This is a genomic window from Acinetobacter sp. 742879, assembly GCF_000588535.1.
Classification (GTDB): domain Bacteria; phylum Pseudomonadota; class Gammaproteobacteria; order Pseudomonadales; family Moraxellaceae; genus Acinetobacter; species Acinetobacter pittii.
This window is the reverse complement of record NZ_JFYC01000003.1, coordinates 230,686-325,729: the sequence shown is the minus strand read 5'-3', so window position 1 is coordinate 325,729 and position 95,044 is coordinate 230,686. Positions and strand designations below refer to the sequence as shown.

78 protein-coding genes, 4 tRNA genes and 1 pseudogene (1 of these 83 cut by a window edge) are annotated in these 95,044 nt (G+C 39.0%); 38 read left to right on the top strand and 45 right to left on the bottom strand.

The genetic code is table 11. The annotated features are described in order from the left end of the window. Window positions 1–404 (top strand): annotated as a pseudogene (gene bauB, locus J690_RS10855) (siderophore-binding periplasmic lipoprotein BauB); the annotation flags it as partial. A gap of 85 nt (window positions 405–489) precedes the next feature. Next, complete coding sequence (locus tag J690_RS10850; RefSeq protein WP_032035753.1) at window positions 490–2,814, top strand: TonB-dependent receptor; 2,325 nt, start codon at window positions 490–492, stop codon at window positions 2,812–2,814. Window positions 2,815–2,880: 66 nt separating this feature from the next. Here the strand turns inward: J690_RS10850 and basC are convergent, their stop codons facing one another. Continuing rightward, window positions 2,881–4,191, bottom strand: coding sequence for a putative histamine N-monooxygenase (basC, locus tag J690_RS10845; RefSeq protein ID WP_032035750.1), 1,311 nt, complete (start codon window positions 4,189–4,191; stop codon window positions 2,881–2,883). Window positions 4,192–4,238: 47 nt separating this feature from the next. Next, entirely contained in the window at window positions 4,239–7,181 is a 2,943-nt protein-coding gene (basD, locus tag J690_RS10840; RefSeq protein ID WP_032035749.1) for an acinetobactin non-ribosomal peptide synthetase subunit BasD, read from the bottom strand. 160 nt (window positions 7,182–7,341) lie between these two features. Here basD and basE point away from each other — a divergent pair, with 160 nt between their 5' ends. The 9 genes from basE to basJ all read left to right on the top strand — a co-directional run bounded on the left by basE (window position 7,342) and on the right by basJ (window position 17,437). Then, window positions 7,342–8,970 carry a (2,3-dihydroxybenzoyl)adenylate synthase BasE gene (gene basE, locus J690_RS10835; protein ID WP_032035748.1) on the top strand — a complete coding sequence of 543 codons (1,629 nt, stop codon included), beginning with the start codon at window positions 7,342–7,344 and terminating at the stop codon, window positions 8,968–8,970. 17 nt (window positions 8,971–8,987) lie between these two features. Further along, complete coding sequence (gene basF / locus J690_RS10830) at window positions 8,988–9,857, top strand: acinetobactin biosynthesis bifunctional isochorismatase/aryl carrier protein BasF (protein WP_005073360.1); 870 nt, start codon at window positions 8,988–8,990, stop codon at window positions 9,855–9,857. A gap of 115 nt (window positions 9,858–9,972) precedes the next feature. Beyond that, on the top strand, window positions 9,973–11,124 hold the full coding sequence (basG, locus tag J690_RS10825; protein ID WP_032035746.1) for an acinetobactin biosynthesis histidine decarboxylase BasG: 1,152 nt from the start codon (window positions 9,973–9,975) through the stop codon (window positions 11,122–11,124). Window positions 11,125–11,221: 97 nt separating this feature from the next. Then, window positions 11,222–11,377, top strand: a complete 156-nt coding sequence (locus J690_RS23800; RefSeq protein WP_032035743.1) for a hypothetical protein — start codon at window positions 11,222–11,224, stop codon at window positions 11,375–11,377. Next, window positions 11,370–12,980 carry an acinetobactin export ABC transporter permease/ATP-binding subunit BarA gene (barA, locus tag J690_RS10815; RefSeq protein WP_032035742.1) on the top strand — a complete coding sequence of 537 codons (1,611 nt, stop codon included), beginning with the start codon at window positions 11,370–11,372 and terminating at the stop codon, window positions 12,978–12,980. The genes J690_RS23800 and barA overlap by 8 nt, the downstream gene beginning before the upstream one ends. Further along, a complete protein-coding gene (gene barB, locus J690_RS10810) occupies window positions 12,977–14,572 on the top strand; it encodes an acinetobactin export ABC transporter permease/ATP-binding subunit BarB (RefSeq protein WP_032035740.1) in 1,596 nt (531 codons plus the stop codon). The genes barA and barB overlap by 4 nt, the downstream gene beginning before the upstream one ends. Before the next feature lie 70 nt (window positions 14,573–14,642). Continuing rightward, on the top strand, window positions 14,643–15,377 hold the full coding sequence (gene basH, locus J690_RS10805) for an acinetobactin biosynthesis thioesterase BasH (RefSeq protein ID WP_032035738.1): 735 nt from the start codon (window positions 14,643–14,645) through the stop codon (window positions 15,375–15,377). Between the two features lie 10 nt (window positions 15,378–15,387). Then, entirely contained in the window at window positions 15,388–16,143 is a 756-nt protein-coding gene (locus J690_RS10800) for a 4'-phosphopantetheinyl transferase family protein (RefSeq protein ID WP_032035736.1), read from the top strand. 124 nt (window positions 16,144–16,267) lie between these two features. Further along, entirely contained in the window at window positions 16,268–17,437 is a 1,170-nt protein-coding gene (gene basJ / locus J690_RS10795; protein WP_032035735.1) for an acinetobactin biosynthesis isochorismate synthase BasJ, read from the top strand. Between the two features lie 120 nt (window positions 17,438–17,557). Here basJ and J690_RS10790 read toward each other — a convergent pair whose 3' ends face one another. Next, window positions 17,558–18,796 (bottom strand): L,D-transpeptidase family protein, encoded by a 1,239-nt coding sequence (locus J690_RS10790; RefSeq protein WP_032035733.1) that lies wholly within the window; start codon window positions 18,794–18,796, stop codon window positions 17,558–17,560. 301 nt (window positions 18,797–19,097) lie between these two features. Here J690_RS10790 and hemE point away from each other — a divergent pair, with 301 nt between their 5' ends. From hemE to J690_RS10770, 4 genes are all read left to right on the top strand, one after another. Continuing rightward, entirely contained in the window at window positions 19,098–20,171 is a 1,074-nt protein-coding gene (gene hemE / locus J690_RS10785) for a uroporphyrinogen decarboxylase (protein WP_014207275.1), read from the top strand. Window positions 20,172–20,176: 5 nt separating this feature from the next. Then, window positions 20,177–20,971, top strand: a complete 795-nt coding sequence (locus J690_RS10780) for a DUF817 domain-containing protein (RefSeq protein ID WP_032035730.1) — start codon at window positions 20,177–20,179, stop codon at window positions 20,969–20,971. Between the two features lie 149 nt (window positions 20,972–21,120). Beyond that, window positions 21,121–21,591, top strand: a complete 471-nt coding sequence (locus tag J690_RS10775) for a DUF3015 family protein (protein WP_003650547.1) — start codon at window positions 21,121–21,123, stop codon at window positions 21,589–21,591. Between the two features lie 70 nt (window positions 21,592–21,661). Then, complete coding sequence (locus J690_RS10770) at window positions 21,662–23,545, top strand: Lnb N-terminal periplasmic domain-containing protein (RefSeq protein WP_032035729.1); 1,884 nt, start codon at window positions 21,662–21,664, stop codon at window positions 23,543–23,545. A gap of 68 nt (window positions 23,546–23,613) precedes the next feature. On the opposite strand, the gene J690_RS10765 is transcribed toward J690_RS10770, so the two are convergent. Together J690_RS10765 and folE are read right to left on the bottom strand one after the other, a co-directional pair. Next, a complete protein-coding gene (locus J690_RS10765) occupies window positions 23,614–24,765 on the bottom strand; it encodes an extended-spectrum class C beta-lactamase ADC-343 (RefSeq protein ID WP_032035727.1) in 1,152 nt (383 codons plus the stop codon). A 153-nt stretch (window positions 24,766–24,918) separates the two neighbouring features. Next, window positions 24,919–25,467 (bottom strand): GTP cyclohydrolase I FolE, encoded by a 549-nt coding sequence (folE, locus tag J690_RS10760; protein WP_002118643.1) that lies wholly within the window; start codon window positions 25,465–25,467, stop codon window positions 24,919–24,921. 261 nt (window positions 25,468–25,728) lie between these two features. Here folE and xdhA point away from each other — a divergent pair, with 261 nt between their 5' ends. Genes xdhA through xdhC form a run of 3 tightly spaced genes read left to right on the top strand, consistent with a single transcriptional unit; the run spans window position 25,729 to window position 30,595 of the window. Next, on the top strand, window positions 25,729–27,228 hold the full coding sequence (xdhA, locus tag J690_RS10755; protein WP_032035726.1) for a xanthine dehydrogenase small subunit: 1,500 nt from the start codon (window positions 25,729–25,731) through the stop codon (window positions 27,226–27,228). 1 nt (window position 27,229) lies between these two features. Continuing rightward, window positions 27,230–29,605: a xanthine dehydrogenase molybdopterin binding subunit gene (gene xdhB / locus J690_RS10750; RefSeq protein WP_032035724.1), complete on the top strand. Its 2,376-nt coding sequence runs from the start codon at window positions 27,230–27,232 to the stop codon at window positions 29,603–29,605. 6 nt (window positions 29,606–29,611) lie between these two features. Continuing rightward, a complete protein-coding gene (gene xdhC / locus J690_RS10745; RefSeq protein WP_005068082.1) occupies window positions 29,612–30,595 on the top strand; it encodes a xanthine dehydrogenase accessory protein XdhC in 984 nt (327 codons plus the stop codon). Between the two features lie 10 nt (window positions 30,596–30,605). Here xdhC and J690_RS10740 read toward each other — a convergent pair whose 3' ends face one another. The 6 genes from J690_RS10740 to J690_RS10715 all read right to left on the bottom strand — a co-directional run bounded on the left by J690_RS10740 (window position 30,606) and on the right by J690_RS10715 (window position 37,425). Then, window positions 30,606–31,301, bottom strand: coding sequence for a Smr/MutS family protein (locus J690_RS10740; RefSeq protein ID WP_032035721.1), 696 nt, complete (start codon window positions 31,299–31,301; stop codon window positions 30,606–30,608). 9 nt (window positions 31,302–31,310) lie between these two features. Continuing rightward, on the bottom strand, window positions 31,311–32,117 hold the full coding sequence (trpC, locus tag J690_RS10735; RefSeq protein ID WP_032035720.1) for an indole-3-glycerol phosphate synthase TrpC: 807 nt from the start codon (window positions 32,115–32,117) through the stop codon (window positions 31,311–31,313). A 9-nt stretch (window positions 32,118–32,126) separates the two neighbouring features. Further along, a complete protein-coding gene (gene trpD / locus J690_RS10730; RefSeq protein ID WP_032035718.1) occupies window positions 32,127–33,176 on the bottom strand; it encodes an anthranilate phosphoribosyltransferase in 1,050 nt (349 codons plus the stop codon). Window positions 33,177–33,185: 9 nt separating this feature from the next. Further along, the gene (locus J690_RS10725) at window positions 33,186–33,770 is read right to left on the bottom strand and encodes an anthranilate synthase component II (RefSeq protein ID WP_000925676.1); all 585 of its coding nucleotides are present in this window, start codon (window positions 33,768–33,770) and stop codon (window positions 33,186–33,188) included. Window positions 33,771–34,066: 296 nt separating this feature from the next. After that, on the bottom strand, window positions 34,067–35,869 hold the full coding sequence (locus J690_RS10720; RefSeq protein ID WP_032035716.1) for an aminopeptidase P family protein: 1,803 nt from the start codon (window positions 35,867–35,869) through the stop codon (window positions 34,067–34,069). Continuing rightward, complete coding sequence (locus J690_RS10715) at window positions 35,866–37,425, bottom strand: peptide MFS transporter (RefSeq protein ID WP_081325768.1); 1,560 nt, start codon at window positions 37,423–37,425, stop codon at window positions 35,866–35,868. The genes J690_RS10720 and J690_RS10715 overlap by 4 nt, the downstream gene beginning before the upstream one ends. Window positions 37,426–38,187: 762 nt before the next feature. Between J690_RS10715 and glnA the strand changes: the two genes are divergently transcribed. The 5 genes from glnA (at window position 38,188) to J690_RS10690 (ending at window position 42,837) form a co-directional block, all read left to right on the top strand. After that, on the top strand, window positions 38,188–39,603 hold the full coding sequence (gene glnA / locus J690_RS10710) for a type I glutamate--ammonia ligase (protein ID WP_002052696.1): 1,416 nt from the start codon (window positions 38,188–38,190) through the stop codon (window positions 39,601–39,603). Between the two features lie 125 nt (window positions 39,604–39,728). Beyond that, a complete protein-coding gene (locus J690_RS10705; protein ID WP_032035713.1) occupies window positions 39,729–40,238 on the top strand; it encodes a chorismate--pyruvate lyase family protein in 510 nt (169 codons plus the stop codon). Continuing rightward, window positions 40,235–41,113, top strand: coding sequence for a 4-hydroxybenzoate octaprenyltransferase (gene ubiA / locus J690_RS10700; protein WP_032035711.1), 879 nt, complete (start codon window positions 40,235–40,237; stop codon window positions 41,111–41,113). Before J690_RS10705 ends, ubiA begins: the two co-directional genes overlap by 4 nt. 109 nt (window positions 41,114–41,222) lie before the next feature. After that, complete coding sequence (locus J690_RS10695) at window positions 41,223–42,530, top strand: alpha/beta hydrolase family protein (RefSeq protein WP_032035710.1); 1,308 nt, start codon at window positions 41,223–41,225, stop codon at window positions 42,528–42,530. A 106-nt stretch (window positions 42,531–42,636) separates the two neighbouring features. Beyond that, window positions 42,637–42,837: a hypothetical protein gene (locus tag J690_RS10690; RefSeq protein WP_032035709.1), complete on the top strand. Its 201-nt coding sequence runs from the start codon at window positions 42,637–42,639 to the stop codon at window positions 42,835–42,837. Window positions 42,838–42,841: 4 nt separating this feature from the next. Here J690_RS10690 and J690_RS10685 read toward each other — a convergent pair whose 3' ends face one another. The 6 genes from J690_RS10685 to J690_RS10660 form a co-directional block, all read right to left on the bottom strand. Then, complete coding sequence (locus J690_RS10685; protein ID WP_032035708.1) at window positions 42,842–43,285, bottom strand: DUF2726 domain-containing protein; 444 nt, start codon at window positions 43,283–43,285, stop codon at window positions 42,842–42,844. Between the two features lie 56 nt (window positions 43,286–43,341). Then, window positions 43,342–43,417, bottom strand: a tRNA-Asn gene (locus tag J690_RS10680). Window positions 43,418–43,598: 181 nt separating this feature from the next. Beyond that, window positions 43,599–43,674, bottom strand: a tRNA-Asn gene (locus J690_RS10675). An 8-nt stretch (window positions 43,675–43,682) separates the two neighbouring features. Further along, window positions 43,683–43,758: transfer RNA gene (locus J690_RS10670), tRNA-Asn, on the bottom strand. 146 nt (window positions 43,759–43,904) lie between these two features. Beyond that, the gene (locus tag J690_RS10665) at window positions 43,905–44,531 is read right to left on the bottom strand and encodes a superoxide dismutase (RefSeq protein WP_000208083.1); all 627 of its coding nucleotides are present in this window, start codon (window positions 44,529–44,531) and stop codon (window positions 43,905–43,907) included. 145 nt (window positions 44,532–44,676) lie between these two features. Beyond that, the gene (locus tag J690_RS10660) at window positions 44,677–45,435 is read right to left on the bottom strand and encodes a Nif3-like dinuclear metal center hexameric protein (RefSeq protein WP_032035707.1); all 759 of its coding nucleotides are present in this window, start codon (window positions 45,433–45,435) and stop codon (window positions 44,677–44,679) included. A 194-nt stretch (window positions 45,436–45,629) separates the two neighbouring features. Here J690_RS10660 and J690_RS10655 point away from each other — a divergent pair, with 194 nt between their 5' ends. Then, window positions 45,630–46,805 carry a trypsin-like peptidase domain-containing protein gene (locus tag J690_RS10655; protein ID WP_032035706.1) on the top strand — a complete coding sequence of 392 codons (1,176 nt, stop codon included), beginning with the start codon at window positions 45,630–45,632 and terminating at the stop codon, window positions 46,803–46,805. Between the two features lie 42 nt (window positions 46,806–46,847). Here J690_RS10655 and J690_RS10650 read toward each other — a convergent pair whose 3' ends face one another. The 6 genes from J690_RS10650 to ahcY all read right to left on the bottom strand — a co-directional run bounded on the left by J690_RS10650 (window position 46,848) and on the right by ahcY (window position 56,702). Beyond that, entirely contained in the window at window positions 46,848–48,086 is a 1,239-nt protein-coding gene (locus J690_RS10650; RefSeq protein ID WP_017398614.1) for a multifunctional CCA addition/repair protein, read from the bottom strand. 91 nt (window positions 48,087–48,177) lie between these two features. After that, complete coding sequence (locus tag J690_RS10645) at window positions 48,178–50,448, bottom strand: NADP-dependent malic enzyme (RefSeq protein ID WP_002118176.1); 2,271 nt, start codon at window positions 50,446–50,448, stop codon at window positions 48,178–48,180. A gap of 236 nt (window positions 50,449–50,684) precedes the next feature. Next, window positions 50,685–53,537 (bottom strand): putative bifunctional diguanylate cyclase/phosphodiesterase, encoded by a 2,853-nt coding sequence (locus J690_RS10640; RefSeq protein ID WP_032035705.1) that lies wholly within the window; start codon window positions 53,535–53,537, stop codon window positions 50,685–50,687. 134 nt (window positions 53,538–53,671) lie between these two features. Further along, on the bottom strand, window positions 53,672–54,394 hold the full coding sequence (locus J690_RS10635) for a 16S rRNA (uracil(1498)-N(3))-methyltransferase (protein ID WP_032035704.1): 723 nt from the start codon (window positions 54,392–54,394) through the stop codon (window positions 53,672–53,674). 18 nt (window positions 54,395–54,412) lie between these two features. Further along, entirely contained in the window at window positions 54,413–55,249 is an 837-nt protein-coding gene (gene metF, locus J690_RS10630; protein ID WP_032004580.1) for a methylenetetrahydrofolate reductase [NAD(P)H], read from the bottom strand. Window positions 55,250–55,319: 70 nt separating this feature from the next. Continuing rightward, window positions 55,320–56,702, bottom strand: coding sequence for an adenosylhomocysteinase (ahcY, locus tag J690_RS10625; protein ID WP_032035703.1), 1,383 nt, complete (start codon window positions 56,700–56,702; stop codon window positions 55,320–55,322). 221 nt (window positions 56,703–56,923) lie between these two features. Here ahcY and J690_RS10620 point away from each other — a divergent pair, with 221 nt between their 5' ends. After that, entirely contained in the window at window positions 56,924–57,460 is a 537-nt protein-coding gene (locus J690_RS10620) for a cysteine peptidase family C39 domain-containing protein (RefSeq protein ID WP_032035702.1), read from the top strand. Window positions 57,461–57,497: 37 nt separating this feature from the next. On the opposite strand, the gene J690_RS10615 is transcribed toward J690_RS10620, so the two are convergent. From J690_RS10615 to lipA, 3 genes are all read right to left on the bottom strand, one after another. Continuing rightward, a complete protein-coding gene (locus J690_RS10615; RefSeq protein WP_032035699.1) occupies window positions 57,498–57,881 on the bottom strand; it encodes a carboxymuconolactone decarboxylase family protein in 384 nt (127 codons plus the stop codon). A gap of 106 nt (window positions 57,882–57,987) precedes the next feature. After that, a complete protein-coding gene (locus J690_RS10610) occupies window positions 57,988–60,450 on the bottom strand; it encodes an acyl-CoA dehydrogenase (RefSeq protein WP_032035698.1) in 2,463 nt (820 codons plus the stop codon). A gap of 279 nt (window positions 60,451–60,729) precedes the next feature. Then, window positions 60,730–61,743 (bottom strand): lipoyl synthase, encoded by a 1,014-nt coding sequence (gene lipA, locus J690_RS10605; RefSeq protein ID WP_002118167.1) that lies wholly within the window; start codon window positions 61,741–61,743, stop codon window positions 60,730–60,732. A 196-nt stretch (window positions 61,744–61,939) separates the two neighbouring features. On the opposite strand from lipA, the gene sthA reads away from it, so the two are divergent. Beyond that, window positions 61,940–63,352: a Si-specific NAD(P)(+) transhydrogenase gene (sthA, locus tag J690_RS10600; protein WP_002118117.1), complete on the top strand. Its 1,413-nt coding sequence runs from the start codon at window positions 61,940–61,942 to the stop codon at window positions 63,350–63,352. A gap of 243 nt (window positions 63,353–63,595) precedes the next feature. Here the strand turns inward: sthA and J690_RS10590 are convergent, their stop codons facing one another. The 4 genes from J690_RS10590 to map form a co-directional block, all read right to left on the bottom strand. Continuing rightward, window positions 63,596–64,810, bottom strand: coding sequence for an MFS transporter (locus tag J690_RS10590; protein ID WP_017480731.1), 1,215 nt, complete (start codon window positions 64,808–64,810; stop codon window positions 63,596–63,598). Window positions 64,811–64,980: 170 nt separating this feature from the next. Further along, window positions 64,981–66,327, bottom strand: coding sequence for an MFS transporter (locus J690_RS10585; protein ID WP_017480732.1), 1,347 nt, complete (start codon window positions 66,325–66,327; stop codon window positions 64,981–64,983). Between the two features lie 404 nt (window positions 66,328–66,731). Beyond that, entirely contained in the window at window positions 66,732–67,850 is a 1,119-nt protein-coding gene (locus J690_RS10580) for an OmpW/AlkL family protein (RefSeq protein ID WP_032035696.1), read from the bottom strand. 204 nt (window positions 67,851–68,054) lie between these two features. Next, on the bottom strand, window positions 68,055–68,882 hold the full coding sequence (map, locus tag J690_RS10575; protein WP_002118165.1) for a type I methionyl aminopeptidase: 828 nt from the start codon (window positions 68,880–68,882) through the stop codon (window positions 68,055–68,057). Window positions 68,883–69,092: 210 nt separating this feature from the next. Between map and rpsB the strand changes: the two genes are divergently transcribed. The 6 genes from rpsB (at window position 69,093) to J690_RS10545 (ending at window position 73,463) form a co-directional block, all read left to right on the top strand. Further along, window positions 69,093–69,845, top strand: a complete 753-nt coding sequence (rpsB, locus tag J690_RS10570; RefSeq protein WP_002118204.1) for a 30S ribosomal protein S2 — start codon at window positions 69,093–69,095, stop codon at window positions 69,843–69,845. A gap of 137 nt (window positions 69,846–69,982) precedes the next feature. Continuing rightward, complete coding sequence (tsf, locus tag J690_RS10565; RefSeq protein ID WP_002118238.1) at window positions 69,983–70,858, top strand: translation elongation factor Ts; 876 nt, start codon at window positions 69,983–69,985, stop codon at window positions 70,856–70,858. Window positions 70,859–70,923: 65 nt separating this feature from the next. Beyond that, on the top strand, window positions 70,924–71,409 hold the full coding sequence (locus J690_RS10560) for a DUF3465 domain-containing protein (RefSeq protein WP_032005281.1): 486 nt from the start codon (window positions 70,924–70,926) through the stop codon (window positions 71,407–71,409). A gap of 105 nt (window positions 71,410–71,514) precedes the next feature. Beyond that, window positions 71,515–72,339 carry a helix-turn-helix transcriptional regulator gene (locus tag J690_RS10555; protein WP_005068210.1) on the top strand — a complete coding sequence of 275 codons (825 nt, stop codon included), beginning with the start codon at window positions 71,515–71,517 and terminating at the stop codon, window positions 72,337–72,339. A gap of 88 nt (window positions 72,340–72,427) precedes the next feature. Beyond that, a complete protein-coding gene (locus tag J690_RS10550) occupies window positions 72,428–73,144 on the top strand; it encodes an AzlC family ABC transporter permease (RefSeq protein ID WP_032005283.1) in 717 nt (238 codons plus the stop codon). A 1-nt stretch (window position 73,145) separates the two neighbouring features. Beyond that, window positions 73,146–73,463: an AzlD domain-containing protein gene (locus J690_RS10545; RefSeq protein WP_016145923.1), complete on the top strand. Its 318-nt coding sequence runs from the start codon at window positions 73,146–73,148 to the stop codon at window positions 73,461–73,463. Between the two features lie 43 nt (window positions 73,464–73,506). On the opposite strand, the gene J690_RS10540 is transcribed toward J690_RS10545, so the two are convergent. From J690_RS10540 to J690_RS10490, 11 genes are all read right to left on the bottom strand, one after another. After that, complete coding sequence (locus J690_RS10540; RefSeq protein WP_032004595.1) at window positions 73,507–73,956, bottom strand: Mpo1 family 2-hydroxy fatty acid dioxygenase; 450 nt, start codon at window positions 73,954–73,956, stop codon at window positions 73,507–73,509. A gap of 573 nt (window positions 73,957–74,529) precedes the next feature. After that, window positions 74,530–75,141 (bottom strand): septal ring lytic transglycosylase RlpA family protein, encoded by a 612-nt coding sequence (locus J690_RS10535; RefSeq protein ID WP_002118141.1) that lies wholly within the window; start codon window positions 75,139–75,141, stop codon window positions 74,530–74,532. Between the two features lie 289 nt (window positions 75,142–75,430). Then, window positions 75,431–76,432, bottom strand: a complete 1,002-nt coding sequence (gene mltB, locus J690_RS10530; RefSeq protein WP_032004596.1) for a lytic murein transglycosylase B — start codon at window positions 76,430–76,432, stop codon at window positions 75,431–75,433. 19 nt (window positions 76,433–76,451) lie between these two features. Next, window positions 76,452–77,594 carry a rod shape-determining protein RodA gene (rodA, locus tag J690_RS10525; RefSeq protein ID WP_005068220.1) on the bottom strand — a complete coding sequence of 381 codons (1,143 nt, stop codon included), beginning with the start codon at window positions 77,592–77,594 and terminating at the stop codon, window positions 76,452–76,454. Between the two features lie 126 nt (window positions 77,595–77,720). Next, on the bottom strand, window positions 77,721–78,371 hold the full coding sequence (locus tag J690_RS10520; protein ID WP_002118229.1) for a hypothetical protein: 651 nt from the start codon (window positions 78,369–78,371) through the stop codon (window positions 77,721–77,723). A 23-nt stretch (window positions 78,372–78,394) separates the two neighbouring features. After that, window positions 78,395–79,207, bottom strand: a complete 813-nt coding sequence (gene queF, locus J690_RS10515) for an NADPH-dependent 7-cyano-7-deazaguanine reductase QueF (RefSeq protein ID WP_017386539.1) — start codon at window positions 79,205–79,207, stop codon at window positions 78,395–78,397. Next, window positions 79,204–79,977, bottom strand: a complete 774-nt coding sequence (locus J690_RS10510; protein WP_002118099.1) for an ABC transporter permease — start codon at window positions 79,975–79,977, stop codon at window positions 79,204–79,206. Before J690_RS10510 ends, queF begins: the two co-directional genes overlap by 4 nt. Next, window positions 79,974–80,909 carry an ABC transporter ATP-binding protein gene (locus J690_RS10505; RefSeq protein ID WP_002118101.1) on the bottom strand — a complete coding sequence of 312 codons (936 nt, stop codon included), beginning with the start codon at window positions 80,907–80,909 and terminating at the stop codon, window positions 79,974–79,976. Before J690_RS10505 ends, J690_RS10510 begins: the two co-directional genes overlap by 4 nt. 117 nt (window positions 80,910–81,026) lie before the next feature. Next, window positions 81,027–81,103, bottom strand: a tRNA-Arg gene (locus tag J690_RS10500). 102 nt (window positions 81,104–81,205) lie between these two features. Next, a complete protein-coding gene (locus J690_RS10495) occupies window positions 81,206–81,835 on the bottom strand; it encodes a hypothetical protein (protein WP_081313442.1) in 630 nt (209 codons plus the stop codon). A gap of 144 nt (window positions 81,836–81,979) precedes the next feature. Continuing rightward, window positions 81,980–82,666: a putative quorum-sensing-regulated virulence factor gene (locus tag J690_RS10490; protein ID WP_032035691.1), complete on the bottom strand. Its 687-nt coding sequence runs from the start codon at window positions 82,664–82,666 to the stop codon at window positions 81,980–81,982. A gap of 247 nt (window positions 82,667–82,913) precedes the next feature. Here J690_RS10490 and J690_RS10485 point away from each other — a divergent pair, with 247 nt between their 5' ends. Beyond that, window positions 82,914–84,143: an alpha/beta hydrolase gene (locus J690_RS10485; protein ID WP_032035689.1), complete on the top strand. Its 1,230-nt coding sequence runs from the start codon at window positions 82,914–82,916 to the stop codon at window positions 84,141–84,143. 23 nt (window positions 84,144–84,166) lie between these two features. Here the strand turns inward: J690_RS10485 and J690_RS23790 are convergent, their stop codons facing one another. Then, window positions 84,167–84,328, bottom strand: a complete 162-nt coding sequence (locus J690_RS23790; protein WP_002118133.1) for a hypothetical protein — start codon at window positions 84,326–84,328, stop codon at window positions 84,167–84,169. Window positions 84,329–84,388: 60 nt separating this feature from the next. Between J690_RS23790 and glyA the strand changes: the two genes are divergently transcribed. Then, window positions 84,389–85,642, top strand: a complete 1,254-nt coding sequence (gene glyA, locus J690_RS10480; protein WP_031968618.1) for a serine hydroxymethyltransferase — start codon at window positions 84,389–84,391, stop codon at window positions 85,640–85,642. A 60-nt stretch (window positions 85,643–85,702) separates the two neighbouring features. On the opposite strand, the gene J690_RS10475 is transcribed toward glyA, so the two are convergent. From J690_RS10475 to adeF, 3 genes are read right to left on the bottom strand one after another with little or no spacing between them, the layout of a single operon-like run. Next, window positions 85,703–87,178 carry an efflux transporter outer membrane subunit gene (locus J690_RS10475; protein ID WP_032035687.1) on the bottom strand — a complete coding sequence of 492 codons (1,476 nt, stop codon included), beginning with the start codon at window positions 87,176–87,178 and terminating at the stop codon, window positions 85,703–85,705. 12 nt (window positions 87,179–87,190) lie between these two features. Then, entirely contained in the window at window positions 87,191–90,370 is a 3,180-nt protein-coding gene (gene adeG / locus J690_RS10470; protein ID WP_032035685.1) for a multidrug efflux RND transporter permease subunit AdeG, read from the bottom strand. Between the two features lie 6 nt (window positions 90,371–90,376). After that, entirely contained in the window at window positions 90,377–91,597 is a 1,221-nt protein-coding gene (gene adeF / locus J690_RS10465; RefSeq protein ID WP_032035683.1) for a multidrug efflux RND transporter periplasmic adaptor subunit AdeF, read from the bottom strand. A gap of 200 nt (window positions 91,598–91,797) precedes the next feature. Here adeF and J690_RS10460 point away from each other — a divergent pair, with 200 nt between their 5' ends. The 4 genes from J690_RS10460 to J690_RS10445 all read left to right on the top strand — a co-directional run. Then, on the top strand, window positions 91,798–92,826 hold the full coding sequence (locus tag J690_RS10460; protein WP_032035680.1) for a LysR family transcriptional regulator: 1,029 nt from the start codon (window positions 91,798–91,800) through the stop codon (window positions 92,824–92,826). Window positions 92,827–93,001: 175 nt separating this feature from the next. After that, window positions 93,002–93,787 carry an ABC transporter substrate-binding protein gene (locus J690_RS10455; RefSeq protein ID WP_032035677.1) on the top strand — a complete coding sequence of 262 codons (786 nt, stop codon included), beginning with the start codon at window positions 93,002–93,004 and terminating at the stop codon, window positions 93,785–93,787. A gap of 91 nt (window positions 93,788–93,878) precedes the next feature. After that, window positions 93,879–94,568 (top strand): ABC transporter permease, encoded by a 690-nt coding sequence (locus J690_RS10450; RefSeq protein ID WP_005073444.1) that lies wholly within the window; start codon window positions 93,879–93,881, stop codon window positions 94,566–94,568. Beyond that, window positions 94,565–95,044, top strand: the 5' portion of a protein-coding gene (locus J690_RS10445; RefSeq protein ID WP_032035675.1) for an ABC transporter permease. The gene runs 234 nt beyond the window's last position; the window shows 480 of its 714 coding nt (coding positions 1–480); the start codon lies at window positions 94,565–94,567; its stop codon lies beyond the right edge, outside the window. The genes J690_RS10450 and J690_RS10445 overlap by 4 nt, the downstream gene beginning before the upstream one ends.

Below are 95,044 nucleotides of genomic sequence, written 5' to 3'. Positions count from 1 at the left end.
AAGCCGTAACGGCCAATCGCCCAGAAAGAGCGTTAGTCGTTCTTCATAACAATGGGGCATTTAGTAATTTTGGTATTCAGTCACGCTATGGCTTTATTTTTAATGCTTTTGGAGTAAAGCCTGCAAGTGGTGTGATGGATACAAGTCTACATGGACAACCAATTTCGAGTGAATTCATCAAAAAAGCGGACCCAGATATTCTCTATATCGTGGACCGAACTGCTGTGATGGAACATCGCTCAAAAATTAATGCCGCCAGTGTTGAAAATCCATTATTACGTCAAACCAAAGCGTGGAAAAACGGTCGTGTCATTTTTGTCGATGCTGATGCCTGGTATACCACGGCTGCAAGCCCAACCTCGCTCAAAATAGTGATGGAAGATGTGAAAAAAGGCTATCAATAAATTTTTAGGCACATCACTTAATCAAATTTTACAGCATAAATTTTCACTATTTTGCTTTGTATTTTAAGCAGATAGTTAATAAAAAATGAATCACAACATTAAAGGTCTTTCAATGAACAACGTTAGCGATAACCGTAATTTTAAAAGTGGGAATGATCAAAGAATTAATCACCGTTCTTTTGTATTAAATGGTATTGCATCTGCACAAATGGCCCTTCGATTAGGCTATGCATTAGGCACTGTATTTGTTCTATGTGCATCAAATACCTATGCTGCTGTTATTGATAATTCAACAAAAACTCTAGAACAACAAAATGCTCAAACAAATGTAGCAGCTTTACCCGCAATTACCGTAAAAGCTGAACAAGATGATACTTATGCAGGTGGGCAAGTTTCGTCAAAAAGCTCAGTTGGCTTTTTAGGTAATAAAACCGCTATGGAAACCCCGTTTAATACCATTGCGTATACAGAAAAATATATTGCAGATCAGCAAGCGAAAGATATCACTGATGTGATTGCAAAAACGGATCCATCTATTTTTTCAACTGGCGCTTACGGCGTAATTGCAGAAAGTTATGCTATTCGTGGATTTAGATCAAGTTCTGTGGCTGCTGGCCGCGATACTTCTATGGGCGGATTATATGGTATTGCTCCTTTATACCGCGCTTCACCGGAAATGTTTGAACGTATTGACGTGTTAAAAGGCCCTTCAGCAATGTTAAACGGAATGCCTCCAGGTTCAACTTTAGGGGGAACAGTTAACTTGGTTCCGAAACGTGCAGGAGATTATCCCTTAACTCGTTTTACAACGACGTATATGTCGGATTCACAATTCGGAGGCCATCTGGATATTGGACGCCGTTTTGGTGAAAACAAAGAGTTTGGTGTGCGGTTCAACAGTGTATATCGAGATGGTGAAGGACCGATTAAAGAGCAGGAAAAAACCACTCATCTATTTTCACTTGGTTTAGATTGGAAAGGCGACAATGCACGACTTTCAGCCGATTTATATACTAGCCGTGACCATGCTGACGGTATAAATCGTGGTTTAACCATTTTACCAGGTGTCAATTTACCCAAAGCGCCAAACCCCGATACTTTATTGAATCCAACGTGGACGGCCTATAACACGCGTGATACGGGAGGTATGATTCGAGGCGAATATGACTTAAATGATAAATGGATGGCGTATGCAACGGCGGGGATGAGGAAAACAGAAAATAAAACTTTGGGGGCTGCTCAAACTGAAATACAAAACGAAGCGGGAGATATAAAATTCAATATTGCACATTTAGGTTTCAAATATGAACGTAAATCTGCTGAAGTGGGTTTACGTGGTAAATTTGATACAGGTGCTGTAAAACATGCTCTGGCATTAAATGCAACACATTACCGCGAAACGGATGACGAAGCTGGTATTAGACAAGGATTTCCTGAGGGAGATCGTGTAACTAATATTTATAATCCGAATTGGGGCAGTAAACCGAATCGCGTTCCTATTGCACCTATTTTTAGTAATAAAGAAAATTTAACAAGTGTTGGTTTAGCCGATACGATGTCGGTTCTTCAAGATCAAGTCCAATTAACCTTGGGACTGCGTTATCAAAATATTGTCACCGAAAGTTTAAATGGGCAGGGCGTCCGAAATATTAACGGTCGTTATGATAAAAACGCTATTACACCTGCAGCTGCAATTTTGGTAAAAGCAAATGATCATGTTTCATTATATGCAAACTATATTGAAGGATTAAGCTCAGGGGGAACCGTACCTACCGGACAAAACTACGAAAATGAGGGGCAAATATTTTCTCCTTTTAAAACTAAACAGATGGAAACCGGAATTAAAATTGACAGCGGTAACTTCACCAATACGTTTAGTGTATTTCAGATCAAATCTAGAAATTCGTATGTAATTAAAAGTACCGATGAAAAAATCAAATCTATTTATGGCGCTGATGGAGAACAACGTAATCGCGGAATTGAATGGGGCTTTTATGGTTCACCTGTTGACAGTATTCGTGTAATGGGAGGATTAACTTATATTGATCCTAAAATTACAAAAACCAGAATTGAAAGCGAGTTAGGAAATGTTGTTGCCGGTGTTCCAAAAGTGCAAGCTAAGCTTGGTATTGAAGGTGATGTGTCGTATATCCCTGGCTTAACTTTGACTGCCAATGCGACAGCTGCGTCTAAACAATATATTTATAATGATAACTCAACTTCAGTACCTGGACGTGAAGTGTACGGAATTGGCGCACGTTATAATACGAAAATAGCTCAATTTCCTGTCACTATTCGCGGGAATATTGATAACCTCACCAATAAGTCATATTGGTCAATGCCTCAATTTACAAATTTAATGCTTGGTGCACCACGTACTTATTTATTATCTGCCACAATTGATTTTTAATTTGATCTAAAAAGAACATATAAAAAAACTGCCAAATTTGATTTGGCAGTTTTTTATTAAGCGTTTTTATTTTGGTAAACCATAGTGCTGGAAAGAAGACTGTTTAGGAATTCGATAAGCATTACGCCCCAGTAATTGATTAATAATTACTGAGTTTCGGGTTGCTCCGATTCCTAAGTCAGGAGAACCTACACCTTGCTGAAAAATCTCGGCATTTTGAATGAAAATTCGACCTTGTCCTTGATCACAACGTAAAGCCGTAAAGTCTTCTTGAACAATACAATCATTTTTATCATCAACAGCTAAAATAGAACCTTTCATATTTTGGAACCATTCAGGCCAATCATGAACATAGCCTGTAGCTGCGACAAGGGCATCAGTTTCTAATTCGCAACGTTGATCGAGTTGGGTGTGCAAACAGGTTAAACGCAGAGAACCCGATTCAAGTTGTTCAACCGATTCAACTTCGCAGCTTGTGTATAGACTTAAACCGGATTTCTCACCAGCCACTGAACGCTCATAAAGAACATCATATATATCACCAATGGTTGAGAAGCTAATCCCTTTATAGATCAGGCCCTGACTAGCAGCAATGTCACGACGTTTATCTCTAGGCAGGCTTTGGAAATATTGCATATATGCAGGGGTAAAACATTCTTGCCCAAGTTTAGAATATTCCATTGGGTGAAAGCCGGCAGAACGTGTGATCCAACGAATAGATGCGCCTGCTTTTACTTGTTCTGGGGTAAGTGAATTAAATAAAGCAAGTACGCATTCTGCTGCACTTTGGCCCGAACCAATAACCGTGACCTGTTTACATTGCTTGAGTTGTTCCTGAATTTTTGCAAACTCCGCAGAATGTTTTACCAAAGGGTGTTTGCATGTTTCTAGCCATGTAGGAATGCGAGGTTTAGTCCCAATACCAATCGCCAGATTTTGGCTTATATATTTTTGTTTTTCGCCCGAGGCTGATTCACTTTCTATAATAAATTTATCGAGCTTGGCGTCATATTCCACATGACTTACGTTTTCTCCAAATCGACAATCAGTTAATTGTTTTGAAGCCCAACGGCAATAATGGTCGTATTCACGGCGTGGAATTAAAAAACTGTCGTAATAATAAAACTGATGTAAGCGATCATGTTGATGTAAATAATTAATATAGCCTAAGGGATGGCAAGGATTGGCCATTGTAACCAAGTCGGCAAAGAAAGGAACTTGTAATGTCGTGCCTTGCAATAGCAGTCCTTCATGCCATCGAAATTCTGGTTTGCGTTCTAAAAATACACTTTTGATTTCGGGATGATGAGACAAAAGAGCAGCTAAACCTAAGTTGAATGGCCCAATACCAATTCCGGTAATATCTATTTTTTTCATGTTTATACTTTATCTGTTTCCAAAATGATGAAAGTTAAAAATACGAATTAATGTGGTGTTAGTAATTTCTCTACATCAGCAATATTGCGACATTGAATAAGTTGAACAGGTGAGAGCTGAATCGCGTATGTTTCATTAATACGTTTTGAAACGACCTTTAAATGATGTGGACGCAGCCCGAGATGAGTAAAATGAGTTGAACTGTCCACTTCCTTATTTGGTGTGTGGCCTATCACTTCTAAATAAATATCGAGTAGTTGATTTTGCTGTTTAGCATTATTTTCAAGTGGTATAGATGAATGATCGAACTCGTTATTCTTAAAATATAGTCGTTTATTTTGAAGCTCACTGAAAAAATTACTGAGATCAAAACTGAATATTTCTGAACCAATAATTTGTTTGATTGCCAATTGTAGCGCGTCCAAGAAATCCTCAATCATATGGGGAGGAAATGCTTCTTGAGCATAATCAATATCGAAAATTAAAGCGCCGTCATTTCTTGTGCTAAAGCGAATATCAATTGCAACTTGAGGTGTTTGAGTAAGGCCATCTAGTTGCTGAATAGGATGAGATTCAGATAATACAGGCCATGACAAACCATTTGTAATTACAATCGGCAATACTGGAGCAGTGCCAACTTTTTCAAATAATAGTCGAGCGAGATCAACGCCTGAAAATGAAAGATGCTGTAAACCCTCTAAAACTTCCGTTTGCAAGCGGTTTGCTTGTTCAGCAAATTGATGTGAGGTTTTCCACTCAACAGCAATAAACGTAGAACTATTGGAAAATGGTCCGGCATAGAGAGGAAGTGTAGGAACAGCAACGCATAGAGATTTGTCAGTGCTCCAATGAGATAGCACTTCCAAAATAATCGCCATGATGACTGAGTTTTTAAACAGTGAATGTTTCGCTCCAATTTTAGACAACTGTTTAAATTGATCTTTTTCTATAATTAGACTGTTACGTTGGTAAAGTGAAGTCGGTAAATGTTGTAAGGGTGTTTTCCAAGGAAGTGCTGGAATAGACGATAATTTAGAAAATTTTCTTTCCCAGTAAGCCATATCTGCCTGATGAACAGATACGCTATTCTCAGCTTCATTTTCTTCTATTTGTTTTTGGATATCATGTTGTTGTCCATCGAATAGTTCTAACATAAGTGAAGCTATAGATCGGCCATCTAAAATTAATGCATCAAAGCGGACAAAAATTGTTAATAGATTATTTTTTAATAAAAATACAGTGATATTCCAAGGCGGCTGATTTAAATCAAATAGCTCATGCGTATAACTATTTTTATAGGACTCGATGTGGTGAGAAGCACGTTCAGGTTCCCATGTAATTAGGTCTATTTCTTTTAAATTGACACTCACTTGATCGCTTACATATTGTACTAATCTATTTTTATCAATATAAGTTCGTAAGCTGTCATGCCGACGTACCATTTCTGTCAATCGTTGTTTTAATAAAACAAGATCCATTTTGCCGTGATACTGCCTAAACTCTTGCATGGCAACACCACCTAAAGGAAGGGCTTGAGTTCGGCCTAATAGGTAGGCTTGTTGTAATGCATTTAATGGTTTTTGGGACGTACGATCTGACGAGGTATTTTGTGCTGGGCTTATAATTTGTGTATTAAGTTGCTCAGGATGTGCGGCAAGATTTTTAAGTAAATGAATGAAAGATTCAAATAAATTTGTGGTCCATTCTTTGGGTAGAGCATCTAAACGTATGTCCCAATTAACTAAAATACCGTCATCTACATGAGCAACTTGTGCATCAAGTGCAACTTGTGGCCCTTGTGAAATGACCCAATTCATTGAGCCAAAAACGCGAAGGACACGTTCAGAAAGCAAATTATCATTTTCTAAGTTGAGTGCTGCTGTAAATACCACGGGAGCAATCTGTGCACTACCATGATAACGAGACAGATCACGTAGAACATTCACACCCGAATAATGTGAATGCTCTAATAACTCAAGCATTTGATTTGCTATTTGTTTGCAGAATGCAGCTAAGGTAGTTATTCCTTTCATATCGACATCAAGGATGACTAAATTAGCAAAATCACCAATAGAGCCTTCGACATTTTTTAAAACCGGTTCGCGCCAAAAAGTAGGAATATTCAATCGGAAGCTGTGATCTTTGGTTGCATGACCAAGTGTATAGGCAAATAAACCTAATATCAGGTTAGTCACAGTAATGTGTTGTTCTCTAGCAAGTTGTTGTAATGCTTTTCGTTCTTCCGGCGATAACCATGTACTTAAACGATCACTTTTTGCTGTTTTGAATTCTTGATGAATGAAAGGTAGAGACGGAGCAGGGCTAATATGAGGCAGACGTTGTTTCCACCATAAGCGGTCTCGTTGGTTTAATTTTTTTAGGTCAGGGTCCGTCCGTATTTTTTGATACCAGTCAAAAAAATTAGGCGGACGGGAGAATGATATTTCTGGGTCTTCATAAAACAAAGAAAGATCTTCCATCAAGTTCAAAAAACTGGACGGATCTATAGCAATCATGTCCGTATCTACATGAAAACGGAAAATATTATTTTTAAGAACACTTACAGAAAATCTTGCAGTTTGACCCTGACTTAAATCAAGTTTTTGATGGGTCCATTGCTCACGTTTTTGCATGAGCATTTGCTCAATTTGATGATCACTAAACTTTGAAAAATCATCGACTTCTAATATCTGTTGAGCCTTCTCAGCCATGATGTTTGCGATGCCATCGGCACTCAAACTTAACCTCAAAATAGAGTGTTCTTTATAAAGTCGTTGAAGTGCTAAATGTAATTTTTGTAGATCAATAAATTGACCGTCAAATTCTGCATAGAGGTGGGCAGCAACCCCACCTAAAGTTGCGTTGCCAGAGCGACCAAACCAGCAGGCCGCTTGCATCGAAGTTAATTCACACATTGAACGATAACTCGGTTGACAAATTAATCTTGTTTCAGCATCATACAAACAAATGAAAATGATTACCAGTTGCATTTGTTAATCATTTCCAATTTGCTGTGAATATATAGCTTGTCCGTCTTAAGAGTTTTCTTTTGTCGGTATTCAAATTAAATATTTATGCCGATATGTAAGAAAATTTAAGAAGAATCAATAGCTTGATAACCATTAAATTAAATTGAATATTTAGAATGTCATGAAAAAACAGTTGATTGAGTTTGTTCGCTGGTCTCCAGAGAGAGCGCAACACTATCGAAATAAAGGTTATTGGATTGATCAACCTTTGACGCGCATTTTAACGGTAGGGGTTCAATCGCATCCGCATTCGCCGGCAATTATTTGTGGTGAGCGTCAGTTGAGTTATATTGGGCTGGACCAGCTATCAACAAATTTAGCTTCTCGACTAGCTGAAAAAGGCTTGGGCAAGGGTGATACAGCTTTAGTACAGCTTCCCAATGTTGCAGAGTTTTATATTGTCTTTTTTGCCTTGCTTAAGGCAGGCGTGGTTGTGCTCAATGCGCTATATAGTCATCGTCAATATGAACTAAATGCCTTTATTAAACAGATTCAACCTAAGCTTTTAATTGGTTCGCGTCAGCATGAAGTCTTTAGCAATAATCAATTTATTGACTCACTTCATGAAGTAAATTTAATTCCTGAAATTATTTTGATGCTCAATCATCAAGCTACCGATTTCGGACTATTAGACTGGATTGAAACACCAGCAGAGACCTTGGTCGATTTTTCATCTACACCTGCTGATGAAGTTGCTTTCTTTCAACTGTCAGGTGGAAGTACGGGAACACCAAAACTTATTCCACGCACGCATAATGACTATGACTATAGTGTGCGGGCCAGTGCCGAGATTTGCGGTTTAAACTCAAATACCCGGTTATTGTGTGCTCTGCCAGCACCTCATAACTTTATGTTGAGTTCACCCGGTGCATTAGGTGTTTTACATGCAGGTGGATGTGTTGTGATGGCACCAAATCCTGAACCGCTCAATTGTTTTTCTATTATTCAAAGACATCAAGTCAATATGGCATCTTTAGTGCCGAGTGCTGTCATTATGTGGCTAGAAAAAGCAGCTCAATATAAAGATCAAATCCAGTCTTTAAAGTTGCTTCAAGTGGGGGGAGCAAGTTTTCCTGAATCTTTAGCCCGTCAAGTTCCTGAAGTCCTCAATTGTAAATTACAACAAGTATTTGGAATGGCCGAAGGCTTGGTCAATTACACCAGACTCGATGACTCCGATGAGCAAATCTTTACGACACAAGGGCGTCCTATCAGTTCTGATGATGAAATCAAAATTGTAGATGAGCAGTATAGGGAAGTTCCAGAAGGTGAAATAGGAATGCTTGCGACTCGGGGGCCTTATACCTTTTGTGGTTATTACCAAAGCCCTGAACATAATTCACAGGTTTTTGATGAGGACAACTATTACTATTCGGGCGATCTCGTACAGCGTACTTCGGATGGTAATTTACGTGTAGTAGGAAGAATTAAAGACCAGATTAATCGTGGTGGTGAAAAGATTGCTTCGGAAGAAATAGAAAAACTTATTCTTTTGCATCCAGAAGTTATGCACGCAGCTTTGGTCGCAATTGTTGATGAACAATTCGGTGAAAAGAGTTGTGCCTTTATTGTTTCTCGGAATCCTGAACTTAAAGCTGTTGTGCTCAGACGCCATCTCATGGAGTTGGGTATTGCACAATACAAACTTCCAGACCAGATCAAATTAATCGAAAGTTTGCCACTGACTGCAGTCGGTAAGGTGGACAAAAAACAACTTCGCAGCATTTTAAATACATCTACAACATCTTAATAAATATTGAGCAGCATATGGCTATTTCAAAAATTTCTACTTATCTCATGCCCAAACGAGAGAGTTATCCAAATAATAAAACAGACTGGCAGTTAGATCCTTCTCGAGCAGTTTTATTAATTCATGATATGCAGCGTTACTTTTTAAATTTTTACGATGCTGAAAGTGAATTAATTAAAATGGTTGTTAATCATTTAATTCAACTCAGAAGTTGGGCACATCGGAACAATGTTCCTGTTGTCTATACAGCACAGCCCTATGAACAACCAGCGGCAGATCGTGCATTACTGAATGCCATGTGGGGGCCGGGTTTGCCAGCCTCAACAATCGATCAGCAAAAAATTATTGATCAACTTTCTCCTGCTGAACATGACATTGTCTTAACGAAATGGCGTTATAGCGCGTTTAAACGTTCGGATTTGCTTGAAAGAATGCAAAACTGGAATCGTGATCAGCTCATTATTGGCGGTGTCTATGCTCATATCGGTTGTATGGTTACGGCAATTGAAGCTTTTATGAGCGACATACAACCCTTTCTGGTTGGGGATGCAGTTGCCGATTTTTCAGAAGAAGAACATCGCTTAGCTTTGAAATATGTATCTTCACGTTGCGGTCAAGTTGTGGATACCGAATCTGTAGTGGGGCAGGTGGCAACAGGCATTACACGACCTTGGTTAGAGAAAAAGGTCCAGCAGCTTATTGAAGAAGATGAATTAGATCCAGAAGAAAACCTGATTCTTTATGGACTGGACTCATTACGAATTATGCAGTTTTCTTCGGAACTCAAAGCGCAGGGAATCAATATTAGTTTTGAGGAATTAGGACGCACACCCACTTTATCAAATTGGTGGTCATTGGTTGATGCACGGCAACGGATTGCAGGGTAGAGGGTTGCCTCATAAGGCATACGACAAATCCTGGTCGCTAAATTTTACATAAAATTTATATCTTTGATAGCGACTCCTTAGACGACTTGTAATCGTCATATTAACGGAGAAAAAAATGCTTTTATCGCCTGCTGATCAAGAGAAAATAGAGACATTCTGGAATTACTGTTTAAAACATCAATATTTCAATATTGGATATCCTGAATCTGCAGATTTTGATTATTCCGCTTTATTCCGTTTTTTCAAATTCTCTATTAATAATTGTGGTGATTGGAAAGACTATAGCAATTACGCATTGAATTCTTTTGATTTTGAAAAAGATGTGATGGCGTATTTTGCTGAAATTTTTCAAATTCCCTTTGAAGAAAGCTGGGGATACGTAACCAACGGTGGCACAGAAGGTAATATGTTTGGCTGCTATCTGGCGCGTGAGCTATTTCCAGATTCCACATTATATTACTCAAAAGATACGCATTATTCGGTGGGAAAAATCGCCAAATTATTGCAGATGAAATCTTGTGTAATCGAATCGTTGGATAATGGTGAAATCGACTATGATGATTTAATCCGTAAAATAAAAACCAATAAAGAAAGTCATCCCATTATTTTTGCAAATATTGGTACGACCATGACGGGCGCAATTGATGATATTGAAATGATTCAAGAGCGCTTAGCGCAAATCGGAATCATGCGCCGAGATTATTATATTCATGCCGATGCTGCCTTAAGTGGCATGATTTTACCTTTTGTTGATCATCCTCAAGCGTTTTCCTTTGCTCATGGCATCGACTCGATTTGTGTGTCTGGTCATAAAATGATTGGTTCACCAATTCCGTGTGGCATTGTTGTGGCCAAACGCCAAAATGTAGAGCGTATATCAGTAGATGTTGACTATATCTCTACACGTGATCAAACCATTAGTGGTTCTCGCAATGGCCATACTGTCTTGTTGATGTGGGCGGCAATACGTAGCCAAACCAATTTACAAAGACGACAGAGAATTCAACATTGCCTCAAAATGGCCCAGTACGCGGTTGATCGCTTTCAGGCCGTTGGGATTCCTGCTTGGCGAAATCCGAATTCAATCACTGTGGTATTTCCATGTCCTTCTGAACACATCTGGAAAAAGCATTATCTGGCAACCTCTGGAAATATGGCTCATTTAATTACTACGGCACATCACCGAGATACACGTCAGATTGATAACTTAATTGATGACGTTATTTTTGATTTACAAGGTGCCTCTAAACGTACAGTTGGTTTTTAGTCATATCAACCAAAATGATTTAGACAAATCCATATTAATTTTTACAGTCTAGAAAATGATCTAAAAATATTTTGATAGGGTGGTTAGGAAGTTTTTGATGCAATTAAAGTTTTTAAAAAAATACTTTTTATATGATTTTCTTATTCATGCTTTTTTAAAGCCGGAAATGGCAATTCTTGCTGGTCAATTGAAGCGAGATTTTATTTTAAGTACCGCTTTTTTTATGAATATAAAGAGAGATAAGCATGTCTGATTTAAAGTTATCTCATCTGATGACAGACTCTTCCTTGGCACCTGCACTCAAGCCAGCATTTCCTAAATTATTTGCAGGAACGCTTGCTGCCGTATTTTCTGGTTTAGCCATTTTAACTGCCCTGTGGGGCATGATTCAGTTGATAGGTTATTTATCTTCTTATTGGGTGATCTTTTCAGCGGTTTTTTGGATAGTCGGGGCGGCATTGGCAGCACTAGCTTCATGGTTAGTGCATGATGCAGAGGCTGGATTTTCGGCACGATTACGTCGTCAAATTGCTCATCATTTAATTCGGTTACCGACCACAACCCTATCAAAGCAGGGTGACCAAAACTTAAAACGACTGGTTTCAGACGATATCGCAACCTTACATCACATGGTGGCGCATTTACCGTCGGAAATTGCGATTTTTGCTGTAATTCCTTTAGTTTCTATTGTTTTATTAGTTGTGTTGGTTGGCCCGATGGCCCTTTGGGTATTATTACCTGGTGCAATAGCTTCACTTTATTATTTAATTATTGTCCCCCATGTATCAAAACGGGATGGCGCTGCACGTATGCAGGTCATGTTAGATATTATTGGTTCAGCTGATGATTATGCACGTGGCATTCGTGATAATAGAATATATGGGCAACAATCAGGTGCTTTAACAGCCTATACTCAATCAGCACAAAATTTCACTCAAAATATGGTGTCTTGGGTGAGTAAAGTCGCAACACTCGCTGCTGTTGCCACTGCATTACTACAAGCTGTTGCAACCTTTGCCATAGCCTATCTCGTGGCTTATCAATACGACAGCATGACCTTGGCTGCAACACTTTTCTTTAGTTTGGCCATCGTGACACCTTCACTACGTTTAGGGCATGGTCTTGATTATGTCGCTGCTGGGCGAGCTGCAGCTAGTCGTTTATCTGCATTCTTAAAAGAGCCAGTACTCTCATCGGGCAATCTACAACAGATTGAGCAAGATGTAACACTTGAAATAGTTAATGCAAGCTTTGCAATCGAAAATCAAAAAGTATTGGATCGATTAAGTTATGCATTTCCAAAAAATTCAATTACTGCAATTACAGGGCCAAGTGGAGTTGGAAAAACAACATTGCTACGAACACTTGCTGGGTTAGCCGTATTGCAAGAAGGTATCGTTCAATTAGCAAAAACAGATATTTTGCAATTACATGAAAAACTAAGACATGAAAAGGTTTTGTTTATTCCACAAGGTGGAGATGTATTACCGACCACAGTAAGAGAAAACTTGTCCTTATCTGCCGTTAATGCAAATGATGAACAACTTGAGCAGGCATTACTCAAGGCCCAATTAAAAGTAGATTTAAATGCAGATGCAAATTTACTTTCAGGCGGTGAAAAACAGCGCCTAGGAATAGCGCGAGCGTTTTTATCTTCAGCTCCTATTATTTTATTAGACGAGCCAACGAGCGCACTCGACCAGACCAATGCGACAAAAATAATATTGGAATTAAGCGACTTAGCTAAAAACCAGAATAAAACCATCGTCATGGTCACTCATGATCTTGTCTTAGCTGCTCATGCCGACAGCAGGTTAGTGCTTAACGGCCCAACTGACTCAGGGAAATCTTTATGAATACTCCTGCTAAATTAAATAAAGATCAGATTTTTTCGATGCTTCCTCGTGCAGCAAAACAAAAATTAATTATTGTTGGTATCGGATGGATCATCGTTGCAGCAATTGAAGCAACCGCATATACCGTATTGGCATTTGCAATTGTCAATCAATGGTCACCAAGTTGGGTTCTCATCAGTGCAATTGCAGCAATATTAGTGACAGTGGTGGTCACTCGTGCTGGCTTCCTCACGGGTGTACGTTTAGCTGGGGACCTATTTGCTGAGTTAGGCAAATCTTTAGCTCGTGCTAAGCTCTCTTGGTTTACCAATGAACAGCGTGCTCAGATTAAGACAATTGCTGGACAGGGAATTCCTGGTTTTATGAGTATTCCTGCTCATCAATTGCAAACCTTTTTACATGCGCCTTTTATGCCTTTGTTTCTAACAATAGGAATAGGCCTGCTTGCCGGAGCAGGGGTAGCATTTGTCGCTTTAGGCTTACTTTTACTCTCTTTATTTGCTCAATTCCTAGCACAACGTGCACTCATGCATATTGATAAAAAACGTAATACTGCCGATTTAGCTGCTTCACAAGCAACGTTGGAATTGGTTGATCATGTTGAGTTATTACGCACAGCCGCGGGACCAGAACGTGCGGTCCAAAGGCTAGAACATCGTTGGGAAGAGCAAGAAGAGACATTAGTACGGATCAACCGTGCTGCTGCATTTGCAAGTTTTGTTGCAACCTTGGCAAGTGTTTTACCGATTGCTGGGATGGCAACATATCTGGTGATCGCTGGAGTCAATCATGCTGCTTTGGTATTGGCATTACTCGTCTTAATTGGACGTGCAGCAGCGCCGTTAGGTGAACTTGCTACCGCAGGGTTGCATATCAATGATTTATTTGCTGCACTGCGCAATTTTAATCAGATTACACATCCACCTGAGTTGCCTGAGCCATTACACCCTCAAATTCCTATTGGCCATCATATTTCGGTACAAGGTGTTAGCTATGCGCCAGCACTTGAAAATATGACTCTCGACATCGCATTGGGGAGCAGAGTATGGGTTACCGGACCAAGCGGTAGTGGTAAGAGTACTTTACTTGAATTGCTTACACGGTTTGATGATCCACAAAGAGGAAAAATTACCCTTGGTGGCATAGCTCTTGATCAAATGAAATATGAAGATTTGGTCTCGAATATTGCTTATGTCACACAAGAACCTATTTTGTTCACAGGAACACTGGCTGAAAATATCCGTTTAGGTAAACCTGATGCAACTGATGATGAAATAGAAAAGGCTGCAAGAGATGCCGCATTAGGGGCAATGATTGACCGTAGTTCAGAAGGAATTAATCAATCGGTGGGTAAACAAGGCACCGCATTGTCTGGTGGTGAACGTCAGCGGGTCGCAATTGCCCGAGCATTACTCAAAAATGCGCCGATTTTAATACTTGATGAAGCAACCTCTGCCTTGGATGAAGAGACTGAGCAGGAAATTGTTACAACGATATGTGCTCTTTCTTCTACGGTTATTTTTGTCACACATCGTGATTCAGCTATTTGGCAACCGACTCAAACTATAAATTTAGCTTCAACCTCTGTTTAAAAAAAGCGCAGAAACCTGATTTAAGCATTTTTTATAAAAGAAAAATGCTTAATATTTGGAGAATTCTTAAATGAATAAACCTCAATATAATATGTTCTGTTTACCGCCTGCGGGGAGTAGTGCGAGTATTTATCATCCATGGAAAAAGCAGGTTTCTGACAATATTCGTATTATTCCTATTGAATATTCGGGTCATGGTATAAAAATAAATGAACCACTGATTGATGATCCTAATCTATTGGCTATGCAAATTGCCAATGAAATACAAGCTTACTCAGACACACCGTTCATTTTATTTGGACATAGTGTGGGAGGTGGCTTGATTTGGAAAGTACTCAATTATTTGAATGGAAAAACCATAATTGATCAGTTGAGATTAATTGTTATAAGTAGCCGACCTGAGCATCACTATATTCAACATATGCGGTACAAGCATGAGCTAACTGATGAAAAAATTATTGATGAATTAAAACGATACAATAATTTTCCTGATGAAATTTTAAATAATCAGGATGCACTCACATTCTTTCTCAAAATCATTCGTAACGACTTCTATCTTAGTGATCAATTGCTTAGCGAGAACATACACAAGACTGAGGTTCCGATCGTTGCATTTTATGGCAAACAGGACCCTGATATTCCTAACAAAAGAATGATGGATGCATGGCAACAACACACAGAAAATTGGTTAGGAAGTATTGAGTTTGAAGGGGACCATTTCTACTTTCTCAATCCCGAGACCCGAATAAAGATGCTTGAAAACATTGCTGCTATCGTTGAAACATTGACCGTGAATATTGAATAAAGTACAGGCTATGAATAGGGAGAAGCAGTTAAGTAGAGGGGTTAATTCATGTCTGGATGAAATAAATATTCAATATGAAAAGCTAACAGCTTTCGGGCTAGATATACATAAAGTCCAGCTCAGTGAAATCAAAGAAATACCTCAGCTTGATCATATATATCAGGAGCTGAATATATTTCTTCCACCGAAGATAAAAAACTCACGCTTCATTCGACAATTAGAGTTCTTGACGGGACGCTTAGCAGCAAAATATGCATTACAAAGCCTTAATTTACAAGATTCTATTGTCTATCAAGGTAGACATGGGGAACCCCTATGGCCCGAAGGATTGATAGGTGGGATTAGCCATGTTGGATCAAAAAAATCATGTCATGCCATCGCATATGCTAGAAATAATACCACTAGAGAAAAAATATTTGGGATCGATATAGAGTCTCAAAAACATTATATTTTTTTTCAAAAGAAAGATGAATTTTATGATGTTTTTCTAAATAAAAACGAACAAGCAGAAATTGAAAAGCTGCAAAAAAAACAAGCATATTTATATTTGGTAATATTCTCTGCTAAAGAAAGTATCATTAAAGCAATTTATTTAAAATATAAGCAAATTGTTGATTTTAAAAATATAAATTTTAAACAACTAGATGGCGAGTTTCTTTATTTTTACCTTAGTCAAGAAAGTTCAATCGAGATAAATCTAGAGATTAAAGTTCAATTTTTTTATACAAATAACGAGATAATTACAATTTCTTGCGTTGAAAACTAATTTTATTATTGATAATAATAATCATTTGCATTAATGTGTGTTTCAGTATTTTTATACTCCTATATTTAAAAAGAAGTACTACAGAATTTGCTTGAAAAAAATCAATGTGAGAGGTGATATACAGATGATGCAGACTCAAATATCAGTAGAGCAAAATTTAGATCATATCGGTCAAAAGAAATTTTCATGTTTCTCTACGAAAAATTATTATCTCGAAGTGAACGAATTCGTTAAAACGCTAAATACACCTGCAGCAAATACCGCACTATTTAATGATGAGATTGCAAAATGTTTTGAAGAAATTAAAAAGCAAGGCCATCAAAATCCAGTTTTAATTGGTGCTATACCTTTTGATATTACAAAGAAAAGTAGCTTAAATTTTTATGCTGATCATAAAAAAATAACACAAGCATCTTCTACGATTAACTCATTAAAAAATCGTAATAACATTGAGATAATTAATAAATCATTACTCATTCAACGCCAAAAATTTGAAGGTACAGTACAGTTAGCATTAGATGCTTTTGAGAAAAAGGAGGTAGAAAAAGTTGTTCTTTCTCAGGCTGTTGAATATGAGTTCAACCGTCATCAAGAGCCAGAAAACTTATTGGCTGCTTTATTAAAACAAAATCCAAATGCTTATAATTTTGTGATTCCAGTAGAACATAATAATTATATTCTAGGCGCAAGCCCAGAACTGCTTTTATCAAAACAAGGTCGTATAGTAACCAGTAATCCTTTGGCCGGTTCTAGGCCCAAATCACCGATTTCTGAAAAAAATTTCGTCAGCCAACAAGAATTAAATCATTCTGAGAAAGACCAACATGAACATCGAATTGTGGTTGAAAATATTATTAGAAATTTAGCCACTCATTGTGTAGAGCTTAAGGTTTCTGAATTCCCAGATATTTTAGAAACATCAACGATGTTGCATTTATCATCAGAATTCCAAGGTGTGCTTAAGCAACAAGCTCCGAATGCTTTAAATCTTGCATTAGAATTACATCCAACCCCAGCAGTCTGTGGCTCACCAACTCATGTTGCTAAGAAATTTATTTTAGATCATGAAGGTTATGACCGACATTATTACACGGGGTTAGTAGGCTGGATGGATGCCGAGGGTAATGGAGAATGGGTAGTGACGATTCGCTGTGGTCTACTCAGTGAAAATAAAATGCGCTTATATGCTGGTGCTGGAATTGTTGAAGGGTCAGATGCTGAAGCTGAATGGCTAGAAACAGAAGCTAAGATGCAAACCATGCTAAATATTCTAAATACAAAAATTGCTGTGTAATTATTAAACCTAGGCTGGTTTTATATTTATAGTCAAAACAATAACTAAATATTCCACTGAGATATATTAAAAATTTAATAAAAAAAGCCTGCATAAAGCAGGCTCTTTTATTTAAGAGGATTATTCTAAGAATTTAACAGTTACGCCAGAACGTACTTTATTACCTAAATCGTTTGCATCCCAGTTCGTTAAACGGATACAACCGTGTGAAGCTGTTTTAGAAATTAAAGACGGGTTTGGTGTACCGTGAATACCAAAAGATTTTTTACTTAAACCAATCCAGATATTACCTACAGGAGCATTTGGACCTGGTGGTAAAGAAAGCGGTTTTAAGTTTTTACCTTGTACAAAGTTAGAAGGTGAGTAGCTATACCAAGGGTTACGTGCTACACCAACTACCTTGTAAGTACCGGTCGGAGAAGGCGTATCAGTACTGCCAATTGTTGCAGGAAATGACGCAATCATTTGGTTACGGCTGTTGAAGAGGTAAAGTTGTTTTGCACCTTTATGCGCAATAATCAAATGAATGTCTTCTGGTAAATCATTGCGTACGTTTGGAACAATGATTTTTTCACCCGCTTTTTTGAATGTCGCAGTTGGGTTAATTTTCTTTAAGAAAGCTTCATCAATGTGAAACTTCTCACCCAACATTTCGCTAACACGAGTGTAGTACAAACCTTTCATTTTGGCCTGTAATGCGTAGTCAGAAGGAATCGACTCAGCATATGGACCTTTTAAATCAGCATCAGAAATTGTGTATTCAATAAATGCTGGTTTTGTTTGTTTAGCAACTAATACATCCCAAGTTTCTTTAGTCAGTTCACCAGTAGGTGATAAACCATTCATTTGTTGGAATGAAGAAATTGCTTTTAAAGTGTTTTTACCGCTCATGCCGTCAATTGCACCTGGCGATGCATGTGCATTATTGAGCATAACATGCGCACGTGCGTAAACTGGAAGCTGGCCTTTACCAATATTTTCAGACCATTCAGCCGAGTTTAAGCTATCTAAAGTCCATGATGCAGCAGGTACTTGTGCTGTAGCAGAGGCAGTTGTGGTTTTAGCTGTTACTGGTGTAGATGCAGCAATACCAGACTCGGCATTTGGGTCTTCAGTTTTTTGCAAATTTTGTAATGTTGTTGACGCTCGATTTAGGTCATTTTGTTCTTGAGCGGTAATTTGTGTCGAAGCTTGAGCTTTTACAGTTGAAGCTGCATCTACTGCTAAAGGATCAATCGGATCTTCTACAGGAGCTGATACCTTTTTAGGGTTCAGGGGTTGCTCAGTTGTTGAAGCAGCAAAAGCAACATTAGCAATAATACAACTTAAACTCATAGCGAGTAATGAGCGAACAAACATGTAATTCAACCTTAAGAATTTTCATATAAGCAATAGGGGCTTGATCTAATCTAAAAGTGCATAAAACTACCAATAACTCATCTCTATGAGTTCAAGATTGGCAATTTAGTGGTTAAAAGAATATCAATAGACCCGATGTAACATGTTGCAAGTATTGCAGAAAACCTTGCTGCTTGCAGTAGACTTTTGTGTAAATATGCATTTTTTAGTAGATTGACGAGTTTTTTGTGTGAAATTGAAATTATAAAAATCTTTATGTTTTTGATATGATGCTGCCACATAAAGAATATAGAGATTGGTAATGACGACTTTGAAAAATGATCGTTTCCTACGAGCTTTGTTACGCGAACCTGTAGATACCACACCGGTATGGATGATGCGTCAAGCAGGACGTTATTTGCCTGAATATCGTGAAACACGTTCAAAAGCAGGCGACTTTCTATCTCTATGTAAAAATACAGAATTTGCTTGCGAAGTGACTTTGCAGCCTTTACGCCGTTACGACTTAGACGCAGCGATTTTATTTTCAGATATTTTAACAATTCCAGATGCATTAGGTTTAGGGCTTTATTTTGAAACGGGTGAAGGCCCTAAGTTTCAAAAAACGGTACGTACTGAACAAGATGTGGCGAATTTACCCAAGTTAAATGCAAAATCAGACCTTGATTATGTAATGAATGCGGTAAGTACAATTCGTTCTGCTTTAGGTGGCCAAGTTCCACTGATTGGTTTCTCTGGTAGTCCTTGGACGCTTGCAACATATATGGTTGAAGGTGGTTCAAGTAAAGAGTTCCGTTTCACCAAGCAGATGATGTACGCACAACCAGAAGTTTTGCATGCCTTACTTGATCATTTAGCAGATTCAGTCATTGATTATTTAAATGCTCAAATTGATGCAGGTGCTCAGGCTATTCAGATCTTTGATAGCTGGGGCGGGGCATTAGCACACCGCGAATACGTCGAATTCTCTTTAAATTACATGAATAAAATCATTGCAGGTTTACAGCGTGAGAAAGACGGCCGACGTATTCCTGTTATAGTGTTCACCAAAGGTGGTGGTCAATGGTTAGAACCAATGATTACCACTGGTGCGGATGCATTAGGTTTGGACTGGACTACTCCGCTTAATACAGCTCGAAATGTTGTCTCTGGACGCGTAGCGTTACAAGGCAATCTTGATCCTGCTGTTTTATATGGCTCGGCTGCTTCAATTGAAAAAGCAGTGAAGGCGATGTTAGACGATGCCTATGCAAATGGTGAAAAAACAGGTTACGTTGCTAACTTAGGCCACGGGATTACCCAATGGGTAGACCCTGCACAGCCAAAAATCTTTGTAGATACAGTGCATGAGTATAGTGCTAAATATCTAGGATAGTTTTTGTGCGCCATCTCACTTTACCAATTCATTTTATCGGCAAGGCTGTTTCGGCAGCCTTGTTTGGTATTCTGCTTTTAATTGCTTTTGCTTTAACAGCGCCGATGGGAAGCCATGAATATATGGGTTTTTATCGCTATGATTATTTACTTATCTATGCATTGTTAATCCAGATCTGCTTACTTTATTTAAAGCTTGAATCATGGGCAGAAGCCAAAGTTATTGCTTTATTTCATGTCATGGCGATGGTCATGGAAATATTTTTAACGCATCCCGCGATTGCATCATGGCAATATCCTCAGCCTGCGGTATTTAAAATTTTAACTGTGCCTTTATTTGCAGGCTTTATGTATTCGGCTGTAGGTAGTTTTTTTGCACGATCAATTCGACTGTTTCAAGTTTCTTTTGAAAAGCTCCCAAGTTTTGGAACGATGCTTTTACTGGCATTTTTCTCATATATAAACTTTATGAGTAAATTTTTTGTACCTGATATCCGATATATTTTATTTGCGATCAGTATTTTTATTTTTTGGAAGACTAAGCTTTATTTTCAGCTCAATGAACATAAATTTAAAATCCCGATGTTGCCTGTATTGTTTACACTCGCTTTTCTCATCTGGATTGCTGAAAATATTAGTACTTTTTATAAAATCTGGCTCTATCCAAGTCAGGTAGATGCTTGGCATATGGTGGGCTGGGGTAAACTGGGGTCATGGTATTTATTATTACTCTTAAGTTTAGTACTGGTACTTAAAATATTGGGTCATCGAGATAATCAAGGTAACTGGAATTTAAGATAAATTTTTCTTTTGCACTTTTTATCATATTGTTTATTTTTTAATTGCTAATTCACAACCATCTCGCTATCTTTAATAGCGTGTAATAAAAATTACACATAACAATACAACACATAAGAAACAATCAATAATGATTTTGGAGATTTACATCTATGTTAAAAAAATTAGCTTTAGCTGCGTTATTAGCGGCTGGGTCAAGTGTTGCAATGGCTGACAACGACGTAGGTTGTGGTGTGGGTACACAAGTATGGGCTGGCAAAAAAGGAGTAGCGCCTAAAATTCTTGCTGCAACAACAAACGGTATTTTTACTAACCAATTACTAGGGATCACTTTCGGTACTTTAGGCTGCCGTCAAGGCGGAACAGTAACTGCTCAAGTGGTTACATTCACAAATGAAAATGCTGAAGCTTTAGCGCGTGATATGGCAGTAGGCCAAGGTGAAAGCCTGAACGTACTTGCTGAGTTAATGCAAATTAAACCTCAAGACAAAGACCGTTTCTTTAAAGTTTCAAAAGCAAACTTTGGTGAAATCTATTCTGCAAATAACCAAAATACGCTTCAAGTTTTAGCATCATTACAAACTGTAATGGCTAAAGACGACGTTTTAAAAGCTTACGTATAAGTTTGAAACTGAAAACCCTGTCGTATGGCAGGGGTTTTCTTATATTTAATGATAAAAATTGATGAGCTTAATGAAGTCAGTTGTTTTAGTTTTTGCCTCTTTGGCAGTGAATATTGCGTATTCAGCAGATATAAATCCATCTATTCAAAAATATTGGTCAATCGCAGGACAACAAAATCTAGATCAAGACATTACATGGCAAAGGCTCATGTATGCCAATAAAAATCAGAAAAGTGAGGTCACTTATTCTGGCTATTTCCTATCAGAAAATGGAAAAAATAATTTAAAAGAAGAACTGAAAGCGGATATCTCGGCATTATTTATACCTGCTCAAGATAATCAGTCGGTTCGTTGTAAGTTTCCGGCACGTAGTCAATGGCTCATGCAAAAAGTCGGCATTCAAGAAAATGAATTGCCTCAAGTAAAGTGTACCGAATTTGAAAACTGGATTGGGCAAATTAAGCCCTACAAAGCGACATTAATTTATGCGACCGATTTTATGGGCAATCCGAGCTCCATGTTTGGGCATACTTTATTGCGTTTAGACCCCAAAGATCAGCAGCAATTAAATTTAGTTTCCTATGCTGTAAATTATGCAGCAACGGTGGCAGGCAACGACAACTGGTCATATGCATGGAAAGGTTTAACAGGGCAGTATCCGGGTGAATATTCACTAATGCCTTATTACCGTAAAGTAAAAGAATATGGCGATTTTGAAAGCCGTGATTTATGGGAATATGAGCTAAATTTAACTCCTGAGGAAACACGTTTCTTGGTGTCTCACATTTGGGAAATGCAACTTGTGAGTTTCCCATATTACTTTGTGAGTGATAACTGTGCCTATAGATTGTTGGGGTTAGTGGATTTAGTAAAACCTGAATCTAACTTACAAGAAAAATTTACTTATGCCTCCATTCCAATGGAAACCATTAAATCGATGCAGCAGGAAGGACTTACCAAAGCTCCTATATATCGACCTGCTTTAGAAACTCAATTATTGGCACAAGCTCATCAGCATGGTGCCTCATTGGCGAAGGTGGCTCATCAAATTACGATGATGCCGACACAGCAGTCTTCTCAAATTTTAAAATCATTTAGTGAACAAGATCAGGCTAAAATCCTTGAGATGGCTTACGATGATTTATACCTCCAATTTATTAGCCGAAAAATAGAAGAAAGCATTGCTCAGCCGCAGTTACGTCAGCTTTTAGCGCTCAGAAGTCAGATTGATTTAGACAAACAGCGTCAAGAACCAAAAAGACCAACAAAGGAACCGACTCAAGGCCATAACGCACGTAACTTTTCCGTGAAAGCTGGTGAGGTGCAAGGTGATAAGTTTATCGAACTTGGTCATCGGCAAGCCTACCATGACTTAATAGATCCTCAAGGCGGATATCGTGCCGGTACTCAATTACTATTTTTAAATGGTAACGCACAGTGGCGAGATGATCATTTAAAACTCGAACGTCTTGATTTGTTAGAAGTGAACTCTTATAACCCGATTCAACCTTTTAAAACACCGCTGAGTTGGGGATTTAATTTAGGTTGGCGTCAGGAAGCTATTCATGATGGAAGCTTTAGTGAAGACAAACAACACGGTGTAGCAAGCTTTAATGCTCAGGTCGGTTACAGTCTTGCTGACTATGAGCGCAAACATATTTGCTATGGGCAACTACAGACCTACGTACAAACGGGTTCAAATCTAGATAAAGGCTGGCGTGTGGGAATGGGCCCGACTTTAGGTTGTATGAACCAATGGTTTGAGCGTTTCAACTCTGTCGTGCAAATTGAGTTACCCTATTGGGAAGATCAAAACCAATGGAACTTGAGAGTAAATACGCAGTGGCAATATGTGATTAATCACAATAATGCCGTTCGATTAAATTGGGATTATGAACAACAAAATCATCAAGACTGGATGAAATCAAGTCTAGGATATGTTTGGTTCTTTTAAATAGCATTACGAATAAAAAAAGGGAAAAATGAATGAAATCATTTCTCCTTTTTTGTTTTAGCAAAGGATTATTTCTTTATTGCATTTAACACGGCATACGCTGCTTTAATGCGTTCTTCATTCGGAATACGTTTATTGGTCAACATGACTAAGCCAATATTTTCTTTAGGAATGAACACGACATATGTTCCAAAACCGTTGGTCGAACCAGTTTTGTGGAACATCTTAACTGAAGGTTCTTTGGAAATGGCAGTCACTTTATTAGGCTTCATCACAATTTGTTCTGAATTACTGTCTAATAAAGTTTGTAAAGGCGCTGGATAAGAAAATTCTTCCCAACCAAGTGCCTGATACATGGTGCCGACTTGATAGAAACCTTGATGTGTTTCATTAATTGCACGTTGAATATCTGCTGGATATTTTTGTGGATTTAGGTTGGCATTAATAAAACTCAGCATATCTGGTAGCGTCGATTTAACCCCATATGCTGGAGCATCTAGCGGACCAGGGTTAACACGAATTGGCTGATTTTCTTGGTTATAGCCAAAAGCATAGTTTTGCATCTGAGTTTTAGGAACATTTACATAGCTATGTTTTAAGCCAAGATCTGGAAAAATTGTTTTTTCTAAGACTTGGTCGAAAGGTTTATTCATAGACAATGCCACAACTTTTCCAAATAAACCAATGCTTGGATTTGAATATTGTCTATATTCACCGATTGAGTTTTTAGGTTTCCAGTCTTTGAAAAAAGTTAAAACTTGTTGGTCTGTTTGTACTTCATCTGGGAACTGCAAGGCAAGGTTACCACTTGTATACGTTGCGAGTTGAAGTAAGTTAACTTGGTCAATCGGTGTGTTTTTTAGTTCTTTCCAATATTTACCAGGCGTATCGTCAAAAGAGATTTTTCCTTTATTTTTTGCATATCCACCTGCTGTTGCGGTAAATAATTTACTAACTGAACCTAGCTCAAAAATGGTACTGCTATTTACAGCTTTTTTATCTTGAACAGATTGAAGACCATAATACATTTCATACTTTTTATTATTTTGAATAACACCCACAGCCATACCTGGCACATCATATTTTTCTAATAACGGTTTAAAGTTCTGATCTACCAGTTTTTTAATTTCTTGTTCTTTTGATGGATTGCCCGCATAAATTGATGTATTAAAAATAAAAAGAGGAGATAAAAGTAAGCAAGAAATCTTGTTAAATCGCATGATTAACTCATAAATTATTTAAAATTAAAGATGCGTACTTTTATAACAAAAATCACCTAATTTAATTGTTATGTTTTATAGGTTAAGTACTTTAAATAGATATAAAAAAAAAGCCCAACTTCGGCGGGCTTTTATTTTGGCAGTAAAACCGGATTAATAACTTTCTGGTACTGCACTTAAAAATTCACGACGCGCTTCTTTGTCGGTTTTAAAATCGCCGACAAATGAAACTGTACGGGTTGTAGATTCTTGTTTACCTACACCACGCATCATCATACACATATGTGCTGAATCGATGACTACAGCAACACCGCGAGCACCAGTCACTTCTGCGACAGCTTCTGCGATTTGTTGAGTCAGATTTTCCTGAATTTGCAAACGGCGAGCAAACATCTCGGTAATTCGTGCAAATTTAGATAAGCCAAGAACTTTGCCTTCCGGTAAATAGGCAACATGAACACGGCCGTAGAATGGGAGGAGATGATGTTCGCAAAGCGAATAGAATTCAATATTCTTCACCAATACCATTTCATGGTTATCTGATGGGAAAACAGCATTATTGGTGACTTCTTCTAAAGTTTTACTATAGCCAGAAGTTAAATATGAAAAAGCTTTAGCCGCACGCACAGGCGTATCTTTAAGGCCGGGACGATCAAGATCTTCACCGACGGCAGTCAGGATATTTGCGTACGATTGCTGCATTGACATAAGACGTATAAATTTACTCTATTAGACAAGCTCGGCATTGTATCAGAAACATGACCTGATGTTCATAAATCCTCGCACTATATTTATTTTGGTTTTGCGCAAGCTTAATAAAAGATGAATAAATTTCATGTTTTTTATCGTTAATAGTCAAGTGTTTGGACATGAAATGTGCGCTTAATATTGGTAAGTTCTAAATGATCGCGTAATGGCATCATATTTGCACAGAAGCATTATTATAAAGCATAAGGATAAAACATGTTAGAACGTCCAATCACCTTCTTTTTCCGTGGTGGTCAGCAGCAAGTAGAAAATGTAGTACCCACAATGACGGTTTTACAATTTCTACGAGAATATACCCAAACTGGTAAGACTAGGCAGACTGGTACAAAAGAGGGATGTGCTGAGGGCGATTGTGGTGCATGTACAGTAGTGATTGGTGAACTGGTCAATGACAACCTGCAATTACGCAGTGTGAATGCGTGTATTCAGTTTTTACCGACTTTAGATGGTAAGGCCCTATTTACAGTAGAAGACCTTCGTAGCTTATTGCCTGTACAAGATGGGACACTTCATCCGGTACAACAGGCAATGGTCGATATGCATGGCTCACAATGCGGTTTTTGTACACCCGGTTTTATCATGTCGTTATGGTCAATGTATGAAAATGAACAAAATTCTCCAAGCAAAGATAAAATCAGTGATTATCTTTCTGGAAACTTATGTCGCTGTACAGGCTATCGCCCTATTTTAGATGCAGCACAAAAAGCATATGACTATCCGCGCGTTTTATTAAACCGTCAAAAAATAATTGATGTATTAAAAGAGATCAGAACATTACCTGCATTACATTTAAATGATCATGGTCAACAATTTTTTGCACCAAAGACTTTGCAAGATTTTGCCGTATTGCGCTTGCAGTTGCCGCAAGCGCGTATTGTTGCGGGTAGCACAGATGTCGGTTTGTGGGTAACAAAGCAGGGCCGTGATTTGGGCGATATGCTTTATATTGGCCAGGTTGAAGAACTCAAAAAAATTGTAGTCACAGATAATGCTTTAACGATTGGGGCAAACGTCAGTTTGAGTGATGCACTCATTAAAATTTCAGATTTTTATCTCGACTTTCAAGAATTGCAGCGCCGTTTTGCTTCCATGCCGATTAAAAATGCAGGAACTCTAGGTGGAAACATTGCCAATGGTTCGCCTATTGGCGACTCAATGCCAGCATTAATTACGCTAGGTACACGATTGATTTTGCGTGTAGGTGTGCAGACCCGTGAAATTGCCTTGGAAGACTTTTATTTAGATTATCAAAAAACAGCATTACAACTTGGTGAGTTTGTTGAGGCGATTGTTATTCCGCTTCGCGAAGGGCAGACGCGTTTTAAATTTGCTAGCTATAAAATTGCCAAACGTTTTGAGCAAGATATTTCTGCGGTATGTGCGGCCATTTCATGTGAGTTAGATATTCATCATGTCGCTCACAATGTCAGAATTGCTTTTGGTGGCATGGCGGCTATTCCCAAACGTGCAAAATATGCAGAAACCATATTGGAAGGTCAGCAAATTACAGCAGAATTGATCGTTCAGGCACAGCAGGCCTTGTCGCAAGACTATCAGCCTTTAGATGATGGACGTGCTAGCTCGGCATATCGATTACACGTCGCGAAAAACTGTTTACAGCGTTTTTATGTAGAAAAAGTTTTGTCTCAAACGATCACTCGTGTGAATGACTTGATTGCTATGGTGGAGATCTAAGATGAATCAAACCATTGACTTAAGTGTTTCTAAAAAATCTGCTAAAGCAGGCGACTCGATTCCACACGAAAGTGCACATTTACATGTGACTGGGCAAGCAACCTATATTGATGATTTACCCGAGCTTGAAAATACCATGCACCTAGCTGTCGGATTTTCAAATTGTGCCAAAGGCAAAATCAGTAAGTTTGATTTGGATGCAGTACGTCAGGCTGATGGTGTCTATGCAGTTTTTTCTGCAAAAGATATTGAGGTTGAAAATAATTGGGGGCCAATTGTTAAAGATGACCCAATTTTTGCCGAAGAGCAGGTCGAATTTTATGGACAAGCCTTGTTTGTGGTTGTGGCCGAGAGTTATCAGCAAGCCCGTCAGGCAGTTTGCTTAGCAAAAATTGAGTATGTGCCCGAAACTCCAATTTTAACGATTCAAGATGCGATTGAAAAAGAATCGTGGGTGTTGCCACCTGTTGAATTTAGCCATGGTGAAGTTGAACAGGCTTTTCAAAACGCAGCCCATCAACTTTCAGGAGCGATTGAGCTGGGTGGGCAAGAGCATTTTTATTTAGAAGGTCAGATTTCATATGCGATTCCACAAGAAAATCAGAGCTTAAAAATTTATTGCTCGACACAACACCCAACCGAAATGCAGTTACTGATTTGTCATGCATTAGGCATGAATATGCATCAGGTCAGTGTGGAAAGCCGTCGTATGGGCGGTGGTTTTGGTGGTAAAGAGTCGCAGTCGGCACAGTGGGCATGCATTGCATCTTTGGCAGCGAAAAAAACAGGTCGTCCGTGTAAATTACGCTTGGATCGTGATGATGACATGAGTGCTACAGGCAAACGTCACGGTTTTGCTTATGAGTGGTCTGTAGCTTTTGATGACAGTGGTGTTCTGCAAGGCTTAAAGGTACAACTGGCTTCAAACTGCGGTTTTTCGGCTGATCTTTCTGGGCCAGTGAATGAACGTGCGATTTGCCATATTGGCAACGCTTATTATTTAAATGCAGTTGAGCTACGTAACTTACGTTGTAAAACCAATACTGTTTCTAATACCGCATACCGTGGTTTTGGTGGACCGCAAGGCATGTTTGTCATCGAAAATATTATTGATGACATTGCTCGTTATTTAGGTTGTGACCCGGTTGAAATTCGTCAACGTAATTTCTTTGCCGAACAGCCCGGTGCTGGACGTGACCGTATGCACTATGGGGCAGAAGTCCGTGATAATGTTGCGCCAAAATTGGTAGCTGAATTATTGCAGACTAGCGATTATGCGAAACGCAAACAGGCTATTCAGGCCTTTAATCAGAACAATGACATCATTAAGCGTGGTATTGCGTTAACCCCATTAATGTTTGGTATTTCGTTTAACGCCGTGCATTACAATCAGGCAGGTGCACTGGTCTATGTCTACATGGATGGCACTGTCGCGATTACGCACGGTGGTACAGAAATGGGACAAGGGCTATATACCAAAGTACGGCAGGTTGCTGCACATGAGTTGGGTTTACCCATCGATGGCGTTCGTTTAATTGCAACCGATACTTCTCGTGTGCCAAATACTTCGGCAACTGCAGCATCGAGTGGCGCGGATTTAAATGGTAAAGCTGTTCAAAATGCCTGTATTAAAATTCGTGAGCGTCTGGCAAAACTTGCAGCAGACATAAGCGACAGTGACGCAGGGCAAGTCCAGTTTGAAGATAGTATGGTTTCAACAGCGAATGGTCACTCATGGACATTTCCAGATTTGGTTCAACGGGCATATATGGCACGTGTACAGCTATGGGACAGCGGTTTTTATAAAACGCCAGAAATTCACTATGATCAGGTCAACCATTTGGGGCGTCCATTTTTCTATTATGCCTATGGTGCAGCAGTCAGTGAGGTCGCAATAGATACCTTAACAGGGGAAATGAAAGTATTACGTGCTGACATTTTGCATGATGTAGGACGGTCGATTAACCCTGCAATTGATATTGGGCAAATTGAAGGTGGTTTTGTTCAAGGGATGGGATGGCTTACGACAGAAGAGCTGTATTGGCAGCCGCATGGACCACACGCAGGCCGTTTGTTTACCCATGCGCCTTCAACTTATAAAATCCCGACCAGTGTAGATATTCCTCATATTTTTAATGTCAAACTGTTCAATAATCAAAATCAGGCAGACACCATTTACCGCTCCAAAGCGGTAGGTGAACCCCCATTTATGTTGGCATTATCTGTTTTCTCTGCAATTCGTCAGGCGGTACAGGCGGCTATTCCCGAAAAAGCTCCGCTAGTGCTCAATGCTCCAGCAACTGCCGAAGAAATTTTACGTGCAATTGCTATTGGATGGGGACAAGCTTTGGCTGCTCGCCCACAGGCTAAAATGTAGAAGATTATGCAACATTTACAATGGTGGACTGATTTTGTAGCGTGGCAAGTTGATGCTCTGCCTATGGTATTGGTCACAGTAGTCCGCGCTGATGGTTCTACACCGCGAGAGGTTGGTGCATCCATGTTGTTGCGGTTTAATTTGCAACAGCAATGGCAGCAGTCAGATACGATCGGCGGCGGGCATTTAGAGTTTCAGGCGATTGATATTGCTAAAGCAATGTTAAAAGAAACGGAAACTAGTGTGAGGCGTATTGAACGCTTTAACCTCAGTGCTCGGTTAGGGCAGTGTTGTGGCGGAGTAATGTGGTTATTGTTTGAAAAAATATCACCCGCTACGGTCACATCGGATTTATCCGTGAGTTTGCAAGCATGGCGAGTTGGAAAGCGTATATCGCGTACCGTCTCACATCAATATGCATCCACTTGGCAGACTATGGATATGAAGCAACAACCAAGTTTCGAGTTTGATTCTGACAGTAGTGAGCAATGGCAATTTAGCCAGCAAATTCAGCCTTATGCCATGCAAGTACTGATTTGTGGTGCAGGGCATGTGGGTGAAGCAATTGTCCGTTGTTTATTACCTATTGGTGTTCGGGTGAAATGGATTGATCCACGTGATGATATTTTTCCATCCGATTTACTGCAACAGGTGCACTGTATAACGACTGATACCTTAGAAGCCGAGATCGAGCATTTTGACCGTTCAGGCGCAATTTTAATATTAACTCATGACCATCAATTAGATTTGCAACTATGTTTTTCAGCCTTAAAACCTACGGCAAAACCATTTGCTTATGTTGGGATGATTGGCTCAAAAAGTAAAAGGGCTATTTTTGAAAAACGCATGCAGGTGCGAGGTTATACTCCGGAAACTTTGCAACGTTTGGTTTGCCCGATCGGGATAGAAGGGATTTCATCGAAACAACCTGCAATGATTGCCATTGCAGTAGTTGCTCAATTATTACAAGTATTTGATGTAAAAAAATGATCCCAAAGGATCATTTTTTTTGTTCGAACTTAGGATTTTTTTCTGCACGTTTAAGCAGTACGAGAACGGCACCTGTACCACCTTGATTTTCAGGGGCACTTACAAAGGCCAAAACATCGCGGTGTTGACGTAACCATCCATTGACATAGGTTTTTAAGACCGCTTCTGGGCCTTTACCATGCACAATTTTGATGACATTTTGATTTTCATCTTTTGCCATCTGGATAATTTGTAAAACTGCGTCACGTGCTTGCTCAATCGTGCAGCCGTGTAAATCTACAGCTTCAAACCAACGCATCTTGCCTGCTTTTAAGTCTTCAAAAACTTTATGTTGCAGAGTCGCAATGCGATAGCTTAACGTTGCTTGGCTTGCGACCGGATTTAAAGCAGCTTGAGTATCTGATAACTCGGCATGCTCGGTATCACGGCCACCTTCTGCGGCTGCACGTTTCGCTAGCGTTTGTGCGTCGACTTTTCTGGCACGAGGTGTTTTTACATCGGCAACATTACTATTGTTGATGCGTTTAACGCCAGCAACAGCCTGTTGAAACAGATGTGTATCTTCCAATTCTTCAGACTCAGCCTGAGCTTTTTTAGTCTCAGGCTGATTTGTGATTTTGCTTGAATGAGGATTGGAGATTTGCTTTTTAAATTGCTTCAATAACTTCTGTTGCTCTTTAGAAAGCGATGAATCTTTATTACTCATATATCTTCATTAAACCGTTTGGGGTTGTCCAAAAAGGGCAGTAAAAGCTTGATCTGGACGAGGTTGTTTCATAAAACTTTCGCCCACCAAGAAGCTGTGAATATCATGCTCTTGCATCATATGTACATCATCTGGTGTCGCAATACCGCTTTCAGTGATTAATAAACGTGAGGTCGGAAGTAATTTTTTCAATCGAATGGATGTATTTAAATCTACATCAAACGTTTTTAAATTACGGTTATTCACGCCTAATAAACATTGCTCAGAAAGCTTTAAAGCGCGTTCCATTTCTTCTTCGTCATGAACTTCAACCAATACATCAAGTTGATGTTCAAACGCAGTTTTAGACATTTCTTCGAGTTGCTGGTCAGACAAACAAGCAACAATTAATAAAATACAGTCAGCATGCAAAGCACGAGCTTCAACTACATTATATGGGTCAATCAGAAAGTCTTTACGTAAAGCAGGGAGGGCACAATGATTGCGAGCAATCGCAATATTTTCATCTGCTCCCTGAAAGAAATCAACATCGGTCAGTACCGATAGACATGCTGCTCCAGCTTGTTCATATTGCTGGGCAATTTCGGCAGGATTAAAGTCTGCGCGAATAATTCCTTTTGATGGAGACGCTTTTTTAATTTCAGCAATTACACCAGGGCGTTTATGTTTTAAAGCATTTGCAAAGCCTCGAACTGGAGTCGCAGCTTTTGCTAGTTCTTCAACATCTTGCAAATTACGTTGCTTTAAACGCGCAGCAAGTTCCTCATGTTTACGGTCAACAATTTTACCTAAAATGGTATTTTGAATATTAATCATGAGAAATCCTTAATCTGCCTGAGATTGCTTTAATGTTTTGGTAAATTCAGCCAAAACACTCATTTTTTCTAAAGCCTGTCCGCCATAGATAATATCTTGAGCGAATGTAACAGCCTGAGCATAAGTTTTGGTAATGCCCGCCACATAGATGCCTGCACCTGCATTAAGCGCAATCATGTTTGCTGCTTTTTCTCCAATATCGGATTTATTTTTGCTTAAAGCATCTTTAATTAACTTTAGACTTGCTGTTGCATCAGCGACAACCAAACCACTTAAAGTTTGCGACTCAATTCCGACATCTTCAGGATTAAGCGTCCACTCAGTAATTTCACCATCTTTGAGTTCGGCAATAGCAGTGGGAGCGGCAAGACTTATTTCATCAAGACCATCTTTTGAATGGACAACCATGACATGTTCAGCACCAAGCTGCTTCATCACTTCGGCAATTGGACGACAAAGTTCATCTGAAAATACGCCAATCACAAAGCGTTTTACACCAGCCGGATTCGTAAGCGGGCCAAGTAAATTAAAAATGCTGCGAATACCAAGCTCTCGACGTGGTCCAACAGCATATTTCATTGCTTTATGGTGGTTTGGAGCAAATAAAAACCCTACACCCATCTCACGGATGCAGCGTTCGGTTTGTTGCATGTCTAAATCAAGATGAATACCTGCTTGTTCAAGCAAGTCAGATGAACCTGATTTGCTTGAAACGCCTCGGTTGCCATGTTTTGCAATGGTTGCACCTGCCGCCGCAATTACAAAGCTTGAAGCTGTAGAGACGTTAAATAAGTTTTGACCATCACCACCCGTGCCGACAATATCAACTAAATATTTGATATCGCTGACATCAATTTTGATGGCAAATTCACGCATGACACGTGCAGCAGCAGTAATTTCGTCAATACTTTCACCTTTCATGCGAAGGCCCATCATCAAAGCACCAATTTGTGCTTCGGTTGCCTCACCTTGCATGATGCTACGCATAATGTCTTCCATTTGCGGCTGAGTCAGGTGAATATTTTTTGTTATATGGTTAAGTGCTTGTTGAATATTCATAGGGATCACTTATGCATAAATATCTAAAAAGTTTTTAAAGATTTGATGGCCATGTTGACTCAAGATTGATTCAGGATGGAACTGCACGCCTTCAACAGGCAATGTCTTATGTTTAACACCCATGATTTCTTCCATTGAACCATCTGCTTCATTAGTCCAGCACGTTACTTCAAGGCAATCAGGCAGTGTTTGCTGATCGATCACCAACGAATGATAACGAGTTGCCGAGAATGGGCTAGGAAGATTACTGAAAATACCTTTATTGCTATGGTACATGTCAGATAAACGTCCGTGCATCACCGTTTTAGCTCTTACAATTTTTCCGCCAAAAGCCTGCCCAATACTTTGATGCCCTAAACACACGCCAAGTAGAGGAATTTTTCCGGCAAAGTGGTTAATTGCAGGAATTGAAATACCTGCTTCACTTGGAGAGCAAGGGCCAGGACCAATCACGAGATATTTAGGTTGCCATCGTTCAATATCCTCTAATGTGACTTGATCATTGCGAACTACTTTTACTTCCTGATTCAACTCGCCAAAATACTGGACGATGTTGTAGGTAAAAGAGTCGTAATTGTCGATCATTAGAAGCATGATGAACTTAACCTCATGATAATTAAAATATATTTAATGAGTAGTTAGAATATTACTCACATTCATACTCACTGTTTAGAAAAGACTTTTTAGGTTTGAAAAATAAGAAGCCGCTTTCTAATGGGCTAATATAGCAAAAAAAGAAGTAACCAGTTTAACTATTTCATTCGTTAGAAATTTGCAGAAAAAACGGCTTTAAAAAGTGAGGCTTTTTGAAATTATAGATAAGTACAAATAAGGCAGAATAAGCTTCTATTGTAAATAAAAAAACTATTCTGCCTTAAATAAAAAGAAGATTAAATCTTACGTGTGTTATAAATCAACCAATCTAAAACATCGCCAGACAAGTGTTCAGCTAGTCTTTCCTGAACAGTTTGGTGGTAACGATTTAGCCAGTCTTTCTCTTCATTCGTTAGCATATCAACAACGATACAATCTAAATGAATTGGGCAAAGGGTCAGCGTTTCAAACTCTAAAAATTCACCGTAAGTTTTTTCAAATCCAGAGTGGAGACGGTTTGCAACGAGGTTTTCAATACGAATACCGTATTGTCCTTCATGGTATAAGCCCGGCTCGTTAGAGATAATCATTCCTTCACGTAACTTACTATAAGCATGTATAGGCGCGTAATAAGAAAGTACTTGTGGACCTTCATGAACATTAAGCGCAAAGCCTACGCCGTGGCCTGTTCCATGTCGATAATCTAAACCATGTTGCCATAAAGTATTACGACAAATTGAATCGAGTAGCGGTGCAGCTAAACCTTCTGGATAAATCGTTTTTGCCAAAGCAATGTGACATTTTAAAACCAGAGTATAGTCACGTTTTTGTTGCCCTGTTGGCGTGCCGACAGGAACAACACGAGTAATATCCGTTGTTCCATCTACATATTGCCCACCAGAGTCAATGAGTAATAGACCATCACCTTCGATAAATGAATAGTGCTCTTCAGTTGCACGGTAGTGGGGTAGAGCACCATTAGCATTAAAGCCAGCAATCGTTGAAAAACTCGGTCCTATAAATCCATCTTGCTCAGCACGGAAAGCTGTAATCTTCTCATCAATAGTGAGTTCTGAAATACTTTCACCATGATGAAGGGCTTTCTCTAACCAGTGGAAAAAGTGGCAAAGCGCGACTCCATCTTTAACCATTGCGTGACGGATATGAGCAATTTCGCTTTCATGTTTACGCGATTTAAAAAGTGTACTTGGGTTGATGTCGTAGACAACCTGAATATCTTTTGCGATGGCTTGTTCATGAAAAATCGAGACTTTGGCTGGATCTAAAAGTACCGAGGTATCAGAAATATTCGATAAAAACTTAGCTGTATCTTCGTAGTCACGAATCTCAATGTCATCAGCTTTGAAAGCTTGTTGAGAGGTTGAATCAACTTTGTTGCTATCAATGAATAAAACAGCCTGTTGAGTACTGATATACAAATGTGAAAGGAATACAGGGTTGTACTCTACATCTTGTCCACGTGCATTTAAGACCCAAGCAATATCATCTAAAGATGAAATAAAATGACCCGCAATATTCTTGTTAGCTAAGCTCTCGCGAATTGCCTGAATTTTTTCTTTACGAGAGAGGGCATTTAACCCTTCAGGCATTAAATGGATTTTTTCTGATGGAAGTTCTGGATGGTCTAACCAAAACTCTCCGACTAAATCTTGCTGGGTTTCAAGTTTATAATTATTAACTCGTGCAGTATGTTCGAGTGCTTTGAATTGTTGAATGGATAAAGTATGCCCATTTACCACAATGACTGATTCTGATTGTAGATTTTTTTCAATCCAAGCGAGATGTGTAGAAGTTTCATCACTGGTCAGTTTTTGTAATTGAAAGCCAGTTTCAGCGAGTTGTTGCTCGGCTTGTACCCAATAGCGACCATCCACCCATAGACCTGCAAACTTTTGGGTCACCACAAGCGTACCAACAGAACCACTAAAACCGCTTAACCACTGCCTTACTTTCCAATAGTCTGGTAAATATTCTGACATATGGGGATCGGCACTCATCACAATCAAAGCATCAACATGCTGATTGCGCATGAGTTCACGAAGTTTCTCAAGTTTTTCTGGAACAGTTAAAACGCTCATATAGTTTCCAACTCAGGTTGAACTTTACTGGTACTTTTGTTCATTAATCTATTAATAGGTTTCTTTAATAAAAATAACACGATTGCACCAACGACTAATGCCAAAACGCATCGCATAAAGAGATTCGGTAAATGATCAATATTATCTGCTGATACATGCCCGCCAATAAGACCAGCGATGAGATTACCTAAAGCTGTGCCAGTAAACCATAGCCCCATAATTTGACCGCGTATAACATCAGGTGCAAGTTTAGTCATGGTTGATAGCCCAATTGGGCTTAAACACAGTTCTCCTATGGTAAGTAAAAATAAAGTTCCTACTAACCAAAATGGTGAAACTAGCCCGCCAGCAATTGCGAAACGACTAGCAAAAGACATAACAAGAAAGCCACCTGCTGCGAATAACAATGCAATAATAAATTTGCTGATATAGCTTGGGTCTTTATTTGATTTACCTAGTCTTGCCCAAAGCCATGCTGCAACTGGGGCAAAAATAATAATAAATAGGGCATTAATTGATTCAAACCATACAGTTGGAATCTCAAATCCAAAAAACATACGATCTGTATAGTCTTGTGCAAATAAAGTAAAAGTTGTGGGCTTTTGTTCAAAAGCTGACCAGAATAGGGCAGAGGCTGCTAATAAAACAAAACAAATAATAATTTTAAATTTGTCATGCTGCTCTAAATTCAGGAAAAGCAGTAAATATGCAAAATAAGCAATAATCCCAATACCAATCCCAACTGTTAAATAAGTTGCTACCTCGACCGGATTGATATGAATGACACCAAATAAGGTAAGAACAATAACGACTGCAACAGATAGTAAGAAGGAGAAAGCAATCTTTGGTGCATTTTTGTTTTGTACGACAGGTTTATTCCAGTTGTCATTTTCTTGACGTAACTCATTAAAAGTTTGTAGCTGAGGAACAGCCAATACACGAAAAATAAGTAATGCAACTAACATCCCAAGGCCACCAATTCCAAAACCTAAGTGCCAGTTATGATCACGTGCTAATAAGCCTGTTAGAAGAGGAGCAATAAAAGAACCTAAATTAATTCCCATATAAAAAATGGAGAAACCAGCATCTCGTCTACTATCCTGAGCTTTATATAATGTTCCGACAATCACTGAAATACAGGTTTTAAATAATCCGGTACCTAAAACAATAAGGACTAAACCGAAATAAAAAAAGAATTGATCAAAAATGGTAGTGAGGGCAATAGATAAATGACCTAGTGCAATAATAATAGAACCATACCACACCGATCGTGCCTGACCTAACCAGTTATCGGCAATCCAGCCACCAAAAACGGTCATTAAATACATAGATCCAGCGAATAACCCAACAATTGCGGCTGCAGTTGGACGGTCAAGACCTAAACCACCGTCATTAACCATTGCAATCATATAAAGAACGAGTAAAGGCCGAATACCATAATAAGAAAATCTCTCCCAAAGCTCTGTAAAAAATAAAGTTTTTAATGGTTTTGGATGGCCGAAAAAAGCTCTGTCATATTGTTCGAGTTCATGCTTCATTTCAAATCCTTTGAACATATTTGTAGTTTAGATAAAACAAAACTTTTAGTTTGTTTAATTATAAAAAAAAGTTATGTTTTATTTTTTAGATTTTTTAAAATGAAAAAGCAAGTTGGTCATGTATAAAAAAGGTATATAACAAATGGTAAAAAATTAGAAAGTTGAAATTATCAGTTGAAAAGATTCCTCTTGGCGCACCAAAGCTGATCAGGCCAGCACTAGCGTAAAATTACGATAAGAAAAATTAAATTAGCACTTTAAAACCTCAACCTTTCTATAGATGGGCAGTGAAGAGTGGTAATTGATGTCATATAAAAAAATTGTGTAGAGTTACTTAGAAATCGTATTTATGTTCAAACTTTTTTAGCAAAGGCATATTGTAAATACCATGGTCTAATTTAGAAATTAACAGTTCCATCGGGAATAGATTATTATTTTTAAGCATTACAGTAAGAAAGTCAGATTTCTATATAAGAAAGTATTATGATCACAAATTACTGTTAGATATTGATGCGGCGATTCATATTAGCGCAACAATTTTGCACTAAATTAGGGCGATTGCGAGCTATTCTTGTATGCCATAATTTGAAAATGTCTGAATATGGTGCATTTAACTATGCAAACAGTATAATGGGTTCAAGACAAGGGGCCTAAATCATGGATAGTTATAAGCAATTCAATGTTTTAGGTAAGTCTTATAAAGTTGGTATGAGAATTGCTATATAAATACCAGCAACTAACACGCACTTAACAAGTGCAACAAAATTTCATTGGAGCAAAATGAGCATGGCGAACAAGGTCCTTCAACTCATACAAGAAAGTGGCGCAAAATGGGTCGATTTTCGCTTTACTGATACTAAGGGTAAAGAACAGCACGTAACTTACCCAGCTGATTCTATTGATGAAGATACTTTTGAAGACGGTAAAATGTTTGATGGTTCTTCAATCGCTGGTTGGAAAGGCATTGAAGCATCTGACATGATTTTACGTCCAGATGCGGAAACTGGTTTTATCGACCCGTTCTTTGCTGAACCAACTGTAGTTGTGACTTGTGACGTTATTGAACCTTCAACTGGTCAAGGTTATGAGCGTGACCCACGTTCGATTGCTCGCCGTGCAGAAGAATACTTAAAATCTACAGGTATCGGTGATACTGCATTCTTTGGTCCAGAACCAGAATTCTTTGTATTTGACGAAGTGAAGTGGGACATCGATATGTCTGGCGCTCGTCATACATTAATCGCTGAAGAAGCTGCTTGGTCTACTGGTAAAGACTACGAGTCTGGTAACTCTGGTCACCGTCCACGTGTTAAAGGCGGTTACTTCCCAGTTCCTCCAGTTGATTCTTCACAAGATATGCGTGCAGAAATGTGTGCAAAAATCGAAGACATCATGGGCCCAGGTCGTGTAGAAGTACATCACCACGAAGTTGCTTCTTGCCAGTTAGAAATTGGTGTGAGCTTCAATACACTTGTACGTAAAGCTGATGAAGTTCAACAGTTCAAATATGCTGTTTGGAACGTTGCACATCAATATGCAAAAACAGCTACGTTTATGCCTAAACCAATGGTAGGCGATAACGGTTCTGGTATGCACGTTCATATGTCTATCTCTAAAGATGGCAAGAACTTATTTGCTGGTGATGAATATGCAGGCCTTTCAGAAATGGCGTTGTACTTCATCGGTGGTATCATCAAGCACGCTCGTGCATTGAATGCAATCACAAACCCATCTACAAACTCATACAAGCGTTTGGTTCCTCACTTCGAAGCACCAATTATGCTTGCTTACTCAGCGCGTAACCGTTCTGCTTCTATCCGTATTCCATACGTTTCTAGCCCTAAAGGTAAGCGTATCGAAGCTCGTTTCCCAGACCCAATGATGAACCCGTACTTAGGTTTCGCTGCATTGTTAATGGCTGGTATCGACGGTATCCAAAACAAGATCCATCCGGGCGAAGCTGCTGATAAGAACTTGTATGATCTTCCTCCAGAAGAAGAAGCAAAAATCCCAACAGTTGCTCATAGCTTAGATATGGCTCTTGAAGCACTTCAAGCAGATCACGAATTCTTGTTAAAAGGCGGCGTGTTCACTAAAGAAATGCTTGATGCATACATCGAACTTAAAACTGAAGATGTACGTCGTCTTAACACGACTACTCACCCAGTTGAATTTGATATGTACTACAGCTTGTAATACGTATTTCGTAAAAAAGCCTGCATATGCAGGCTTTTTTATTGCCTGGAATGTTGATTGAATTCTCTACGTTTTTTATCAAAAAATTGGAGTAAACTAAGTGCGAGTTTTCATGTGAGCAGATTATGCGTAAACGACAACCAGTACTTAAACAGGAAAAGGCTTTAAATCCTGAGTTGAAAACATGGTTGTATGCTTCTGGTTCTCTGACTCAACAACTCACTGAGCTTGGTGGTGGCCAGTTCAGTGTGAAGCCCTTTAAAGAGCACTTTCAGCGTTTAACTTTGGCAGATAGTCAATGGATGAACATACCTCATGCTCATACTTCATGGGTAAGGGAAACCTATTTATATGGTTGTGAGGCAGAGCCGTGGGTGAAAGCAAAAAGTATTTTTCCAATTCAAAGCTTACAAAAAAGAGCGCGTATATTTCAGCACATCGGTTCTAAACCGATTGGCTTTTTCCTATTTCAAAGAACAACTCCGCTTTGTGACCGTCGTGTCATTCGTTTGCCAGAAGGCTGGACGCGACAAAGTTGCTATACTTGGCATGGATGTAAATTTATCGTCCAAGAAACATTCTTACCGGCTTTTGAAGCTTTTTTAAATCAGCAGCACGACAAGGAATTACTATGACGACTGCAACAGGCACAACATGGCGTCAGCGTTTAGAGGCTTATTATTATCTATGTCGATTTGATAAGCCAATTGGTACTGAACTGGTGTTTTGGCCAACCATGTGGGCACTTTGGGTTGCATCAAAAGGAATACCTGATTTAGGTATTTTATTTGTCATGATTTTAGGCGTGATTTTTATGCGCGCTGCTGGATGTGCGATTAATGACTTTGCTGATCGTAAAGTAGATGCCCATGTTGAGCGTACTAAAACGCGCCCTTTAGCAACGGGAGTTATTCGCGCAAGGGAAGCCGTATACGTATTCTTGGGCCTTGTTTTAGCAAGCGCATGTCTTTTGTTCTTTTTACCTATAGAAACTTTTTATTGGTCATTTGGCGCATTATTTTTAGCGTTTATTTATCCCTTTATGAAACGCTATACCAATTTACCCCAAGTATTTTTAGGCGCAGCATTTTCATGGTCAATTCCTATGGCTTTTACCGCGGTAGGTAAAACTCCAGATTTGACTTGCTGGTTGCTCTATTTTGGTAATTTGGCTTGGACTGTGGCTTATGACACTCAATATGCAATTACAGATCGTGAATATGATTTAAAGATTGGCGTGAAATCTACAGCTATTCTTTTTGGTCGATATGACATCCAGATTATTGCTCTTTTACAAGCAGCTAGTCTTGTTTTGATTGGTACTGCACTATATTTAGAAAATATCTTATTCCCATGGGCAGTTATTGCTTTAGTTGTAGTGGCATTCGATTTTGTATATCAAACAATTAAAACCAAAGACCGCAACCCTCAAGTATGTTTTTGGGCATTCCGTCACAATCGCTGGGTTGGATTAATCATTTTTCTAGGAATATTTTTAAATTTCATATAGTAAAAATGACCGTGAGGTTGAAAAGTGTTCTATGCAGAGCACTTTTTTTATGTCTTAATATTTGTGCATAAAAATATGCGGAATAAATAACACATAAAAAGGATATTCTATGAAACGGTCAAAAATTGCTTTAGCTATAACATTATCAATTTCAGCATTATTTCTTACAGCATGTAATGACGATGATGATGACTATATTGGTGTTAATCCCGATAAAACTTATGTTTCTGAAAAAGCCTATTCTAAGGATACCTTAAGTGGCGCTTCATCTATAAAAGTAATGACTTATAACATGGTGAATGTACAAGGGAAAACAGCTGAAGCAACCGCTTTAGTCATGTTCCCGAAAGTTGCTCAACCAAAGGATGGTTATCGCGTAGTGGTATGGGAGCACGGCACTGTAGGAGTAGGGGATAGTTGTGCACCAAGTAATAATACGATTAATCCACGCTTCAAAATCTTAGCTGATACTTTATTAGCTGCTGGATATGTGATTGTGGCACCTGACTATGAAGGTTTAGGTACTAGAGGGATGCATCCATACCTTAATTTGGGAAGTGAGGCTAAATCTGCAATTGCAGCAGTTAAAGCTGCTAAAGATCATTACGGTAGTCAATTGAATAGTTCATGGATGTCGATTGGACAATCTCAAGGAGGCCATGCTTCATTAGGAACAGCTGAATTTGCTAATAACGACAGTAACTACAAAGGAGCGGTTGCAACAGCACCAGCCTCTAGTCTTGGCTATATTATTTCTGTAGTTGCTCCGCAAGCAATTAGAGACATTCTTCAAAAAGAGCAGGCTGGTACCGCACCTGTTGGTACGGCTGTAGAAGTATATGCTGAGCTACTTGCATATGCTGCATATACCACAGTGGGTATTACTGCTTATGAACCTAAATTTAATTATCGTGAAATCTTTCAACAACGTTCTCAAAGTATAGCTGAGTTTGCAGAAGGCACTACGGGTGAAAATGGAGTCTGTTTAACTGATTTGCATAATAAATTTGCAGATGATATTCGAGATTTTCTTGCGACTAATACTGGTAAAACAGTTCTAGATTATCCAGGCCTAGCTGGTAATTTCCAGGAGAATCCAACGGTGCAAAAATTCTTGGTAGATAATCAACCTGCTACAAAAAAAATTAATTCACCAGTCATGATTGTTCAAGGTACTGCGGATATGGCTGTACCATATCCTGTTACTAATGCCTTACAAGAGGGACTTAAAAAAATGGGAACTGATGTGACATTTGTACCTGTTGTTGGAGCTGCCCATACTCAGGCGATTGTATGTAGAAATGCTGAAATTTATCAATTTGTTCAATCTAAGATGCCAGCTAAAACAAATATAGTGCTTGATCCATCAGTAATAGATGCTAGTAAGAATGTTGAATGTACTGGAATAGCACAATAATTTTTTATATTTAAAATATTCAAATTAAAAGGGTCTTAAAGAAGGCCCTTTTTTTGTTATATTGTTACGCATTCTGAAATCGATACTATTTGAGTTTGAAGAACTTATGAGCCAGCAACCTATTGAAAAAAAATCTGTTCCTTGGTTATTAATGGGATTGGGTTTACTTATTCCTTTTCTGATTATTGGAATACTTTTCTTGGCTGCAAAAAGTGATGCTAAGAATAAAAAGCAATATGAACAGCAGCGTTTAGAAATGGCAAAAAGAATAGCTGAGAAAGAAGCTGCAAATTCTGAAACGAAATAGCTTGTTAATGAATATCCTTTTGTAATTGGCGTACAGTTGGAATATTGGTGTAGCGTTTTACAAGGTAGCCTGCTTCAGTGAGCATTTGATCACGAATACGGTCTTCTTCTACTTTTTCAAGATGGGTAGGGTCATCTAGCTCAATAATAGCAATCACTTCCATCTTGTCATTTAGCACGACAAAGTCAGTAACTTTACGATTGAACTGACTACGAATTTTATAGTCATTACTGGTAATTAAAGCACTAAAAGCCACTTGTGCTAATACATGATAATTTGGGAAACTTTGTTTTAAACGTATAAACATTTGAGTTTCAAAGTTTGTAATGACAGGACGAGCAAAGAATTTTTGTTTTGGAAATAAATAAGGACGTAAACAAACGAGAAGAAAAATACAGGTGCTTACGCAACCTAAAACAATAAAAAATAAGTGACTCGATTCGAACATGTGAAGGCATCATACAAATAAAAACCCACTCATGATGAGTGGGTTTTTAAGAATCTTGGCTCTCCCACCTGGGCTCGAACCAGGGACCTGCGGATTAACAGTCCGTCGCTCTACCGACTGAGCTATGGGAGAATCTGGAAAAGGATTTTAGGCAGGAAAGAGGGCTGGGTCAAGCCTTAATAACAGAATTAGAGTGAATATCTAATCGTTTGGTTTAAAAATATTCGAAACATTGATTTTGTTCAAAATAATGAAAAATTATTAAATCTTAGAAAAGAAAAAAACCCGCAATAAATGCGGGCTTTTAGAATCTTGGCTCTCCCACCTGGGCTCGAACCAGGGACCTGCGGATTAACAGTCCGTCGCTCTACCGACTGAGCTATGGGAGATTAGTAGATGGCTCTCCAACCTGGGCTCGAACCAGGGACCTGCGGATTAACAGTCCGTCGCTCTACCGACTGAGCTATTGGAGAATCTGATGCGCATTTTATGGATGAAATCTAAAAGCGTCAATAAGAATATTAAAGAAAATGAATCGTTTGCTTGATTAATATGCTTTTGCTGTATTAAAAATAAAAAAACCACCCAAAATAGGGTGGTTTTTCATAAAGAAATAAAATTATTTCTCTACACCAGCTGGTTGGCCTGCAAGTTTTGCATTTGCATAGTCCCAGTTCACAAGGCTTTCTAAGAAAGTTGCGATGTATTTAGGACGTAAGTTACGGAAATCGATGTAGTAAGCATGTTCCCATACGTCAATTGTTAATACAGCAATTTGACCATGTGCAAGTGGAGTGTCTGCATTAGAAGTTTTAGTAATAGATAATTTACCATTTACTTCATCAGCAACTAACCAAGCCCAACCTGAACCAAATTGAGTTGTTGCAGCAGCAGTAAATTCTTCTGCAAACTTTTCGTAGCTACCAAAAGCTTCGTCAATTTTAGCAGCGATTGCGCCAGTAGGCTTACCACCACCATTTGGCTTCATGCTGTTCCAGTAGAAAGTGTGATTCCAAACTTGAGCAGCATTGTTGAAAATACCAGCTTTAGATGCATCACCAGCAGTCGCTTTAATGATTTCTTCTAAAGTTTTACCTTCAAGGTCAGTTCCTTTGATTAAGTTGTTTAAGTTAACAACATAGGTATTGTGGTGTTTATCGTGATGGTATTCTAAAGTTTCTTTACTAATATGTGGCGCTAAATCATCATAGCCATATGGAAGTGCAGGTAAAGTAATGGTTGTCATGTTCCTATTCCTTGCATTTGCTGGGTTATACAATTAAGTGGCTCTATTGTAAATGATTCTGGTAACAATAGGGCATCGTTTTAAAGAACTATACACAATAAAGATCTAATTAATACGCATAACACAGATTGAAAAAAAGACTTAATTAAATCGGATTATTCAATTCAAAATATTCAGCTTCAATTGAAAACTGTTTTGAGATCGCTTGTGCCAAACGCTGAACTCCATAACGCTCAGTAGCATGGTGACCACAGGCGAAATAGTGAACCCCTAATTCTTTTGCTTCATAAAAAGTTCGTTCACTGACTTCACCTGAAATATAAGCATCACAATTTTGCAAAGCAGCTTTAGCAATAAAATCTTGAGCGCCGCCTGTACAGAAGCCTACTTTTTGAATGCTTTGCTTTTCTGCTGGCAAATGAATCACTTTAAAATCAAAACTGTTTTGAAGCTGTGCTTTAAACTCATCTACAGAAACTGCTTGCTCTAAATAACCAATATTACCAATCGGATGTTTCTCGGTTAAATCGAGTGGTTCTAAATTCTTCAAGTTTAGTTTTTCTGCAATCGCTACATTGTTGCCCAAAGTTGGGTGTGCATCTAAAGGTAGATGATAAGCGACTAATGAAATATTATTTTGAATGAGTTTTTTAATGCGGTTGCCTCGCATTCCAGTAATTGGATACGGTTCACCCTTCCAAAAATAACCATGATGTACGAGTAATAAATCTGCATTTTGAGCAATTGCTGCATCAATCGCATCTTCGGAAGCAGTAACCGCACAAACGATACGTTTTACTTCAGTTGAACCTTCAATTTGCAGGCTATTTGGTGCGTAATCTTTAAATTCTGCCGCTTTTAAGGTTTGGTCGCACCACTGAATAATTTCATGCAAATTTGCCATGATATTTCCTGAATTGAGTAGTAAATAATTGCTAAAGCTATAGAAACATATTTTGTTGTGTAACTAAAGCTAGACAAATCTTTTTTGACTTTTTTATGTATATCGACATATTTAATTTAAAATGCTTAACTGAAAACTCTTTTTGTTCAATATATTAATTTAATTAAAAACTTCTTTGCGTAGAGGATATGAACGTGCGCCGCACCTTTACATGGTTACCTTGGGTGTTACTTATTATTGTAATTGCCAGTTTTATTGCATGGCAAAAATACCATCAGCCGAAACCAACTGTTGCAGTTGATGGGGTGCAAATGCCTGCTGAGAAAGTTGAACCACTCGTTGATACTTCGAGAGCGGGCGGGGGGGTATCTTATAGCGCTGCAGTAAAAGTTGCAGCGCCAGCAGTTGTTAATATTTTTACGACCCAGAAAGTTAAACAAAATCATCCATTATTAAGTGATCCGGTATTCCGCGAATTTTTTGGAAATCAGGTTCCAGAACAACAACAGCAAAATGAAAATAGCTTAGGCTCTGGGGTTATTGTACGAGCTGATGGTTATATTTTGACGAATAATCATGTGATTGCTCAAGCTGATCAGATTGTAGTTGCATTACATGACGGCCGTCGTGCAGAAGCAACGATTGTTGGAACAGACCCTGATACTGATTTAGCCGTAATTAAAATCGATTTAGATAAATTACCTGTGTTGCCATTTAAGCTAAGTGGTAATGAAGTAGGTGATGTTGTCTTGGCTATTGGTAACCCATTTGGCGTAGGTCAAACGGTAACTCAAGGTATTATTTCTGCGACTGAACGCTCTGATTTAGGCATTAATACCTATGAAGACTTTATTCAAACAGATGCCGCAATTAATCCAGGTAACTCTGGTGGAGCATTAATTGATGTGGCTGGGAATTTAATCGGGGGAAATACTGCTATTTTCTCTCAGTCAGGTGGTTCTTTAGGAATTGGTTTTGCAATTCCTGCTAAAGTTTGCCAACAAGTTTTAAACTCGATTTTGAAAGATGGCCGTGTAGTCCGTGGATGGTTAGGTATTAGTTTAGTACCACCTACACAAGAAGACGTATTAGCACCTAAACAGCAAATTGGTGTTGTGGTTGCAGATGTCTTGAAAAATGGTCCAGCTGCATCAGCAGGTATTAAGATTGGTGATAAAATTATTCAGGTGAATAATCAACAAATCACTTCAGCATCTCATTTGATTAATTATGTTGCATTACAAGCGCCTAACAGCGAAATTAATGTAATGGTCGAGCGAGATGGGAAGCAACAAAACTTTGTGGTGACAGTAGGGGAAAGAAAAAACCAAAATACTCAATCACAATTTATACCGCTGCCTAAACAGTAAAGATAAAAAAGCCTCGTAATGAGGCTTTTTTCTTGGTGTTAATTAAGTATGAGATAGTGCTTGATGCTGATGTTTGAACTCAGTTAAAGCATCAATACGGTACTGAATGAGCATTTCACCAATCTCAGCACCTTTAATGTTTTCAGGTAAATCCTGAACTTTAATAGAGCGAACGATTTGCATCGCATCTAACATGTACTGAGCTTGTGGATAAGGTCGGTCTTCTAAACCTAATCTTCCTTTAGCGTCACATTCACATGCTTGTACAAAAGCTTCCACTCTCTCAGGGCGACGTAGTACGTCTAGACGCTGTAATAGACGCCATACTGTTCCCGGTTTTAACGACATAATTTGATGACATTTTAGATGTTCTTTACATACTGATAAAGCCAACTGTCGAGTTTGAGTTGGAACTTTTAAACGTTCACATAATTCGGTAACAGGTTTTACTCCACGTTCTTCATGCATGATGTGACGAGGGAGTTCGTTAGCTGGAGTTAATGCTTTACCCAAATCATGTACTAACACAGCAAATCGAACATCAAGCGAATAGTTTGACTTACAAGCTTGCTGTAACGACATTAAGGTATGTATGCCGCAGTCCACTTCTGGATGATATTCAGGGCGCTGTGGTACACCAAATAATGCGTCAATTTCAGGGAAAAGATGTTTCAACGCCCCACAGTCACGCAATGTCTGAAAATAAACATCCGCATGATCTTCTAAAAGTGCGCGAGAAGTCTCTTTCCATACACGTTCTGGTGTTAAGGCATCAAGCTCACCTGATTCGGCCATGGTTTGCATAAGCTGCATTGTCTCTGGCGCAATCTGAAAACCATATGAAGAATAGCGAGCCGCAAAGCGTGCAACACGTAAAACACGTAAAGGATCTTCAGCAAAAGCTTCTGAAACATGACGCAAAGTTTTATTTTCTAAATCTGTTTGACCGCCATATGGATCGTATAATTTGCCATCTTGATCCATTGCTATGGCATTGATGGTTAAATCACGGCGGATTAAATCTTCTTCTAAACTTACTGTGGTATCGGTAAAAAATTGAAAGCCGTGGTAGCCTTTACCAGATTTTCTTTCAGTACGTGCAAGTGCATATTCTTCTTTCGTTTCGGGATGAAGAAACACAGGAAAATCTTTGCCTACAGGTTGAAAACCTTGGGCGAGCATGTGTTCCGGCGTTGCACCGACAACAACATAATCTTTTTCTTGATAGGGATGCCCAAGTAAAAAATCACGGACGGCACCGCCTACTAAATACACTTGCATGAAAAAACCTCTATTCTTCAAGCAATCATGCTACAGAATAGAGGTTTTCTCAAGTCATTAGAGATGCTTTTCGTAAAAAGCAGTTTCTAAATTACTTTTCTTGTTGTTGGATTTCAGCAACAGTTAAAGCAGTCATATTGATAAGACGACGAGTCGTTGCTGTCGGCGTTAAAATATGAACAGGTTTTGCTGCCCCAAGTAAAATTGGACCAATAGTAACGTTGTTACCAGAAGTCGCTTTCAACAAGTTAAACGAAATATTTGCTGCATCTAGGTTTGGCATAATGAGCAAGTTTGCCGAACCTTTGAAACGTGAGCCAGGGAATGCAAATTGACGAATGTTTTCGTCTAATGCTGCATCACCATGCATTTCACCTTCAACTTCAAGCTCAGGAGCTTGCTCAGATAAAATACGATAAACTTCACGCATTTTTTGAGCACTTGAGTCAGTCTGGTCACTACCAAAACTTGAATGAGAAAGTAGGGCTACACGTGGAGTAATACCAAAACGACGTACTTCTTCAGCTGCTAAAATAGTCATTTCAGCAAGTTGTTCAGCAGTCGGGTTTGTATTTACGTATGTATCAGCAATAAACAAGTTACGATCTTCAAGCATTAATGCATTTAGCGTGAAGAAGTTATTCATACCCTCTTTTAGACCGATGACATTGCGTACAAAATCAAGGTGAATGTTATAGCTACTGTAAGTACCACATAACATACCGTCTGCTTTACCAAATTTAACCAGTAAAGATGCAATTAAAGTTGAACGGCGACGAGCTTCACGTTGAGCATATTCAACAGTAATGCCTTTGCGTTGCATTGTTTGATAGTAGTCTTTCCAAAACTCTTCATACATCGGGTTTTGTTCTTGATCTACAATCTCAATGTTTACGCCATGTTGTAAACGTAGGCCTAATTTTTTGATATTAGCTTCAATTACAGCAGTACGACCTACTAAAATTGGTTTAGCTAAATCTTCATCAACTGCGATTTGCACTGCACGTAATACGCGCTCATCTTCACCTTCAGCATATGCGATGCGTTTAGGATCAGTTTTTGCTTGAGCAAAAATCGGTTTCATCAAGAATGCAGAGTTATAGACGAACTCAGATAATTTTTGACGATATGCAGAGAAATCTTCGATCGGACGAGTTGCAACACCTGAGTCCATTGCAGCTTTAGCAACAGCAGGAGCAATTTCCAAAATTAAACGTTGATCAAGTGGACGTGGAATTAAATAGTCACGACCAAATGAAGCAGATTTCTCACCATAAGTAGCTGCATCTGCTTCTACGTGTGCCATACGTGCAATTGCATGTACACATGCAATTTTCATGTCTTCATTAATTGTTGTTGCACCAACGTCAAGCGCACCACGGAAAATGTAAGGGAAACATAATGCGTTGTTTACTTGGTTTGGATAGTCAGAACGACCAGTTGCCATGATTACATCAGGACGTACTTCATGTGCATGTTCAGGTAAAATTTCTGGATCTGGGTTTGCTAAAGCAAAAATAATAGGGTTCTCAGCCATCTGTTTCACCATTTCTTTGGTGAGAATACCAGCAGCAGAAAGACCTAAGAACATATCAGCCCCAGCCATTACTTCATGTAACTGAGTTGCTTTGATATCTTGAACATAACGTTTTTTCGATTCATCCAAGCCTTCACGTGAAGTAGTGAGTAGACCGCGAGAATCGGCAACAATGATATTTTCTTTATTTACGCCTAAAGCACAAAGTAAATCTAAACAAGAAAGGGCAGCAGCGCCTGCACCTGAAGCTACAATTTTGATTTCGTCAATTTTCTTATTTACAAGTTGCAATGCATTAAGCAAAGCTGAACCTACAATGATACTTGTACCGTGTTGATCGTCATGGAATACAGGAATTTTCATGCGTTCGCGAAGTTTCTTTTCGATATAGAAACATTCTGGCGCTTTAATATCTTCGAGGTTGATACCACCGAAAGTTGGCTCAAGAGAGGCAACAATATCTACAATTTTATCTGGATCGTTTTCTGCAATTTCGATGTCAAATACGTCAACACCAGCAAACTTTTTGAAGAGTACGCCTTTACCTTCCATTACAGGTTTAGACGCTAATGGTCCAATATTACCTAAACCAAGAACAGCTGTACCGTTACTGACTACGGCAACCAAGTTTCCGCGAGCTGTATATTTAGCAGCAGCAGATGGATCACGTTCAATCTCTAAACATGGCGCAGCAACTCCTGGTGAGTAGGCTAGAGCCAAATCTCGTTGGTTGACAAGTTGCTTACTTGGGGTGACGCTGATTTTCCCTGGGTTTGGATATTCATGGTAATTTAAAGCGGCCTGTTTTAAAGATTGATCGTCCATCTGAGTCTCTATTTGATACAAAAAAGCAAACTAGTCAAATTGCTCATTTAGGGAGAGGCAACTCACTTCTTTAACTACGCTTTAATTTTTACCAATTAAGAGAATAGTAGACGAATTGCCAATAGCCCCGTGGTGAGCTAAATGCTAAAGAATATAACACTACTTCTTTATTTCTCACAGTCAAAAACGCTCATTTTTGGAAAAAGCAGCATAGGTAAAATAGATGATTGGAACAATTAAGAAATATGCGGATTTGTTTGTAGATAAGGAATAATCTGCTCGGCAGGAATAGGGCGACTAAAGAAATAGCCTTGTAAAAAATCACATTGCTGTTTTTGTAGATAGGTGACTTGTTCTTTTGTTTCTACACCCTCAGCAACTAGTTTAAGTCCCATACTTTTACCCATCGCGATCATTGCATTTACAATTGCTTCTTGTTTGTGATCACCAATTTTCGAAATGAAAGCACGATCAATTTTTAATACGTCAATTGGGTACTCTGTCAGATAGGCTAAAGATGAATAACCCGTACCAAAGTCATCTAAGGCAATGGAGATATCTCGTTGTTTTATAGCATGTAATAGCGTTTTTACATTGGCAGTATTGTCTAAAAGGGCTGACTCTGTAATTTCAAGTTCGAGATCTGAACCTTGAATATTATATTTTTGCAAAACCTCATCTAAGTCATTGAGTAATAAGCCTCGATGTATTTGTTGAGCGACAATATTTACAGAGACTTGAATATTGATATAACCCGCATTTTTCCACTCTTGGAGTTGCTTTCCAACTTTATCTAAAACAACTTTCCCAATATCTGAAATCAGGCTACTACGTTCAGCAAATGGTATGAACATATTTGGCAGGATTAATCCTTTTTCAGGATGTTGCCAACGAATGAGGGCTTCAAAACCGATAGTAGATTGATCGTGTAGATTAATTTTGGGTTGGTAATAAACGACAAATTCATCATTTTGAATGGCTTTACGTAGCTCTTGCTCTAAATCGGCAGTTTTATATGAGTGATTTGTTTTATTGCAGTAATAGCAAATTGTATTACCACCTAAACGTTTTGCCTCGGAAAGAGCTTGCTCTGCATGATTGTTGAGATGATCAATTTGTCTGCCATGTTCAGGAAAACATGCAACACCGATAGATGCGGTAATAAAATATTCGTGATTATCAATGTAAAAAGGTGCATTGAGTGCTTGTAAAATGTTTTGGCAATATTGCTCAACATTTGGATGAATTGGCGAAATCTCATAAATGATTGCGAAATCATCACTATTTAAATAGGCGACTAAAATCGCATTGATATTGATTAAGCGTAATCTTTGTGCGAACTGTTTAAGTAATTCATCACCACTATCATTATTTAAAAACTCATTGAAAGCTCGGAAGCGGTCAATATTTACCCGTATTAATGCTAAATTTTTAATGTTATATGAAGGGTTTACAATATATTGGTGTAATTGATTGTAGTAGTAAAGGCGGTTAGGCAAGTGGGTGAGGCTATCGTAGTTTTTTAAGTAAGATAGATGTTGCTCTTGGCGCTTTTGCTCAGTGAGGTCACGTGCAAATCCAATATAATTGGTAATTTGATTGAATTCATCTTTGACCACATTGATATGCAACCATAAATATACGCTTTTGCCAGAACTAAACTTTTCATCAAACTGGCCCATATATTCTCCTGTCTCCAGAAGTTGTTGCGTTATTGATGTATGAAACTGTTGTTGTAGTTCTTTTTGATTGATTGTTATGCTAAACAATTCTTTATTAACAAGTTCTGATTTAGAAAATCCTGTTAATTTTTCATAGTAGGGATTTACATCAATATAGTTTAAGTGCTCATCTAAAATAAATATTCCTTCCGCAGCTTGCTCGAGCACAATTGCAGATAGTCTTAGATGTTCTTGATCCTTTTTCTCTTGATGTATATCACGGGTCATTCCCACCATACGAAGCGCTTTTTGTGTCTTTGGATCTCTGGTGATGACACGGCCTACATCATGAATCCATCTCCAAGAACCATCTCGACGTAAAATTCGAAAGGTGATATTAAAATGATCTGTAACGCCTTCCAAATGTTGTTTTAAACGTTCATCAAAAAGTTTTTTATCGCTTGGGTGTATACGCTCTAATATGGTATTGAGATGAATAATGGCGGTTTGAGTTTGTTTTTGTTGATCGAAAAACGTAATTTCTAATCTTTGACTTTCAATATCCCAATCCCAAGGTCGAATACCCGCAGTTTCATGTGCAAAAGCTAAATTATAGTGATGGCTTTCGAGTTGCTCATTCATTTTGGTGAGATCATAGGTACGTTCTCGTACTTTTTGCTCAAGCAAATGATTATTAAATTGAAGCTGGGCTTCAATATCTTTGGACTTATTCACTTCTTGTTGGAGTTGTACACATAATTCTTCAGCCCATTGGGTATGCTGGTCTGAAATTTGAACAAGCTGTTTGTTTTTTAATAATAATTGAGAGATCTTTTGGTAATTGCGTTGAGTTGCATATGCACAAAGCACAGTTGCTACAAAGGTGAGGTTATAGGCGAAATAAAAAGGTAGCTGAGTTATGGGATTATGTGTGAATTGAGCAATTAATAGAGGGAGGGTACTAGGAATAAATAAGAGATAAAAATATCGGGGTTGCTGTGTTAAAAAAGTAAGGCCAATGATATGAGCCGAAGTAATAAATAAAGCAATTAAAATATGAGCATCTGGTAGTGCAATTAAGTCAGGAGGTAGATAAAAATGAATAATTGTGACATTTATTCCAATTAAAATTCCTGAGAATAAACAAATACTTTGTAAGACACGATCAGCTTTTTTGGTAAAATCAATCGTGCGATAGTGAGTTAAAATATTTGGAATAAATAATAAGCAGACAAGAGCGACGACGGTAAGGCCAATAGACCAGCTAAATATTGTTATTGCAGATGAAAAATAATAAGAAAAAATACCATATGAAATAAGGCACAGTAATATCAGGCTAATTAAATACCAGCGGATATATTGAGTTGAAAGTTTCAGCTGTTCAATTTTTGTTTGATGCTGTAGATATTCTTCCTGAAGCCCAGACATAAGATTTTTCTATCCTATTTTTTTACATATATACAGAAAGAATCTGATTTATCAGTGAAAAAGAATTTGAAATTTTATTCATACAATAAAAGTAAGTTAACTTTAAATAATGATTTAATCAATGTGCAGAGAACTTAGGTGGATAAAAATCGATAATTTAAAATAGACAAGGCAACAACAGGGGCAGTTTCTGTACGCAAAACTCGGTCACCAATGCACCAGTTCATAAATCCAGCTTGATTGGCTTGGTTAATTTCACTTTCACTTAGGCCCCCTTCTGGGCCAATCAATAAGGCAAGTTCAGGCTGTATTCCCGCCAATACATCTTTTTGTTCTTTTTCTGGTGCTAAAACAAATTTAGATTGTGGAAGCTCAGAAGAACTTAACCATTCATGAAGAGAAATAGGCGCTAAAACTTCTGGAACCAAATTGAGGCCACATTGTTCACATGCTGCAATTGCAACAGCTTGCCAGTGATCTAATTTTTTTTGATCTCGATCGTATTTTAAGCGCATTTCACAACGCTCACTAGTTAGCAATTGAATCTGACTTACACCCAATTCAGTGGCTTTCTGAATGGCATAATCCATTCGATCGCCTTTACTCATGACTTGACCTAAAATAGCTTTAAAAGGGGCATCACGGTTTGCAGGGTTAAAATTCTCAATTGTGACAAATGCATTTTTTTTATTAATTTCGGTCAAAGTCGCGAGATATTCCCCACCTTGTCCATTAAATAGAGTCGCTTGTTCTTGTAGTTGTGCACGTAAAACACGCACCCAATGATGGAATACTGATTCTGTCAGTTGAATTGTTGAGCCAACTGTAAGTTCAGTTTCGATAAAAAAACGGTTCATTGGGTACGCCTTACAAAATTAATTTAAACCAAGATCAACAACAAGTTGACGAGTTGGTTCGATTTGATTCATTGAATAGAAGTGTAAGCTTGGCGCACCACCTGCAATAAGGCGTTCACACAACTTAACAACAACTTCATGACCGAAAGCTTTAATACTTTCACTGTCATCACCATAGGCTTGTAATTGCTTACGGATCCAGCGAGGAATTTCAGCACCCGTACCGTCTGCAAAGCGGATTAAGTTACTTGCGTTGGTAATTGGCATGATTCCTGGAGCCACCGGAATGTTAATTCCAGCTTGCTCTAAACGCTCTATAAAATAAAAGTACGAATCTGGATTAAAGAAGAATTGAGTAATTCCTGCATTGGCACCAGCTTGTACTTTTTCAATAAAACGTTGAATATCTGAATCAAGATTTTCAGCTTGAGGATGCATTTCTGGATAAGCTGCAACTTCAATATGAAAATGGTCACCTGAGTGCTCACGAATAAAACGTACTAAATCCTGTGCGTAAGGAAGTTCCCCAAGTCCAACCTGACCAGAAGGTAAATCACCGCGTAAAGCAACAATACGGTTAATACCTTGAGCTTTATATAAATCCAGTAACTCAGCAATACGAGCTTTATCATCACCAATACAAGAAAGGTGAGGTGCAACTGGTGTACCTTTACCATTGAAATCATCAATAGCAGCCAGAGTACGTTCGCGAGTAGAACCACCAGCCCCATAAGTAATTGAGAAAAACTCAGGGTTCAGAAGTTGTAATTCTTGGTGAACAATACGAAGTTTTTCAGCACCAGCATCAGTTTTTGGTGGAAAAAACTCAAAAGAAATAGGTGTACGTTTAGTCATGTCAAATCCTTGTAAACAGCGAAACATTTTAGAAAAAAGGGCAGTCGGTTCACCGTCTGCCCTTAAGTTCTTAGTATTTGTAAGCGTCAGACTTGAATGGGCCCTCAACAGCTACGCCTAAATAATCAGCTTGCTCTTGAGTTAACTGGGTAAGTACACCACCGAAACCTGCAACCATTGCAGCAGCAACTTCTTCATCAAGTTTCTTAGGAAGAACTTCTACACGAATTTTTTCAGCTTTTTCACTTGCAGGAAGGTCAGCAAATTTCTCTTGGAATAAGTGAATTTGACCTAAAACTTGGTTAGCAAAAGAACCGTCCATTACACGTGATGGGTGACCAGTTGCATTACCTAGGTTTACAAGGCGACCTTCAGAAAGAAGGATAAGGTAGTTATTTTCATCTTCTGAACGATAAACTTGGTGAACTTGTGGCTTAACTTCAACCCACTTGTAACCACGTAAATAAGCTGTATCGATTTCTGTGTCGAAGTGACCGATGTTACATACAACTGCACCAGCTTTTAAGCTGTCTAACATTGCTGCATCGCACACGTGGTAGTTACCAGTTGTTGTTACAACGAGGTCAGTGTTGCCAAGAAGATCTTGGTTAATATCTTCTTTTTTACCTGTTTGTACGCCGTTTTTGTATGGAGATACAACTTCATAGCCATCCATACATGCTTGCATTGCACAAATTGGGTCAACTTCAGTGACACGAACGATCATGCCTTCTTGACGTAAAGATTGAGCAGAACCTTTACCCACGTCACCATAACCCACTACAAGTGCACGACGGCCAGACAAAAGCATGTCAGTTGCGCGTTTGATTGCGTCATTTAATGAGTGACGGCAACCATATTTGTTGTCGTTTTTAGATTTAGTAACTGAGTCATTTACGTTGATTGCAGGAACTTTCAAAGAACCGTCTTTCCACATTTCGATAAGACGTTGAACACCTGTTGTAGTTTCTTCGGTAATACCGTGAATACGTTCTAAAAGAGCAGGGTATTTTTCATGAACAAGAGCAGTTAAATCACCGCCATCGTCCAAGATCATGTTGGCATCCCAAGGTTGGCCATTTACATTAATCTGTTGCTCTAAACACCATACGTATTCTTCTTCAGTTTCACCTTTCCAAGCAAACACTGGAATACCGCGAGCAGCAATTGCAGCAGCAGCGTGGTCTTGAGTAGAGAAAATGTTACATGATGTCCAGCGTACTTCAGCACCTAATTCAACAAGCGTTTCAATAAGAACAGCTGTTTGAATGGTCATGTGAATACAACCAAGGATTTTTGCGCCAGCAAGTGGTTTAGAAGCCGCATAGCGTTTACGTAAGCCGATCAAAGCTGGCATTTCTGCTTCAGCAAGTTTGATTTCTTTACGGCCGTAGTCAGCAAGAGAGATGTCAGCAACTTTGTAATCTGTAAATGAAGCATTAACCGCGTTCATCAGGATCTCCTAGGAAAAAATAGTATTGATCATTCTGTTCGCGGATGCCGTTGTTGGTTAAAACGAATGTTTAACCGATCGTCGAGCCTGGCAAATTGATCTTTAGTGCCGATCAATTGTCGCAGCATCCCTCGACTAGCGAAACATTGTACTTGGAAAAGCTTTTAGTGCCAATCCAGTTTTGTTTATTATCTGCGTAATTATCACTTTAGATTCTAATTATGGCATTAAATATTCCCGAGTCGTTGGCAAGCCTAGATTCAAACTGTGGCGTTTTTGCAGTTTGGATGGTGCTTCAGCATCATGGAGTACAAATTGATGTGGTTGAGCTGATTAATGTTTGCCGACACGATGAAGGAGGCACCTATACGATTGCCTTAGCTGTTGCTTTAAAGAAGCTAGGATTTGAAGTGTCATTTCATTCAGATGAGGATCCTAGCATTAGCCAAAGCGAACGCATGAGCTATAAAGAAGCAAAGGTATTAAAAATTCCAACTGGACCAGCGCTGAGCTATCAAGATATTCAAGCTGCAATTCAAAACGGAAAAATGGTGATTGTGTACTACGATACTTTAGAAGGGGTTGGAAACCAGTCGCTCATTTATTCTATAGATCAAAATGAAATTTGCTTTTTTGATAGTTTTGAACCGATGTCAGCGGGAGTTTTTGAAAAGCAGCGTCAAGTAGAGGGGATTTGCCGTCAGGCTATTGTGATTGATGATCGTAATTTTCAGATGTATTCATCCAAATTGAATTAGATAAAAAGAGCCAGTAGAGTGCTGGCTCATATTGAAGTTATTTTTGTTGATATTCTTGAATTATTTCTAAAGCAGCACGAAAAGCTTCTTGTGTAGCAGGGGCGCCGCAATATGGCAGGCTGTGCAATAAAGTTTCTTGAATCTCTTCAACTGTACAGCCATTGTTGAGTGCACCACGAACATGGCCTTTGAGTTCGGTTGGTGATTTTAGTGCCGTGAGCATTGCCAAAGTAATTAATGAACGATATTTACGAGGTAGCACACCTTCACGCTGCCAAGTCGATCCCCATGCATGTTCATTAATCCAGTCTTGTAAAGGCTGGGTAAAGGGTACTGTATTTTCTTGGGCACGCTTTACAAAAGCTTCTCCCATCACTTCTGTGCGAACTTTTAATCCATTTTCGTAATCTTGCTTAGACATTAATTTCTCCTAAAAATAAAAGCGTCAATTGACGCTTTTATGGCTGTTTATTAATTAATGCGAATCAAGTGTGATTGCAATAGTGAATTAGTGGAGGCATCAGTCACTAAATTTGATGAGGGTTCGACAAAGGAAGATCTTTATTTAAATCTTCATCAAAAACATCGGTAAGCATGCTATCGAATCGAATTGCGTTGTATTGCAATAATTGTTGAGCTTCACTTTCAGAAATAAAACCTTCTTTTATAGCTTGTTCAATATTCTCTTCGAAAGTCAGTCCTGTAAATTTGCCTTTAGATTCAGATTTTTTAAACTTATCCCAAAGCGGTTCAAGCGTTCGCAGAATTTGGAAAGCATGCTCTAAACGACCAGTTACATCATCGGCTTTGGTAGAATAAAATACGTGATGTTTAAGCTGTTCTCTGAAAGGGTGCTCTTGCATCATAAGTTCAGCGACTTGTTGTTTTAACTCATCATCTGGTTTTGAAATGATACGGCCTAAAGGGAAACAGATCCATTTTACAAATGCTGCTGGAAGTTTAGCTGGGAAGTTTTCAAATAATCCCCAAAATGCTTCCTGAATATTTAAGAAAGCTTTTTGTAGCGCTAATTTAGCGTGAAGTTGTTCAGCTTCAGTTTTTTGTCCAGCTTCATAAAATTTTAATATCGCAGTAGAAATAAAGAGGTGCGCGTGAATATCTGCCAAGCGGCCTGATAACATTTCTTTGCGTTTTAAGTCGCCTGCAAGTAGGCCAAGTGACATATCTGAAACAAGTGCGAAGTTGGCACTAAAACGATTAATCGTTTTATAGTAACTTGCAGTGAATTGATCTGCTGACTGAGGCGCATTACTTGAGCCACCTGTCCAACCGTAAGCAAATGATCTTGCACCACGGTTAAAGGTATAGGCTAAATGTTTAAATAACAAATCATCGAATTTTTTGACTGAGTTATTTTTATCTTCAGATTGAAGGAGTTGTAGCTCTTCAAATAGATAAGGATGACAACGCATTGAGCCCTGACCAAAAATCATCAATGAACGGGTCAAAATATTTGCACCTTCTACCGTAATAGCAATTGGAATTGCCTGATAGGTAAGGGCAAGGAAATTACGTGGCCCAAGTTGAATTGCACGTCCGCCAGCAATATCCATTCCGTGATTTACGACTTTACGCATCGTTTCAGTTGCATAATATTTTGCCATGGCAGTCATCACGGCAGGTGTTCCACCTTGGTTTAGGCCACATGTCACTAAATAACGGAATGCTTCAAGCATATAGGCATCGCTGGCAATTTCACTCGTCGCTTCTTGTACGCCTTCAAATTTACCGACAGAAATATTGAACTGTTGACGAATTTTCGCAAAAGCACCAACGGTTAAATAACTCATTTCACCTGCTGCTGTTGCTAGAGCTGGAAGGGAAATACCACGGCCTACACCTAAACATTCCATGAGCATTCGCCAGCCTTTTCCGGCATTTTCTTGACCACCAATAATCCAATCAATAGGAATAAAAACATCCTCTCCTTCTACTGTTCCATTCATAAATGGAGAACCAGGATAATGTCGTGCTCCAATTTTCACACCTGCATGACTGGCAGGAATTAAGGCACAAGTAATACCGTATTCTGTTTTGTTTTTATCTCCGAGTAGGCCTTCTGGGTCATAAAGTTTAAATGCAAGACCTACGACTGTGGCAATTGGCGCAAGCGTAATCCAGCGTTTAGAGAAATTCATGCGAAGTCCAAGGACTTGAGCACTTTCATATTCGCCGTAACAAACAACGCCCGAATCTGGAATGGCGCCTGCATCTGAACCTGCTTCTGGGCTGGTTAAACCAAAGCATGGGATCTCTTCACCTTTAGCAAGGCCCGGTAAATATTGCTGTTTTTGTGCATCGGTACCGTAGTGCATGAGTAGCTCACCTGGCCCCAATGAGTTTGGAACCATACAACTCACAGCAGTGGTGAGTGAGCGTGAAGCAATTTTGCTCATAATACGGCTTTGAGCAAATGAGCTAAATTCTTTGCCGCCAAAGGATTTTGGAATAATGAGTCCTAAAAAACCCTTATCTTTAATAAATTGCCAAACCTCTGGTGGCAGATCTTTTAAGTGATGATGAATCTCCCATTCATCTAGCATGCTACAAAGGAGCTCAACTTCATTGTCGATAAAACTTTGTTCTTCTGCTGACAACGTTGGGTAGGGGTACTTTTCAAATTGTGACCAATCGGGTGCCCCCATAAATAATTCTTTTTCCCACCAACTGGTACCTGCCTCTAAAGCCTCTTGTTCAGTCGTACTGATGCTCGGCATTGAGTTTGCTAATGTTTTATATGCAGGTTGAGTAATCAGATTAAAGCGTAATAGTGCAAATAAAATAATGATACTAAGGGCAATAAGGGGAATACCTAAAAGGAGAGCCCATGGCGTTAGTATAAATGCAGTAAGTATGGCTACAGCAATCGTAATAACACTACCAATGGTTCTGTTTAGATTAAAAAAGAAAATTGCCCATATTGCAAAAAGCTGAATGACAACGCTTAAAACAAAGAGTAGGAAAATCATACTTGCTCCTTGCTAGATAAGCCCTCAAGTTAGAAGTTACAAAAAAGCGAGGAGAGATTTAAGGCTTAACTAGCTAATTTTTAATGCTGTTTAAATTTAATTTTTTATGTCGCAATTGATGTATATGCTAGAGCAGGGATATATCGTACTTTTAGGTATAAGATATTTTTAAGTGAAAGTGTAATGGGTTGTTTTATCGATTTGTCAAGAAATGTTATTGATTTTCTTATACAAATAAAAAGCCCTCTGAAGTAGAGGGCTTTTAAAGATATTTAATTTTTAAGCTTCGACAACTTGAACAGCGATTTTTTTAGCTGGATCTACTTTGCGACGAACTTCTGGAACTGGTTCACCGTGGTATTGACGATCAGCAAAGTAACTTGAACGAACCATTGGTGCAGACCAAATATTTCTAAAGCCAAGTTTACGGCCATGCTCTGCATAACGTTCGAACTCTTCTGGTGTAACAAAGCGGTCAATTGGTGCGTGTTGCTTAGAAGGCTGTAAGTATTGACCAATAGTCACATAGTCAACATCGTGAGCACGCAAGTCATCAAGCAATGCAATAACTTCTTCTTCAGTTTCACCGATACCCACCATCAAACCGCATTTTGTTGGGATATCAGGGCAGTATTCTTTAAACATTTTTAATAAGTTTAAAGAATGTTGATAGTCTGAACCTGGACGCATTGCTTTATAGAGACGTGGCACAGTCTCGATGTTGTGGTTAAATACGTCTGGCGGACATTCAGTCATAATGCGTAAAGCAATATCCATACGTCCGCGGAAATCTGGTACTAAAATCTCAAGCAATGTATTTGGGCTTAGTGCACGAGCTTCTTTGATACAGTCCACAAAGTGTTGTGCACCGCCGTCAAGTAAGTCATCACGGTCAACCGAAGTAATTACCGCATATTTGAGCTTAAGATTAGCAATTGTCTCTGCCATGTGACGAGGTTCATCTGCATCGAGTGCATTTGGACGACCATGTGCTACATCACAGAAAGGGCAACGACGTGTACAAATATCACCCATGATCATGAATGTTGCTGTACCACCACCAAAACATTCTGGTAGGTTTGGACAAGCAGCTTCTTCACAAACGGTATGGAGTTTTTGAGCACGTAAAGTGGTTTTAATACGCTGAACTTCTTCTGGTGCCGTCATCTTGACACGAATCCAGTCAGGTTTACGCGGCACTTCAACCGTAGGTACAACTTTTACAGGAATTCTTGCGACTTTTTCTGCGCCACGAAGTTTTACACCCTGTTCAGGTTTACGGTGTTCTGACATATTTAACTTTTCCACTCGTTTATAGAGACATTGACATTGTATTATAGCGAACTTCTGCAGTTAATAGCGGAAAATAACTATTCATATAATAAATGTGGTTATTCAGAAATATAGGGTTGAGAAATACATAAATTCACCGCATATTAGCCATAATTTATTATAAAATATGGTCATTCAAGTGAGGAAGGAGCTTTCAATGCCACGTAAAAAAGAGGTCGTTAGTGGGAATTTCGTTAAATACGATGCGGTAGTTCTCGGTTCTGGACCTGCAGGTGAAGGCGCGGCAATGAAGCTTGCAAAAGCGGGTAAGCGTGTTGCAATTGTAGATGTGCGTGATCAACTGGGTGGTAACTGTGCACACGTTGGTACCATTCCAAGTAAAGCATTACGTCAAACAGTTTCTAGTATTATTCGCTATCAGCGTGATCCAATGTTTCAAAAAGTAGGTGAATGGAAACAGTTCACCATGAAACAGGTTTTGCGTAATGCACACAAAGTAATTCAACAACAGGTTGATACGCATACACGTTTTTACGATCGTAACAAAATCGGTGTATTCCACGGCCGTGCATATATTCAAGATAAAAATACAGTTTTAGTTTTTAGCCATGAAGGCATTAAAGAAACAATTATCTGTAAGCAAATCGTGATTGCGACAGGTAGTCGTCCTTATCATCCACAAGGTTTAGACTTTGACCATCCTCGCGTATTCGATTCGGACAAAATCCTTGATCTTGATTATTCAATTCAAAAAATTATTATTTACGGCGCGGGTGTTATTGGCTGTGAATATGCCTCAATCTTTATTGGTTTAGATCATAAAGTTGACTTGATTAATACTCAGCAAAAATTATTAAGTTATCTAGATGATGAAATTGCTGATGCGTTGTCTTATCATTTACGTGAACAAGGCGTATTGATTCGTCACAATGAGCAAATGGATCATCTTGAAACGTTTGATGACCATGTTGTACTGCATTTACAAAGTGGTAAAAAGATTAAAGCCGATGCGATTCTTTGGTGTAACGGCCGTTCAGGTAACACAGAAGGCTTAGGTCTTGAGAATGTTGGGTTAGTACCAAATAACCGTGGTCAACTTTCAGTAAATGATCAATATCAAACTGAAGTTGAAAATATATATGCTGCTGGTGACGTGATTGGTTGGCCATCACTTGCTTCTGCTGCTTATGACCAAGGGCGCTGTGCTGGCGCAAATATGAGTGGTGAAGATGCGAAGCCAGTACGTGATATCCCGACTGGTATTTATACTATTCCGGAAATCTCATCAATTGGTAAAAATGAACAGGAACTAACGGAAGAGAAAATTCCGTATGAAGTAGGTCAAGCTTCTTTCCGTCATTTGGCTCGTGCGCAAATTACCGGTGATACAGTGGGTGAGTTAAAAATTCTTTTCCACCGCGACACTATGGAAATTTTAGGTATTCATTGTTTTGGTAATAACGCTGCCGAAATTATCCACATTGGGCAAGCAGTTATGCACAGCCCAAACAATACTCTGAAATATTTTGTTGAAACAACGTTTAACTATCCAACAATGGCAGAAGCATATCGTGTAGCTGCGCTTAATGGTATGAATCGTTTGTTTTGATTTTAAATAAGTTTTCCATAAAAAAGCCCGCAAACTTGCGGGCTTTTTTATTTTCATTAGACCATAGATTTTTTATATTTTTATGACAATTTGCAGTATGCGTCTGGCTGTCTATATCTCTAGTGGGCACAAAATGCTTGATTGAAATATACAAATAAATCAGGAGTTTGTTTCCATAAAATGATTGAACATGCCAGCAGAGTAATCACGAGCAAAGTCATAATTGTTTTCAAAAGTAAGGCATTATGCGTCATGAATAACAGCCTCCTCATTTACAAAGAAATGTACGATTACCCCTAATATACTCAAAGCTATTGAACATAGCCAAATCGCATTGTAATTACCTGTTAAGTCATGGTTAACACCGCCAAGCCAACCGCCAAAGAAAGAACCGACTTGATGGGTGAAAAACACAATACCACTTAACATTGAAAGGTATTTAACACCGAACATATTCGCTACAATGCCGTTGGTAAGTGGAACTGTAGAGAGCCATAAAAGTCCCATAATGACGCCAAAAGCATATACCGTATAAGTGCTTAGAGGTAATAATAAAAAGGCGATGATTGCGATGCCACGGCTACCGTAAAGTGCCATCAATAATTTAGGTTTTGAGAAACGATCTCCTAACCAACCAGCACCATAAGTCCCCACAATATTAAATAGTCCAACTAGTGCCAGAAACACAGTGCCTGTAGCTGCATCAAAGCCGTGATCGATTAAATAGCCCGGCAGATGAACACCTAAAAAGACCACCTGAAATCCACACACTAAAAAGCCTAAAGCTAACCACCAGAACGGCTTATGTTTTCTAGCAATATTCAGTACTTGTTTAAATGTGAGTTGAGGTTGAACAATTGCTTTTGGCGTTTGATTGCTTGGTCCTTTTAGCATCCATGCTAGGGGAATGATAAACGCAATTAACAGCGCACTCACCATTAAAGCTGACGACCATCCTACCGTTTTAAGCAAGAGAAGGGTGGAAGGTAGCATAATAAACTGACCAAAAGAGCCTGCTGCACTGGCAATACCCATTGCCATACTTCTTTTTTCTGGAGGGGCAGCTCGGCCTACTGCACTCAGTAAAACCGTAAAAGAGGTTGCTGATAAAGCTAAACCAATAATAAGACCTAAGCTTAAATTCAAAATGAGTACACTTGAACTAAAAGCCATTAAAAGTAGGCCTAGGGTATAAAGTAAGCCACCAACAGCAACTACAACTTTACTGCCATATTTATCTGCAATTGCACCGGTAAAAGGCTGAACAGCTCCCCAGATCAGGTTCTGCATGGCTATCGCAAGACTAAAAACATGCTGTCCCCAGCCAAATTCATGGCTCATGGGTACAAGGTAGAGACCGAAACCATGACGGACACCTAATGAAAGGGCCAAAATAATTGCACTGCCAATCAGCATATAGATGAGGGACTGAGAAAATTGGTTGCCAGTTTTAGTCATGATTAATGGAAAATTATAATAATGATGATTTATTGTAGAAGATATATCGAAAAATATCGATATAGTTAGAGGGAATATTTAAGAAGAATTAAAAAGTTCTTAAGGATCGTATTTTATGAGAAGGAAATTAAAGAAGCAGACACCATTTTGATCTCTGCTTCTTGTAGAAATTATGCTGCGGAATTACGTTCAAGTAATGCTTGTTCAAAAAGTACTTGTTCTTTTTCTTTATGTTCAGTCGTGAAGCGAATTAGAATTACGCTACAGCCAGCGATTATAACCAACCCACCTAAAATAAATAGACAAGTTTGAATATCGAGTACACCTTTTAATAAGAAACCAGCTGCAACTGCACCAACATTACCACCTGCACCAATAATGCCTGCAACACCACCTAATGCATTACGATCAATAAATGGTACAAGAGCATATGTCGCGCCACAAGCCATGTGAGTAAACAGGGCAAAAATCGTCATAGAAATAATTGCAAGAGCTATCACATTCATTTGAGAGAAAAGAATTAAGAATAAACCTTCACCTAAAATCATGAGTACTAGTACTTTAGTACGGCCATCTAAACCTTTTTTGAGTGCGACTTTATCGGAAATAATACCGCCAAGTGCACGAGCAAAGAGTGCAAGAAGACCAAATATCCCCGCGGTTAAACCAGCAGTTTTTAAATCCATTTTGAAGTGATCAACATAGTACATTGCTGCAACGTTATGGATAAAAATTTCAATACCGAAACATGCACCGTAAGCCACAAATAAAATCCAGACACGGTAGTTACGAGCAGCTTGCATCAAAATTGCCATGCCACCTTTTTTACCACTGCCAACTTCAATACCTTGTGCGCGGACTTCTTTGAAGTTTCCTTGAGGACAGTCTTGGGTGAGTTTCCAATAAAGAATACCAACAATGACCATCATTACGCCTGGTACGATTAATGCAACACGCCAACCCATAGTTTGTTCGACACCGAACATGACAATTGCACTAAGTAATAAAGGCATTAGAGCTTGGGTTGCACCGCCACCAGCATTACCCCAACCAGCTGCTGCCGCATTTGCTGTACCTACAACATTAGGTGCAAACATAACGCTTGTATGATATTGCGTAATAACAAAGCTTGCGCCAATTGCACCAATCAGTAAGCGGAAGAATAAAAAAGACTCATAACTGTTAGCAGCAGCAACGCCAAATACAGGAATACTGCCAAGCAAGAGAAGGGCTGTATAGGTAATCCTCGGGCCATATTTATCACAAAGCGGACCGACAACGAGTCTTACTAAAATCGTAATTGCAACGGCGGCAATATTGATATTGGCAATTTGATCTTTGGTTAAGCCGAACTCACCTTTAATAACCGGCATGAGTGGTGCGCAAGCAAACCATGCGAAGAAGCACACAAAGAATGCGAGCCAAGTCATGTGGAAAGCGCGCATTGCAGGAGTAGAAAAGCTAAATAATTTTATTTCAGTTGCTTTTTTTGCATCTAGATTGATATTTGAAGACATACGCCGTCCCTCTGAACTGAACGAAATTTTAATTTGCATGGCAATTTATTGCCTATCTGCAGACCGATCAGAGCGGACATCGTTGGCCGTCTTGGTTTATTCATTGAATCATCGTTGACTCATCATGCTGTAAATAAAGCAAGGGTCGTGCCAAAAAATTATTTTTACTAAAAAGGAAAAATTACTTTCTAATTCTATTGGGTTAGTTTATTAAAAATAAAATTAATTAAAAAATAGAAATAAATCAGTAAATGCTCATAAGAGAGGAATACGGTAAATTTTTTCTATCGGCTTTATAAAAGTGCTCATTTTTTTAGCATTTTGATTTAAAAAGAAGCAAAATGTAAAAAAAAGAAAGCTATAAAAACATGCATAAGTTTTTATAGCTTTGGGTGACACAAAAATTAGAAGCGGTAACCGACACCAACATATGTAATGAGGGGGTCAATATCAATTTTGGTATTCGCTTTAATTAGCTCTTTACCTGTATTTTGGTCAGTCACATAGATTTTTGCTTCATTATTCATTTTGGAATATGAAACTGAACCAACAGCAAACCAGTTTGGGTTGAAGTCATAAGATGCACCTAAAGTCACAATAGGGGCAAAAGTATCGGTTGCTTCTAGTTTAACGATAGGGTTTGCTGATGATGTTTTTCGATCTAATGCTGCACCTGCTTTACCATCATGGATATTCTGGATCATGTGACCCGCTTGAATTAAATCGGCCTCAATACCGGGATTCATTTTTAAATCATTAAAGTATGCATACATCACGCCAGCCCCGATATAAGGACGGAACTTATTTACCCCTGATTTACCAAATTGATAATGTAGTTCAACGGCTGGTAACCATGCACGAGCAGTCGCAGCCTTACCCCCCTGAGAAAGATCAGTAATATGCAGGTCTTGTTTTAAAGGAATATCTCCACCTGCCTTGGAAATTCCATCTCCTATGATTCCTCCAATCGAAGATCCATCTTTTAGTGGAGTCGCTTTTCCAGAAAGGGGAGCGTAAATATTACCTTTTCCATTAATATCTACTTTAGGAGGAATACCACCTTTAATTTCTAAAGATAAATTGTCCGTAAAGTTGTAATTAAACATAAGACCAACAGTATCAACATCAGCAGCTTCTAAGCCAGAACCTTGTTGTTGCCATTGAGAAAGACCATTAACTTCTGCTGTACCTGCAAGTGATGAGGGAAGAGTGTCTGTAAACTTATCAAGAAGGCTAATAGTGCTATACCAGAATTTTCCTGAAGTTTTACTTTGGTCGATTGCATCTAAAACGGCTTTTGTAGATACATCTCCAACTTTAGATGTTGTACCTTCTGCAACGCTAGTATTGATATTGACAGGGTTTCCTGAGCCTTGAGGCATAGCATGGAGCCAACCAGCAGAGACAGAAAAACGTTTGAAGCCATCGCCATCTTTAAAACTAAAATATGGTGAAGCGGCATAAGTGAATGTTGGCAGAGCAAAAAAGGCAACTGTCATACAAAATAATGACTTTTTCATCATAAAAGGACTCCATGTCCGAGCATTTGTTTACTGATTTTTATTGAGCTCACCATAACGCGTTTTATTGAAATAATTGTGTATTAAAAATTAATAATTGTAATTTTTTTGAAATATTTGTTTATATTTAGAAAGATTTATTAATAAAAAGTACATAATAAATAATAAAAGACTACACAAAGTAGCCTTTTATTTAAGTTTTTTAAATTATTGGTTGAAGCGAGATAAGTCTTCTTCAGGACGAGCAGTTAAGACTTCAATGCCTGTTTGGGTGACTAAAATAGTATGTTCATACTGAGCTGAAAGTTTATGGTCTTTGGTTACGACAGTCCATTTGTCACCTAACAATTTAGTTTGCCATACGCCAGCATTTACCATAGGTTCAATCGTAAAAGTCATACCTGCTTCTAAACGCATACCTGTACCAGCTTGACCATAATGGAGTACTTGAGGTTCATCATGGAAAACAGTTCCAATACCGTGACCACAATATTCGCGTACTACACTAAAACGTTCTGATTCGACATACTTTTGGATTGCGTGGCCGATATCACCTAAATATGAACCATCTCTAACAGTTGCCATCCCACGATACATCGCTTCTTGAGCAACTTTGCATAGACGGTTGGCTAAAATAGAAGTTTCACCACCAACGACATACATCATGTTGGTATCGCCGTGATAACCATCTTTAATGACAGTAACGTCAATATTAAGGATGTCACCATTTTTTAAAATTTTATTTTCAGAGGGAATACCATGACAGACAACATGGTTAACCGAAGTACAAATAGAGTGTTGAAAAGCAGGGCGCCCAGGAGCTCCACCATAGCCTACACATGCAGGAATAGCATGTTGCACATTTTCAATGTGATTACGACAAATGGTATCAAGTTCAAGTGTACTTACCCCTGCCTTAATATGGGGCTTGATCATCTCTAGAACTTCAGCCGCCAGTCGTCCTGCAATGCGCATTTTTTCAATTTCATCTGGAGTTTTGATTAATCGACGTGGAGCTGTATAAGTACTGTTCATGATCTCTAAAAACTTTTGGTAATTTACAAGTGTCTATGGTATAAATAGCCGCCCATTTTATCAAATGCTTTTCGTGAATATCTTTTACGAACAATTTTGATAGATGGAGTAAAAAATCCGCACATATATCGTCACATTACTCTGGGTGCCCGTAAAAAGGTGGAGAATGCGGATATATGGAGGCCTAACCCAACTTTTAAGGTAAAGAAAATGGCAGATTACAACGTAAGCATGCGCGACCTTCTTCAAGCAGGTGCGCACTTTGGTCACCAAACTCGTTTCTGGAACCCAAAAATGCGTCAATACATTTTTGGCGCGCGCAACAAAATTCACATCATCAACCTTGAGCACACTGTTCCTGCGTTAAATGATGCTTTGAACTTCGCTAACCAATTAGCAAGCAAAAAGAACAAAGTTTTGTTCGTTGGTACAAAACGTGCTGCTTCTAACATCATCCGTGAACAAGCTCAACGCGCTGGTCAACCATATGTAGATCACCGTTGGTTAGGTGGTATGTTGACGAACTGGAAAACACTTCGCCAATCTATCAACCGTTTAAAAGATCTTCAAACTCAATCTCAAGATGGTACTTTTGCTAAGCTTACTAAACGTGAAGCTTTAGAACGTGCTCGTGAGATGGAAAAACTTGAGCGCTCTTTAGGCGGCGTTAAAAACATGGGTGGTTTACCTGACGCATTATTTGTAATCGACGTTGATCACGAAGCGATTGCAATCAAAGAAGCGAAGAACTTAGGTATTCCTGTTATCGGTATCGTTGATACAAACTCTAACCCAGACAACGTTGATTACGTTATTCCTGGTAACGACGATGCGATCCGTGCAGTAACTCTATATGCTTCAGCTATGGCTGACGCAATTCTTGCTGGTAAAGAATACGCTCAATCTCAAGCGAACGCTCAAGCAAAAGGCGATGACGCTGCGAAAGACGCTTCTGAGGCTTAATGCGTTTTGACGCAGGCTTGTCATTTTTGCGACATGTAATGGTGGCAAATTAAGCGTCGAGAGTGCAAACGGCCCAGAGTTTCTTTGGGCCGTTTTTGTTGAAAAGATTTATTTTCTACCGATTTTAGGAGATCAACATGACTGCAATTACTGCAAGCATGGTAAAAGAATTACGTGACCGTACTGGTCTTGCAATGATGGAATGCAAAAAAGCATTAACAGAAGCGAACGGTGACATCGAGCTTGCTATTGATAACCTTCGTAAATCTGGTCAAGCTAAAGCTGCTAAAAAAGCTGGTAACATTGCTGCTGACGGTGCAATCACAATCGTTCAAGAAGGCAACAAAGCAATTTTAGTTGAAGTTAACTGTCAAACTGACTTCGTTGCTAAAGACGAAAACTTCTCTAACTTCTCAAAAGCTGTTGCTACTGCCGCTTTAGCTGCTGGTGAAACTGATGCTGCTAAAATCGCTGAATTAAAATTAGCAGACGGTCAATCAGTTGAAGAAGCTCGTATTGCACTTGTTCAAAAAATCGGTGAAAACATCCAAGTTCGTCGTGCGAAAATCGTTGAAGGCGAAAACTTGGCTATCTACAAACACGGTTTAAAAATCGGTGTTGTAGTTTCTTATACTGGTGATGCTGATACTGGTAAAGGTATTGCAATGCACGTTGCTGCATTCAACCCAGTAGCTGTAAATGCTGAAGCTGTTCCTGCTGACCTTATCGCTAAAGAAAAAGAAATTGCTGAAGCGAAAGCGTTAGAATCTGGTAAGCCAGCTAACATCGTTGAGAAAATGGTAACTGGTTCAGTTGATAAATACTTGAACGAAGTTGCTCTTGATCGTCAAATGTATGTAATCGACAACGACAAGAAAGTTGCTGATGTATTAAAAGCAACTGGTACTACTGTTGCTGAATTCGTACGTTTCGAAGTTGGTGAAGGTATTGAGAAGAAAGCAGAACTTAGCTTCGCTGAAGAAGTTGCTGCTGCTCAAGCTGCTGCGAAGTAATTCGTATCACAATAAAAAAAGCCCCATTGGGGCTTTTTTTATCTCAGTTAAAATAAGGGTATACAATGACAAATAAAAAAAATCTCAGTATTGCTGGTGTGATTATTTTATTGATTGCTGCGTATTTTGGTCTAGATTTATCTGGGCATAAGCAAAGTCAATCACCCTCATCAACTATACCCGCAGCTCAGCGTAATGAAACTACATTTTTAAATAATGGGGTGGACACTGTAAAAGCTGCTTATGAGCAGAGACAAAGTAATGTTCAAGTGCAGGGAAGAGGTCGAGTCAAAACAATTTTAAGAGATGATAATGATGGGTCAAGACACCAGAAATTCATTCTAGTATTAAAAAATGGTCTTTCAATTTTGGTTGCACATAATATCGATTTGGCACCTAAAATTTCTAATCTAAATAAAGGTGACATCGTTGAGTTTTATGGCGAATATGAGTACAACCCAAAAGGTGGTGTACTACATTGGACTCATCACGATCCACAAGGTCGTCATGAAGGTGGATGGCTTAAACATGACGGACAGATCTATCAATAAAGCTCACGTGAACGTTTAATCAGATTATTTTCATAGAGCAATTTTGTTCTATTCAGTTTATTAAAACATGCTATGGTTTTTTTATTGAATAGATGAGACGTATTTATGCAGCGGGAGCAAGCCGATTATCTGCATGTGCGAGAGTTGGGCGGTTTAGAGTTATTAAAAGCACATTATCACCAAACACAATTTTCAAAGCATACTCATGAAGGGTACTGTATTGGTGTGATTGAAGAGGGAGCACAGTCTTTTTTTAGGACGGGACAGCTGCATGTAGCTCCTAAAGGCGACATTATTTTAGTAAACGCTGACGAAATTCATACTGGTTCATCGGCTGTTGAGTCAGGGTGGCGTTATCGAGCGATCTATCCAACACCTGAAATGTTAGCAGAAGTTAGTCAAGATTTTTTTGAAAACCCACATGGAGCACCATGGTTTCCTCAAGCTGTGATTCGCGACCTAGGTTTGGCTCAACAGCTTTGCTTACTTTTTGATTTATTAGAACAAAAAGATAATTTTCTACTCAAAGAAACGATGTATTTAACAACGTTAGCTTGTCTTATGAAGAGACATGGTAAATCAAATCATACTTTTTGTGAGTTACCAGAAGCATATTCAAAAATATTAAGAGTTAAAGAATTACTCGTAGAAATGCCTGAAACAAACTTTTCTTTACAAGATTTGGCTGACATGGTCGGCTTGAGCGCTTGGCATTTCTTAAGGCAATTTAAAAAATATGTAGGTCTGCCACCTCACGCTTGGCTTGTACAAGCACGTTTACAAAAAGCAAGACAGTTATTAAAACAGGGGGACCAAATTGCCATGGTGGCACAACAATGTGGTTTTTCTGACCAAAGCCATTTTAACCGTCACTTTAAAAAAGCAATGGGCGTCACACCCACTCAATATGTAGCAAGTTTGAACATATAAATAAATTAGTTTTAAAGCAATTTTATCCAATATAAGTCGGCACTCATCAAGCATGGTATAGAGATGTTTCTTATATTGGATTTTATATATGAATATTCAGCTTAATCAGCCGGTTGGGTTTTCAAAAAATAAGCCATCCTATTTATTTTTACGTGGTGTAATGGATATTTTGCCCTTATCAATTTCTGTTATTCCGTGGGCAATCTTAGCGGGATCTATGGCAATTCATGCAGGATTATCTTTCTATAAAGCATTAGCAATGTCTGGACTCGTCTTTGCTGGAGCTGCTCAGTTGGTTAGTTTAAGCATGGCTATGGAAGGTGCTTCTGTTTTTACAATTTATTTGACTATTTTCTTTTTAACGGCTCAGCATTTTATTTATGCATTAACTTTAAGAAATGACATTTCTATTTTGTCTTTACCTAAACGATTGAGTTTAGGCTTTTTATTAACAGATGAATTGTTTGCGGTGAGTGCTCCATTTGAAAAAAGAAGTTCGGAATATCTGTTGGGAGCCGGTTTATGTTTTTATTTATTTTGGGTTGCTTTTAGTTTGGTGGGAATACTGCTGGCGACAGTGATACCTGATCTTTTAAATTACCATTTGGATTTTTCGATTGTTGCTATTTTTATTGCCATGATTGTGCCGTTATGTAAAGGATTTCCAGTCATAGTTGGTGTGCTAACAACTTGTTTAAGTGGGTTTTTATTTAAATTTTATCAAATTGAGGGTGCGATTTTACTTTCAGGATTAATGGGAATGTTAATTGCTGTTTTAACTGAAAAAATAGGTAAGGAGCAATAATATGTCTTGGTTTATGATTTTAGGCTTGGCAGCAATCGTCTTTTTTAATCGCTATTATTTTTTAGAACCTCAAGTAAAAATTAAACTGCCGCTTATTCTGAATAAGATGCTTAACTATTCTGCACCTTGTTTGTTAACTGCAATTTGTATTCCAGTTATTTTTTTCGATGGTAATCATTTAAGAGGCGTGATAAATAATCCTTATATTTATGCAGCAATCTTTTGTATTGTAATCGCTATGTACCTAAAAAAAGTTCTTTTAAGTGTGATAGCAAGTTTAGGATTTTTTTATTTTATAAATTTTCTAATAAATTACTAACATGCAAAAGCTGAATCGAAAGGATTCAGCTTTAAGTTAATCTTTAAGCAGGAGCTTGTTGTTGTCTGCTTTTCCATTTAGGTAAAATTTTTGAGAGATAAGCATCCATACACCAAACTGGTCCAATTAGTAGGAATTGTAAATCTTTAAAGAACGAAGGTTTTTTGCCTTCGACTTTATGTCCGTAAAATTGTCCAACCCAAGCAATCACAAAAATAGCGATATAAAACCCGACTCCTACAGGTAGGGTATAAATGAGCCATGCCATAACAACAAGTAAAGCAGCCATTGCCACAGCAAGCACAAGATCTAAACGTGCATAAAATACTAAGGTCAACACAAGTAATAAAGCAGTAAGCAATGTGCTGAAATGTGCAATGATTCCAATAATAGAAAATAAAATGGCGGGAACGCAAAGCCAGTGAATTTGTTTATTGGTTGGATTTTGATGACTTTCGCTATATTCATCAAACCATTCAGTAATGGATTTCATTAGTAGCACACTCCTTGTTTTAACTTTGATTTATTTTTTGTGAGTATATTTTAGCCTGTTCTTGAGGATCTCGACAAGAAACTAACACTATTCAACTATAGGGAGCGTTGTATTAAAAAACCTAAGAAAGGGCAAATGAAAAAATAATACGAGTGTGATTGACAAGGTGGACAATTCGACCACAAGAATGGGGGGATTTTTCATAATATTTTTTCTGTGTGGCTAGATGATGAAATCATCTAAAAAAGTGTGATTTTGAGATTGATGGGAAAATTGTATGAAAAAGCTCTACTCATCTACTCTAAAAACGCCATAAATAGCCTTTGTTTTGAAGAAATGGTACTAGGGTAGCGCAAATTTAAAAAAGACGCTCTAAACGCAAATTAGACGTAAAATTAACTGGTATTAAATAAACATTGTTTTTTGTTTAAAAAATATTCAAATTTAGAGCTGGATAAGGGTCAAAAAAAGAGGATTTTTTAACTTTAAGTTAGGATTTATTTTGATAACTTAAAATATAAAAAAGCCGCAGAAAAAATTGCGGCTTTTTACATGAACTCGAGAGGCTATAACTTATGAAGTTGGGCCATCAACACGCTCAATATTTACTTTAGCTGTTCCAGCATTGGTAATACCAAGACGTTTAGCTGCACCGTATGATAGGTCAAGTACACGGTTGCCATGGAAAGGACCACGGTCATTTACTTTTACAACTACACTTTTACCATTATCTTTATTCGTTACTCGAATATAACAGTTCAACGGTAGGCTACGGTGAGCAGCAGTTAAAGCATTCATGTCGAATGTTTCACCACTTGCTGTTTTACGACCATGGAATTGGCGACCATACCAAGATGCCATACCAGTTTGGCTAAACTTACGAACAGTGTTTGAAGCTACTGTGTTAAGTTTTTCAATCACTGAAGGCTCATCTTCAGGGATTTCAATTTTTGCTGCGATAGCTTGACGACGGATTTGATCGCCAGAACGTTCAGTGATTGAAAGACTGTTAATGTTAGAAAAACGAGAATTAAAGTTTTGAGTATCTTTACTCAATACACGTGCTGCTAGATTAGGACCATCTACATCACTGTTTAATGATGATGACTGCACCATTTCAGCGTGCAGTGGGGCCATACTTAAACTAGCCGTCAGTGCAAGAACGTATTTCAGCGATAACTGCATTTGTATAAACTCCTGAGAACATGTACTTTTTTCTTCCAGCCATTGACTGAAATTTAAAGTGAACATGCCTTATTATTCACTTTTGCAATTGCTATATTGGGGTGGATAATATTCATCGGTTACGGAGAGTGTCTAGTCTTTAACGAGAAATCTTTACAAAAAGGGCAAAAACTTACAGTTTTAGGTTAAAAAATAATCAATAATGTAACAAGTTATTAAAAATGTATGTATTGCGATCTATTTAACAAAAATATTTATTGACTTTTACATAAAGTATAAAAAAGCTAGCCTATCGGCTAGCTACTTCGGTGCCTAATAACCATACAGCAGTAGCGTACATACGGCTCTTATTATAAGTCGTAATCACTTGAAAATTCGGGTAAGTTAAATAGTAAATTGGACCATTATAGTCTTGTAATTGAATAACATTCACCATATCGAGATCATCAATTTTAACTAAAGGATTCAATGGAGAAATACCGAGTGTCTTTAATGCACCATATGGGAAAGGTTGCGTTAAATCTTTAGCAATAATACTTTCTGGATTTGCCCCAGTGTAACGAGCCATAAACCCGATCGGTTGGTCGCGTTGCCAACCTTGTTTTGCTAAGTAGTTTGCAATTGATCCAATAGCATCTTCTGCTGAGTTTCTTAAGTCGATATGTCCATTACCGTCATAATCCACTCCATATTTACTAATATTGCTTGGCATAAATTGTGGATAGCCAATCGCACCTGCATAGGAACCAACAATACTATTTGTTGGGTAGCCTTCTTTATAAGTCCATGCAATAAGAGCAGCTAGCTCATCACCAAAATATTCAGCACGGCGAGGGTAGCCAAAAGCAAGGGTAGCTAAAGCATCACGTGTAATAAAAGAACCTTTATTTGCGCCATAACCTGTTTCAACGCCCAAAATACCTAAAATGACAGCTTGAGATACGCCATATTGTTGTTCTGCACGATTTAACGCATCTGCATATTGATTTTTAAAACGGACACCACGTTGAATTGTGCCTTCAACCAAGAACATAGAGCGATAATCATACCAAGGCTTACTTTCACCCGGACGAGTCATAATATTTAGAATGTTTGGTAAATTTTTTGCGCCACTCATGGCTGCATCGACTTGATCGCTACTTAAGCCATAAGCATTCATCGTTTTTTGTTTAAAATTCAAATAATCAGGATGTGTTGCAAAATCGTTGGCCTGAGCGAAATGACTTGTACTGATTAAGCCAGTACACAAAGCGAGCATTTTTAAAGTTTTATTTAAGTGTTGAGACAACATATCGTTTTAAAATTCCAGATTATCGATGTGTATGAATGGACATGACTAAACCAAAGGTGGCCATTAAAGTAATAATAGCTGTTCCGCCATAACTCATAAAAGGTAAAGGAACACCTACTACAGGTAAAATACCACTGACCATTCCCGCATTTACAAATACATAAACAAAAAAAGACAAACCAAAGGCGCCAGCAACTAAACGTCCATAGTTATGGAAGCTTTGTAAACCGATCTGGAATGTTCTAAAAATAATGGCAAAATAAAGAATTACTAAAATAAGTACACCGATGAGTCCAAATTCTTCGGAATATGCAGCAATAATAAAGTCAGTATGTCCTTCGGGTAAAAAGTGTAAATGTGATTGGGTACCTTCAAGGAAGCCTTTACCTGAAAAACCACCAGAACCAATTGCAGTTTTAGATTGAATAATATTCCAACCCGTACCGAGTGCGTCTGCCTCGGGGTCAAGTAAAGTTAAAACCCTTTGGCGTTGATAGTCGTGTAAAAGAAATTCCCACGCAATTGGAATTACGATTGCTGCACATGCGGCAGCTGCACCAATCATTCGCCACGATAGTCCACTTAAAAATAAGACAAATATACCGCTTGCTAATACTAAAAGTGATGTCCCTAAATCAGGTTGTTCTGCAATCAGTAAAAAGGGAATACCAATTAACATTAATGATAAAACAACTTGTGAAAAACTAGGAGGAAGAGGTTTTCGTGCTAGAAACCATGCAATCATCATCGGCATGCCGATTTTCATGAACTCACTGGGTTGGACACTTCCGAAACCGGGAATATCAATCCAGCGCTGAGCACCCATTCGGACTTCACCGAATACCATAACTGCCACAAGCGAAAATAGGCCGAACAAATAAAAGTATGGGGAAAACGCTTGATAGACCTTAGGCGGAATTTGGGCTAGACCAAACATCACTAAAAAGCCAATACCAAAACTCATGGCTTGTTTACTGACCAGACCTACATCCTGTGCCGAAGCACTATATAGTACGGTTAAACCTAATAGCGCATTTAATAGCAAAAATAGACATAACCACGGGTCAATGTGGAGTTGTTGCCACCTTGATGGTTGCATAGCGGTGCTAAGACCATCTCGAGGAGCTTGGCGTAAAAACTTATATTGTGGGCTAGGAGACATGCGGCGTTAACTAGGTCAATCAGTGCTTGGCGCATGCTAACATAAACCTGATTAATGGCAATGTATATCAATATTTTGCAATAAAAAAACCTAGCTCTCGCTAGGTTTCCGATAGGCTACTTTTTATTAGTTAAAGAATAGACTTTCGTGATATTCAGCCATCGCTTTTAGTTCAGTGCGATTTAAGCTAGGGATCAGTTTATCGATCGCAATATGAACTGCTTTTGTTACAGCTGCCGCACCAATATCAGCTGCTTTACGCTTAATCATGCCAAGGTCTAATGTCTTATTAAAATCAGACATAAAATGTTTAACCATAGCATCTCCAAACTGTTTATACAGTTCAGCCAATGCAGCTTTATTGATATCGTTACCCGCCTTAAGCTCAGTGAAGTTATGCTGAAGATTAGTGACTAAACTAGGATCTAGAGTTACACCTACTTTATATTGACCTTGTGGATCTTTAAATAAGCTTTTTTCAGAGAACTCTACTGACTGTTTAACAACATCGTTTGGCGCTTTGCTTAACAATTGTTTTAAAAGAACAGCGACTGTTGATTTGACATAGCCTGCTAGTTTTTCGGCAGTATCGCGCTTTTCACTTGCAGGGAAGTGCTGAACTAACTGAATTAAGACATTATCAATAATCTCTTCATTAAGTTGTAAAGCAATCTTATCGCGAAGTGGGTATAAAGGCTCACTAGAATTTTTGTTCGCAATTCCAGTTTGTATATCGTTCAATAAGCCTTCAGAAGGGGTAAAACCAAAAAACGGCATGGTGTATCCTCAAATTATTCGTTTTATTGTCGTGCCAATCGAATCGGTTTTGGCATCCATGAAAGATCCGATACTCGGCAAGGGTTAATATCAAGTCCGCCGCGACGAGTATAAGTTGCATAAACCATCAGCTTTTCAGGCTGCAAATTTTGCCAAATATCCGCAAAAATCTGCTCGACACACTGTTCGTGAAAGCCGTTATGCTGACGGTACGAGATAATATAAGCTAAAACACTACGATAACAAGGTTTTTTGCCCTTAAAACGGATAAAAACTGTACCCCAATCTGGTTGTCCCGTGACTGGGCAGTTACTTCTTAAAAGATGAGAATATAGTTCAATTTCGACTTCTTCATCAGACGCATCTCGTTTTAAAAGAGTCGCATCTGGATGTTGCTCTAAACGCTCTGGATCTAGGTCATCAATACAAATACCTTGAGGTTTAGAAATGTCTAAATCATCTACTTGAAATAAGGTTAACTCAACTTTTGCACCTGCCGCAGCAGATAGATCTTTTTCAACCGTTTCAATAAACGACTGTTTAGAGTCAAACTGAGTGAAGTTAAGGCTATTGAAGTAAAGTTTTAATGACTTTGATTCAATCAAATTTGGTGAAGAAGCTGGCAGTGTAATTCTGCCAATAGCAACTTGCGGGATAGCATGAGCGTTTAACCATGAAATTTCAAAAACATGCCACCAATCTTTACCTTGTGTAATACCTTCAATATGCGAGTAGGCTTCACGAGACTGAGCACGAGCAATTGGAAATAAAACATCAGGTTGATAGTTAGTTGGATATTGAGTTTCTTTACCCAATAAAGACTGTTCGACACTCATTCACGCATTCCTGAACCACGAGCAAGTAAATAGTATGCAATTCCGTAAAGTACAGCACAGCATAATGTCACAATGATTAAAGAGAACGTAACGTTTACGTCACTATGACCTAAAATGCCGAAACGGAAAGCATTAACCATATACACAATAGGATTAATTAAAGAAAGTTTTTGCCAAAAAGGGCCAAGTGCACTAATGGCATAGAACACACCACCTAAATAGGTTAAAGGTGTAAGGACAAAAGTTGGAATAATAGAAATATCATCAAATGATTTTGCATAGACTGCATTAATGAAGCCGCCTAAGGAAAATAAAACAGATGTAATTAAGACTGTATATATAGTCACAAACCAGTTATGTATAAAAAGGTCTGTAAAGAACATGCTCATTGTTGTCACAATTGCTCCGACCAATACACCACGGCAAATACCACCAATGACATAGCCCCACAAAATAATATGTAGTGGCACAGGACTCATAATCAGTTCTTCAATGCTCTTTTGGAATTTCACACTAAAGAAACTTGAAGATACGTTAGCATAACTGTTGGTAATAACCGCCATCATGATGAGGCCGGGTACGATAAACTGCATGTAGCTCACGCCGCCCATTTGTCCAATGCGCGAACCAACCAAATTACCAAAAATGACAAAGTACAAACTCATCGTGATCGCAGGTGGTAACAAGGTTTGCGGCCAAATACGTAGAAATCGGCGTACTTCTTTACGAACTAGAGTCCAGAGGGCAATTTGCAGTTGGCTAAAATTCATTTTGCCTCTCCTTCAAGATTTTTCTCGACCATTTTGACGAATAGCTCTTCTAGACGGTTCGATTTGTTTCGCATACTACGAACACGAATACCTTGTGATTCTAAAAGCTGGAATAAGTCATTTAATGTATGGGCCTTATCCATTGTCACTTCTAAAGTGCTGCTATCAATTAAGTTGAACTTCACACCAATAATATTTAACTGGAGTGGGGCAATGGGTTCTGCCAAATCGAAAATAAAAGACTCTTCACTCAGCTGGTTTAAGAAACTTTTCATGCTGGTGTCTTCTTTAATGACACCGCGGTCAATGATAGCAATTTGACGACATAACATTTCTGCTTCTTCGAGATAATGTGTAGTCAAAATAATAGAAGTACCACTTTCGTTCATTTCGGTTAGAAAATCCCACATCGAACGGCGTAACTCAATATCTACACCTGCGGTAGGCTCATCTAAAATAAGAAGTTTAGGTTCATGCATCATGGCACGTGCAATCATGAGGCGGCGTTTCATACCACCAGATAACATGCGTGCTTGTATATTACGCTTTTCCCATAGACCTAGTTTTTCTAAATAATGTTCAGCGCGTTTTTCTGCAATCTTTTTATGAATGCCGTAATAGCCAGCTTGAGTGACTAAAATATCGAACGCTTTTTCAAACTGACCAAAGTTAAATTCTTGAGGGACAACGCCAAGTTGTTGTTTTGCCAAGGATGGATGAGTGTCGAGATTATGTCCAAAAATCTCAACTGTTCCTTCGGTTTTTTTCGTGAGGGAACTGATAATACCAATGGTTGTTGATTTGCCGGCACCATTTGGGCCTAACAACGCATAAAATTCACCTTCAGGCACAGTGAGGTTAATACCTTTTAACGCCTGAAAACCATTACGATATGTTTTGGACAAATCTCTTAAAACCAAAGCATCAGTCATGAAATTCTCACATTATGAAAGAGGGGTATATTTTGAGCGATAATGATTAATAAACCAAGTAAAATAGTCGGAATTTTATAAAATTGAGATAAATTTATGAAGTTATTATATATAAACTGGTGCGCCCGGCGGGGATCGAACCCACGACCCCAGGCTTCGGAAACCTGTACTCTATCCAACTGAGCTACGAGCGCACATGTGTGGGCCACATCATAGGAAAAAAACACCCATAGGTAAAGCACGAAATAGGTAACAAGTGAGTTTAATGCTTAATTAAACAGCAGCTTGTTGTTTTTTTAGATGCGTTGTTGAATAAGTTGAATTGAATAATTAATAGAATGAAGCGTATGTGCTAGGTCATTAGGGGGAATACGCGACTCCTGTAAGCTGGTAATCCATTGCATTTGGCACATTTTAAGCTCTTGAAGCGTTTTTATTTGCTCTATTTTCTGAATAAGTGGTTTTGCCATAAGCCCACAATATTGACTCAAGCTTTGCTTCATCAACTGTTGTATCTCTTCAAAAGAGAGCTGTTGAACTGGAATTGATGGCTGGGTAATTTCAGTAGGTGAAAGTTGAAAAGATGATGATTGAGTAACCTGAATTTCACTAACTGTATCATCACTTTTATTATCATCTATAGTATTTTTTTGATGAGCTTCTATTGGAGTTACGGATAATTGTGGGAAAGATATTTGTTCATTTAATTCTGAATAATTTTCGCCAGAAGGAGCAATGAGTTTTAAGTCGATAAGCTGTTGAATAAGCTCTGGAGATGCAATACGTTTTTTAAATTCGCTATTTAAATTTTGAAAATCCTCGTGATCTATTAATAGTAGTAAACGTCTTTGTTTTGCATTTAAAGTAATGTTGCGTTGTTGAAGCGCGACTCTTCCTAAATTGGTTCGATAAAAACCAGCCATCATTTTTCCCCAAATAAAAAATAAATCAGACTGTTCAATTTTCTCAGTTGAACAGTACTGTTTTTAATAAAATATAAATGGGGTTAACCATAAAACTCAAAAATGACAATATGATGAAGAATTGATGAATATCATCTATTTAAGTCTTTAAAATGCGCCTTCTAACGCTTTACGTAAATAGACGTCAAGTTCATCTTGACGTAATAACCATTGAATATAGTCTTTAGGAAGTTCAGCAATTGCTGTGCCTTTATGCTTACCAAAATTAATAGTCGTAGGGATACGTGCTTCTTCAGAAACTCGGTAAAGCTCTTCAATGTCTTGAATATTTAAATGATAGACAATATGCATCAAAATATTAGCAGTCAAAATAATATCCGCATCGGCTCGGTGCGCGCCTTTGAGCAATTCTCGCGCTTTACCGCTGCCTTGAGAAATCATATAGATGAGTGCAGAAATATTATGCGCTTCTGCTTCAGGCCAAGTTTTACGCGCTAAAGCTAGAGTACAAATCGGTTTGATATGAGAGACATCCACGCCACAACGAGCAATCGCGGCAATGTCGTAATCAATATTGTGACCAATAATATAAGTTGTAGTCTCTGGCAATTTAAAAGTTTTATAGTGGGGCTGGTTTTCTAAATCTGACTCTAATATATGGTGTACTGCCATAGCCGCGTAAGAGATAGGTGTACCAACCTGATAAAGTTGATCAAATAATTTGCTTTTATCTAAGGTGAGCTTGCCTGCATTAATCTCAATCGGGGCATACGCAATTTCAATTGGCAAACCATTTAGTGTATGTGTTTCTGTATCTAAAATAATGGTTTGCATAACTGCCCTTTAATCAATCACGAGTAATCAAGAATGTTAACAGTTGGCTACCCACTTTAAAACATGAAGTGAGGCCTGAGAGTAGCGAGAACGTTAATTTATATTAAAAATAGAGTTTTCTGAGATTAATTTCATCCAATAGAACTTGCGGAAAATAAAGATTAGGCGTAAATATTTTAAGACATTAGGAAATGTTGATTAAAAAACTAAAGCAAAACAAAAATGGAATTTAAGGGAAGATATACCAATGAAAATGAACCTATTAATGACGAGCGTTCTTAGCACGAGTTTATTTTTAGTCGCTTGTGGAGGAGGGAGTAGTGATGATGGCCCAGCTCCTACTAATCCATCAGGGACACCAACCAATAATATTCAAAATCCAGTGGTTAAGGTCGAGGCTTACACAAGCACCAACTTAGGAACAGTTGCCGCAGAAAGTAGTATTTTGACTTATAAAATGTTAGGTCAAAGTGGCCAAGAGGTACAGGCAACCAGTTTGGTATTTACACCCAACACTCCACCGCCAGTAGGCGGTTGGCCAATTGTGGTTTGGGCCCATGGCACTACGGGTGTGGCAGATGCTTGCGCACCAAGTAAAGCAGCTTTAGCAGAAAGTACAAAAGATTTAATTAGTAAATTACTAACCGCAGGTTATGTTGTGGTCGCACCTGACTATGAAGGTTTAGGTACACCAGGTATACATCCATTTTTAAATGTTAAAAGTGAGGCTTTCTCAATTACAGATGCAGTGGTTGCAGCACGTAACTATTTATCACAACGTAATTTATTAACCTCAAAAAAATGGTTAACAGTAGGACATTCTCAGGGTGGGCATGCTGCATTAGGTGCTGCACAATATGCGAGCCGTGCACAACTAGACTATAAAGGTACAGTAGCGGTAGCACCTGCTTCTAATCTAGGGGGGATTTTAGTAGATGGAGAGGCGCAAGTTGCGAATGCACCGATAGATATTAAAATTGCAACCTATGCACAGCTTGATACATATACAGCTTTGGTTACAGCTGGCATTCGCAACACACAACCTGCCTTTAATTATTCACAAGTCTTTACTTCACAAATTTCAAGTATTGCCGCACAAGCAGAAAACCTTTGTTCAGGACCATTGTATGGAGCCTTTTATGAGGGTATGAGTAATTATGCTAAAGACCATAATGGCACACTAGATGGCTTTACACGTACACAACCTAATTTTATGGCTGTGCCGCTAGTTAAAACGTTTTTGGAAAAAGATTCGCAGCCGTTACAAGTAAAAGTCACGACACCGATCATCATTTATCAAGGGGTAGCAGATTCGACAGTACCTAAATTAGCAACTGATCTATTGATATTTAATGCCACTGTCGTAGGCACTAAAATTAATAGCTATGTGACGGGTAACTGGGATCATGGCACGGTGATGAGCAGTAATGTAGATAATATTGTTGGAAATGTTCAGTCTTTACTGGCAGCTCAATAGAGTTATTGATATTTAAAGACTTTTTAATATTGTTGTAAGCTAAAGTTAACGATGGATAAATTTAAAATATAAGCTTTAAACGAGCTTTTTATTTGATTTATAAACAATGGCTCATTTTTTATAAAACTTGAGCCATTTTTATTTAAAACTGAGCTAACTTCATTCTGTTTAATTATAAAGTTCATGCTACAATATGCCGCAATCTTAGCACGGCTTAAAAGCCCTAATTTATAGGACCCCCGCTAATGTTTGCCAATATTTCCATTTCTGAATTTGATCCAGAATTAGCTCAAGCAATTGCTTCTGAAGGTGAGCGTCAAGAAGCACATATCGAGTTAATTGCATCTGAAAACTATTGCTCTCCTGCTGTGATGGAAGCGCAAGGATCAAAACTTACGAACAAATATGCAGAAGGTTATCCAGGCAAACGCTATTATGGCGGTTGCGAGGATGTGGATATCATCGAGCAAATGGCGATTGATCGTGCTAAAGAACTTTTTGGTGCAGATTACGCAAACGTTCAACCACACGCTGGTTCACAAGCTAACTCTGCTGTTTATTTAGCGCTTTTGAACCCGGGCGATACAGTTTTAGGTATGAGCTTGGCTCACGGTGGTCACTTGACTCACGGTGCAAAAGTAAGCTTCTCTGGTAAAACTTATAATGCAGTTCAATACGGTCTAAACGCTGAAACTGGCGAGATCGATTACGAAGAAGTTGAACGTTTAGCGTTAGAGCACAAACCACGTATGATCGTTGCTGGTTTCTCTGCTTATAGCCGTGTTGTAGATTGGCAACGTTTCCGTGACATCGCGGACAAAGTTGGCGCTTACCTTTTTGTTGATATGGCTCACGTTGCAGGTCTTGTTGCTGCTGGCGTATATCCAAACCCAGTTCAAATTGCTGACGTAACAACAACGACGACTCACAAAACGCTTCGTGGTCCACGTTCTGGTTTAATCCTTGCGAAAGCGAATGAAGAAATTGAGAAAAAACTTCAATCTGCTGTATTCCCTGGTAACCAAGGTGGTCCATTAATGCATGCGATTGCTGCTAAAGCAATCTGCTTCAAAGAAGCTATGTCTGATGACTTCAAAGCTTACCAACAACAAGTTGTGAAAAATGCTCAAGCTATGGCTGAAGTATTCATCGCTCGTGGTTATGATGTTGTTTCTGGCGGTACAGACAACCACTTGTTCTTGTTATCTTTAATCAAGCAAGATGTAACTGGTAAAGATGCAGATGCTTGGTTAGGTGCTGCTCACATTACTGTGAACAAAAACTCAGTTCCAAATGACCCACGTTCTCCATTCGTGACTTCTGGTATCCGTATCGGTACTCCAGCGGTAACAACTCGTGGTTTCGGTGAAGCTGAAGTTCGTGAACTTGCTGGTTGGATCGCTGACGTGATTGACAGCAAAGGTGACGAAAAAGTTATTGCTGACGTAAAAGCGAAAGTTGAAACTGTTTGTGCAAAATTCCCTGTATACGCACAATAAGTTGTAAATATAAAAAAAGCGCCGTATGGCGCTTTTTTTATCAAGTTAATTAGATAAGAATTAACTTTTAGATTTTACCGATGACTCGGCATTATGCCAGCCACCACCTAATGCACGGATTAAATTTACACTAGCCATCATTCTAGTGCCGTTAAGCTGTGCAGAAAGTTGTTCTTGTTGCAAAATAGTCCGATCTGAGTCAATCACATCAAGATAACTGATAGCACCTTCTCGATAACGTAAATGAGACAGTTGATTTGCATGACGAGAAGAGGAGAGTGCTTGATTTTGAGCTTGAATTTGCTGATCAAGTATTCTTTGATCTGATAAACCATTTTCAACTTCGCGAAATGCATTCAACACAGTTTGGCGATAGTTTGCCACGCTTTCTTCATAGGCAGCTCGTGCTTGAGCAACTCCAGCCTTACGTTGTCCACCGTCAAATAATGGCAAAGATAAAATAGTACCTGCCACTGGACCAAGTAAGAATGTACGGCTCGACCATTTACCCAACTCACCTAAACTTGATGATTCATAACCGAGTGCACCTGTTAGGTCCAGTTTTGGGAAGAAAGCAGCACGTGCAATTCCAATACGCGCATTATCTGCTGCCATAGCACGCTCGGCAGCCGCAATGTCAGGTCGTCTTTCCAGTAAAGCCGAAGGTAAACCTGCTGGAAGACGAATGCTGTTTGCAGTTAAAGGTTGAACTGCCAAGCTAAACTCAGCAGGTGTTTTGCCTAACAATACTGCAAGTGCATGTTCTGCATTGGCTCGGTTACGAGCAATGTTCAGTGCATTGGTCTGGGCGGTAGCCAGTTCAGTCTGTGCGCGAGAAACATCTAATTCACTGATTAAACCATTTCTAAAACGTGTTTGAACTAAGTCTCTTGTCTCACCAAGCAGTTTAATAGTGCGATTATAAATTGCTTGTTCAGCATCAAGCTGACGAATGAGAAAGTAGCCTTGGGCAACATCTGCTTGTAAGGCTAAAAGTGCCGACTGGTATAAAGCTTCTTGTTGCTGTACATCAGCTGTTGCTGCATTGACACTACTGGCAATACGGCCAAATAAATCGAGCTCATATGAAACATTGGCTTGAGCACGCCATAAGGTTTGTGCAGACGTATGAGCATTGTCATCTAGACCCAATGAAGCTGGAGATGGTTTTTGACGAGTCGGTCCAAAGCCAGCACCAATACTTGGCAAGCGTTCAGCTTGTGCTGCTGAACGTAACGCACGTGAAGCTTGAATATTAGCCGCTGCCGCTTTAAGGCTCTGGTTTCCAGAAATGGCTTGTTGTTCGAGCTCATTTAATTGAGCATCATTAAAAACACGCCACCATTCACCTCGAACCTGCTGATCGGCAGGTTGAGCAATTTTCCAGTTATTGTCTTCAAGTTTAGGGTCAGACTCTTTAAATTTGACGGGAACTATGACCTTTGCAGGTTGATATTCCGGTGCCAAAGAGCAGCCTGCAAGCAGCAGGCTTCCCATGAGTGAGGACAATAATAAGCTTTGTTTTGATGTAGCCATTAAATGTCCTCCTTAATGATCATGTGGGGTAGATAAAGGTGCTTCATGAACTGCTGCCGAATGCAATTTATGTTTGCTGTTCAGTGTACGAATTAGGACATAAAAGGCAGGGGTCAGGAACAAACCAAACAGCGTTACACCGATCATGCCGAAGAACACTGCAATACCCATCGCATGACGCATTTCAGAACCTGCACCTGTTGAGGTAACCAGTGGTACGACACCCATAATGAATGCAATAGAAGTCATTAAAATTGGGCGTAAACGTAGACGACTTGCTTCAACAGCTGCTTTAAAGGCAGTTGCACCTTGCATTTCAAGTTCTCGTGCAAACTCAACAATTAAGATGGCATTTTTACAAGCCAGCCCGACTAGTACCATCAGACCAATTTGGGTAAAGATGTTGTTATCTCCACCTGTCAGCCAAACACCTGTCAGAGCCGCCAAGATTCCCATCGGTACAATTAAAATTACAGCTAAAGGCAAAGTCAGACTTTCATATTGAGCAGCTAAAACCAAGAACACCAGTAATACGCTAATTGGGAATACCCAGAGTCCTGCATTACCAGCCAAGATTTTTTGGTAAGTTAAATCTGTCCATTCAAACTTGATACCACGAGGTAGAGTTTGTGCAGCAATACGTTCAACCGCAGCTTCAGCTTGGCTAGATGAATAACCTGGGGCAGGGCCACCGTTAATATCTGCTGAGGTATAGCCGTTATAACGAACGACCATTTCAGGACCATAGGTTTGAGTTACATTTACCAATGAAGATAACGGCACCATTTGTCCGGCACTGTTTCGGGTTTTAAGCTGCAAAATATCTTCAGGATTTGCGCGGAAAGGAGCATCGGCTTGCGCACGAACCTGATAAACACGTCCAAAGCGGTTAAAGTCGTTAACGTATTGAGAACCTAAATAAATTTGCATGGTGTTGAAAACATCTGTTACAGCAACACCTTGTTGCTTGGCTTTCACACGGTCCAGATCTACATTTAGTTGAGGTACATTAATTTGATAACTTGAGAACATTGGACCCAGTTCAGGGGCTGATTGTGCTGCTTTCATAAAGTTTTGGGCAGCATCATTTAAGGCTGAATAGCCTAATGCACCTCGGTCTTCGAGTTGGAGTTTAAAGCCGCCCATGGTGCCTAAGCCCATCACGGGTGGTGGTGGGAAAACCGCAATATAGGCATCTTGAATAGCTGAATATTTCTGGTTGAGAGCACCAGCAATTGCATTGGCAGATAAGTCTTTAGCCTTACGTTCATCGAATGGCTTTAAGGTCACAAAGACAATACCGGCGCTTGAGCTATTGGTAAATCCGTTAATTGATAGACCAGGAAAGGCAACAGCACTTTCTACACCAGGCTGTTTAAGTGCAGTGTCACTCATTTTACGAATCACCGCTTCAGTACGATCTAATGAAGCGCCGTTTGGTAATTGAGCAAAGCTAATCAAATATTGTTTGTCTTGGGCAGGTACGAAGCCACCCGGAACAATATAAGAAATCCCAACGGTTAAGCCTAAAAGTGCTGCATAGACACCCATTGCTGATGCTTTATGGGAGATAACACGACTTACGCCTTTACCATAGTTGTCTGACGCACGTGTAAATACGCGGTTAAACAGTGCAAAGAAACGTCCAAATACACGATTCATTATACGTGTTAATGCATCAGGTTTAGCATCATGTCCTTTTAGTAACATGGCAGCCAAAGCAGGAGATAGGGTAAGGGAGTTAAATGCCGAAATGACCGTTGAAATGGCGATCGTCATGGCAAATTGTTTATAAAATTGCCCCGTTAAGCCTGTCATAAAGGCAAGAGGTACGAAAACTGCAACGAGCGTTAAGGCAATCGCAATAATTGGTCCACTTACTTCTCGCATGGCGCGATAAGTTGCATCTCTTGGGCTTAAGCCTGCTTCAATATTCCTCTCGACGTTTTCGACGACCACAATGGCGTCATCGACCACAATCCCGATGGCAAGTACCATCCCGAACAGAGAAAGCGCGTTGATCGAGTAACCAAAAGCAAGCATGAGCGCGAATGTACCAATAATTGAAACCGGTACAGCAAGCAATGGAATGATTGAAGCACGCCATGTTTGCAAGAATAAAATAACAACCACAACAACCAGCGCAATTGCTTCAAGTAGGGTATGAACGACCGCTTTAATACTTGCACGTACGAATTGAGTCGGGTCGTACACAATGTCGTATTTAATTGAAGATGGGAAATCTTTTGAAAGCTCCTTCATCGTGCTGCGCACTTGATCGGAAACTTGTAAAGCATTAGCACCTGGTGCTTGGAAAATTGGAATTGCGACTGCTTGTTTGTTGTCGAGTAATGAACGCAAGCCATATTGAGAGGCTGCAAGTTCAACACGAGCAACATCACCCAATCGGGTGACCGCACCATCTGGTGCAGTTTTTAAAATGATATCTGCGAATTCTTGTTCAGTCGTTAAGCGGCCTTGAGCATTGACTGAAAGCTGTAAAGGTGAATTACTTGGTGATGCACCGATTGTACCCGCTGCAACCTGAATATTTTGTTCACGGATTGCATTCACAATTTCGGTCGCGGTGAGGTTACGCTGTGCTACTTTTTGCGGGTCGAGCCATACGCGCATCGCGTAGTCACCAGAACCAAATAATCCGACTTCACCAACTCCTTGTAAACGCGCTAAACGGTCTTTCACGTTGAGTACCGCATAGTTACGTAAGTAGGTCATGTCATAGCGACTATCTGGTGAGGTCAGATGCACTACCATGGTTAAAGTCGGTGAGCTTTTTAAGGTAGTAACACCTAAACGCTGTACGTCTTCAGGTAAACGAGGCATGGCCTGAGACACACGGTTTTGAACCAGTTGTTGCGCTTTGTCTGGGTCAATACCTAGTTTAAAGTTCACTGTAATGGTTAAATTACCGTCGCTGTTTGCTTGAGATTGCATGTACAGCATGTCTTCAACGCCGTTGATCGACTCTTCAAGCGGAGAGGCAACGGTTTCAGCAATCACTTTTGGGTTTGCACCCGGATATTGAGCACGTACCACCACAGATGGCGGAACAACTTCTGGGTATTCAGAAATCGGTAACTGGAATACCGAAAGCAGACCGGCGAGTAAAATCAGTACTGATAACACACCAGCAAAGATCGGCCGATCAATAAAAAATTTAGAAATATTCATATTTGATTAACCTTTTGCCGGAGTTGATGTTTTATCTGTTGGCTGAGGTTGAGAGGTAGTACTGCTAGCAGTGATTTGTGCATTTGGCATAGGAACGAGGTGTGGGGTCACAGGGTCACCCGGACGAATCCGTTGTAAACCGTTCACTACAATACGATCACCCGCTTGTAATCCGCTATTCACGATTTGCAAACCATCTTGTTGCGCACCGAGTTTTACTTCACGGTAGGCTGTCTGATTTTTAGCATCAACTACTACGACAAAGCGTTTATCTTGATCGACCCCAACTGCGGTTGGGCTAATCAGAATTGCTGAACGAGGTTGACCACCGCCTAAACGGATTCGTGCATATAGGCCCGGTAATAAAACTCCGTTTGGATTATCAAAAGTCGCACGAACACGAATCGTGCCTGAGGTTGCATCTAGGTTATTGTCAATTGAGTTGATGGTACCTTCACGAGAGAAACCAGTTTCGTTGGCAAGTCCCATATAAACAGGAACTTGTGCAGAATTACGCTGGTTACTGATGTATTTCAGGTAGGTTTTTTCATCAACATCGAAAGATGCATAAAGGCGAGATACAGATACTAAACTTGTTAAAACCTGTGCTCCGTTACCTGCAGAAACTACATTGCCGACGGTCACCTCGGCACGGGAAATTCGACCGCTGACAGGCGCAGTAATACGGGTGTACTCTAGATTTAAGCGGGCAGATTGAACTGCTGCTCTAGCAGCTTGTAGGTTGGCACTGGCTGAGCGTGCATCATTTTGAGCTAAATCTAGCTCTTGACGTGAGACAGCATTACTTTGAATTAAACGTTGAATACGAGAAAGATTAGAACCCGTATAAGTGACTTGTGCTTCAGCTGAAGCGAGTTGAGCTTGGGCACGATTCAGTTCTGCCTCGAAAGGCCGTGGATCAATGGTAAAAAGTAAGTCGCCTTTTTTTATGAGACTGCCATCTTTGAAGTGAACGGCAATGAGTTTGCCGGAAACTTGGGGTCGAATATCGACTTGATCAATGGCTTCTAAACGACCGGAGTATTCTTGCCAGTCAGTAATGGTTTTGCTGATGACATTAGAAATATCAACAGTTGCAGCTTGTTGGGCAGAGGTCGGTGCAGCTTTTGCATCGGCATTTTCATGTAAAAACATAAAACTGCCTCCTGTTGCTAAAAGGGCAACAAAGATGGCAGACAGTGCGAACTGTTTGCGGGAAAATGACATGAGGTGCTCCTAGTTATTTGGATACCTGTTTTCAGACTTTTAGTTTTGGTCCGTATGGGAGAAACAGGGTTTATGGGATGGACGGAGCATAAAAGTTTGTCAATCACGAATAAATATATTAAATTCGATAACACTATTCGTATTTTTATAACAATTGGTGCATTTGATTAAAAAATGCATTGATTGATAGGAGTGTGCGTGTGGATCTATTTCATGCCATGAAAGTATTTAACAAAGTTGTCGAAACAAATAGTTTCAGTTTAGCGGCTGACAGTTTAGGCCTACCGCGTGCTTCAGTGACTACAACCATTCAGGCTTTAGAGAAACATTTACAAGTTCGATTGCTTAATCGAACAACCCGTAAACTTAGTTTGACACCGGATGGCGCGGTTTATTATGAGCGTACTTCACGAATTTTAGCTGATGTGGAAGATGTAGAATCAACTTTTCATGATTCGGAACGTGGGCCACGAGGGCGACTGCGTATTGATGTTAAAGCTTCAATTGGGCGGCTGATTCTGATTCCGATGCTTTGTGATTTTCATTCCAAGTATCCTGATATTGATTTGGTGATTGGAATGAGTGATCGTCCGGTCGATTTGGTTCAAGATGCGGTGGACTGTGTCATTCGTATTGGTCAACTGAAAGATTCGAGTTTAGTTGCCCGCCGTATCGGAACAATTCAATGTGTGACGGTTGCTGCACCACGTTATTTGATGGAGCATGGGGAACCCAAAACCATTGAAGACTTACAAAAACATCAGGTCGTGCATTACTTTAACAGCCGTACAGGACGCAATATCGACTGGGATTTTATGGTCGATGGTGAGATTCATAGCGTTGGTGTGAAAGGGCGTGTTTCTGTCAACGATGGTGATTCATATATTGATTTGGCAGTGCAAGGTTTTGGCTTAATTCAATGCCCATATTACATGGTGGCAAAACATTTAGAATCTGGAGCGCTTAGGGAAGTATTGACTGAATGGTTACCTGCACCTATGCCAATATCAGTCGTTTATCTACAAAATCGTCATTTATCGCCTAAAGTTCGAGTCTTCGTAGATTGGGTGGCTGAATTATTTGCAGGTTGTCCATTGTTGAGTGGTTGTTCAATGTCATTGGATCAAAAATGTGAATTTGCCAGTGCCAAAGAACATAACCATGAATATACCATTCGGACATTGGTCGAAAATGAAAATATGGCGGAAGCTTATACACTCAAAAACTAACTTAAAATTTGAGTGATTTTTCAACATTTAAACAGTTAATACAATCCATTGTTCAGACACCTTCATAAATCCTTAATTTACTGGTATAGAAATTGCAATTCTTTCGGCAGAAGAGTAATTTAGAAATTGCTCAAGTTTTTATCACCTTATTAGGATTTTAAGGAGAAGCTTCAAGATGGCAAGCTTTATGAAAAAAATGTTCGTTTCAACAACCTTGGTTTTGGCTGCTGTTGCAACGAATGTTCAAGCAAAGGATTGGAAGGTGATTCGTTTTGGTACTGAGTCGTCTTATGCGCCGTTTGAATATAAAACACCAGATGGCAAGTTAACTGGTTTTGATGTGGATTTAGGTAATGCAATTTGTGCAAAACTCAAAGCCAAATGTGTTTGGGTTGAAAACTCTTTTGATGGGATGATTCCAGCCCTTAAAGCGAAAAAATTTGATGGCATTCTTTCATCAATGACCGTTACTGATGAGCGTGCAAAACAAATTGCATTTAGTAGCAAAATCTACAATACACCAACCCGTATGGTTGCAAAAAAAGGCTCACCGTTATTGCCTACCGCTGCCTCTTTGAAAGGTAAACGTGTCGGTGTACAGCAGGGCACAATTCAAGAAACTTATGCTAAAACCTATTGGGCACCAAAAGGTGTAACGGTTGTACCTTATCCAGTCCAAGATTTGATTTATCAAGACATGATGTCAGGTCGTCTGGATGCAACTTTACAAGATGCAATTATGGTTGATGGCGCTTTCTTAAAACAACCAAAAGGCAAAAACTTCAGTTTTGCTGGTGGTAATGTGGTTGATGCAAAAACACTAGGTGTAGGTGCAGCGATCGGTTTACGCAAAGAAGATGAGGATTTAAAAGCCAATATTAATAAAGCACTCGCTGCAATCATTGCAGATGGTACATACAAAAAACTCGAGAAAAAATATTTCTCCTTTAGCATTTACTAATGATGTGAAAAATGTCGGCTTTGCGCCGACATTTTTAAATCTATTCTCATCTCATCAATATTAGATATTGTTTTTAAGGAGAAGATGAGTCATGTTTTTTTCTGGCTTTGGGCCACTCCTGCTCAGCGGGACATGGATGACCATACAGCTTGCGTTGTTGTCACTTTTACTTTCTGTGATTATTGGCTTAATTGGTGCGAGCTCAAAACTCTCTAGTATTAAAATTTTACGTTATATAGCAACCGCTTACACTACGCTCATTCGAAGTGTGCCTGACTTGGTGATTATGCTGCTGTTATTTTATAGCTTGCAGTTGGGGCTCAACCAAATTACTGAAGCACTGCAAATGGACCAAATTGATATCAACCCATTTGTGGCGGGTGTGATTACTTTAGCGTTCATTTATGGTGCATATTTTACCGAGACCTTTCGTGGTGCATTTCAATCGGTTCCTAAAGGCCAAATTGAAGCAGCAATGGCCTATGGAATGACTCCGTGGCAGGTTTTTCACCGTGTATTATTCCCTCAAATGATGCGTTTCGCTTTGCCTGGTATTGGTAATAACTGGCAAGTTTTGATTAAGGCGACCGCACTAGTTTCTATTATTGGCCTGACTGACATTGTAAAAATTACGCAAGATGCGGGTAGAAGTACCATGCAACTGTTCTTTTTCAGCATCGTAGCTGCTGCCATTTATTTAGCAATTACCACCGTGTCGAATCTGATTTTAATGTGGCTTGAACGTCGTTATTCTGCTGGTGTAAGGAAGGGACAATTATGATTGAAATCCTTCAACAATATTGGCAGGCATACCTTTGGACCGATGGTTTGCAAATGACTGGCGTAGCGATGACGACTTGGTTATTGGTGCTTTCTATTGGCATTGGTTTTGTGCTTGCTGTGCCTTTATCACTTGCACGAGTATCAGAAAATATCTGGTTGCGTGGCCCAGTTTGGTTATATACCTATGTTTTTCGTGGCACACCACTTTATATCCAACTGCTGATTATTTATTCAGGTATTTATAGCTTTGATTATGTCCATGAACACCAGACACTTGATGCTTTTTTTAGAGAGGGCATAAATTGCACCATTTTGGCATTCGCGCTCAATACTGGTGCATATACAACTGAAATCTTCGCTGGGGCGATTCGTTCTATTCCCCATGGAGAGATTGAGGCTGCACAAGCTTTCGGTATGTCAAAATGGAAACGGTACACTCGCATTATTATTCCATCGATGTTACGACGTGCTCTG

Coding starts and splice junctions, on each gene's coding strand:
- J690_RS10490 (WP_032035691.1), bottom strand. CDS start 82,666: ATGCAAACCATTATTTTAGATACAGAAACACATACACTAAATGGTTTG.
- J690_RS10550 (WP_032005283.1), top strand. CDS start 72,428: ATGAATATTCAGCTTAATCAGCCGGTTGGGTTTTCAAAAAATAAGCCA.
- J690_RS10540 (WP_032004595.1), bottom strand. CDS start 73,956: ATGAAATCCATTACTGAATGGTTTGATGAATATAGCGAAAGTCATCAA.
- J690_RS10725 (WP_000925676.1), bottom strand. CDS start 33,770: ATGCTTCTAATGATCGACAATTACGACTCTTTTACCTACAACATCGTC.
- rpsB (WP_002118204.1), top strand. CDS start 69,093: ATGGCAGATTACAACGTAAGCATGCGCGACCTTCTTCAAGCAGGTGCG.
- J690_RS10720 (WP_032035716.1), bottom strand. CDS start 35,869: ATGAGCGTTTTAACTGTTCCAGAAAAACTTGAGAAACTTCGTGAACTC.
- J690_RS10495 (WP_081313442.1), bottom strand. CDS start 81,835: ATGATGGCTGGTTTTTATCGAACCAATTTAGGAAGAGTCGCGCTTCAA.
- queF (WP_017386539.1), bottom strand. CDS start 79,207: ATGAGTGTCGAACAGTCTTTATTGGGTAAAGAAACTCAATATCCAACT.
- J690_RS10800 (WP_032035736.1), top strand. CDS start 15,388: ATGAATAGGGAGAAGCAGTTAAGTAGAGGGGTTAATTCATGTCTGGAT.
- J690_RS10640 (WP_032035705.1), bottom strand. CDS start 53,537: ATGTCTGGGCTTCAGGAAGAATATCTACAGCATCAAACAAAAATTGAA.
- J690_RS10545 (WP_016145923.1), top strand. CDS start 73,146: ATGTCTTGGTTTATGATTTTAGGCTTGGCAGCAATCGTCTTTTTTAAT.
- J690_RS10715 (WP_081325768.1), bottom strand. CDS start 37,425: ATGTTCAAAGGATTTGAAATGAAGCATGAACTCGAACAATATGACAGA.
- J690_RS10615 (WP_032035699.1), bottom strand. CDS start 57,881: ATGTCTAAGCAAGATTACGAAAATGGATTAAAAGTTCGCACAGAAGTG.
- J690_RS10535 (WP_002118141.1), bottom strand. CDS start 75,141: ATGCAGTTATCGCTGAAATACGTTCTTGCACTGACGGCTAGTTTAAGT.
- J690_RS10645 (WP_002118176.1), bottom strand. CDS start 50,448: ATGGACGATCAATCTTTAAAACAGGCCGCTTTAAATTACCATGAATAT.
- barB (WP_032035740.1), top strand. CDS start 12,977: ATGAATACTCCTGCTAAATTAAATAAAGATCAGATTTTTTCGATGCTT.
- J690_RS10765 (WP_032035727.1), bottom strand. CDS start 24,765: ATGCGATTTAACAAGATTTCTTGCTTACTTTTATCTCCTCTTTTTATT.
- J690_RS10770 (WP_032035729.1), top strand. CDS start 21,662: ATGAAGTCAGTTGTTTTAGTTTTTGCCTCTTTGGCAGTGAATATTGCG.
- J690_RS10685 (WP_032035708.1), bottom strand. CDS start 43,285: ATGTTCGAATCGAGTCACTTATTTTTTATTGTTTTAGGTTGCGTAAGC.
- lipA (WP_002118167.1), bottom strand. CDS start 61,743: ATGTCAGAACACCGTAAACCTGAACAGGGTGTAAAACTTCGTGGCGCA.
- trpD (WP_032035718.1), bottom strand. CDS start 33,176: ATGAATATTCAACAAGCACTTAACCATATAACAAAAAATATTCACCTG.
- trpC (WP_032035720.1), bottom strand. CDS start 32,117: ATGATTAATATTCAAAATACCATTTTAGGTAAAATTGTTGACCGTAAA.
- map (WP_002118165.1), bottom strand. CDS start 68,882: ATGAACAGTACTTATACAGCTCCACGTCGATTAATCAAAACTCCAGAT.
- glyA (WP_031968618.1), top strand. CDS start 84,389: ATGTTTGCCAATATTTCCATTTCTGAATTTGATCCAGAATTAGCTCAA.
- barA (WP_032035742.1), top strand. CDS start 11,370: ATGTCTGATTTAAAGTTATCTCATCTGATGACAGACTCTTCCTTGGCA.
- J690_RS10650 (WP_017398614.1), bottom strand. CDS start 48,086: ATGCAAGTGTATTTAGTAGGCGGTGCCGTCCGTGATTTTTTACTTGGG.
- basE (WP_032035748.1), top strand. CDS start 7,342: ATGAAAAAACAGTTGATTGAGTTTGTTCGCTGGTCTCCAGAGAGAGCG.
- J690_RS10505 (WP_002118101.1), bottom strand. CDS start 80,909: ATGACTGATGCTTTGGTTTTAAGAGATTTGTCCAAAACATATCGTAAT.
- J690_RS10590 (WP_017480731.1), bottom strand. CDS start 64,810: ATGACTAAAACTGGCAACCAATTTTCTCAGTCCCTCATCTATATGCTG.
- J690_RS10635 (WP_032035704.1), bottom strand. CDS start 54,394: ATGAACCGTTTTTTTATCGAAACTGAACTTACAGTTGGCTCAACAATT.
- J690_RS23800 (WP_032035743.1), top strand. CDS start 11,222: ATGCAATTAAAGTTTTTAAAAAAATACTTTTTATATGATTTTCTTATT.
- sthA (WP_002118117.1), top strand. CDS start 61,940: ATGCCACGTAAAAAAGAGGTCGTTAGTGGGAATTTCGTTAAATACGAT.
- basG (WP_032035746.1), top strand. CDS start 9,973: ATGCTTTTATCGCCTGCTGATCAAGAGAAAATAGAGACATTCTGGAAT.
- J690_RS10620 (WP_032035702.1), top strand. CDS start 56,924: ATGGCATTAAATATTCCCGAGTCGTTGGCAAGCCTAGATTCAAACTGT.
- metF (WP_032004580.1), bottom strand. CDS start 55,249: ATGACTAAACGTACACCTATTTCTTTTGAGTTTTTTCCACCAAAAACT.
- J690_RS10560 (WP_032005281.1), top strand. CDS start 70,924: ATGACAAATAAAAAAAATCTCAGTATTGCTGGTGTGATTATTTTATTG.
- J690_RS10740 (WP_032035721.1), bottom strand. CDS start 31,301: ATGAGTAATAAAGATTCATCGCTTTCTAAAGAGCAACAGAAGTTATTG.
- basC (WP_032035750.1), bottom strand. CDS start 4,191: ATGAAAAAAATAGATATTACCGGAATTGGTATTGGGCCATTCAACTTA.
- mltB (WP_032004596.1), bottom strand. CDS start 76,432: ATGTTGTCTCAACACTTAAATAAAACTTTAAAAATGCTCGCTTTGTGT.
- J690_RS10455 (WP_032035677.1), top strand. CDS start 93,002: ATGGCAAGCTTTATGAAAAAAATGTTCGTTTCAACAACCTTGGTTTTG.
- xdhB (WP_032035724.1), top strand. CDS start 27,230: ATGAATCAAACCATTGACTTAAGTGTTTCTAAAAAATCTGCTAAAGCA.
- J690_RS10705 (WP_032035713.1), top strand. CDS start 39,729: ATGCGTAAACGACAACCAGTACTTAAACAGGAAAAGGCTTTAAATCCT.
- basF (WP_005073360.1), top strand. CDS start 8,988: ATGGCTATTTCAAAAATTTCTACTTATCTCATGCCCAAACGAGAGAGT.
- J690_RS10660 (WP_032035707.1), bottom strand. CDS start 45,435: ATGGCAAATTTGCATGAAATTATTCAGTGGTGCGACCAAACCTTAAAA.
- tsf (WP_002118238.1), top strand. CDS start 69,983: ATGACTGCAATTACTGCAAGCATGGTAAAAGAATTACGTGACCGTACT.
- ahcY (WP_032035703.1), bottom strand. CDS start 56,702: ATGAACGCGGTTAATGCTTCATTTACAGATTACAAAGTTGCTGACATC.
- J690_RS10665 (WP_000208083.1), bottom strand. CDS start 44,531: ATGACAACCATTACTTTACCTGCACTTCCATATGGCTATGATGATTTA.
- J690_RS10585 (WP_017480732.1), bottom strand. CDS start 66,327: ATGTCTTCAAATATCAATCTAGATGCAAAAAAAGCAACTGAAATAAAA.
- hemE (WP_014207275.1), top strand. CDS start 19,098: ATGACGACTTTGAAAAATGATCGTTTCCTACGAGCTTTGTTACGCGAA.
- rodA (WP_005068220.1), bottom strand. CDS start 77,594: ATGTCTCCTAGCCCACAATATAAGTTTTTACGCCAAGCTCCTCGAGAT.
- J690_RS10485 (WP_032035689.1), top strand. CDS start 82,914: ATGAAAATGAACCTATTAATGACGAGCGTTCTTAGCACGAGTTTATTT.
- J690_RS10775 (WP_003650547.1), top strand. CDS start 21,121: ATGTTAAAAAAATTAGCTTTAGCTGCGTTATTAGCGGCTGGGTCAAGT.
- J690_RS10475 (WP_032035687.1), bottom strand. CDS start 87,178: ATGGCTACATCAAAACAAAGCTTATTATTGTCCTCACTCATGGGAAGC.
- J690_RS10555 (WP_005068210.1), top strand. CDS start 71,515: ATGCAGCGGGAGCAAGCCGATTATCTGCATGTGCGAGAGTTGGGCGGT.
- glnA (WP_002052696.1), top strand. CDS start 38,188: ATGAGCATGGCGAACAAGGTCCTTCAACTCATACAAGAAAGTGGCGCA.
- J690_RS23790 (WP_002118133.1), bottom strand. CDS start 84,328: ATGAACTTTATAATTAAACAGAATGAAGTTAGCTCAGTTTTAAATAAA.
- adeG (WP_032035685.1), bottom strand. CDS start 90,370: ATGAATATTTCTAAATTTTTTATTGATCGGCCGATCTTTGCTGGTGTG.
- folE (WP_002118643.1), bottom strand. CDS start 25,467: ATGCAGCAATCGTACGCAAATATCCTGACTGCCGTCGGTGAAGATCTT.
- J690_RS10610 (WP_032035698.1), bottom strand. CDS start 60,450: ATGATTTTCCTACTCTTTGTTTTAAGCGTTGTCATTCAGCTTTTTGCA.
- J690_RS10695 (WP_032035710.1), top strand. CDS start 41,223: ATGAAACGGTCAAAAATTGCTTTAGCTATAACATTATCAATTTCAGCA.
- ubiA (WP_032035711.1), top strand. CDS start 40,235: ATGACGACTGCAACAGGCACAACATGGCGTCAGCGTTTAGAGGCTTAT.
- J690_RS10510 (WP_002118099.1), bottom strand. CDS start 79,977: ATGAATTTTAGCCAACTGCAAATTGCCCTCTGGACTCTAGTTCGTAAA.
- xdhA (WP_032035726.1), top strand. CDS start 25,729: ATGTTAGAACGTCCAATCACCTTCTTTTTCCGTGGTGGTCAGCAGCAA.
- basJ (WP_032035735.1), top strand. CDS start 16,268: ATGATGCAGACTCAAATATCAGTAGAGCAAAATTTAGATCATATCGGT.
- J690_RS10690 (WP_032035709.1), top strand. CDS start 42,637: ATGAGCCAGCAACCTATTGAAAAAAAATCTGTTCCTTGGTTATTAATG.
- basD (WP_032035749.1), bottom strand. CDS start 7,181: ATGCAACTGGTAATCATTTTCATTTGTTTGTATGATGCTGAAACAAGA.
- xdhC (WP_005068082.1), top strand. CDS start 29,612: ATGCAACATTTACAATGGTGGACTGATTTTGTAGCGTGGCAAGTTGAT.
- J690_RS10790 (WP_032035733.1), bottom strand. CDS start 18,796: ATGTTTGTTCGCTCATTACTCGCTATGAGTTTAAGTTGTATTATTGCT.
- J690_RS10580 (WP_032035696.1), bottom strand. CDS start 67,850: ATGATGAAAAAGTCATTATTTTGTATGACAGTTGCCTTTTTTGCTCTG.
- J690_RS10450 (WP_005073444.1), top strand. CDS start 93,879: ATGTTTTTTTCTGGCTTTGGGCCACTCCTGCTCAGCGGGACATGGATG.
- J690_RS10520 (WP_002118229.1), bottom strand. CDS start 78,371: ATGCCGTTTTTTGGTTTTACCCCTTCTGAAGGCTTATTGAACGATATA.
- basH (WP_032035738.1), top strand. CDS start 14,643: ATGAATAAACCTCAATATAATATGTTCTGTTTACCGCCTGCGGGGAGT.
- adeF (WP_032035683.1), bottom strand. CDS start 91,597: ATGTCATTTTCCCGCAAACAGTTCGCACTGTCTGCCATCTTTGTTGCC.
- J690_RS10850 (WP_032035753.1), top strand. CDS start 490: ATGAATCACAACATTAAAGGTCTTTCAATGAACAACGTTAGCGATAAC.